Raw genomic sequence first — 115,343 nt, 5'->3', positions numbered from 1 at the left:
CGGGCGGTGCCAGCGTGTTGACGGCGACGGCGATCTCCTGGGCCGAGCCGAGCATCGCCTCGGTCAGCGGGTCCTCGCCCACGATCTGGTAGACGCGCACGTCGGCGACCGCGAAGTCGGGGTCGTCCTGCGCGGGGATCTCGAAGGTCAGCTCGACCTGGTCGAACTCGGTCACGCGCGCCTTCAAGCCGGCGACCGCGGGCAGCTCGCGTTGCTCGCACGGGTGCCCCCAGCCGTCGCCCGGGTCGGGCTCGCTGCCGTCGCCGTACGAGAACACGCCCCAGCGGAACGTATCGCCGTTCATCGTCACCACGCGCAGCCGGTCGGCGCCGCTGCCGTCCTCGCCGCTGATCGTCGCGTCGGGCGGGTGCAGCGCGCCGGTGGCCCCGTCCCAGTCGCCGTAGCCGGCGTACTCGGTGGTGCCCTGGAACTTGCGCCGCAGCGGGTCGAACGCCACGCGGTACACCACCGAGGGCTGGCCGAGGTACGCGATGCCGTAGCGGGCCAGCCGCGGGTCGACGAAGTGGTCGTCGTCGCGGTCGAACGCGTAGTGGCTGTTCTCGTCGTGCTCGCGGCTGATCTCGGCGTAGGCCACCAGCGGCCCGCGCGCCAGCATCTCGGGGGTCAGCACCGCGACCACGAACTCGGGCCCGTCGCCGCTCGGGGTCGCCGCGGTCACGGCGTCGAGCTCGTTGAGGTCCGCGAACTCGGCGACGTCCGGCGAGTCGAGCTCGTCGACGCGGAGCAGGTCGTTGCGCGGCGGATACGGGCTCCGCGCCCCGTCCGCCGCGAACGTGCCCTTGTCCGTCTTGAAGGACTTCGGCGAGGGGCAGGTCTTGGTGTCGAGCGAGATCGTGCCCTGCTCCCACTCCTCGAGCGGGCGGCAGAAGTAGTTCTCGAGGCTGCTCGAGTTCTCGTGCCAGCCGAGCGAGTCGTGGTCGGCGTCGTCGAAGAAGACGATCTGCGGGTAGGTCTTGCCGCGGCGGTGGGCCCAGACCGGCAGCACCGAGACGCGCGGGCCGTAGGGCGCGCGCCAGCTCGACAGGAAGTTCCACTCGCCGGGCCGGTTGGCGATCCCCAGCTTGCCGGTCGCCTGGGTCACGAGCACGTCGGCGACGAATTTTCCGTGCTGGTCTTCGAGCCAGATCGCCATCTGCGCGTCGGGCACCGGCTGGAAGTGGAACTCGACCCGCACCGGCGTGGCCGCGCGCGCGTCGCCGGCCGTCAGGACGGCCATCATCGCGAGGGCTCGGGCACGCGCGCGCACGGCCTCGAGCATATCACCGGCGCCGGACCGCACCCCGGCGGGCGCCTGCCGGCCCGATCAGCCCGGGCGCTGCGCCAGCAGCACCTCGGACAGCGGGCGACGCGGGGTCGGCGGGCTGTCGGCGCCGCCGCCGAGGCGGACGAGGGCCTGGGCGTGACCTGTCCCTCCGACCAGGTTGGCGAGCCGCTTGCGGCCGGCGGCGTCGGTCAGCGGCAGGTGGAGGAAGCTGCCCCAGGCGTGGTCGACGCGGGCGCGCAGGAGCACGCGCATCAGCGCCTGGCCGGCGCGCAGCCACTCGGCGGGGTCGTCGTCGGCGGTGGAGACCACGACGAAGGCCGGCGCGCCGTCGGCGATCGCCGGGCCGCGGGCCTGGGCGCCGTCGGGCGCCTCGAAGCTGACGCCGGGCTCGCCGGCGGCCACGCGGGCCGCCGCCGCCGCCGGCAGCTCGCCGGCGATGGCCGCCTCGACGGCCGCGCCGATCGCTTGCTTTCGGGCCATGTCCTCGACGACATGCAACTCGGCACCTGTCCCATCGACCATGGCCCCGAGCCGCCGCGACAGCGCCCGCGACAGCGGGCCCTGGGCCATCACCCCGCGGTAGGTGCGGCGCTTGGGCGCCGCCTGGTACAGCCACTGCTCCTCGGGCAGCGGGCTGGCGCGGCCGCCGACGGCCACGCGCGCGAGCAGGTCGGGGTGGCCGCCGGGCAGCAGGGCGGTCTGCTCGTCGAGGCCGAGCGCGCGCAGGGCCACGCGCAGGGCCCCGAGCGCGGCGCCGCAGGCCAGCACGGTGGCCTGGCCGGCGGGGTCGCAGCGCGAGCAGGCGCGGGCGGGGTCGCGGTACAGCTCGATGAGCTCGCCGCCGGCGAACCACCGCCACGGCTGGGCGTTGCCGGGCGACGGGGCCGTCAGCGCGGTGTGCAGCGCGAGCTCGATGCGCGGGCGCGGGCCGACCTCCGGCGCGAGCGGCGAGCCGGCGAGGGTCCACGGATCGGTGTCGCGCTCGAGGTCGGCCACGTGCATCAGACGCACTCCTCTTCCGCGCGCAGCCGCGCGATCTCGGCGGCGAAGATCCGGCGCACGATCGCGGTCGCGCACGCCGACGTGCTCTCGACCCCGAAGTACGACAGGCTCTTCGACAGCAGGCTCTGGCGCCGCGAGTACGGCGTGTCGGACGCGTAGTGCAGCACCCCGACGTCGAACCCGACCGAGTTGGAGAGGTGCACGATCTCGTCGTTGGGGTGGCGCTGCGGGTTGCACAGCTCGTACACCGCCGACAGGTACGGCCCGGCCTCCATCTCGAGCACGGTGTAGCCCTCGCGGTAGAACACGCTCATGTACTCGCGGTTCTGCAGGAAGGCGCCGCGGACCGTCAGCGCCTTTTGATTGTCGAGCACCGTGCCGACGCGGATGTACGGCTGGACGTCGGCGGCGACGAAGGCGTTGCGGAACAGGTAGGTGTTGCGCGAGTGCTCGTCCTGGACCACCGACGAGATCATGACGTCGCCGACGCGGCCGTTGAGGGTGGCGGCCTTGCCCATGACGTAGACGCCGCGGATCTCGTTGGAGCCCTGGCCCGCGCGCGACAGGTGGTGGTACGCCGCCATGCCGAGCGGGTAGTCGATGTTGAGGATGACGGCGTCGCTGCGCGCGAGCAGGTGGATGTCGGGCACGAGCACGCGCGGGTCGAGGCGCTCGGGCCGGACCTGCGCGAGGTCGAAGATCTGGGCGTTGACGTCGATCTTGCCCGGCACGTCGATCGAGGTGACGCCGGCCTCCGCCTCGAAGCGCTGGACCTCGGCGAGGCGCGCCGGGTCCTCGTGGAGGAACGCGCGCAGCAGGTAGTAGCTGAGGTTGTTGACCTCGGCCTCGTCGCCGCGCTCGAGCGCGCGGGCGAAGTGCGGCGCGAGGTCCTCGGGGTTGCGCCGGCGGGCGAAGTCGAGGATCTCCTCGCGGTGCTGGCGGGCGTAGCCGCCGACGAGGTTGAGCAGCGAGTGCGTGTTCGACGACACGAAGTAGATCGGCGGCCGCCGCGGCTTGCGCTCGCGGACCAGGCTCGGCTCGATGCCCGACCACCAGCGCTGGACCGAGCGCTGGTACTGCGAGTAGCTGCCCGACAGCACGCGCATCGACAGGTCGCACGGGTCGGCGGCGATCTCGCGCAGCGCCGCGAACCACCCGGTGTCGAGCGCCGCGATCAGGGTGCGCACGCCGTCGGGATCGAGGTCGAGCACGCGCGCCAGCTCGCCGTGGTCGACCTGCTCCGCGGTGAGCTCGGGGTCCTCGCGCAGGCGCCGGCCGAGCTCCGCGTTGCCGAGCAGGCCGTGCATCTGGTTCCACACGATCTGGTAGGTGGTGACGATCGGCACCAGGTCGTCGATGTCGCTCGTGCTCGAGATGAACGCGCACAGCGTCCCGCCGCCGTCGAAGCGCAGCGGCCGGCGTCGCCCGCGGGTCTGCACGCGCTGCCACGCGCTGACGTCGAAGCCGTTGGCCTCGAAGGTCTCGTGCGACTGCCCGAGCACGATCTTCTGCACCTGCGGCATGCAGGCCGGCAGGCGCGCGGCGCTGTAGGCGAACGCGGCCACGTCGGGCACGCCGGTGCGCGCCCCGGGGTGGAGGCTCGAGTCGCTGAAGGCGTGCGCCTCCTCGAACGCGCGCACCCACACCTCGCCGGAGCTGCGCAGCAGCGAGTAGTAGGTGCGGATATAGAGATCGATCTCGTCGCTGGTGGTGCGGGGCCGCTGGCGATCCATGGCTGTGGTCCTTCGCTGCTCACCCGTGGCCGAGCGCGCCGTCGACGGCGTCGAGCACGAACGGCACCTCGTCGGGGTGGTTGGGCCAGTGCGGCGCGAACCGCAGCAGGCCGTCGGGGGTCGAGCAGGCGACGCCGCGCTCGGCGAGCTCGCGCTGGAGACCGAGGACGTCGCCGGGGTTCGGCGGCAAGACGCTGAGGATGCACGAGCGGGCCGCCGGGTCGCGCGAGCGCAGGCTGACGAACCCGCGCGCGATAAGGCCCGACTCGAGGCGGTCGAGGTAGTCCTGCACGTGGGCGAACACCGCCGCCGGGCCGAGCTGCGTGATGAGGCCGATCGCCGCCTCGAGCGCGGCGCAGCCGACGGTGTTGCCGGCGCCGCCCTCGATGAAGTCGGCGGTGCGGCGGATCGGGCGGTCGTAGCGCAAGTGACCTGCCCCTTCGAGCAGGAACCGAAGGCCATCTTCGTGGCTCAGCCAGCCGGCCACCCGCGGGCGCAGCTGGCCCAGCCGCTCGGGGCGCACGTAGAGGAAGCCGAGGCCCTCGCAGCCCATGAGCCACTTGTGACCGCCGACGCTGAGGTAGTCGATGCGGGCCTCGCGGACGTCGAGCGGGACGGCGCCGACGGCCTGGATGCCGTCGACGAACAGCTCGGCGCCGGCCGCGTGGCAGGCGTCGGCCATCTCCGCGAGCGGCATGCGCAGGCCGCTCTGGAACTGCACCGCCGACACGGCGACGAGGCGCACGCCGCCGGCGTCGAGGGCCGCCTGCAGGGCCGCGAGGCCCTCGGCCGGCGAGCGGGCGAAGTCGTCGAGCGGCAGCATCTCGACCGACAGCCCGAACAGCTCGGCCGCCTGCTGCCACGGGGTGACGTTGGCCGGGAACTCGCCCTGGAACAGGAGCACGCGATCGCCTGTCCGCCAGGACATGCACAACGCGACATCCGTGACCCCGCGGGTGGTGTTGGTGATCAGGGCGATGTCGGTCAGCTCTGCGCCGATGAGCCCGGCGATCGCCGCGCGCAGGCGGCTGCGCTGCTGGATCCACGTCGGGATCGCCCGGGCCGCGCGGCGCGCGTAGTCGGCCGCGACCGCGGCCACGGCGGCCTGCACCGGCGCCGACCACGGCGACACCGCCGCGTGATTGAGGTAGGCCCGCGGTTGCAGGTCGGGGAACAGGCTGCGGTCGCCGAGGCGAGCGATGGGCGGGCTTGCGGTGGTCAAGGGCCGCGTGACGGTACCAGACGCCCGCGGCCGTGGCGACCCCGGCGCCGGCTCGCGGCCGCGCAGCCGCGCCGGACCGCTCGCCGCGGCGGTCCGGGCGGGCCGGGACCGGCATGTCCCTTCGGACAGAACGAGGGCCGGGCCTCATGCGCGACCGGAGTGCGCGGTCGTCGGCGCTCCGCGCCGGGGGCCCGGCCCCACGCCTGCCGGCCGCGCGTCGCTGCGACGGCGACGCGGCTCAGTGCCAGTGCTTGCCCTTGTGCTTGTGCTTGTGCTTGTGGTGCTTGTGCTTGTGGTGGTGCTTGCAGTGGCCCGGCGGCCAGCAGTCGTCGTGGTGCACGTCGATGACGATCGACGGCGCGTCCCACACGATCACGCCGACGTAGGCCGGGCGCGGCGCGTACAGCCAGCCGTAGAAGCCGACCCCGCCGGACACCACCACGACGTCGTTTTTGACCACGATCGGGGTCGTGTAGTCGTAGACGATCGTCTCGTGGCCGATGAAGACCGGCGCGTAGGTGGCCTTGACGACCAGCACGTTGGTGGTCTTGTCGGCCGTGAAGTCGATGTAGCCGACGATGACGAAATTGTCCTTGTCCTTCTTGCCGGACGGGAACGCGTGCAGCTCGAAGACGATCGTGTCGCCCTGCTTGACCTCGACGATCTGGATCTTGTCGATCTTGCCGTCGCCGTCGATGTCGATGCTGTGCAGCTTCTCTTTCGGGTTGTTGATCTTCTTCTCGAGCGCGTTGGCGTCCTTGACCTTGCCCTTCTTGATCAAGTACGTGACCGTCTCGAGGTCGAGGGCGTCGGGCTTGAGCTCGACCTTGACGTCGACGTCGGCCACGACCTTGGCGTCGCCCTCGGGCGCATCGGCCTCGGCGGCGACCACCGCCTCGCCGCCGGCTTCGGCCTTCACGGCGACGTCGGCCTCGGCCTCGGCCTCCGCGGCCGCCCTCTGGTTGGCGATGATCGCGGCGTCGCAGCCGGCGAGCGCGGCGAGGAGCGAGATGGAAAGGATCGATTGCTTCACGTTCGACCTCGAGGGGGGTTGAAGTCCGCGCCTTGGACCGGCGCGGACGACCAACTTCCAGGACTATCCGACCTGGGGGACTCCCGGGTCAACCCTCCGCAGATCGCTCCCATGCGGGCCCGCGGCCCCACGTGCGCGCAGGTCGGACAGCCGGCGACAGCCGGTCGCGCGGCCGGCGAACGAGGTTATCGTTTCACCATGTCCTCGGGGCCAGGTATTTTTGGACATGACCCAAAGCGCTCATCGAATTCGGCGAGCAGGCGCGCGGCGGCAAGCATGGGCTCGGCGCACGGGCCGACGCTGGCGCGGCACATCCACTCGGCCGCCGGGTGGCTGGCCGCGAGCGCGGCGGCCAGGCGGCTGAGGTCGGCGGCGCCCGCGTAGTGGATCATCGCGCTCTTGCCTCGCGGGTAGCGGACGAGGCCCTCGCGAAGCCGGACCTGCAGCACGCCCGGGGCGGCCGGGAGCTGCGCGGCGGCGGTGGAGAGCGGGTGCCAGGGGCCGAACTTCATGACCTCGCGAGGGTAGCCCAGCGGGGTGTTGGGGTCGCGCGGGGACTTGCCGGCCGGCGGAGCCCGGCCGTAGGGTGGTGCATGTCCTGGCGCAGCCTCGGCGCGTTCTCCATCTCGATCTCCTTGTGGGCCGCCTGCGGCGACGCCGGCGGCGGCAGCCAGAGCGGAGGCGGCAGCGACGGCGACAGCAGCGGCGACGCCGGCAGCGACGGCGGCGGCGCGACCGCGGACGCGAGCGACGGCGACCCGACCAGCGCGGGCAGCGAGGGCCCCGGCACGACCACCGGCGCGCCCACGACCGGCGCGACTGGCACGACCGACGGCAGCGGCACCACCGGCGACCCCGGCTTCGGCCCCGGGCCGTGGGACCACGGCATCTTCATCCCGCCCGAGCCGCAGAAGGACGGCGACCCCGCGCTCGGCTACGAAGCGCTGCTCACCAAGGGGTACGTGTCGTGCGGCGTCCCGTGGGGCCTGTGGCCGCTGGTCAAGCCGATCGTCGGCACCTGGGCCGAGCGAGGGCCGCTGCCGGGGCGCACCGGCAAGAACGCCGAGGTCCCGTACCACTGGACTGTCCACAACAAGAACGGCGCCGACATCGTCAGTCAGAACTGCCTGCAGTGCCACGCCGGCTCGTTCAACGGTCAGCTGATCGTCGGCCTCGGCACCGCCGACTTCGACTTCACCGACGACATCAGCCAGATGCTGCAGAACGTGTGGATCCCCGACATCCCGATCCCCGGCCTCGAGGAGTTCACGCGCTTCCTCAACCGCACCAAGGCGCTCGGCCCCGAGACCGTCATGCGCACCGTCGGCACCAACCCGGCCGAGATGATCGCCGTCACCCTGGTCGCGCATCGCGACAAGGACACGCTCGAGTGGTACGACGAGCTGCAGTACCCGCTGCCCGACATGACCGTCGCCTCCGACCCGCCGCCGTGGTGGCGGGCGAAGAAGAAGAACGCGCTGTTCTACAACGGCATGGCGCGCGGCGACCACCGCGGCACGATGATGCTGGCCTCGGCGCTGTGCACCGACTCGGTCGCGGAGGCCGAGCAGATCGACAGCTACTTCCACCACATCCAGGCGTTCATCCGCTCGGTGCAGGCGCCGAAGTACCCGCTGGCGATCGACGCCGCGCTGGCGAACGAGGGCGAGGTCGTGTTCCTGGCCAACTGCGCCGGCTGCCACGGCACCTACGCCGCCGACGACTCGCAGGACACCTACCCCAACCTGCTCTTCCCGCTCGACGTCATCGGCACCGACCCGGTGGTCGCCGAGGGCGGCACCAAGTACGCGCCCTACCTGGTCGACTGGTACAACGACAGCTGGTTCGGCAAGATCACGCGCATGGAGCCCGCCAACCCGTTCCCGGGCTACATGGCGCCGCCGCTCGACGGCGTGTGGGCGACCGGCCCGTTCCTCCACAACGGCTCGGTGCCGACCATCGAGCTCGTGCTCGACAGCACGAGGCGGCCGAAGTACTGGAGGCGCGTCGACCTCGACTCGACCAACTTCGACGAGGACGCCCTCGGCTGGCCCTTCGTCGAGCTGCCCTACGGCCAGGTCGGCGCGTCCGACGACGAGCGCAAGTTCGTCTACGACACCACCTTCATCGCCCACAGCAACGCCGGCCACACCTTCGGCGACCACCTCACGGACGCGCAGCGCCGCGCCGTGCTCGAGTACCTCAAGACGCTGTGAGCAGCGGGTCGCGCCCGCCGACGGTCCCGGCCGAGCCGGCGGCGGCGAAGCGGAAGAACAGGTCCTCGGCGAACCACCGCCGCGACAGGGCCGCGCGGGCCGCGGCCTGGTGGTTCGAGCCGGCCCAGGCGAACTGCTCGAGGCTGGCGGCGTCGTCCCACACGCTGAACGTGACCGGACGGATCCACGGCAGCTCGCCGATCCCCAGCGCCAGGCGCAGGCCGGGCGCGCGCACCAGCCGGCGGTTGATCGCCGGCACCCGGGCCCAGAACGGCAGAAAGCCGCGCAGGCGCAGGCGGGCGCGGGTCAGCGCGACGACCGGCAACCTCTCCGGCATGTCCCCGAGGCCAGGTCCGAACGGACATGCTCCGCCCCAGCTGCCGCGGCCGCGCAGGGTCAGCAGCGCGACCGTCCACGCCTCGTCGGCGCGGGCGCGGTAGTCGGCGAACAGCCGGCTCGCGGCGAAGAAGTCCTGGAGGACATGCTCCGAAGACCAGGTCGCGACCAGGGCGTAGCGCGACAGGTCGGGCCGGGCCGAGAAGCCGAGGCCGCCGCCGGTGCCGCACAGGCGCCAGAACTGAAGGCCCGGGGTCGCGGCCAGCGGCGCGCGCGCGCGGCCCATCTGTTTGAACGCCCACAGCCGCTGCCCGGGCGGGAAGCGCAGCACCGTGACCGTGGTGATCGTCGCGCCGGCTGGCGGGCGGTGCAGCCACCGGATCGCGGACTCGGCCGGCACTCACGACCCCGGCAGGAACTGCACCGCGTGCTGCGGGATCGACGTGGCCGCGCCGACCAGCACCTGGTCGCCCCAGCGCTCGACCCACAGGGCGCGGTCGGCCGCCGCGCGGTACACGTAGGTCGCCACGCGCGGCAGCGCAGGGCGCCCGTGCATGCCGACGCCGGTCGCGCTGGCCTGGCCGCGGCGCTCGAGCGCGTAGGTGTGCTCCTCGTGCGGGATGTGGCGCGGCGGCTCGCCCGAGAGGCCGTGGCCGCGCACCGGCTCGGCGAGCAACCACCGCTCCTGGTCGGGCGAGCCGACCAGCCAGCGCTGGCGGTCGGCGTCGGTCATCACGGCGATCACCGTGGCCGTCGCGCCCTCCTTGAGGTTGACCACGCCGTCGACCAGGTAGTCGCCGTCGAGGTTGGGGTCGCCGGTCTCGACGACGACGACGTCGCCCTGGCGCAGCGAGGTGAGCGTCAGCTCCGGCCCATCGGGGCTCTCGGGCGCGGCGCGTGGAGCCGGGGCGGGCTGGAGGCGGCCCTGCAGGCGCTGGGCGACGCGCGCGCGGATCTTCTGGCTGACGGGGTCGCCGGGGATCGATCCGGAGGTGGTGGACGCGGAGGCCGCGGCCGCGGCCGCGAGCGCGAGCGGAGGATGTGGGCCGTCACCCTCGGTCAGCTGCCGGCGGTCGCCCCAGTCGCGCAGCCGGCGGGCGGCGAGGATCCCGACCCAAAAGGCACCGGCGATGGTCATGGCGGCGAGCAGGGAGGCGAGCGTCAGCATGCGGGAGGAAAGGCCCTCAACGCTTGCTTGTAGCACGCGGCCTGGACCCGCGGGAGGCAGCGCTTGCTGGGACCGCCTGACGCATCACCTGCCGCAGGGCCGCGGGGCGGGCGAGCCCGGGGCCACCCGCGCCGCCGGGGCCGGCTCGCTCCGCCGAGGCGAGGCGCCATCCGCTCGATCGCCGCGAGGCCGTCCGACGCGGGCCCGAGGTCGTGGCTCGGCGCACGACGACGCGGCCACCCCGCGCGCTGGCGCGCCCTCGCCGCGGCAATCTCATGTCCCTTGTGCCATGTTCGGCGTGGGGACGGCCTGCATCGGCGAGGATCGGCCACGTGAGCAGGACCGTAAGAACATGTCTCCGAGGACATGCCCCTTCCAGCATGCCCCGACGCTCACCGGCGCGGCGCCGGGGGCGCGGCCGTGCGGGGGTCTTCCGGCCAGGAGTGGCGGGGGTAGCGGCGCATCAGCGCCTTGCGGACCTCGGGGTAGTGGCGGTCCCAGAAGCCGGCGAGGTCGGTGGTGACCTGCTCGGCGCGGCCGTTGGGGGCCAGCAGGTGGAGCACCAGCGGGACCTTGCCGCCGGCGACGGCGGGGCCGCGGCTCATGCCGAAGAAGTCTTGCAGGCGCGACGCCAGCCACGGCGGCTTGTCGGGCTCGTAGTGGACCGCGGCGCGCCGACCTCCCGGCAGCTGCACGTGGGTCGGGGCCAGGCGCTCGAGCCCGCCGCCGCCGGCCACGCGGGCCAGCAGCTGCCCGTACAGGTCGGCCGCGCGCAGCTCGGCGAAGCTGGTCCGGCCCTCGCACAGCTCGGCCAGCAGCGCGCGCGCGACCGCCTCGGTGACGACCGGCGCGTCGGGCACGTGGGCGGCGACGAAGGCCGAGCGGGCCATCAGCCCGCGCAGCGCCTCCGCGTCGCCGACGAACTTCTCCGGGCCGGCCGCCAGCGCCATCTGTCGCAGCAGCTCGCCGGCCGCCGGCGGCAGCTTCGCGGTGGTGGTGCGCTCGAGCAGGAGCCCCATGTACCGCAGCTCGCGCGCCCCCTCGACCCGCTCGCGCGCCGCGTTCCACTGCAGCTCGTCGCGCTCCTCGATGTCGTCGCACAGCTGGTCGATGAGCCACTCCGGCTCGATCGCGCAGGCGCTGCGCACCAGCACCTGGGCCCCGCGGTCGGCCTCGCGCCGCTGCTCGACCTCCAGCGCCAGCAGCCACGGCGCCGTGCGCACCACCGACCCGGGCCCGAGCCGCGCCGCCCCGCCGCCGGCCAGCGCCAGCCCGCGGAAGCCCCCGACGTCCTCGCGCGCCTGCGCCACCCGCTCGGGGAAGGCCGCCAGCAGGGCCATGCGCAGCCTGTCCTCTCGTTCCTGCTCCTTGAGACCTTGCTCTTTGGACCTGTCCCTGGAGTCACGCGGAAGCGCCCGCAGCAGCTGGTCGCGGACCTGCAGGGCGCGGCGGGCCGGGCCGGCGAGCAGGCCGCGCTCGTCGCCGCGGCGGCGCAGCTTCTCGAGGTCGGCGAGGTCGACCAGCACGTCGGCGTCGGCGTCGCACGAGGCGAGCGCGCCGGCCGGGCGGATCGACCGCTCCGACAGCAGCGCCGCGGCGCCGCAGGCCAGCCCCGGCACCCCGCGGTCGATGCCCTCGCACAGCAGCCGCCCGAGCCGCGGGTGGAGCGGGAACGCCAGCATGCGCCGGCCCAGATCCGTGACCTGTCCCCCGGGACCGACGGCCCCGAGCCGCCGCAGCAGCCCCTCCCCGGCCTGCAGCGCCGCCGCCGGCGGGGCCTCGAACCACGCGAACCCGGCCGGCTCGGCGACCCCGAACGCGTGCAGGTCGAGCAGCGCGCCGGCCAGGTCGACGCGGTGGATCTCCGGCGGCGTGTGCTCGGGCCGGCGGTCGTGGTCGTGCTGGGCGTACAGCCGCAGGCAGCGGCCCGGCCGGGTGCGCCCGGCCCGTCCGGCCCGCTGGGCCGCCGAGGCGCGCGAGATCTTGCTCAGCTGCAGCGTCGGGATCCCCGTCCACGGGTCGTGCGCGGCCACCCGCGCCAGGCCGCCGTCGATCACCGCCGCGACGCCGTCGATCGTCACCGACGTCTCGGCGACGTTGGTGCTGAGGATCAGCTTCCTCCTGGAACATGGCCTCACGGCCAGGTCTTGCTCGGCCGGCGGCAGCTCGCCGTGGAGCGGGAAGATCTGCAGCCCCGCGTGCGCGGCGAAGCCGGCGCAGGTCTCGGCGGTGCGGGCGATCTCGCGGGCCCCGGGCAGGAACACCAGGACGTCGCCGTCGAGGCCCTCGTCGACCAGCCTGGCGAGAGCGCGCAGCACGCCGGAGTGGAGCTCGCCGTCGCCGCCGAGGTGCTCGATCGCCACCGGGAACATGCGGCCGGCGCTGGTGATCCGGGCGCACTCTTCGGCTGCCCCTTCGGACAGGTAAGCCGCGACCGCGGCGCCGTCGAGGGTCGCCGACATGACGACGATCTTGAGGTCGGGCCGGCGCTCGCGCTGCAGCCGGCGCAGCAGCGCGAGGCCGAGGTCGCCGTCGATGTGGCGCTCGTGGAACTCGTCGAGGACGACCACGCCGACGTCGCGCAGCTCGGGGTCGGCGTGCAGTTTGCGGCCGAGCAGGCCCTCGGTGATGAAGCGCAGGCGCGTGTCGGGGCCGACGTTGCTCTCGAAGCGGACCTGGTAGCCCACTGTGGCCCCGAGCGGCTCGCCGAGGCTGTCGGCCACCCGGGCCGCGGTCATGCGCGCGGCCAGGCGGCGCGGCTGCAGGACCAGCACCTCGCGCCCGCCGTGGAGCCCCGCCTGCAGCAGCGCCAGCGGCACGCGCGTGGTCTTGCCGGCCCCGGGCGGCGCCTCGATCACCGCGCAAGGCGAGCGCCGCAGCGCCGCGACGATGTCGTCGAGCACCTCGTCGATCGGCAACCTCGGCGTCCGTGGAGCAAGCGTCGCCACGAACGGGCAGCATAGCGGGCCGTCGCGGCGGCGCCCGCCGGGCCGTTTGCGCCGGGTCGCGTGAGTTTTCGAGGCCGGGCCGCGCGGGGCGCGAGCTGTCCTCGGGGTCATCTCTCCCGCAGACCTGTCCCGAACGGCAGGCGGCGCGTGGGCAACAGACGCCGCCCTTGACCGCGTGCGGGGGCCGGCGCCAAGCTCACGCGGACGTGGCCTTCAACCTCGCGCAGCTCGAGCTCGGCGCCCGCGCCCGCGTGACCCTCGTCGGGGGCGGCGGGTCGCTGGCGCTGCGGCTGCTCGAGATGGGCTTCACGCCGGGCACGGTGGTGGTGCTGATCAAGCGGGCGCCGTTCGGCGACCCGCTCGAGCTGCAGGTGCGCGGCTGCCACGTGTCGCTGCGCAAGGCCGAGGCCGCGCGGATCGAGGCGGTGCCGCTGTGACCGCGCTGCGCGTCGCGCTCGCCGGCAACCCCAACGTCGGCAAGACCAGCCTCTTCAACGAGCTGACCGGCGCGCGCCACAAGGTCGGCAACTACGCCGGCGTCACCGTCGAGACCCGGGCCGGCGCCGTCGTCGCTCGCCACGGCCCCGCGCGCCCGATCACCGTCCTCGACCTGCCCGGCACCTACAGCCTCACCCCCACCGCCGAGGACGAGGCCGTCGCGTTCCGCTGCCTCACCGGCGCCGAGGGCCAGCCGCCCGACGTCGTCGCCCTCGTGCTCGACGCCGCCAACCTGGCCCGCAACCTCTACCTCGCCGTCCAGCTGCTCGAGCTCGGGCGCCCGCTGGTCGTCGCCCTCAACATGATGGACGTCGCCGCCGAGGCCGGCATGCCGGTCGACCCCGCGGCGCTGTCGCGCGCCCTCGGCGCGCCGGTCGTGCCGACGGTCGCGCGCACCGGCGAGGGCATCGGCCGCCTGGTCGAAGCGCTAGGTTCTATCGACCATGTCCCTCAGGACAGCTCAGAGCGGCCGCCGCTGCGCGCGCGCGTGCTCGCCGACGCGGCCGACCCCGAGGCCCCGCCCGGGACCCCGCCGGTGCGCTGGCGCTGGCTGGTGTCCGCGGCCGCGGCCGGGAGCCTCGACCTCGCCTGCCCCGACGCGGGCGAGCGGGCCGCGCTGGCGGCGATCGACCCCGCGACCCTGACCGCCGCCGCGCACGCGCGGGTGATCGCCCGCTACCGCGAGGTCGACGCCGTGCTGGCCGAGATCGGCTTCACGGCGGCCCAGCGCGAGCGGGCCCCGGCGATGAGCCGCTCGGCGGCGATCGACCGCGTGCTGACCCACCGCGTGTGGGGGCTCTTGATCTTCGTCCTCGTCATGGCGACGATCTTCAGCTCGATCTTCACCTGGGCCGAGCCGATCATGGGGGCGATCGAGTCGCTCATCGGCTGGCTCTCGGAGCAGGTGACCGCCGCGTTCGGGTCCGGCGTGTTCACCGATCTGCTGACCCAGGGCGTGCTGGCCGGGGCCGGCAACGTCCTGGTGTTCGTGCCGCAGATCGCCCTGCTGTTCCTGCTCCTCGGGCTGCTCGAGGACTCCGGCTACATGGCGCGCGCGGCGTTCTTGGTCGACCGCCTGATGGCCCGCGTCGGCCTGCACGGGCGCGCCTTCGTCCCGCTGCTCAGCGGCTACGCCTGCGCGATCCCGGCGATCCTCGGCACGCGCACGATCACCGACCCGCGCGACCGCCTCGCCACCATCCTCATGATCCCGTTCATGAGCTGCAGCGCGCGCCTGCCGATCTACGTCCTCTTCATCAGCGCGCTGTTCCCCGCCGAGGACCGCGTCGGTCCGTTCACCGTCGGCAGCCTCATGCTGGTCGGCTTCTACGCGCTGTCGACCGCGTCGGCGCTGGCCGCCGGCGCGATCTGGAAGCGCACCGTCCTGCGCGGCCCGACCCCGCCGTTCGTGCTCGAGCTGCCGCCGTACCGCCTGCCGCGCCTGCGCAACACCCTCCTCCACGTCTACGACCGCACCGCCGACTTCGTCCGCCAGGCCGGCACCGTCATCCTGGCGATGACGATCGTGCTGTGGGTGCTGCTCAGCTTCCCGCGCCCGCCCGAGGCGCCCGCGCCCGGGCGCGCCGTCCCGGCCGCCGTCGACCTCCAGGTCGACCCCGCGCCCGCATCAGATGTCGCCGAGGACATGTCGGATGGTGCATCCGAGCATGCCTCTTCGGACATATCGCAAGAACCAGCCGACGACTCGCCGATCGTGCACTCGATCGGCGGCAAGATCGGGCTCGCGCTCGAGCCGGTGCTGGCGCCGATGGGCCAGGACTTCCGCATGGGCATCGCCATCCTCGGCAGCTTCGCCGCGCGCGAGGTCATGATCAGCACGCTCGGGCTGGTCTACGGCATCGAGGCCGACGACGAGAACCAGACCCCGCTGCGCGAGGCCCTCCGCGAGGCGCGGGAGCCCGACGGCTCGCGGCGCCACACCCCGCTGAAGGGCCTGGCGGCGATGATCTTCTTCGTCTACGCCTGCCAGTGCATGTCGACGCTGGCGGTCGTGCGCCGCGAGACGCGCTCGTGGAGGTGGCCGCTGCTGATGTTCGCCACCATGTCGACGCTGGCCTACGCGCTGGCGGTCCTGGTCTACCAGGTCGGGCGCGCGCTCGGGTACACATGAGCGAAGGACCATGTCCGTTCGGACATGGCCCTTCGGTCATGCAGCGCGCCTCAGACCTGGCCGGAGCGGGCCTTGAGGAGGTCGCGGATCTCCGTCAGCAGCACCTCCTGCGGCGACGGCGGCGTCGGCGCGGCCTCCTCCTTCGTCATCATGCGGTCCTTCGCCCGCTGGATCGCCGACACCAGCAGGTAGACGGCGAACGCGACGATCAGGAACGTGACGACGAAGTTGAGGAACACGCCGTAGCGGACGGTCACGGCGCCGGCGTCGGTGGCCGCCGCCAGCGAGAGGTAGGGCCCCGGGACCTTGCCGTCCTTCAGCACGAGGAACAGGTTGCTGAAATCGACGCCGCCGAGCGCGAGGCCGATGGGCGGCATGATCACGTCGTCGACCAGCGACTTGACGATCGCGCCGAACGCAGCGCCGAGGATGATGCCGGAGGCCATGTCGATCAGGCTCCCGCGCATGGCGAACTTCTTGAAACCGCTGAGCATCGGGCGGCAAGGATTGTCCAGGTCGGGCGTTCCCGCTAGTGGGGGCCCGCGCGGAGCTCGAGATTCACGAAGTCGACCGCGGGAATCGAGTCCCGCCCCGGCTGGGCCCGCCGAGGCTTACAGCCGATCGGAGGCGATGCCGACCGAGCCGACGCCCGCCTCGTGGGCGGCCGCCATCAGTCGGATGACCTCGCCGTATTTGGTCCCGGGGGCCGCGTCGATCGCCAGCTTCCCGTCGGTCTGCACCTTTTGATTGGCCTTGAGCGCCGCGATCACGCTCGCGTCGTCGCCGGCGATCACCTGCGTCCCGAGCTTGACCACCCCGGCCGGGTCGATCGACAGCAGCAGCGTCGCGTTCGGATCGGCGGCCCCCTGCACCTTCGACTGCGACGGGATGTCGAGCGGCATCTGCGTGTTGGTAGCCGGCGGCGCCGACACCATGAAGATGATCAGGAGGCACAGGAGCACGTCGACCAGCGGGGTCACGTTGATCTCGTTGAGGGCGTCGCCCTCGTCTCCGCCGACGCTGACTGCCATGGTGCCGCCACGCTAGCGGGCCGGCGCCGCGGCGTAAAGTCCACGGCGCGCGGGGGTGTTCGCCGCCGCCCGCGCCAGGGTTTCCGCGATATCCTGCGGCATGCTCCGCGCCGCCCTCCTCGCCCTGGCGCTCGCCGGGACCGCCTGCAACGCGCCCGCGCCCGCCCCCGCCGCCAAGCCCGAGGCCGACAAGAGCGCCGACAAGCCGAGCTCGCCGCCCGCCCCCGCGCCGACCGCCCCCGCCGCGATCACCAAGCCCTCCGATCCCCTGTGTGACGCCGCGGCCGAGCCGCTGGCCGCCCTGCGGGCCCACGCCGGCGGCGCCGCGATCGCCTACACCGGCACGCCCCTGCAGAAGTGGGTCATCGCCAGCGACGCCGCGACCGGGCGCCACGACGACGCCGGGATCGCCGCCGTGCTCGCCGACACCTCGCCGGCCGGCCTCGCCTACGTCCGCGCCCGCATCGAGGGCTCGATCGCCCAGTGGATGCGCGACAAGCTCAAGCGCGCCGCCGGGGGCACCGAGGGCCGCGACGCCGCGTGGGCGGCCGCCCGCTGCGCCTGGGCCGTCGCCTTGAAGCCGCTCGCCGCCGAGGTCGCCGGCACCGATCCCGGTCTGGCCGAGGAGGTCGACGCCGCCTTCGCCGCGGGGGACCTCGCCCTCGCCGGCAGCGACGCCGCCGCGATCGACAGGGCGCTGTTGCCCGGCCACGAGGTGATCGAGAAGTCGTGGTTCCGCCTGGTGCACCGGCGCCTGATGGCCGCCCTGGCCGAGGCGAGGAACAATGGCGACCCGGTGCCGCTGGCGCGCGCGCGCGGCCTGTTCGAGGACCTGCGCGACCGCCTGAAAGATCGCAACACCCCGGGCATCGCCGTCGTCGACAGGGAGCTCGCGGTTGCCCCCGACAAGGTCGACGCCGAGGTGATCGAGCGCGAGATCGCCCTGGCGCTGGTCAAGCGCGCGCGCAAGTACTGCGACGAGGCCCTCACCCCCGCCGCCAAGGGTCCGCTCGGCAGCGCCGCCGCCATGGCCACCGCCGCCGAGGGCACCGCCTACACGCGAGTTGTCCTTCCGGACATGTCCGAAAAGCTCAAGAGCCAGGGCTTCGACGAGGCCGCGCACCTGCAGACCTGGCAGGCGTACAGCGAGGCGGTCGCCGAGGACGACGTCGACGAGGCCAAGCGGGCCAGCGCGGAGCTCGTGCAGTGGAACTGCGCCTACCAGCAGGCCTTGAAGATCCGCGAGTGCACGTCCTCGGCCGACGAGGCGCCGGCGGCGGCGAAATGATCGTGTCGCCCGGGGCGCGCTCGCCTCGCGCCTTGCGTGCCTGCAAGGTCGCGGGGCGACGGCGGCTCGACGGGCCGTGATCGCGGCGTCGACCCGGCGCGCGCGTCGGCACGCGGACATCGGTCGCGACGCGTGGAGTCGATGTCGTCACGCATCGTCGCGGACGTCCTTCGCCTCGCATCATGCAGGGCCCCAAGGGCGAGCCCTCGAGCGACGTCGCGGCGTGTCCTCGTGAGCACCCAACGGCCCGGATCACGCTTCTGCGCGCGGTCCGATGAAGTTTGCGGCGCGAGCGGCCACATTGATGTCGCCTTGATTTGACTGTCTCCCGCCTTCACCAATGGTTCCAGGTAGAGGTTCAAGATGCGCCACACAGGACTCGCCGCCCGCATGATTTTCGCCGAACGCTTCACGGCCGCCGTCATCGATCGGCCGTTCTACGCCGGCCTGCGCATGGTCGCCGCGCGTCCGCGCGTGTCCGAGCCGACGCCGACCGTGGCCCCCGCCGAGCCCCAGCCCGCCGCGCCGATGCCGCGCGCCGCGTGATGCCCCGACCTCGCGCTGCGCGCCGCGCCGCGCCGAGGGACATGACCCTTGGAGCATGTTCTCCGGGTCATGTCCTTTCGTCGTCTCGGGGCCACGACACGACGGGCATCCGCTCGCGCGACGCGGCCCGCTCGGGCGCCGCTCACTCGTGCAGCGCGGGGATGACGAGCACCGGGCAGATGGCCTCGCGGATGACGCGGTCGGCGGTGCTGCCGACGAAGAAGCGGGCCACCCGCGAGCGGCCGCTGGCGGCCAGCACGATCAGGTCGGCCGACTTGCGCTCGGACTCCTCGATGATGACGCTGACCGCCACGCCGGGTCGGGCCTCGAGGACCACCTGGACGCCGCTGCAGTGGCGCCCCGCGATCACCTCGAGCGCCGCCTTCGACGTCTTCTGCGCCGCCTCGTGGACGTCGGTCAGCACCTGCGACGACAACCCGACGCTGAGGTTGCCCGCGTACATCGTGCTGTAGTTGAGCGCCGGCGTGACGTGCAGCAGGATCACCGTGCCGAGGCTCGCGCGCGCCAGGTCGGCCGCGAGGACGACGCTGCGCACGGTGCTCGGCGAGAACTCGATGTACTGGCCGTCGACCTCGACCGCCTGGCCGGCGGCGATGTGCTCGTCGCTCGCCGGTGAGAAGTCGACCGGCACCAGGATCTTGGTGAAGGGGGCGCGCGCGGGGGTCATGTCGCTATTGTAGTACAGCCCCGATCGGGTGGAAGGTGGACGCATGTCACGCTCCGTGCCCGGGCCCCGCTTCGCTCCGCTCGCCGCCTACCGCTTCGCCGTCGACCCGTACGGGTTCTTCGCCGCGTGCAAGCGGCGCTACGGCGACCCGTTCGCGTTTCACCTCGGCGGCCAGCGCTTGGTGGTCACCGGCGAGCCTGAGCTCGCTCGGGTGCTCTTCACGATGGACCCGGACGCCACCCGCTCGTTCGGCACCAATCACCTCGGCGCGGTGCTCGGGGACAACTCGTTGATCGTCGTCAGCGGCGCGCGTCACCGCCGCGACCGCAAGCTGCTGACCCCGCCGTTCCACGGGGCCCGCATGCGCTCGTACGGCGCGATCATCCGCGAGGCGGCGCGTCGCCACGCGGCCGCGTGGAAGGTCAACGAGCCGTTCAGCATGCAGCGCACCACCCAGGCGATCTCGCTCGAGGTGATCGCGCGCGCGGTGTTCGGCGTCACCGACCCCGAGGAGTGCGCGCAGGTCGGCGCGTCGCTGGTCGCCGTGATCGACGCGCTGCACCCGCTCATCCTGTTCTCGCGCCAGGCCCAGCGCGACCTCGGGCCGCTGACCCCGTGGCGCCGCTTCGCCGCCGCCCGCGCGCGCGCCGAGGCCCTGACGCTGCGGCAGATCGCCAGGCGGCGGGCCGAACCGGCGGACGACATCCTCAGTCTGATGCTCGCCGTGCGCGACGAGGAGGGTCGCGCGCTCGCCGACGACGAGCTGGTCGACGAGCTGCTCACGCTGTTGTTCGCCGGCCACGAGACCACCGCGATCGCGCTGGCCTGGGCCTTCTCGTGGCTGCTGCGGGCCCCGGCGGTGTTCGCCCGCCTGCGCGCCGAGCTGGCCGCCCTCGGCCCCGACCCCGACTTCGAGGCCGTCGCCGCCCTGCCCTACCTCGACGCCGTGTGCCACGAGGTCCTGCGCCTGTGGCCGATCCTCCCCATGGCCCCGCGCACCCTCGTCAAGCCGCTGCAGCTCGGCCCCCACGAGCTCGAGCCCGGCACCGGGATCGCCGTCGGCACCGCCCTCCTGCATCAGAACCCCGACCTCTACCCCGACCCGCACACGTTCCGGCCCGAGCGCTTCCTCGGTCGCAAGGTCTCGCCCTTCGAATTTACGCCGTTCGGCGGCGGCCACCGGCGCTGCATCGGGGCCGCCTTCGCCCTGTACGAGATGAAGCAGGCCCTCGCCGTGCTGGTGCCCGAGCACGACCTGCGGCTCGTCGGCACCACACCGCCGCGGCCGGTGCGGCGCAACCTGTCGCTCGGCCCCGCGGACGGCGTCCTGGTCGTGCGCGCCGGCTGAGCGCTCGCGCCCGACCCCTGTCCGCGCGCCGGGCCACGGCGTATCCTCATCGGGGAGTGGAGGCCTCGACAGCCGCGGCGCCCATTCACCTGACCCGATGTACATGTCCTCTCGCACAGGGATTAAAATTTATGGACCAGCGTAGCAAGATCCCCGGGCTCGCCCTGCTGGCGCTCGGCTTCACCCACTGCACCGACAGGGAGCCCGCGGGGGACCCGATCGTCGGCGACTGGCGGGCGATCCAGGTCGACGGCGAGAAGCACCCGCAGAACGGGCCCGACGGGCTGAGGGGCGAGCGGCTCCACATCGGCGCCGACCTCGAGGGCGACATGACGCGCTATCAGTCCTACGACTTCGACGGCCTCGACTATCTGGTGGAGGCCGTCGCCGACCTCGTGGTCGACGCCTCGGCCGCGCCGAAGTACCGCCTCGACGTCGCCCACGACTTCTTCGACGGCTACGAGGGCAGCGAGCCCGGCGAGCCCAGCGTCAGCGGCAGCGGCGAGCCCGACACCGGCTACGCCGACACCGGCGTCCCCGACCCGGGCTACGACACCACCGGCGACTACGCCGACGCCGGCGACGACGACCTCGCCGCCATGCGGCCGCTGAAGCTGCCGACCGCCCCGCAGCTCGCCCCGGGCGCCATGATCTTCGACTGCACGCTCGCGGGCGACACCCTGACGTGCGACCGCGAGGGCGCCGAGGACTCCAGGCACTGGGTCTTCACCCGCGTCCGCCCGGGCGACGAATCTTGAGGAGGATCGCCATGCAGCACCGCATTCACGTCCCCGCGCTGGCGCTCCTCGGCCTCAGCTTCACCGGCTGCCCCGACGACGAGGACAAGCCCGACCCGATCGTCGGCGACTGGAGCGCGATCCAGCTCGACGGCGAAAAATTCCCGGCCGTCTACAGCGAGGGCTCGTACACCGCGATCTACGGGCTGCGGCTCACGGTCGAGGACGACCTCGCCGGCCGCATCGACTACTACAGCGTGGTCGACTACGACGACTTCTCCTATCAACACTCGTTCGGCTCCGACCTGGTGGTCGACGCCGGCGCCGCCCCGACTTACCGCATCGAGGTCCGCAACGATCTGTTCGGCGGCGGCGACGTGGACTACAGCGACACCGCGGCCGCGGCCACCTCCGAGGCCTACGACAGCTACGGCGACGACAGCAGCGGCACCGGCGGCGACGGCTACCTCGGCGAAGGCTCGGCCGCCCGCGAGCTGGCCGCGTCGCACCGGCCGATCCTCGCCCCCGCGGAGGTGGTGCTCACCTGTACTTTGGAGCAGGACGTCCTGACCTGCGCCGCCGAGCCGAACGGCCCGAAGTCGGTCGTCTTCAAGCGCAAGGTCGAGGTCAAGCCCGCGGACGAGTGACGCTGGCCCGCCCGTGCGCGCGATGCTAACTCGCGCGCACGATGCCGAAGCTGTCCCACGAGGCGCTCGTCCAGTTGGTCCGCCACGCCCCGGCGCTGATCCCCGACCTGCTGTGGCCCGGCGAGCGCGCGCCGGGCCCGATCCGCATCACCGCCGCCGAGTTCGTCGACCTCGACTTCGCCGAGCACCGCGCCGACGCCGTCCTCGGCCTCGGCGGCGCGCCGGACCGGCCCGACGAGGCGCTCGTCGTCGAGGTCCAGGTCGAGCGAGACGCCCGCAAGCGCTACACCTGGCCGGTCTACGTGGCCGGCCTGCGCGCGCGCCTCGGCTGCCCCGTCACCCTCGTGGTCGTGTCGCTTGACCCCGCGGTCGCCCGCTGGTGCGCCGAGCCGATCGACCTCGGTCGTCGCCGCGGCACCGTCCACCCGTGGGTGCTCGGTCCCGAGGCCGTGCCCGTCGTCACCGACGTCGAGCAGGCGCGGGCGCTGCCCGAGCTGGCGGTGCTGTCGGTCGCGGCCCACGCCGACGAACCCGGCGCCGAGCACATCGCCCTCGCCGCCCTCGCTGCGACCCGCGGCCTCGACGATCAGCGGGGGATCCTCTATCCTGACTTCGTCGTCGCCCTCCTGGGCCGCGTGGCCCGCACCGCGCTGGAGCAGCTCATCATGGCCAACGGACGCTGGGAACCACTGAGTGACATGTTCCGCAAACCCTGGCTCGAGGGCATCGCCACGGGCAAGGCCGACCTGCTGCTCAAACTGCTGCAGCTCAAGGGCTTCGCCCTCGCCGCCGACCAGCGCCAGCGCGTCCTCGACTGCCAGGACGAGGCCCTGCTCGACCGCTGGGCCGGCCGCGTGCTGACGGCCACGCGCCTCGACGACGTGTTCGCCGACTAGCGCCGCCCCGCTCGTCCCGATCACGACGGGATGAGGCCTTCACCCGGATCGCCGGCGTTGTCGCCCGGCGAGTCGGACCTCGTCGCCCGGACTACTCGCTCTCGGCGAGGTCGGCCTGCAGCGCCTCGCGCTGCTCGGGAGTCAGCGCCGTCTCGCCGCTGATCTCGCCGGGCAGGTCGACCCCGCAGGCGAGCGGCGCGACGCCGGCGACGGCGAACTTCAGGTACTGCACCGACGACAGCCGCCGCTCGCTGACCTGGCGGGGGTCCCAGGTCGGGCGGATCCGCGTCCCGTCGGCGCCGACCAGGTAGAGGTGCTGCGGCAGCGCTCGCCAACGCGACAGCTTGACGTCGCGCTCGTTCGGGTCGTCGATGCCGATCAGCACCGTCGCGCCGAGCTCGCCGGCGTGGCCGAGCAGCTCGTTGTAGGTCTCGATCTCGTGGAGGATGTCGCGCTCGCGGACGATCTGCTCGACGCGCATCATCTCGTGGATCTGGTAGCGGATGGTCTCGTGATTCTCGAACAGGAAGGTCAGGCAGTCGGCGACGACGACCCGGCGCAGCCGCTTGGCCGCCAGCGCCGAGCTGCGGAGCTGCGCCCGCTGCTCGTTGTAGGTCACGTAGTCGAGGATCTCCGGGCGCTGGACCGCTCTCATGGCAATTCTTCCTTGGTCTCGTCGGCCTCGCCGGCGCCGAAGCTGTCGCCGCGATAGGCGCGGGCCAGGAGCGACATCGGGTGCAGCGGGCGGGTGCCGGCGTGCTGCTCGAACTGGATCGCCGCCAGCGGGCAGTCGGTCACCCACGTCTGGGCCTCCGCGCCGCGCATGCCGTCGAACGCCTTCTTGCCGATCCGCTGCGACGGCTCGAAGCCCTCGACGCGCATCGCGTAGGTGCCGTCGTGGCCGCAGCACTCGCTGACGAGGGAGACCTGGACGCCGGGGATCTTCTTGATCAGGTCGCGGCCCTTGAAGCCGACGGCCTGGGCGCGCAGGTGGCACGGCGCGTGGTAGGCGACCGGGCCGTGCGGGCCGCTCTTGAACTCGCCGGAGAACCGCGGCTCGCGGCGGATCGACCACAAGAACTCGCTCGGGTCCATCACCGCGGCGGCCAGCTTCTCGGCCCGCTCACGGTCTGCCCCTTCGAGCAGGTGCGGCCACTCGCGGCGGAGCATCATCGAGCAGGTCGGGTTGATGGCCAGGACCTTGGCGCCGCGCTCGACGAACGGCGTGAGCACGTCGAGGTTGTGGCGGGCGTTCTTGCGCAGCGAGGTCAGGTCGCCGTGCTCCCACGCCGGCATGCCGCAGCAGCGCAGGCCGGCGGCGCAGCGCAGGTCGACGCCGTTGCGCTCCATCACCTCGCAGGTGTCCTTGCCGATCTGCGGCTCGTTGTGCTCGACGTAGCAGGTCTGGAACAGCACCGCCTCGCCGCCGGGCTCCGCGGCGATCTTGCCCGACTGGTCGGCCCACTGCTCGAAGCCCTGCGGCGCGAACTCCGGCAGCTGCTTGTCGCGGTGGATCCCCAGCACCTTCTCCATGAACCACCGGTGCAGCTTGACCTTGTTCATGGTGTTGACCACGCCGAGGCTGGCGCGCGCCAGCTTGCCGGTCAGGTCGGGGTCGCCGAGGAACTTGTCGCCGAGGCTCGTGCCCTCCTCGCGGGTGCGCAGCGCCTGGTGGCGGTGGACCAGCTTCGGGAAGTCGAGCTGGAACTCGTGCTTGTCCCGCGGCGTGTACGGGCACTGCACCTCGCACAGCTTGCACTGGAAGCACGCGTCCATCACCCGGTTCGTCTCGTCCTTCGTCACGCGGGTGACGTCGCCGTCGTGCTGCTTGTCGAGCAGCTCGAACAGCGTCGGGAACGCGTCGCAGTACTTGAAGCACATGCGGCAGCCGTGGCAGATCTCGAACGCGCGCGTGACCTCCTTGGCCAGCGCCGACCTGTCCCAGTAGACAGGCTCGCTCGGATCGTAGGACAGCCCGTCGGTCGGCTTGTACGAGATCGGCCCGTGGCTCATGTCGCGCTCTGCGGTTGCGGGATCGGCCGGCGAGGCCGTGGAGTCTGGATCTTGAGCTGACCCGGCGGACATGCCCGTTCGAGCATGTCTGCGGGGACCTGTCCGTTCACGCAGCGACGCCCGGGGCGGCGCGCGCGCCGGGGCTCACGCGTCGAGGCCGACGAGGGCCTTCTGGAACCGGCCGGCGTGCGAGCGCTCGGCCCGCGCCAGGGTCTCGAACCAGTCGGCGATGTCCTCGAAGCCCTCTTCACGGGCGGTGCGCGCCATGCCCGGGTACATGTCCGTGTACTCGTGGGTCTCGCCGGCGACGGCGGCCTTGAGGTTGTTGGAGGTGTCGCCGATCGGCAGGCCGGTGGCGGGGTCGCCGACCTTGCGGAGATAGTCGAGGTGGCCGTGCGCGTGGCCCGTCTCGCCCTCCGCGGTGTCGCGGAACAGACCGGCGACGTCCGGGTGACCCTCGACGTCGGCCTGCTTGGCGAAGTAGAGGTAGCGGCGATTGGCCTGGGACTCGCCGGCGAACGCGTCCTTGAGGTTCTGGTGGGTCTTGGTGCCGTTCAGCTTGCTCGCGCTCATGATGGAGGAATCTCCTGCGGGGATCGGTGCACGCGTCTTCTACCACGCCGGCCGTGCTCTTGGACACATGCCCGGACGGCCATCGCGTGCGCTCGCCGCGTTGCCCGCGGGAGGGGGTCCAGGTTAGCGTGACCGCCGTTCTGATGACGGACGGCGACACTCTCGGCGTGCACGACATCCCCGAAGCCACCGGCATGCCCGCGCCGGAGGGCACCTCGCTCGAGCTGCGGCCCGTCGACGGCATGCCGACCTGGTTCGGCCGCCGCCTCGCCCGCGCCCTGCTGCGGTTCGTCAGCATGGAGGAGAACAAGCCGGCCCAGCTGTCGCAGCTCGTCACACCGACGGCCGGCTACTTCCGCCGCGACCGCCACGTCCACCCGGCCGTCGACCCCGATACCTACCGCCTGCAGATCACCGGCGTCGCCAACCCGCGCGTGCTGACGCTGCCCGAGCTCCTGGCCCTGCCGCGCGAGACCCGCGTGTGCGTGCAGGAGTGCGCCGGCAACGGCAACCATCTCCAGGGCTCGGCCGGGTTGTGCGGCCAGGCCGTGTGGGAGGGCCCGAGCTTCGCCAGCCTGCTCGAGCTGTGCGGCGGTCCGGGGCCGGCCACCCACTTCGCCTGCCACGGCCTCGACACCCTCGGCTTCCTCAAGCGCGGCTACCACTACGGACTGTCGCTCGACGAGCTCACGCGCGCGCGGGCGATCGTCGCCGTGACGATGAACGGCGAGCCGCTGTCGCGCCGCCACGGCTTCCCGTCGCGCCTCATCGTGCCGCGGATCTACTCGATGTCGCACGTGAAGTGGCTCAGCCACATCGAGGGCAAGACGAAGCCGCACATGGGCATCCACAACCGCCTGGTGTTCACCAACAAGGAGCTCCGGGACGGCAAGTGGGTGCGCGTGCAGGCGCGCTGGATCGGCCTCAAGTCGATCATCTCCGACTGCCGCGCGGCCCAGGGCGGCGGCTGGCTGCTGCTCGGCGCGGCCTGGGGCGGCGAGCGCCCGGTCGCCGCCGTCGAGGTCAGCACCGACGGCGGCCTGTCGTGGCAGCGCGCCGGCCTGCAGCCGGTCCGCGAGCAGGTCGCCCGCGACGCCCGCCTCGCCTCCGGCGAGATCGACGGCGCCTGGTCGGTGTTCCAGTTCCACTGGCGACCGCCCGGCCCCGGCACCTACAAGGTCGGCTCGCGCGCGATCGACGAGGACGGCAACGTCCAGGCCCTCGACAACGACCCCAACGTCCACGGGCATTTTAATCAGACCCGGGTCAAGTGGCGCACGGTGGTGGTGCCGGAGAACCGGCTGCCGCCTGGCGCTTGAGACGTTCTTTCTGATGGGAATGTTCTTGGGGACATGCTCGCTCGGGCATGTCCCCAAGGCCATCCGAAAATCCGGTCACAGCGGCACGTAGCCGAAGAAGGCGCCGAACTGGGGCATGGGCGCGCGCTCCTCGTGGCCGATGTCCCAGCCGAGGCGGACGAGCGCGCCGACGGCCCAGCTGCGCGTATCGCCGAAGCGCACGCCGATCCGCGCCTCGACCTCGGCGATCGGCTTGAGCGGCAGGGTGAACGCGACGCCGCCGCCCACCCCCGCGAGGCCGCGACGCGTGGCCCCGAACCCGTGCAGCCCCACCAGATAGTGGCGATGCGTGAGGACACCGCTCAGGTAGCGGTCGGCGAGCCCGAACGACACGGTGAGCTGATAACCGAGCGCCCACGAGCGCGGCAGCCGGCCGCCTAGGAAGATGGTGGGGGGCGCGAACGAGGGCACGTCGCTGATGCCGAACACGAGGGATGGCATCCAGGCGAAGATGAACCCGCGTCGGTCCTCGGATGTCGCCGGAGCGACATCGGGCACCGCCGGAGCGGCCTGCGAAGCGACGGGCTCCGCCACGGGCCCCTCGGCGACCGGAGCGGCCGTCACGGAGCCGGGAGGGGCCGCGACGGGCTCCGCGGCGGCCGCGGCGGTCGCGGGCTCGGGAGCCGGTGCGGTGGGCTCGGGGACCCCGACCGGCGGATCTTGCACGGCGAGCAAGAGCGCGAGGCCGATCATGCGCGCCTCCTTCGCCGGCCCGCGATCCACAGCAGCGGCGCAAGCAGCCACGGCGCGGCCCCGAAGTGCCGCTGCCCGACCGCGCAGGGGATGTAGACCGCCTCGCGCTCGCCGATCTCCTCCGGCTCGAGCCGCAGGGTCTCGCCGCGCGCTCCGTTTGCGGCGACCGGCGTGAACTCGAGCGGGCCCGCGGTGGGCGGCAGGCGGAGCTCCGGCTCGTCGCGCACGCTGATCGGATAGATCTCGCCGGTCGGATAGCGCAGCTCGATCCGCCCGCCCTCGCGCAGGTAGGGTGCCTCGAGATCGTCGAGCCGTATGAGCAAGTTGTCGGCGTCGCCGCCACAACAACCGCCGTCGGTGCCGCGCTCGATACGGACCTCTCGCAGCGTCACCTCCTCGGGAGGCGAGGCCGCGGCGTCGCCCACGGTGAACTCGTTCTGGCCGTAGTCCTGAATGCCGGCCGGACAGCTCATCGTGTAGGTCTCGCCGGCGACCAACGGCTCTCGCGGCACATACTCGATCAGCTCGCCGAACCCCACCTCGCCCTCGTCGACCCGACAATTGCTGCCCAGGCGGACCGGGTCGGCGAAGCCCGAGTAGCCCTCGGCCTCGAGCGTGCAGGCTTCGGGCTCGGAGCCGCAGGAGAAGAGGCGCCACGGGTGCGCGTCGATCGGCACGTCCTCGGTGACCACCAGCTCGCCCCCGCGTGTCCAGCCGGGCGACCAGCACGACAGCGCCTCCGCGGGCGCCGGCGCGACCAGGAGCGCCGCGACGCCCAGGACGAGAGGCCACACCCATGACCGACACGACGATTCCAACCGACGACGCATAAGCTATGCCCTTCGATGTACCACAGGTTCCTCGCTGCGGCACACTGCGAGCTCGTCCGCGAGGCTCTCGCGCCCGTCGAGCATGGCCGGAACAGCTGCGTTCCGTCATGCCCGCGATCCGCGTGCCCGACGATGGTCGGCCATCACCGACATGTCTTTCTACTCAGGCCCGAAGCGTTGCAGCCCATCGCCGCCCACGCAAAAAGCGACGACCTCCCGCGCGGGAGGTCGTCGCTTCGCTTACCTGTCCTTCAGGTCAGCCCTTCTTGTCGAGGCGCGCCCCGGTCGGCACGCCGCCGGCGCTCCGCGGCAGCAGGCCCGCGGCCTGGAGCACGACGTCGGGCTTTGCCGCCTGCTCGGCCGCGAGGCGCCCCTGGGCCGCCTCGATGCGGCGCAGCAGCTCGGCCTGGTACTCCTCGAGGCGCTCCTGCACGCGCTGCTTCTTGGCGATCTGGCGGCGCATGTCCTCCTGGTAGCGCTTGAGGAAGTAGCCGATGGTCTCGATGCGGATCTTGATCGAGCCGGTCGGCTTGTTCTCGTCGATGTCCTTGAACGAGAAGTACGGCGTGCCGGAGTTCTCGATGATCTCCTCGATCACCGTGTAGATCGGCGCGTCGTGGCCGCACTTGAAGCTCGACAGCTCGAGCGCGACCAGGTTGGGGTGGCGCGCCGTGAACTTGGCGGCCCACACCTTCTGGTTGGTGTTCTCGCTGTAGCTGTTCTTCCACACGTCGGTGATGTCGAACGGGTCCTTGATGAACCCGGCGTCGATGTCGGGCTGGAACAGCGGGCGGACGATGTCCTCGTCGAGCGGCAGCGACTGCACGGTGAGGATCGGGTAGCCGAGCTTCTGCAGCTCGTCCGGGATCTCGTGGTTCATGCCCGGGTCGTTGTGGTACGGGCGCGCCAGCAGGACCACGCCGATCCGCTGCTCCTGCTCGAGCCACTTCAGCACCTTGCGCCCGTCGGCCCGGTGGTCGACGAAGAAGCCGTCCTGGGCCTTGAACGCCTCGTCGACGGCGCGGGCGTTCTCCTCCTCGGACAGCCCGAGCACGTCCTTGAAGTACTCGAACATCTGCTTCTTGCACAGCTTGCGCTCGGCCATCTGCACGAACGGCACGACCAGCTTGATGCCCTTCTGCGCGAACACGTCGGCCTCCTTGATGAAGGCGGCCTTGGTCGTGTCGGCCGAGCCGACCACCGTCGGGCACGCGCGCGAGCCGACCGTGCCCGACAGCCAGGTCTCCATCGAGTCGACCTGCGGGAACACGATGACGTCGAGCGGGCGCTTCTTGTGCTTGGTCTCGACGAGGTTGTGCATGTGGGCGATGCACACCTTCGACGGGAAGCACGGGTCGATCGCGCCGCGCTTGGCGCCCTCCTTGTAGAGCTCCTCGGAGGTGAAGTCGGAGTAGACGATGTTGCGCGCCGGGACCCCGAGCGACTCGAAGTAGGCGCTGAAGAACGGGTTCTGCGAGTACTGGTTCAGCACCCGCGGGATGCCGATCCGCAGCGTCGCGCGCTTCTTCATCAGCTCGATCCGCTGCTGCTGCGCCGCCAGCGTCTCGCGCGTGACCGCGGCCAGCGGCGCGGCCTTGCCGACCTTCTCCGCGACCTTCTCGAGCGTGCCCGCGGCCTTGCCCAGCAGCTCCGCGACCTTCGGGCTGCGGTTCAGCTTGCGCAGCAGGCCGTCGACCTTGTCCTGGTGCTCCGCCAGCTGCGGCGGCAGGTCGAGGTGCTCGCTGAGGCCGAGGCCGACGTCGTCGAGCTTGTCGGCCACGTTCGGCGGGTTCTGGGCGTCCCAGATGTCCTTCGCCGCCTTGGCGGCGAGGTTCGGGAAGTTCTTCTTGAGCTGGTCGAGGCCGCCCTTGATCTTCTTCATCGAGTCGAGGTCCTCGACCTCGCCCTTCTCGCAGGTGGCGATGATGAGGCGCTTGGTGCCGACGGCCTCGTCGGGCTTGTCCTCGCGCTTGCGGATCTTCAGCAGCTGGCCCAGCGCCATGCGCTGCTCGGCCTCCTGCTGCTTCATCTCCAGGTCGACGTCGATGAAGGTGCGCAGGCACTTGTTCTTGCAGAAGTAGCAGCGGGTGCTCTCGTCGCGCCGCTGCGAGAAGTCGATGCTGGCGACCTTGTCGATGCCGATCCACTCGGTCTTGTGGTCGAGCTGCTGGACCATCCGCCGCACCTCGAGCGCCGCGCCGATCGCCCCCGACTCGCCGCAGTGCTGGTGGACGATGACCTGGGCCTCGGTGCCCTTCGACTTGAAGCGCTCCTGGATGAAGTCGACCTGGGCCTTGACGGCCGCCAGGTTGTGCTGCGTGCCGCCCTGGAGGATGAACTTGCTGCCGAGCTTGGCGAGGTTGGGGATCTGGCTGACGTACAGCCAGATGTTCTTCGGCAGCACGGCGGCCAGACCGGCCATGATCTCCTCGGGCGCCCAGCCCTGGCGCTGGAAGTCGACGATGTCGGACTGCATGAACACCGCGCAGCCGTAGCCGAAGGTCGGCATCGCCTGGGCGTCGAAGGCCCGCTGGGCGTACTGCTTGACGTCGATGCCGAAGCCCTCGGCCGTGCTCTGCAGGAAGTAGCCGTTGCCCGCCGAGCACTGGGTGTTGAGCTTGAAGTCCTTCACCTTCCCGTTCTTCAGGATGATGATCTTGATGTCCTGCCCGCCGACGTCGCACACGACGTCGACGTTGTCGTAGAAGTGCAGCGCGCTCTCGCAGTGCGCCACCGTCTCGACGATGGCGGCGTCGGCCCGCAGCGTGTCGCGCAGGATGTCCTTGGCGTAGCCGGTGGTGCCGACGCCGAGCACGGTGAGCTTGGCCCCCGCGCCCTCGACCTGCTGGCGCAGGTCGGCCAGCAGCTCCTTGGTGTCGACGATCGGGTTGCCCTTCGACAGCTGGTAGACCTTGCGGATCACCTCGCCCTGCTCGTTGAGCATCACCGCCTTCGACGAGGTCGAGCCGCCGTCGATGCCGATGAACACCCGCACGTCCTCGCCCGGCGTGAACTCCCTCGGCACGAACTTGGCCGGCTTGTACTTGCCCATGAAGTCGTCGAGGTCGGCCTCGTCCTTCGACAGGCCCGCGGCGCCGGCCTTCTTCTTCTCGAGCAGGCGGCCCTCGGTGAGGTACCACTGCAGCTTCTCGGTGCCCTGGTAGACGCCGACGCGCTCGTCCTCGTCCTTGCCGAACTCCACGGCGCCGATCGCCGCGTAGTACTGGGCGTTCTGCGGGACGATGATGAGGTCGGCCGGGTCGACGCCCTCCGGCAGCGGCACGTTGCGCTCGTGCCAGATCGGCGGGATGTTGGCCTTCCACGCCTCGACCATGCCCTTGATGTACGTGTTCGGGCCGCCGAGCAGCAGCACGTGCGGCATCAGCGTGTGGCCGCGCGTCAGCACCGACAGGTTCTGCTGCACGATCGCCTCGAACAGCGACGCCATCAGCTCGTTGGCCGGCACGCCGAGCTTCTGCAGGCCGTTGACGTCGGTCTCGGCGAACACGCCGCACTTGCCGGCCACCGGGTGCAGCTTGTGGCCGTTGTAGGTCTGCTGGCACAGCAGGTCGGGCGGGATCTTCAGCTTGGCGTTGATCTTGTCGATCACCGCCCCGGTCCCGCCGGCGCACTTGTCGTTCATCGACGGGATCTTCTTCTTGCGCCCGGTCTCCGGGTCGGGCTTGAAGACGATGATCTTGGCGTCCTGGCCGCCCAGCTCGATGACCGAGTTGACCTCGGGGTGCAGCTTCTCGACCGCCAGCGAGACGGCGTTGACCTCCTGCACGAACTTGGCCCCGACCCACCGGCCGACCCCCGCGCCGCCCGAGCCGGTGATGAACATCCGCGCGTTGCCGCGGAGGTCGGTCACCGCCTCCTCGATCTCCTTGAACATCTTCAGCGCCCGCTCGGCCTGCTTGCTCTCGTGGCGCTGGTAGTCCTTCCACACGATCGTGTCCGTGGCCGCCTCGACGACGACCGCCTTGACCGTGGTCGAGCCGAGGTCGACGCCGACGATGTATTTGAGAGAAGACATGTTCTGAAGTTCCTGTTCCTGAAGACCTGGCGAGAAGGACCTGGCGCGGCGGACAGCCTTACTCGGCGGCGTCGCGGACCTGCTTGGGCTTGACGCCGTCGGCCTGCATGCGCTCCGCGACGTGCAGGGCGAAGTTGGCGCCGGTGCCGACCACGCGCGGGTTGTGGCGCGGGAACTGGTACATCGGCCGCTTCATCTCGGGGTGGGCGTCGACGTAGGCCTTGAGCTCGTCGAGGCCGTACGGGATGCTGGAGAGCACCTCGGCGAACTCGCGCTTGGCCTTGGCCTTGGCCTCGCCGAGGGCCATCTGGACGCGGCTGTGGGCGTTGATCTCGCCCTCGCCGGAGGTCTCGATGGGCAGGAAGATCATCTCCTTGTAGCGGTTGACCACCGCCGACTGGGCGCCGTCGGACTGGGTGCTGGGCATGCAGCCGAACGGCTTGAGGCTCAGCACCATGTGGGCCAGGCCCTTGTGCGAGTAGTAGATGTTCTTCGACACCTCGAGGTGGCCTTCGCCGCCCTCGGAGCGGGTGTGGTAGAAGCCGTGGCCCAGCCGCTCCATCTCGTCCATGTCGACGATCTCGTGGGCGATGTGGCCGAGCGCCTCGACCATGCGGCTGTACTCGCGGCGGAAGATGGTGTCGGCGACCTTGGCGATCGCCCGCTTCTTCATGTAGGTCATCTCGAGCTGGGCGCGCTTGCCGAGCTCGTACCACTTGACCTCGTCGGCCTTCTCGTCGAGGCCGTGGCGGTCGCGGGCCTTGATCTTGGTCTGCCACAGCATGTACGCCAGCCAGGTCGCGATCGGCTCGGTGATGACCTCGGCGCCCTCGCTGTGGAGGAAGCGGAACATGTTGAAGTTGCCGTCGCCCTCGGTGGTCTGGGCCCAGAACTCGCCGGTGACCTTGACGATCGGCTTGGGCTGCAGGCGGTCGACCTCGACCTCGTCGAACTTCCTGGCCACGTGCCGCAGCGGCTCGATGTAGTCCTCGCTGGTCAGCAGGTCGAGGAACTTGACCGCCTGCTCGGCGATGTCGAACGCCTTGGCGTTCTTGCCCTTGAGCAGGTCGCCCAGCGAGGTGCCCGCCAGCTCGGCCGGCTTCTTGCGCTGCATGACCCGGTACATGAACTCGAGCGACTCGCTCGCCGCCTTGTCGGTCGCGCCCGGGGTGGTCTCGTAGGCGCGGATGCAGTTGGCGACCTCGCTCAGGATGTCGCCGCAGTTGAACGCCGAGACCATGCCGGCGAAGAAGTCGAGGTTCATCTTCAGGCCGGCCTCGAGGTCGCCTTGCTTGAGCCCGCCCTTCTGCTGGAACAGCATGACGCGGAAGCCGTCGAACCCGGCGTTGCGCAGCGCCAGCCGGTACTCGGCCTCGTACATGCCGAAGCGGCACGGACCGCACGCGCCGGCGGTCAGGAACACGTGCGAGTCGATGATCTCCTGCACGCTCATGCCCTGCTTGTCGCGCAGGTGCTGCAGGTACTGCACGAGGTTGCCGACCGTGAAGTAGGTCGGGTTGCACTGGCCGTTGTTGCCGTACTCCTTGCCGAGCTGGAACGCGTCGACGTTCGGCGTCGGCACCACCGCGGTCTTGTAGCCCAGCGACTCGAACACGCCCTTCAACAGGTGCTCGTGGCGGAACGTCAGGCCGCCGAACAGCAGCGTCGTGTGCGGCCGCTGCGGCGCCGTGAACGAGTGCTCGAACGGCTTCTTGAAGTGCATGTTGACGGCGCCGAAGCTCACGCCCTCCTCCTGGGCGAACTTCTGCTGCGCTTCATCGAGGAGCGACTTCACCTGCGGCTGCGAGAGGATCTTGAGCGAGGTGCTGCGTTGCGAGGTCGGGGTCGTGGTCGCCATCGTTGGTCCTGCCGGGCGGTAAAAGTTGGCTGACAGTGTCGTCAGTGACACAGGTGTCAGTCAACCGGGAAGAGTCATGCACACTTCCCAAAAACCGGCAAGAATGTGCGCTACGGGGCGAATTGACCCACGGGCGCATCCCGAGTCGGGGCTTCCAAACCCCTGACACGAGAGCGAGAATTGGGCGGATCTGCGCGGCGGAAGAACGGCGTTCGAGGGGGATTTGCGCGGCGCGCGAGCGGCCGGGACCCGGGTTCGCCGATATGAAAGAGGATCGCCGTCGGGCTCGACGAGCGGCCGGCAGGACCGTGTCCCCCGGGACAACATGGTGTGCCGATCTCGGTGACCGGGCCCGTCACGAAGCGAGCGGGGGCCTCGTGGCCGCCGCGCGTGCCCGTGAGGCGGAGGCACGGCGAGGTTCACCAGCGACGCGTCGCTGCGCCTCGTCGGGCGCTGCGATCACGGCGAGAGCTGAGGCGAGCGGATGCCCTTGATCTGCGGGATCTGCTGCTTCAGCTTGCGCTCGATGCCCTGCTTCAGCGTCGCCTGCGAGCTCGGGCAGCTGACGCAGTTGCCGGTGAGGCGCACGCCGACGGTGTCGGCGGTGACGTCGAGCAGCTCGATGTCGCCGCCGTCGGCCTGGACCAGCGGGCGGCAGGTCTCGAGCACCTCGCGGACGCGGGCGATCAGCGCCTCGCCCTCGAGCGGCTCGCTGTCGACGGCCGCGTTCGGGTCGTCGAGCAACGCCTCGAACGGCGAGCGCTCGGGGTGGACCACCGGCAACTTGACGGGCGGCTTCTTGGCGACCGGCGCGGCCGCGGCCGGCTCGTACGCCACGGTGGCGCCGCCGGCGGCCTTCCACGCCTCGATGCCGCCGCGCAGGCTGACGACCGACTTGAAGCCGCGCCGGCCGAGGACCTCGGCGGCCTGCAGCGAGCGCCGGCCGGACCTGCAGTAGGCGATCCACACGCCCTGCGGGTCGAGGTCGTCGACCTTGTCGAGCTCGCCGAGCGACACCGTGCGCGCGCCGGCGATGACGCCGGTCTGCGCCCACTCCGACGGCTCGCGCACGTCGAGCAGCAGGACCTTGCCGCCCTCGGCCAACCTGGCCTTGAGGGCAGCCGGGGCGAGCTCGCGGCCGTCGCCGTCGTCGTCGTCGTCGTCCGCAGCGGTCGGGGCGGCGACCGGCGGCGCAGCCGACGGGTCTTTCAAGAGCTCGACGAGCCGGCCCGACTCATGCAACTCGCGCAGCTCGTCGAAGCCGCCGATGCAGCGCTCGCGGATGAACACGTGCGGCGTGGTGCGGCGGCCGGTCCTGGTGCGGATCGCCGTGCGCAGGTCGTGGTCGTCGGTGTAGTCGATCGTCTTGGCGAGCAGGTTCTGCTCGCGCACCAGCTCGAGCGCGGCGCGGCAGTAGGGGCAGCCGCGCTTGTAGTAGATGACGAGCACCGGCTCGGCCGGCTTGGCCTCGCCCTTCTCGGGCTTGATGATGCCGCGGTCCTGCTGCCACTTGCGCAGCTTGTCGCGGTCGGACTGCCACATCGGCTGGTCGGGCGTGCCGCCGTCCCACGCGGGGAGGTCGAGGCGGATGTCGATGCGGTCGAGGCCGACGAGCCCGCGCACGCGATCGAGGCCGGCCGCGGCCGCGCGGACGGGCGCGTGCTCCGAGGTCTTGCCGCGCTCGACGACGCGGTCCAGGGTGTGCACGGTGATGCGCTTGAGGAGCGTGCCGATCACGAGGGGACGCCTTAGCCGGCGGGACCAGCGGCGTCAAGTCGGGCAATTGCGAGCCGTCGGACTCGAACCGACACACCCGGCGGGTACTGGAACCTAAATCCAGCGCGTCTACCAATTTCGCCAGGCTCGCGCGGAACAGAGCGTATCATTTCGGCGTGACGTCGCTCCAGAGGGTTTGCGCGTGGGCATGCGGGTTCGCGGTGATCGGCTGTTCGCAGCCGACCGCCTCGCCGAAGGCCGGACCCGAGGCCAAGGCCGAGGCCGAGGCCAAGGCCGCCGAGCCGGCCAGGACCCCGGAGGCCAGGGCCCCGGCGCCGACGACCCTCGCCAAGGTGCGCAACGACGTGACGCTGCCGCTGCCGGCCCTGCTCGATCAGCCGGTCGCCTCGGTCGAGGCCAACTTCGGCGAACACCAGGGCAAGGGCATGGCCCGCTCGACCTGCGTCCGCTTCGCGCCCGAGCGGACGTTCTTCGGCTGCAGCTTCGCGCTCCAGCGCTACGCCGACAAGGGCGACGAGTGGGCGGGGATCCGCGTCGAGTACGAGGACGGGGTGGCGGCCTCGATCGGCTTCGACGGCTATAAAAAAGGGAACGGCCCGTTCGACCCCAAGCAGCTGCTGGCGGCCGTGGGCCTCGAGCTGCCCGACGAGCCGCGCGTCGACGCCCCGGCGGAAGGGGTGCGGCGGTGGGCGTGGTTCAACGACCGCGCGCGCCTGACGATCGGCGGGCACCAGTACCGCGTCGAGGTCTCGGTGGTCGGCGACGACTGGGCCCGCAGCCGCATCGACGTGCTGCGCAACGAGCCGCTGACGCCGGAGCAGCAGGCCAAGGTGGTGCAGCCCGGCCCGGGCAAGCCCGAGATCAGCGAGCCGCCGCCGGGGCCGTGAGCGGGGTGGCCTCGAGAGCATGTACTTCAAGGCATGCCCCTGAAGGCATGTCTTTGAGGACATGCCTTCGAGGACATGTCCCTTGCGGCCGGCGGCTCAGAAGATCTTGCCGGGGTTGAGCAGGCCGGCGGGGTCGAGGACGGCCTTGATCCCGCGCATCAGCGCGACCTCGGTGGCGTTGCGGCTGTAGTGCAGGTGGTCGCGCTTGAGCAGGCCGACGCCGTGCTCGGCGGAGATGCTGCCGTCGTGGGCCTGGACGAGGGCGTAGAGCTCGTCGTCGAAGGCGTGGACGCGGTCGAGGAAGGCCGACAGGCCCTCGTCGGCGGGGCGCAGGAGGTTGAGGTGGAGGTTGCCGTCGCCGACGTGGCCGAAGCACAGCGCCTCGATGCCGGGCAGGCGCTCGGCGACGAGCGGGCGCCAGGCGGCCAGGAACTCGGCGACGCGGGCGACCGGCAGGGCGATGTCGGCCTTGTGCGGGGTGTGGCGGTGGAGCGACTCGCTGATGTCCTCGCGGTAGGCCCACAGCGCGCGCGCCTGGGCCTGGGTGGCGGCGAGGACGGCGTCGCCGAGCTCGCCGGCGTCGTCGGCCTCGGCGAGGCACGCGCCGAGCTCGTCGCGCGTGTGCTCGAGCGCGGCCGCACCGGGCACCGGGACCTCGACCTCGACCAGCACGTAGCGCGCGGCCGGCCGGGAGAACGGCAGATCGCCCCTGCGATGGGCCAGGACGTGGTTCAGGCAGCCGTGGTCGAGGAACTCGAAGGCCGAGAGCGTCAGGCTGCTGCGGCGCAGGCGGGCGAACAGCGCCAGGACGGCGGCGTCGGACGGCACGGCGCACAGCGCGACGAGGCTGTCGGCCGGCGGCCGCGCGAGCTTGAGGGTGACCTCGACGATCACCCCGAGCGTGCCCTCGCTGCCGATGAACAGCTGGCGCAGGTCGTATCCGGTGTTGTTCTTGACCAGCGCGCCGCCCAGCACCAGCAGCTCGCCCGAGGCGAGGACGACCTTGAGGCCGAGCACCCAGTCGCGCGTGAGGCCGTAGCGCAGCACCTTCACCCCGCCGGCGTTGGTCGCCAGGCTGCCGCCGATCTGGGCGCTGCCCTTGGCGGCGTAGTCGACGGGATAAAGGAGTCCGGCGGCGGCGGCCGCGTCCTGCACCGCCTGCAGGGTGGCCCCCGCCTCGCAGCGCAGCGTGCGGGCGGCCGGGTCGACCTCGAGGATCTGGTACATGCGCTCGAGCGAGAGCACGACCTCGCCGCGGGTGGCGGTGGCCGCCCCCGCCAGGCCGGTGCGACCGCCCGAGGGGACGACCGGCACGCCGTGAGCGGCGCACGCGCGGACGACCGCCTGGACGTCGGCCGGCGAGCGCGGAAACACGACCAGCGACGGCTGCACCGGCCAGCCGCCGCGACAGCGATCGGCGCCGTAGTAAGCCAGGTCGGCCGGATCGTCGCTCAGGCGCTCGGCGCCGAGAGCCGCGACCAGGGCCGCGCGAAGGTCTTGAAGGTCGGGGACCATGGCCTGCGAGGGTAACGCGAAAGCGCGAGCGCGCCCGCATCCCGCGGGCGCGCTCGCCTGGCGGTCCCGGTTTACAGCGTTAGGTCGGACCCGAACGGCGTTCACCGTGCGGGACCTGGCCTTGGCGCTAGAGCGCCGGGATGGCGTTGGCGGGCAAGCGCATGAGCTGGCGGACCATGCGGACCACCGACTTCACCACCGGGTGGCCCTTGATGAAGACGACGCCGACGACGTGCTTCTCGTCGCCGGCGACCAGGATGGCGTGCTCGCCGACGAGGATGCGAACAGCGCTCTCGCCCGCCACCTGCCGCAGCTTCACCGCTTCGAGCACGATGGGCTTCCAGCGCTCCTCGCCGACCCACGCCGCGTCGCCCGCCTGCGACTGCTCCGCGGTTTGGTCCAACACGGCCACGATCCCGTCGTGGCGAAGAACGCGCTCAATTCGTGTCGATGACATGGACTTCCCTGTTTTCTGGCCCAATTGGGCCCGTACGTCGCAAACTGGGGGGGTCGCGGTTACGGGCTGGTGGTTTTACAAAAAGCCCCCAGGTGCGTCAAATCCGCAAGACCGTTTTCCCGGTTTCTACCGCATGAATCTTATCGACACCCACGCGCACATCGACATGCCGCGCTTCGGCGATCGTGCGGAACGTCGATTTGCCGCTGTTCGGGCCGCTGCCGCGGGAATTTCGGCGATCGTGATCCCCGGTGTCGAACCGGAATCTTGGGCGACGCTGCTCGAGGTCGCGGAAGACCTGCGCGAATTCGCTCCATCCGTGCGCTTTCACACCGCCTTGGGGATCCACCCGCAAGTCCTTCCCGAGCTCGACCCCGCGCATGATTCCGCGGTTCTGACCGCATTAACCGACCAAATTCGCACAACCCCGGCCGGCCTGGTGGCGATCGGCGAGTGTGGCCTCGACTTCGGGCCGGGCGGCGGCGGGGTGCCGCGCGAGCGGCAGGTCGCGGTGTTGCGGGCCCACTTCGCGCTCGCGCGAGAGACCGGACTTCCGTTGCTGCTGCACTGTCTGAAGGCCCACGCGGCGCTGCTCGAGCTGCTCGACGAGCAGCCGCTGCCGCCGTCGATCCTGCACAGCTACTCGGGCAGCGCCGAGATGGTGCCGGCGTTCTGCCGCGGCGGTCACGCGATCTCGTTCGCCGGGGCGATCACGCTGGCGAACGCGCGCAAGCCGGTGCTGGCAGCCCGCGCGGTGGCGGCCGACCGGCTGCTGCTCGAGACCGACTCGCCCGACCAGACGCCGGCGTCGCGTCGACCGGCCCGCAACGAGCCGGCGTTCCTCGGCGACATCGCCCGCGCCGTCGCCGCGGCGCGCGACGAGCCGCTCGAGCTGGTGGCGGCCACCACCACCGACAACGCGCGCCGCCTGCTGCGGCTCGCGGCGTGATGACGATGGCGATGCGCAGTCCGACGACCGTTCTGGCGCTCGCGGCATGCCTGCTGGCGTGCGGCGGGCCGACGCCCGCGCCCGCGCCGGCCCCCGTGGTCGCGGCCCCCCCACCGCCCGTGGTCGCCGCGCCGGAGCCCGAGCGCGTGCCGCCGCCGCCGGAGAAGCTGGTGGTCTCGCACCCGCGCGAGCTGGCGGAGCTCGACCTGAGCCGGCTGGTGTCGCTCGACCTCGCGCTCTCGGTCGAGGACCGGCGCGAGCGGGCCAGCCAGCTGCGCGACGACCTCGATCACGGCCAGGCCTGCGCGGAGCTCGACCTGACCCGCCTGGCCGAGCGCGCCCCGGCGCTCAAGAAGCTGCGGATCTCCGGCTGCCTCGCCGCGGTCCACGCGGGGCTGGGCGCGGTCGTCGGGGTCGAGAGCCTCGAGCTCGCCGACCTCACGCTCGACGGCGTGGTGATGGGCCGGATCGCCAGCTTGCCCCGCCTGCGCGACCTGACGCTCGCGCGCGTCACCCAGGGCGCCGAGCCGGTGGCCCTGCTCGCGCGCGCGCGGCTCGAGTCGCTGGTGCTCCGCGACCTCGCCACCGACTCCGGGCTCGCGGCCATCGCCCCCGACGTCGCCGGCCTGCAGGCGCTCACGCTCGAGGGCTCGTGGGCGGGGCACGACGCGCTGCTCAAGGTCGCCGGCGCGACCGCGCTCAAGGACGTCAAGCTGCTCGACACGCGGGCCGGCAACTTCTCGCTGCACCAGCTGAAGCCGCTGCTGGGGCTGTCGCGGCTGACGCTGCGCGGCCCGGGCTTCAACGACTACAGCCCGCTGTACGTGCGCGACCTGCCGCTGACCGAGTTCACCTGCGCGTGCCCCAACCTCGGCGACAAGGGTCTGCGCGCGCTCGGTCGCCAGCCGCTGCTGCGCCGGTTGGTGCTGCCGCAGTCGCGGATCACCGGCGCGGGCCTCGAGGAGCTGGCCAGGCTCGGGCTGCAGTCGATCGAGATCCGCGGCCGCGACCTCGGGCCCGACGGGCTGCTGGCGCTCAGTCGCCTGCCCGACCTGCGGACCCTCGTGCTCGGCCTGGCGCCGCCGCTGACGCTGGCCGATCCGTCGATGCAACACCTCGGCGAACTCGCGGGGCTGCGGACGCTGGTGCTCGACATCCCGAGCCTCGGCGATCGCATGGCCGACGAGCTCGGCGAGCTCACCGGCCTGATGGAGCTCGACCTCGGCGGGACCCAGATCTCCGACGCCGGGCTGCGCGCGCTGGCCGGGATGCACGGGCTCCGGGTGCTGCGGCTGCACCACACCAAGGTGACGCACCGCGGGCTCGCCCACCTCGCCGGGCTGACGCAGCTCGAGGTGCTCGAGCTCGACCACACCGACGTCGTCGACGGCGGCGTGGCGCACCTCAAGGACCTGACGGCCCTGCGGGTGCTGCGGCTCGACGCGACGCTCATCACCGACCAGTCGCTGCAGTACCTGCGCGGCATGGACCGGCTCGAGCAACTGAACCTCGCCGACACCGTCGTCACCGCCGACGGCGCGGCGACGCTGCTGTCGTTGCCGGCGCTGCGCTCGGTCAACCTCGCGCGCACGCGGGCGTCCGACTGAGCGCGCTCGAACGGCCGCGTCACGTCCTGCGGATCACCGACCGCCGCGCGCGTCACTCCGTCGTTCGCCTCACGTCAGCGACGGCGCGCGGTCGGGCAGGTGCACGCGGCCGTCGACGCCGGGGACGCAGCGGGTGCGAGCGACGTCGAGCCAGGCCACGGCGGCGCTGATGGCCGCGAGCATGTGGCGGCCCTGGGCCAGGCCGCAGGCGATCGCGGTGGCCAGCGCGCAGCCGGTGCCGCGCGGGTCGGGCCCGGCCACGCGCGGGCGCTCGAACACGTGCACCTGTCCCGGAAGACAGACGATGTCGCGGACCCGCTCCTGACTGTCGGCCGCGCTCTTGAGCAGGACGCCGGCGCGGCCGAGGGCGTCGGCGGTGCGCTGGACCAGCTCGGGGTCGTCCTCGGTCGAGCCGGTGAGGGCGGCCGCCTCGCGCCGGTTGGGCGTGACGAGCCATGTCTCTTCGGACATGTCCCGAATGCAATCTCGCAGGACGTCCACGCGGGCGCCGAGGTCACCGCCGTCGCTGGCGACGAGCACCGGGTCGACGACCACGGGGACGCGGCGGGACGCGACCTCGCCGAGCACCGCCTCGGTCAGCGCGGCCGGCAGCAGGCCGATCTTGATCGCGCGCGGAGGCGGCATCGACCGCAGCTCGCGGACGACCACGTCCGCCGGCCGCGGCTCGGAGCTCGCGGGTCGACCGCGGCCCTGGCGGGTCCAGGCGGTGACCATGCGGGCGAGCGGGACCCTCGGCGCGCACGCGGCGGCAGTCAGTGTGTCGCGCAACAGACCCGCGCCGCCGGTCGGATCGAGGCCGGCGAGCAGCCACAGCGCGGTGGCGTGGCTTGAAGTCTCGGGTACACTGCGGACCATGGCGACCTTCACCGGGACCGTGCGGAAGAACGACCTCGAGGGCGGCTTTCACGAGCTCGTCACCGACAAGGGCGATGTGTACCGCCTGAGCAAGTGCTCCGTGAAGGCGGGGGCGCGGGTCAAGGTCGAGGGCAACGTCGAATCCGGTGGTTTCGGGATCCACATGTCCGGCCCGAGCATCGCGGTCAAGAGTATCGAGGTTCTCGGCGGTCAGTCCTGACCGGAGCGCCGCGGCGAGCGCCTCGGCCCCGCCGAGGCGCTCGCCGTCGGGTCCCCACCGACCGGCGAGCAGACCTCATGCGGGGGGCGGAGACACCGTTGCGGCGGCGCCTCCTTCGTCGGGCGGACCAAAGGCGAAGGCCCTGTCACCGGCGGTGACAGGGCCTTCAGCTCTGGTGCGAGGAAAGGGACTCGAACCCCCACGTCCTAAGGACACACGGACCTGAACCGTGCGCGTCTACCAATTTCGCCATCCTCGCGGCGGGCGTGGAACCTAGGACAGGTTCGTTCCGGCGTCAAGCACTTTTGCGAGCGACTGGGGTCCGGCGAGGCCCACCCGTTCGGCGGCAACCGCGCCAACCGGGCGCGCCGCTCACGAGGATTTGTCGCCCTGCGCCTTGCCGGTCTCGGCCGGGGCGCCGGCGGACTTGCCGTCTTCGGCCGAAGGCTCGGGGCGGACGTTGAGGAGCGCCTGCAACTCGGGCTCGAGCTCGCCGTCGTTGGGCCAGGCCTCGTCTTCCAGGACCTCGATGACGATCCGCTGGTTCGAGAGGTCGCGCTCGTAGCCGGCGCGCCCACCGGCCGACCGCTTGTCGTCGTCGAGCTCGCCCCACTCGGTGTCGATCGAGAACACCTCGTCCTCCTCCTCGTCCGGCACGAGGACCACCCGCGTGGGGGTGTCGGCGTCGTCGTCGAGGTCGACGTCGTCGTCGGAGGGCAGGCGGAACACCGGGCTCGAGACCTCGGCGCTGCCGAGCGAGCCCATGTCGAAGTCGCCGGAGTCGGCCGCGCTGCCGCCGGCGAGGCGGACCGCCAGGCTGACCGGCTCCGACTCGTCGTCGAGGTCGATGCCCGCCAGCGGGTCGCGGTCGTCGGGGTAATGACGGATCACCGGCGCCACGATCGAGTCCCCCGGCTCGGGCTCGGGCTCGTCGACCGTGACGTCGAAGCTGCCGCTGGTGTCGGGCCCGTCGGAGATCGTCGCCGGCGCCAGCGACACGCGGGCGAGGCGGGCGCGCTCGCTGTCGAGGAGGCGCTCGAGCTCGGCGATCTTGGCCTGCGCCTCGACCAGCAGGTTGCGCGTGACGTCGAGCTCGTCGGCGAGATCCTCGTACTGTTCCTTCTGCTTCTCGAGCTGGGCGAGACCGGCGGCCAACCGCGCCGCGCTGCGGTCGGTGGCGTCGTTCATCTCCCAGATCTTCTGCTCCGCGGTGTCGAGCTGGAACAGCATGTATTCCATCTCCTCGGCGCGGATGCCCGCCTCGAGGCGAGAGCGACGCAGGCGGGCCCGCTCGTGCTCGACGATCCGCTGGTGCTCGGCCTCGCTGCGGGCCAGCGCCTCGGCGTGCTCGGCGGCCTGGTCGGCCAGCTCGCCGCGCAGCGACAGCAGCTCGGCGCGGGCGGCGTCGGACAGCGGGCCGGTGGCCTGGCCCATGCGGCTGGCCCCGAGCGACACGATCTGCTGCAGCTGATCGATGGCCTGGTGCTTGGCCTCGAGCTCGCGGCGCAGGCGGAACAGCTCGACCTCGGCGCCCTGCTTGGCCCCGGCGAGCGCCTCCATGTCCTGCCGCTGGCGGCGCAGGCGGCCGCGCAGGTGCTCCTGCTCCGCGACCCCTTCCTCGAGCCGGCGCTGCAGCTCGGCCGACTCGTCCTCGCGCTCGATCGTCTTGCGCTGCTGGTCGCGCAGCCGCTCCTGCAGGCTCGGCACCGTCTCCTCGAGCCGCTGGATGTGCACCTGCAGCACCGCCAGCTCGCCGCGCAGCTGGGCCGCGAGCGTCGCGTGGTCTTCGACCGAGCGCCGCAGCTCGCGGACGGTGCGGGTGGCGTCGGCCAGCTCGCGGTCGCGGCGGCGGACGATGTCGGCGGCGGCCTTCTCGCGGGCGCGCAGCTGGTCGCGCTGGGCCGTGATCTTCTCGAGCTCGAGCAGGCGCGCCGAGCTGTCGATCGTCGGGACCGCGCCCTTGTGCGCGCCCGACTCCTCGCGGGTGCGCAGCCGCTGCTCCTGCGTGTTGTAGAGGCCCTGCAGCTCGGCGTGGTCCATCTCGAGCTTGCGCAGCTCGTGGCCGAGGCGCTCGAGCTCGAGCACGCGGTCCTGCTCGATCGCCCGGCTGCGCTCGACCTGCTCGCGCAGGCGATCGACGTCCGTGACCAGGCGGACGTTCTCGAGGTGCTCGCGGCGGATCTCCTCTTCTTGTTGCAGCACCCGCGTCTCGAGCTCTTGCAGCTCCCCGGTGCGGCGGGCCAGTTCCTCGCGCAGGCGGTTGCGATCGATCGCGGCGTCGGCGGTGGCGCGGCCGCTCTCGGGCGCGGCCAGCGGGGCGACCTCGTCGACCAGCTCGTGGGTCGCCACGGTGGTGTCGGGGTCGGGCCGGCGCATCAGCGCGGCCAGCGAGTGCAGTCGGCTGTCCTCCTGGACATGTTGCAGCGACTCGAGCCGCTGCCGCGCGGCGTGCAGCTCGGCGTCGGTGCGGGCCTTCTCTTCGCGCACGCGATCGAGGTCGCTGGCCAGCTTGACCGCGTGGGCGAGCAGGCTCTCGCGCTCCGTCGAGAAGTTGTTGACGATCTCCCGCAGCTGCTCGAGCTCGGCGAGGACCGCGGGATCGACAGCGACGACGACTTTGGTCGCCGACTCGGGCTCGGGTGCCGGCGGCTCCAGCGGCTGGGGGGACGGCGGCGGCAGCGTCTCGGGCGTCGAGGGCTCGTGCACGCGCGGCGTCGGAACGCCGAGCAGCGCCGAGGCCGACTCGGCGGCGAACAGGGCCACGAGGTCGAAGTCGGTGTTCTCGGCCGGTTCGGGCTCCGGCTCGGGCTCCGGGGGCAGCGGCGCCGGTCCGACGACGGTCACCTCGACGACCTCGATCGCCGGGGTAAGCGGCGCGACCGGGCCGGTCGGGACGATGATGCACTCGCGCAGCGGCGCCTCGAGCTCGGTCTGCGAGGCGAGCACCAGGTAGCGCTGGATCGGCAGCGGCTCGTCGAGCAGTCCCTCGCGCAGCGCCGCCGTCAGCGCCTCGCCGGGCGGCGCGGGCAGCAGCGGCGCCAGGCTCACGCCCTGCCACTCGAGCTGCGCGAGGGCGGCGACGTGGGTGAAGACGCCGCGGAGATCGTCTTCGATCTCCCACAGGTGCGTCGGGTCGGGCTCGACGCCGAGCGCCAGGATGCCACCTTCGCGTAGCACCCGGCGCGCCTCGACCATGAGCGCGTGACGGGCGGTCGGGTCGTGCGTCACGCCGCCCTCGATGCACGTCACGGCGTCGATGCTGCGGTCGCGCAGCGGCAGGTGCGAGAGCTCCAGCGGGCCCGACCAGACCTCCAAACCGGGCTCGGCCGGGCAGTCGCCGCCCAGCACGAGAACACGTGCCACGCCGGCTGCCGCGAGGCGGCGCGGTCCTTCAGGCCCCCCGGGGAGCACGACGGCCACGCGCTTTTGGAGCAGCCAACGCTCCAAAGCTACATATGCGGGCAGGTGGTACACGAGGAGGGGACTTTGGCCCCGGCATCATACTGCAAGGACCGTCGCTTTCCCCCCAGAGAGAGCGATGGCGCAAACGCGCGCGGCGGTTCGCACGCGGTCGCAGAGGCATGGCCCGAGACTGAACCAGAGGCCAGCCGGGGCGGCGAGGCGGACCGCGATCGCGGCACAGGCGGTGGCGACGCGGGCCTGGGATCGACCTGTCCCGTGCGTCGCGGTCGATCGTCCGGCCCGGCACGGGACATCGAAGGTGCATCGAGGGCGGTTGATCCGCGGATTTACCTGCCCTACGATGCGGAATCGTCGATGGCGGCCAAGCTCATCCTCATCGGGGGGGATCACCCGACTGAGCACATCCTCACGTCGTTCAACACCCTCGGGCGCCATCCCGACAACTCGATCCAGGTGCTGGATCGGATCGTCTCGAAGGAGCACAGCCGGATCACCCTCGGCCCCGACGGCCGCTACGTGGTCCGCGATGTCGGAAGCCTCAACGGCACCTTCGTCAACGGGGAGCGCGTCACGGAGCGGGTGTTGAAGTCGGGCGATCAGATCTCGCTCGGCAACACGACCTATCGCTTCACCGAAGACCCGCCGCGCAACCAGCCGCCGGTCCTCAACAAGGTCACCATGACGCCGGACCAGGTGCAGAGCCAGGTCCAGAGCTCGGTGTCCGCCAGCTCGCGCTTCTTGCCGGCCTCCGACATCAAGGACGTCGCCACCCTGCGCGCCGACTACGAGAAGCTGCGCATCGCCCACGAGCTGTCGCAGCGGCTGTCGATCGACGCCGAGCTCGACACGCTGCTGCAGAAGATCGTCGACGAGGCGTTCCAGCTGATCCGCGCCGACCGGGCGGTCATCCTCCTCGTCGACCCCGAGACCGACGACTTCGTGCCGCGCTACGTCCGGCAGAAGCGCGACGAGGAGATCCGGCTGTCGCGCAGCATCCTCGACGAGGTCCGGCTCAAGAAGCGCGCGGTGCTGTCGTCGGACGCGATGGTCGACGAGCGGTTCAAGGCGGCCAAGAGCATCATCATGCAGGGCATCCGCTCGACCATGTGCGTGCCGCTGCTCTACAACGACAAGCTGCTCGGCGCGATGCACATGGACTCGATGCTGGCGACCGGCGCGTTCAACGAGCGCGACCTGCTGCTGTTCTCGGGCATCGCCACGCAGGCGGCGGTCGCCATCGAGAACAACCTGCTGGCGCAGAAGATCGAGCACGAGGCGTCGAAGCGGGCCCAGTTCCAGCGCCTGTTGTCGCCCAACCTGGTCGACCAGATCGTCTCCGGGCAGCTGACGCTCAACCAGGGCGGGTCGCGGCGCGAGGTGACGATGCTGTTCGCCGACATCCGCGGGTTCACCGGGATGAGCGAGCGTCACCCGCCGGAGGAGATGGTGGCGACGCTCAACGAGTACTTCGAGGTCATGGTCGACGTGCTGTTCCGCCACGGCGGCACGCTCGACAAGTACGTCGGCGACGAGATCATCGGCCTGTTCGGCGCGCCCGTCGAGCTGCCCGACGCGCCGCTGCGCTCGGCCCGCTGCGCGCTCGACATGATGCGCGCGCTCGAGGAGTTCAACCGCCTGCGCGCCGACCAGGGCCGCGAGAAGATCAACATCGGCATCGGCGTCAACACCGGCCCCTGCATCGCCGGCGCGATCGGCTCGTCGCGCACGCTGCAGTACACCGTCATCGGCGACGCCGTGAACATCGCCGCCCGCCTGTGCAGCCTCGCCAAGCCGGGTGAGATCATCATCTCCGAGTCGACGCTGCAGCTGTCCGGCCCGCACGTGATCGTCGAGCCGCGCCAGACCGTGAAGGTCCGCGGCCGCAACGAGCCGCTCAAGATCTACGCGGTCCAGGGCATCCGCGACACCGCGCCGCCCGCCAGCCGCAGCTGAGCGCGGGTCCCTGCCCTGCGCGCCCGCGGGTGCGCCGCGCCTGCGCCTGCCGGACGCACGATCCGCGGCGAGGTCGCGAGGGCGACGCCGTTCCACGGCCCCTCGCGGCCCCGCGTCTCACCTCGCGCTCGCCCACCGGCGGCACAAACGCCGAGAGGGCGGCCGGGGCCGCCCTCTCGGACATGTCCTCACGGACAGTCGATGCTCGGTCTCAGGCGACCGAGACGCCGATGCCCTTGCGCGCCTTGAAGTAGTCCTCGCTGATGCTGTAGAGGACCAGCTCCCTGATCTTGTCCTTCGGCGTCATGGCCGAGCCGAAGGCGGCCTGCTCCTGGGAGATCAGGTGCGCGGCGGTGATGAGGTCGTCGCACAGCAGGAAGCCGATGCGGTACGCCGTGATCTCGGTGCCGAGCGCCCACTTCTTCACGTCGGTGGAGCCGCCGGCCTCGACGAAGCGGCGCATGAGGCTGCGCATCTGGTCGCGGGCGTTGGCGGGCAGACGCGAGAGGATCTCGCGGGCGATCTGGTCGAGCTCCTGGCGGTTGCCGCCGGTCTCCATGTCGCACATGTGCATGCAGGCGAGGAACACCTGCTTGAGGTTCTGCGGCGAGCGGTCGAGCGCGACGTAGGCGTAGTGCGGCAGGTAGAGGTCGGACATGTACCGGCCGAGGGCGAAGGCGAGGTGCTTCTCGTTCTTGCCCTTGAGCAGGTTCTGGAACACGACCATCGTCGGGTGGACGCGACCGTCGCGCTGCGCGTTGAGCAGCGAGACATCGCCGGGGTCGTCCGGCCGGAGGTAGAGGTCCGGCTGGCCGACGTTGAGCAGCTGCATGACGTACTTGGCCATGCGGGACACGGGCGCCGGATCGGTGTTGATGTCCGTGCGCTCGTTGGGCTTGAGGTACGCGGGCAGCGGGTTGGCGCGCCAGGCCGCGATCGCCGGGGCGATCGAGCCGAGGATGCCGGTGAGGTACAGGTCCTCGTCCGGGTGGAACACGTGGCGGCGGAGGATCTCCTCCGAGAGCCGCTGACGCGCCTGCCGGAACTCGTTCGAGGCGTACTTGTCGTGGATCTGCTGCTCCTCGGGCGTGGCCTGCTTGAGGAACACCAGCGTGCGGGCGAGGCAGTAGGCCTTATCGAACTGGTTGCTCTTCCGGTAGATGTTGAAGAGCGCGTGGTAGCTCTCGTAGCGGAAGGGCTCCTGGGCGATGAGGATCTGGTGCTCCTTGACCGCCTGCGTGGCGTACTCCTGCGGGTTGTCCTGCATGAGCGCCTCGTAGAGCTCGGCCAGCAGGTAGTGCCGCTCGGTGTTGCCCGGGTCGAGCTTGGCCGCGACCTCGAACGCCGCGGTGGCCGCCTTGAAGTCCTTCAGGCGCGTCCGGTAGATCTCCGCGAGGTTCGACCACAGGGTGATCTTCAGGTCGCCCATGCCGTCGGCCGGGAGCCGCTTCAGCATCTTCCGGTACGAGCGCTCGAGGGTCTTCCAGTCCTTCGACTTGGTGACCATCGCGTCGATCGCCTGGAACGCCTTCAGGTACGACGGGTCGTCGTCGAGCACCGAGTTGAAGCGGTCGATCGACTCGTCGTGGGCCTTGAGCTCGTCGCGGAGCAGCACCGCCGCGGTGTAGTTGTACTTCGAGCGCCGCTTCGGGTCCTTCTCGATCTCGACGATGCGGTCGATGATCCGGACCGACTCCTCCCACTGCTTGTTGCGGGTGTAGATGTCGAGCAGCGTGTGCAGCAGCGGGTAGTCCTTCGGCTGCAGGTCGAGGGCGTTCTGATAGGCCGCCGCCGCCTTCTGCCAGTTCCCGAGCTTCTCGAGGTACAGCTTGCCGATCTCGTTGTAGATCGCCGCCTGGGCGTCGCCGGTGGCGGCCACGTCGATCATGGCCCGCTTGGCCTGGATGACGCCCTCCCAGTCGCTCGCGCCCGTCTGCAGCTCGATGACCGCGTTCAGGGTGGCGAGGTCGTGCGGATCGACCTCGAGCGCCTTCTCGAGGTAGTTGAGCGCCTTCCGCGGCTCGTTCTGCCGCTTCTTGATCATGCCGAGGCGGTAGTAGACGAGCACCGTCTCGGACGAGCTCTGGGTGTCGCGGTGCTGGACCAGGATCGTCTGGTACAGCTTGAACGCCTTCTCCCAGTCCTCCTTCTCGAACAGCAGGTCGGCCATGCCGACGAGCACCTCGCGGTTGGTCGCGTCGATGTCGTAGGCGCGCTTGAACTGCTTCAGGGCCTTGTCGCCGTTGCCGAGCTTGCGCGCCACCTTCGCGGCCCGCAGGTACAGGTCGCGCTGGTCCTGGTCGCCGAGCCCGAGCTGGTCGGCCTTGCGCGTGAGGACGTCGAAGATCGGGTCGGCGTCGGCGAAGCGGCCCTCGTCGTAGTAGATCTGGCCAATCACGCGGCCGACCTTGACGTGCTCCGGATCGAGCTTGAGCACCTCGGCGAACAGCGCGACGGCCTTGTCCTTGTTCTCGAGCTCCTCGTAGTAGATGAAGCCGGCCTCGGCCGCGAGCGCGATCTTCTCGAGCTTGGTGTTCGAGTAGCCGAACGCCGCCTCGAGGTTGCGCGCCGCCTTGAGCCAGTCGCGCCGGCCCTTGTACAGCTCGGCGAGGCTGACGATCGCCGGCACGTAGCCCGGGTCGATCTCGGTCGCCTGGGTCAGGCGCCGCTCGGCCTCGTCGAGCTGGGTCAGCTTCTCCTGGTAGACCTGGCCCATGCGGGTCAGGTGCTGCACGCGGACCGCCGGGTCGCGCGACAGCTCGACCAGGCGCGCCAACGTCTTGAGCGCGGCCGGCCAGTCCTCGATCTGCTCCTGCAGGCGAGCGAGCGTGACCGCAGAGTCGAAGTGCTGCGGGTTCAGCTCGAGGATCTCGCTGTAGGTCTCGATCGCGCGGTCGATGTCCTGGATCTGCTTCTCGTAGACCTGGCCCATCGCCACCAGCAGCTCGGTCTTGGCGGCCGGAGCCGTGGTGACCGCGATGTGGTTGCGGTAGGTCTCGACCAGCTCGGTCCACTTCTCGAGCCTGGTGTACAGGTCCTCGAGCTGGCGGTAGGTCGAGTCGCGGTACTTGTCGAGGAGCAGGATCTTCTCGAGCGCCTCGGCCGCCCGCGCCGGGTCCTGGGCCAGGTTGACGTGCGCGGCCGCCATGCGGTCGTAGATCGCGATCTGCTCGTCGCGCACGGTGGTGGTGTCGAGCTCGGCCTCGAGGACGCCGAGGTACTCCGGGACGTTGCCGCCCGCCAGGTACAGGCGCTCGAGCGCCGCCAGGGCCTCGCGGTCGCCCGGCTCGGAGTCGACGATGCTGCGGTAGGTCTCGACCGCCGCCGCCGCGTCGCCGAGCTGACCCTCCTGGACGCCGCCGATGCGCTTGCGCAGGGCGATGACCTGCTCCGGCTCGTCGAGCGTGCCGACGCGCCGCTCGAGCACGTGGACGAGGTCCTGCCACTGACCCTGGTTCTGGTGGAGCCGGGCCAGCGCGTCGAGGGCGTTGATGTTCTCGCCGTCGATCTCGAGCACCTTGCGGTAGCTCTCGATCGCCGCCGGGATGTCGCCGAGCCCGCCGTCCTGGACCTCCGCGAGCTGCGTCAGCGTGCGGATCTGGATGTTCGGGTCGGTCTCGAGCGGGACGATCCGCGCCAGCGTCTTGGCCAGCTCGACGTTGTTCATCGCCCGGCGGTAGAAGCCGGCCTGCTCGCGCAGCGCGTTGATGTTGTTGGCGTTGAGCTTGAGCGCCTCTTCGAGCGACTTGAGGCCGTAGTCGACGCGGTTGAGGTGCTCGCCGTACCAGCGGCCGATCTTCACCCACAGCTCGGCCTGCTCGCTCTTGTCGGGGATCGAGCGGACGATGCCGTTGTACTCGTTGAGCAGCTCGCCCCACTTGTTGGCCTGGGTGGCGAGGCGCTCGAGCTCGCGCGAGGTGTCCTCGTTGGCGTAGTCGATGTTGAACGCGTACTTGAGGACCTCGAAGGCGTTGTCCGGGTCGTCCTGGTTCTCCTCGAAGACCTTGGCCATCTTCTGGTAGGTCGAGACCTTGAACTTGGCGTCGTCGAAGATCTCGACCTGCCGCAGGTAGAGCTCGATGAGCTCGCCCCACGCCTCGGTCTCGCGGTAGATGGTCTCCAGCGCCTCGTGGGCCGGCATGTAGGCCTGGTCGAGGTCGAGGATCTCGAGGTAGGCGCCGGCGGCCTCGGTCTTGTTGCCGAGCTGCTGCTCCCAGATCGCGGCGATCTGCATCAGCACGTCGATCTTCTCGGGCGCCGACTCGACGACCTTGCGCTTCTTCTCGAGGACGCGGATGACCTCGTCCCAGCTGGCCTCGCTGCTGTGCAGGCGCTCGAGCGCCGCCAGGGCCTCGAGGCTGTTGGGCTCGAGCTCGAGGACGTGGCGCCAGGCAGCGATCGCCGCCTGGGTGTCCATGAGGTACTCCGCCTGGATCCGGCCGACCTGGGCGTAGTAGGCCCGCAGCTGCTCGGTGCCGAGGACGCCCGGCCCGAGCTCGATCAGGTTCGAGAGCACGTCGTTGAGCTCGACCCACGACTCGTTGCGCTGATAGATCGCGTGGAGCGCGGTCAGCGTGTCGAGGTCGCGGCCGTTGAGCTCGCGGGCGTTGAGCCACGCGTCGAGGCTGTTGCGCTCCTTGCCCAGCCGGTCGCCGTAGACGTGGGCGAGCTGCTGGTAGATCGCAACCTTGTCGTTCGGGTCCTCGACCGCGAACACCTGCCGCTCGAGCACCTCGGCGAGGTCCTCCCACCGCTGCGAGCGCTCGTGCAGCACGGCCAGCTCGCCCAGCGCGAGCGGGTCCTCGCCGCGCAGCTCGAGCACCTTGCCCCACAGGTCGACGGCGGTCTCCTCGCGGCCGAGAGCCTCGGCGGCGATCTTCGCCATGCGCTGGAAGCAAGCCGCGCTGTCCTCGTCGGTGTTGGCGATCGCGGACGTGCGCTCGTACGTGTTGTACAGGTCCTCCCAGCGGGCGGCGACGAGGTACAGCGCCTCGAGCCGCTCGAGGGCGCGCAGGTTGTTGCCGTCGATGTCGAGGGCGCGGTTGTAGGCGGCGATCGCGGCCTCGGGGTTGGCCAGCCACTGCTCGAAGGCAGAGGCGAGGCGCATCTCGAGGTCGACGAGGATCTCGCCGTCCATGGTCGCCTGGATCCGGCGCTGCAGGATCTCGGCGAGCTCCTCCCAGCGACCGGTCTCGGTGTACAGGCGGTCGAGCGCCTGCAGCCCCTCGGCGTGGTCGGGCACCAGCGCGAGCAGCCGGTTGTAGACCTCGATGGCCCGCGCGCGGTCGCCGATCCTGGTCTCGAGGACCTGTCCCGAACGACTGAGCACGGCGACCCGGGCGTCCTGCGGCAGGCCGGTGTTCTCGAGGATCTGCTCGCCGACGTCGACGATGTAGCCCCACTCCTGCGTGAGCTCGGCGAGGCGCTCGATCTCCTCGGCGACGCGCTCGCTCAGCGGGTCGTCCATGTACGCGCGCAGCCACCAGTAGTACGCCTGGCCGGCGTCGCCCAGCTGCTGCTCGCAGATCTGCGCGGTGTTCTCGATGATCTGCAGCCGCTCCGCGGTGTCCGCGGTGGCGTTGAGCTTGACGTCGGCGAGCTTGATCAGCGCGTCCCAGTTGCGCGACGCCTGATACAGCGGCTCGAGGATCGAGGCGATCTCGCTCTGGTGCTCGCCCTCGGCGAAGATCAGCTCGAGCGTGGCCTGCGTGGCCGAGCTGTCGGGGTCGATCTCGAGGATCGTCCGGTAGGCCTCGATGGCCTTCGGCAGGTCCTGGATGTTGTTCTGGTAGATCTGGCCCATCCGGTACTGCAGGGCGATGATCTCCTGCTCGTCCGTGGTGATGGCGATCTGCCGGCGCAGGTTCTCGACCAGCGGCTGCCAGCGCTCGAGGCCGGTGTAGATCCGGTCGAGCTGGGCGATCGCGTCGCGGTTCTCGCCGTCGATGTCGAGGATCGCGAGGTAGCGCTCGATCGCGTCGTCGATGCGGTTCAGCTTGGTCTCGAGCACGACCGCGAGGCGGTGCAGCATGCCGACCTTGGTCGCCGGATCGGGGATCGTGGCGGCCTGATCGGCCAGCAGGCCGGCGAGCTTCTCGTGGTCGCCCGTGACCTCGGCGAGGCGGTGGAGCTGACCCAGAGTGGCCTCGTGGGTCGGCTCGATCACCAGCGCGCGGGCGTAGGCGGCGAACGCCTGCTCGAACTGCTGCAGCTGCCGCTCGTGGATCGCGGCGATCTGGTGCAGCAGCTCGATCTGCTGCGCCGGATCCTGGGTCTGCTTGACCATCACCTCGTAGATGTCGACCAGCTTCTCCCACTCGGCGAGCTGGTTGTAGAACGGCGCCAGCACCTCGGCGGCGAGCATCGGCTGGTCCTCGCCGTGGACGATGCGGTCGAGCGCGGCGATCGTCGGCGCGTGGTCGGGCGCGTGCGTGAGGGTGTCACGGTAGGCCTCGACGGCGCGGACGATGTCGGCCAGCTGGGTCTCGTAGAGCCCGCCGATCCGGTGCCGCAGCGCGGTCTTCTCGTCGCGCTGCGGCGCGACCTCGACGGCCCGCTCGAGGATCCCGAGCTGGTCCTGCCAGCGCTCGGCCTGGCCGTAGAGGCGGTCGAGCGCCTGGATGGCGTCGTAGTCGGCCGGCTCGAGGTCGAGGATCGAGCGGTAGGTCTCGATCGCCTGCTCGACGTCCTTGAGCTTCTCGTCGTAGATGGGGCCGAGCTGGTGCAGCCAGTAGCGCCGGTGCTCGGGCGACTCCGCGAGCTCCGTCTTGCGGCGGTAGATGTCCTTGAGATTCTCCCACGCCTCGGTCTGCGTGAACAGCTTGGCCAGGGCGTCGAGCGCGGCGGCGTCGGCGTCGTCGAGCGCGAGGACCTGCTGGTACAGGCTGATCGCGCCGGCCGGGTCCTCCATCGCGGTCTCGCGGGTCTGGGCGGCGTAGAGGAGGAGCGCCTTGCGGTCGGCGACCTCGGTGACCATCTCCGACTTGCGCACCACCGCCTCGACGAGCGCGTTGAAGTTCGAGCTCTTGAGGTGGAGGTTGATCAGCGCGTCGACGGCCTCGAAGTTGCCGGGGTCGACGCCGAGGATCCGCTCGTAGCTGGACGCGGCCTGGGCGACGTCCTCGAGCACCAGCTCGTAGATCTGGGCGATCTTCACCAGCAGGCGGATGATGAGGGCGTCGTCGACGATGTCGGGGATCGACTCGTCGTAGAGGGCGACGAGGCGCGGGTAGTCGCCGAGCTGGCGGGCCAGCGTCTCGAGCCGCTCCTGCGTGGTCTCGTTGCTCGGGTCGACCTTGAAGGCGCGGCCGAGGGCGTCGAAGGCCTTGCTCTGCTCCTCACCGGCGATCTCGTAGAGCTCGGCGATGCGGTGCAACAGGCCGATCTTCTCCTCGGCGTCGCCCGCGTGCGTCACCATGATCTCGTACGCCTGGATCAGCCGCGGCCAGTTGTTGTTGGCGCGGTAGAACGGCTCGAGGGTCTTGGCGACGGTGAGCTGCTGCTGCTCATGGGTCAGCAGCGTCTCGAGGGCGGCGAGCGCCGTGGCGTTGCCGGCGTCGAGCGCGAGCACGCGGTGGTAGGTCTCGACGGCCTGACCGGCCTGGTCGAGCTTGGTGAGGCGCAGGTCGCCGAGCCGGAGGTTGAGCTCGATCTGCTTGTCCGGGTCGCTCGACAGCGTCAGTTGCCGCTCGAGGTTCTCGGCCAACTCGACCCACGCGCCGCGCGCGAGGTACAGACGATCGAGGGCGACGATCGCCTGCAGGTTCTCGAAGTCGTCGGCGAGGATCTCGTTGTAGGTGGCGATCGCCTCCTCCTTCTGGCCGAGCATCTCGTCCTGCAGGTAGGCGATGCGGAACCGCAGCTCCTGGCGCTTGCCGCCGTCGCTGGTCAGCGGGATCTGGCTGCGGTAGACGCCGAGCAGCTCGCCCCAGTTCTGGTCGCGGCTGTAGAGCTTCTCGAGCGCCTCGAGCGCCTCGACGTTGTCGGCGTCGACCTCGAGGGCCTTCTTGAAGTTCTCGATCGCCTTGGGCGCGTTGCCGATGCGCTGGTCGTAGAGGCCGGCCAGGCGCATCAACAGCGTGCGCTGCAGCTCGCTCGGCAGGTCGCCGGCGACCGCCTCCTCGAACAGGGCGGCGTAGTCGGCGTAGCGGTTCTCGAGGTGCGCGAGCTTCTCGAGCTCGGCCTGCGCGGCCTCGTTGCGCGGGTCCTGGCGGAAGGCGCGGCTGTAGGCGTCGAACGCCGCGGCCGTGTTGCCGATGCTGTTGGCCAGGATGCCGCCGATCTGCAGCAGGAGGCCGACGCGCTCGTCGACGGTGCCGGCGGCGGCGACCTGGATCTCGAGCGTCTGGACCATCTTCGGCCAGTCGAGCAGGCGCTCGTAGACCGGGAGCAGGATGCCGGCCACGGTGGTCTTGAGCGCGTCGTCCTCGAGGTAACCCTCGAGCCGCTTGCGCGCCTCCTCGTTGGCGGCGTCGACGTCGAGGACCTGGCGGAACAGGTCGACGGCGTCGGACGCCGAGTTCAGCTTGTCCTGCTGGACGATGCCGAGGCGGAGCAGCAAGGTGGCGCGCGCCTCGACATCGTCGGGCGCGGTGACATCGAGCTCGCGGCGCAGGATGTCGGCCAGCTCGGCCCACTTGCCCTGGCCGAGGTACAGGCGATCGAGGGCGGCGAGCACGGCCGGATCCTCGACGCCGGTGGCCAGCACCGCCTCGTAGGCGGCGACGGCCTGGTCGACGTGGCCGAGCTGCTCGTGGATGCTGCCGATCCGGGTCTGGATCGCGCGGCGGTCGTCGTCGTTGCCGGCGAGCGAGAGCTTGGTGCGGAGGACGTTGAGCAGGTCCTCCTCGCGGCCGAGCGCGAGGTAGAGCCGCTCGAGCGAGGTGAGCGCGGTCGGCTCCTCGGCGTTGATCTCGAGGATCGCCTGGTTGGCCGCGAGCGCGGCCTCGAGGTCGCTCGAGCGCTTCTCGTAGATCTCGGCCAGCTTGAGCCGCAGCGGGATGCTGTCGGGGTCGGTGCCGTACTTCTCGATCGCGGCGCGCAGCGACTCGATCTGCTCGGTCCAGGCGCCGATCGACTCGCCGAGGCGGAACAGGTGCTCGCGCGTGTCGGCCTGCGTGTGATCCTCGGTGAAGGCCTGGCTGTAGTAGCTGAACGCCAGCGCCTCGTCCTGGCTGATGCGCTCGGCGAGGTCGGCGAGGCGCCGCAGCAGCGACTGACGCTGCGCCGGATCCTCGCTGTGGTTGAGCTGGATCTTCAGCGGCACCGAGATGTGCCGCTCGTCGTGCGCCTGCTCGTAGAGGTCGATCAGCGCCTCGGCGACGGTGAGGTTGTTGTCGTCGAACGACAGCGCGCGCTCGAGGGCGCGGGTGGCCTTGTCGGCCTTGTCCATGCGCGTCTTGTACAGATCGGCGATCTTGAGCAAGAGCGTGGTGCGGGCCGCCCCCTCGGCGGTCTCGGCCTCGCGCTCGAGCACGCGGATGAACTCGCCCCACTTGTCCTGCTTGGCGTAGAACTCCTGCAGGCTCTCCATGTCGCCGACGGCGAGGTAGAGCTTCTTGAGGGCGTCCTGGGCGCGGCGGTTCTCGGAGTCGAGCTGGTACAGCTGCTCCCAGGCCTTGATCGCGCTGGCGTTGTCATCGAGCTTGTCGCTGTAGTTCGAGCCGAGCTTGACGAGGTAGTTGGCCCGCTTGGCCGGGTCGTTCTCGACCTCGGCGAGCGTGCGCAGCACGCCGGCCAGCTGTGCCCACTCCTTCTCGCGCTCGAGCAGGCCCTCGAGCTGTTCGAGCGCCTCGTGGTGGGTCGGCTCCATCGCCAGGACCTGGTTCCACAGCTCGATCGAGAGCGGGTTCTTCTTGATCTTCGAGACCGCCGTGCGGGCGACGTCGAGCAGCTGCTCCATGCGCTGCGCCGGGCTCTCGATCAGCGTCAGCTCTTTCTGCTGGACGTGGACGAGCTTCTCCCAGTCGCGTCGCTTGGCGTACAGGTCCTTGAGCTTGGTGATCGCCTCGACGTTGTACTCGTCGGCCTCGAGCACCGACTCGAAGCTCTTGATCGCCTCGGCCTGGTTGTTGAACTTGTCGAGGAAGAGGCGACCTGCCTCGAGGTGCAGGGCCGTGCGACCGACCGGATCGGTGGTCAGCTCGGCGCGGCGGCGGATCCTGCTGATGAGGTCCGGCCAGCGCTTCATCTGCTCGAACTGGTTCTGCTGGGTCTCGACGACCTTGAGCAGCGACTCGGTGTCGCCGGCCTCTTCGAGCACCTTCTCGAACGCAGCCAGCGTGGTGACCACGAGGCCGGGCTGACGCAGGTGGTCGCGGTAGATGTCGAGGAGCTGCCAGTACGAGGCCTTGGTGTGCTCGAGGTCGCGGTTCGGATCGCCCTTGAGCTCGTCCTTCAGCAGGTCGGCGACGTTGCTCCACTTGCCGGCCTCGCCGTAGAGCTCCTTGAGGCGCGTCCGCGGGTAACGCTTGCCCGGCAGCTTGCCCATGGCGTCGCGCCAGGCGTCGATCGCCTTGGCGCCACCGGCGGCCTCGGCGGTGCGCGCGGCGTTGTAGATCCGGACCTCCTCGGGGAGGAAGATCTCGCCGTGCATCTCGACGCCCTCGGGCGGGATCGCGGCCAACTCGGCGGCGATCTTGTCGGCGGCGGCCTTCTCCGCGGCTGCCTTCTCGGCGGCGGCACGCTCGGCGGCAGCGGCCTTCTCGGCCTTCTCCGCGGCGGCCTTCTCCGCGGCAGCGGCCCGCTCGGCGGCGACGCGCTCGCGCTCGGCCTTGTCTGCGGCGGCCTTCTCGGCAGCGAGGCGCTCCCGCTCGGCCTTCTCGGCGGCGGCCTTCTCCGCGGCAGCGGCCTTCTCCGCGGCGATGCGCTCGCGCTCGGCGGCCTTCTCCGCGGCGATGCGCTCGCGCTCGGCCCGCTGGGCCTCGGCCTGCTCGGCCGCGGCGCGGTCGGCTGCGACGCGATCGCGTTCGGCCCGCTCGGCCGCCTCGGCCCGCTCGGCCGCGGCAGCCTCCTCGGCAGCAGCCTGCTCGGCGGCGGCACGCTCGGCCGCGGCTTGCTCGGCGGCGGCGGCCTCCGCTGCGGCAGCGGCAGCGCGCTCACCGGCGTCGCTCGCCGGCGCCTCGAGGGGACCGAACGCGCCGACGAATTCGACGACCGTGGGGTGACGCGGCGCGGCCTCGACGGCGTAGGCGAGCAGGCCGCGGGCGCTGTCGACGTCCTGGCGCAGCTTCCACGCGATCTCACCGCCGAGGATCGCGAGCAACGCGGCGTCGGTGGGATCGGTGATGACCGACAGGCCGCGCGCGGCCAGCTCGACCAGGCCCTCCGAATTGCCGGAGCGCTCGGCGGCCTTCTTGAGCATGTGGAACGCGCCGAGGTGCCACTCGACGTCGTTCTCGTCCTTGAGGACGCTGGCCCCGAACGAGTACGCGTACTCGAGCGCCTGACGGAAGAAGTACGCCGCCATGTCGGCGTTGTTGAGGCGCACCTGCCAGATCAGCGCGAACTGACGCAGCAGCGCGACCTTCTGCGCCGGCTCGCGCTCGAGCGCGGCGCGGCGGTCCTGCAGCTTCTGGATGTGCTGCAGGTGACCGCCGCCGGCGAGCAGGGTCTCGGCGATGTAGCCGGCCTCGTCGTTGCTCGGATCGGCATCGAGGGCCTTGAACAGCAGCGGCAGCAGGCGCGGGTCCTCGGGCGCCTCTTGCTGCAAGATCCGCGCGGTGCGGAGGTACAGCGCCGACAGCTGATGGCCGCCGTTCTCGACGTTGGCGGCGAGCGGATCGGCCTGACCGCTCAGCGCGATCAGCTGGTTGTAACAGATGTTCTGCAGCGCGAACTGCCAGTTGCCGCGATCGTAGAGCGACTCCTGGAAGCGGTCCTGGAACTCTTGGTTGCGGCCGTCGGCGCTGGCCGCCGCCTCGAGGTACGGACGCGCCTGCTCGATCTGCCGCAGGTTGAGCAGGGCTCGACCGTAGGCGTAGTTCAGCGCGGGGGCGCGGTCGGGGTCGCGATTGGCCCGCAGCTCGAGCGCCATCAGCTTGGTGACCATCTCGAGGTTGGCCATCTGCTGATAGATCTTGCGCGCCGACTCGAGGGCCTTGAGGTTCTCACGGTCGCGCTTGACGGCCGTCTGGTAGAACGTCATCGCCTTGGCCTTGTCGAGGAGCAACCCCTCGCAGGCCTGAGCCAGGTGGTAGAACGCCGCGGACTGCGCCTGAGGCGTGCCGGCGGAGCTCGCCTGCGACTCGGATTCGTCGATCACCCCGCTCCACTCGGAGACCTCGGTGAGCCGTGACTTGATGCGCGTCGTTACTTCCATCGGAGACCCTGTTTTTTGAGCATTATCGGGGGATTACCCCGGGCTCGGGAGACGGCGGATATACCACGCACCTCGCCGAGCGTTCAACGCGTCCGGAACGATTCAACGCAGGCAGGCCGAGTAGGCCCACCGTGCACGCGACGGGGGACACCCGCGGTGACCCGCGGGGTGACTGATGGTGGATCGGGCCGGGTGGGCCGCGGAGGTCGGGGTGGCGAGCCGTCCCCGAAGGTCCGCGAGGCCCTGCCCTCACGGGTGCCGTCGATCTCGGGCTCAGATGACGTCCTGCATGCGAGCGACCGTGTCGCGCGCCGCCTTGATGAGGTCGGGACGGGCGTCGCCCGCCTTGCCGAGGAAGAGCTCGAGGTTCTCCTTGGCTTCCTTGCGCTGGCGGAGCTCGGCGTAGGCCATGCCGAGGCCGTAGAGCGCGTCGGCGCCGTCCGGGTCGATGGCCTTGGCCTTCGTGTAGGCGTCGATGGCCTCTTTCATCTGCCCGAGCTCGAAGTGGGCACGGCCGAGGCCGTTCCACATGCGCGCGTCCTTGTCGTTGATCTGCGCGCCGGTATCGAGCACCGCCATCGCCACGTTGGCGAAGCCGTAGTCGATGTACATGTTGCCGAGCGAGACGAACGCGGGGCTGTAGCTGGGCTTGATCTCGATCGTCTTGCGGTAGGCGGCGTCGGCCTTCTCCGGCTGATCGAGCTTCTCGTACAGCACGCCCGTGCGGTAGTGGGCGCGGTACATCTTCGGGTCGAGCTTCAACGCCTCCTGGAACGAGTTGATCGAGGCGTTGAACTTGGTCTCGCGCTCCGACGACGACACGCCGTCGGCCTCGCCCTGCGCCTGCTGGACGGCCCCGAGGTCGTACCAGTACTCGGCCTGCGGCTCGGCCTTCATGTTTTCGATCGCGCCCGTGAACGCCTTCTCGGCGTCGACCAGCTTGTTCTGCTTCTTGTAGATCTGGCCGAGAGTGTGGTGCGCGGCGGCGTAGCTCGGGTCGAGCTGAATCGCGTCCTGGATCGCCTTCTCGGCGCCGGCGGCGTTGTTGCGGTCGAACAGTTGGATGCCTTCGTTCATCCGATTGATCGCCTGGACACGATTGCGACTCGCGAGCCCGTTGCAGGCCGAGAGAAGGACAGCGGAGACGACGAGAGCGGCCAGAGGGGAGAGACGACGCATCAGAGACCTTTCCGGATCGCGTGCGGATGATAACGGGCGGGGCTTCTGGTGACAAGGTTGCACGTCGGAGCGACCGTCGGGGGCGCTTCGAGGGCACCTGCGAGGGCTCGCAACCCGATGCGCGTAATCGCGCACAAGCGAACGCCGGCGCAGGCGGCGTCTGCCGTGCTCTGCAGTGTCGAAGTCGTGAGTTGACGCGAGAGCGGGACGCGACGAAGGGCGATCTCCGGCGAAGATCTCCAGGCGCACGAGCGGGTCTTTAAACGCCGAGGCCCGGCGGGTGCCGGGCCTCCTGTCTTTCGAGACATGCTGTCTTTCGAGACAGCCGGTGACGCGTCAGCCCGGCTCGAGGACGAACGGGTACGAGACGATGACCGAGCCGCCGCCTTCGGGCTTGGGGAAGGTCCAGCGCTTGACCGCCTGGGCGATGCAGGAGCCGACGGCCGGGTCCTTCATCGTGCTCTCCTGGACGACCGCGGTGGGCACCTTGCCGGTGCCGCCGATGGTGAACTGGACGGCGACGCGGCCCTTGGCGTTGGGGTCACGCGCGAGGGCCTGGTTGTAGCAGTAGCGGACCTCGTTGATGTGGGCGCGGACGATGCGGCGGATGATGTCCTTGTCGAGCGCGCCCTGGACCTCGGCCTTGGCCTGACGGACCGTGGGGACGCGGGTGCCGCGGCCGCCGAAGCCGGCGCCTGCCCCGCGGCCGTAGCCGGAGCCCGTGCCGCCGCCGCCGCCCTTGCCGATCAGGCCCGTGTTGCCGAGGCCGATCGTGCCCTCGCCGGTGCCGCCGCCGCCGCGGCCGGTGCCGACCAGGCCGAGGCCGCCGACGCCGTACGCCTCACCGATCTCCGTGCCGGTGAGGCCGCCCCACACGTCCGCGTCGTCGTTGCCGACCGCGAACGCGCCGCCGTACGGCGAGGCGAGGAAGTGACCGCTCTCGGCGCTCATGACCCCGAGGATGCCGGCCTGGCGCGCGGCCATGTCGGGGTCGAAGTTGCGGGCCATCTGCGGGATGGCGTCCTTGGGGCCCTTCATCGCGTAGAGGCCGGACTTGTTCTTCGAGGTGGGCTTGCCCATCTTGCCCTCCTCGCCCTTGTGACGCTGACCGGTGCCGCCGGCCTCGTCGTCGGAGTTCTCCATGTCCTCCGGCGGCGGCTCCTCCTCCTCCGGCGGCTTGTCGGGCTGGTTGAGGTAACCGACGAAGCGGTTCTCCTCCATCATCTCGTCGAGGCTGAGGTTGCCGGCCTCGTTGGGGATGAGGTGCGTCAGCACGAGCAGGCTGCCGATGACGACGAACGAGGCGCCGTTGTACAGCCAGAACGGCTTGTCGGTCTCGCTGCCGCCCTTGATCACCGCGCCCGGCGCGACCGAGTTCACGTAGAAGGTGACGTCCTGGTACTTGACCCGCGCGGTCGCTCCGGGCGGCAGCGGGAAGCTGTACGACGAGCCCTGCGAGCCCGCGCGGCCGGTCGCGACCAGCTGCTGCAGCGCGATCGTCTGGCCGTCGAAGGTGACCTCGCCGCTCATGTTCTGCGTGAAGTTGAGCGCGAACTCGTGGTCGCTGCCGCGGACCAGCGGGAAGCCGGTGGGCTCCGGCAGACCGGCCGGCGGCACGTGGAACGACGCCCCGTGGCCCTCGCCGATCGTGAAGTTCTTGTTGACGTAGTCGCCGGTGCGGATGAGGCCCATGCTGAACGGCACGAGGCCCGCGATCGCCAGCAGCATGCCGATCGCCGCCAGGCCGTTTCCGGGCGGGGTCGGCCGCGGCGTGCCCTGCTCGATCGACTCCTGGACCTTCTTGCCGTAGGCGGCCCAGTCCTGGTTCACGTCGCTGAAGAACACCGCCGCGCCGGCGACCAGCATCACCCCGCCGATGGCGAGGAACAGCGGCGCCTGCGACTTGCGGTTCTTCAGCTGGCCGACGTGCTGCACGTCGAGCACCGTCGTGCCGTACATCGCCACGACCTCGGCCACCCGCGAGCCGTTCTGATTCTCGACCTCGCTGAGGTCGATCTGGATCGGGGCGCGCGTCGCCATCGGCGCGGCCACCGGCGCCGCCGCCACGGCCGCCGCCACCGCCACCGGCGCGGCTACCTGCGCCGGCGCCGGCGCGGCCGCGACCTGCTGCTTCACGAAGCCGACCTCGAGCCGGTACGGCCCGAAGTTCAGGGCGTCGCCGTCGTGCAGCACCGCGTTCTTGTCGATCCGCTGGCCGTTCAGCACGGTCCCCGCGGCGCTCCCGAGATCGATCACCCGCACCTCTTCGCCGGACACCTCGATCACGGCGTGCATGCGGGCCACGGCCTCGTCATCAAGGCAAACGTGGCTGCTCTTCAGCTTGCCGATCTTGATGACATCCTGCGTCAGCGTCTGGGTGTCGACGAGCTGATCGCCGTAAAAGACTTTGATAGCGAGCGTCTTGGTGGACATGGTCGGTCCTCGGTCCGGCGGGTTGCGCGGGCAGAGACAGCGGGCTTCGGTGGCGGTTCCCGGGGTTCGGGAGATTGTTCAGAAAGAGATTGTGAGTGAAGGCACGAGCGTCGGGCCAGATCACACGTCGTTGGCCATCTTGATCAGCTCGGGGATGAAGTGCGGGCGGATGGTGATGAGGCTGGCGTGCTTGGTGCGGCCACGGGAGGCGATGTTGGCGCCTTCGGGCGAGAGCAGCTCGCCGTCGACGTTGTCGTCGTCGAAGTCGTAGACCGTGGTGCCGCTCCCGCCCTTGCCCTTGTTGGCGGCAGAGTCGGCGTCCTGATCGCTCGCCGGGGCGGCGAAGGCGGTGGTCGAGGCGAACAGAGTGGTCAGCAGAGTGAGCAGAGCGAGCCGCATGATGAACCTCGTGGAGCGGTCCCCCTGGGACCTTCACGCACCATACCTCGCTCCGGCCAGCCTTGTAAACGCCCGGCCGATGTGATGCAGGGGCAAGCGGGCGGGAACGCGGAGGTACACCGCCTCGGCAGCGAGATCGCTCCGCTCGGCGAGACCAAAGAAAAAGGGACGGCCGTCCGGCCGTCCCTCATGCGCGAATGACGAGCTCGCGATTACTTCGGAGCCGCTGCGCCCGCGGGCGGAGCGCCGGCAGCCGGGGCGCTCCCGGCAGCCTCGGCGGCCTCGGCCTGCTTCTCGAGCTCGAGGAGCCGCTTGCGCTCCTCCTCCTCTTGCTTCTTCGCGATCGCCTCGAGCTCCTTGGCCTTCTTCATCATCTCCTCGGAGACGCGGTTGAAGGCGATGGTCTCATCGATGGTGGCGATGCGGTCCTTGGCCAGCAGGACCTGCTGACTCCACTTCTTGTCGCTCTTCACCGCCTCGATGAACTTGTTGTAGTGGCCCTTGGCGACGTTGATGAGCTTCTCGTTCTGGGCGGTGTCGACATTGTCCTGGGTGCTGATGTGGTCCTGGTACAGCACGCCGAGGTTGTAGAGCGGGCGCGGATCGGAGGCGTTGAGCTTGAGCGCCTTGTTGTAGGAGGCCTCGGCCTCCTTGAACTTCTTCAGGCCGCGCTGCGCCACGCCGAGAGCGAGGTGCGCCTCGGTGTTCTTGGCCTGACGCGAGTCCTTCAGCGCGATCGTGAACGACTTCTCGGCCGTCGCGTAGTCACGGAAGCGGATCGAGATGAAGCCGATGTTGAGGTTCGCCTCGACGTGGTTGGCTTCGACCCGCACCGCCTCCTTGAACGCCTTGAGGGCGTTGACCTGGTCCTGACGCTCGAGCAGGAGCAGGCCCTGGATGTTGTACAGGTCGGCGGACTCGCGGCCCTCGTTCTTGAGCACGCGGACGCCCTGGGTCACCACGAGGTTCGCGAGCACCAGGTACGACTTGTCCTTGGTGTGACCGCGGTCGTAGTAGATGCGCGCGAGGTTCTCGTAGGCGCCCTGGTTGCCGGAGTCGAGCGCGAGCACGCCCTGGATCGACTTCTCCACCTCGTTGAAGACGTTGATGTCGGAGTTGCCGATGTACTGGTTGCGCAGCAGGCCGGCGACGTTGTTGCGGGCGGCGCGAGCGGACAGCTTGTTGGCCTCGACGCCCTTCTTGAACATGTCGAGGGCCTTCGACTCCTGGCCCTTCTTCCAGTAGATGACGCCGAGGTTGTTGTAGGCGAGGTCGAACTTCGGCGCCTGGGAGATGAGCTGGGAGTAGATGCCCTCGGCCTTGTCGGACTGGCCGCACTCCTCCCAGACGACGCCGGAGTTGAACTGCGCCAGCGCCATCTGCACGCCGTGGGTCTTGTAGACCTTCTGGAACGCGCCCGCGACGCGCTCGCACTCGTCGCCGCTGAGCTTGCCGTCGCTCTTGGCCGCGTTGTAGGTCTTCACGGCCTCGGCGAAGTCGTTCTTGGCCTCCTTCGAGGCCTCGGCCGGCGCGGGCCCGCTCGGCCCGCCGCCGCCACCGCCGCCGCCGCCATCGGGGTTCTCGGTGCCGGTCTTGTTCTTTCCGCAGGCCGTCATTGCGACAGCCAGGGCGCCGATGCTTGCGATCTTGATCAGGTTACGCATGGTGGTCGCTCCTTTGCTGGCTGCTGCCGGCCTCACTCGCTGTCCTCGTCGTCGCCCTTGTCATCGGCCTTCTCGGCGGGCTTCTCGGCGCTGACGCCGACGGAGGGCTTGCGCTTCTCGCCCTCGAGGTCGAGCTGCACGTCGACGCGGTCGGGGCGGCTGGCCGTGTACTGGGAGACACCGAAGATCTCCTCCGTGGCCGGGTACTTGTCCGGCTCGCGCTGCTGGAGCTCCTCTTCGCACAGACGAGAGAACTCGTTGAAGAACTGGAAGGTCGTCGACCGCTCGAGGCAGAACGAGAACTTCTTGACCGCGTCCTCCTGGATCGGCTGGGCGCGATCGCCGAGCTCGTCGCAGAAGGCGTAGGCCTGATCCTCGGTCTTGAACTCCTTCGGCACCTCGGCGCGGTAGAGCTGGTCGGCGTAGTTCTGCGAGACCATGGCCGAGCGGGCGGCGGCGGCGAGCATCCAGTACGGGCTCTGCTTGGCGTTGACGATGCCGTCGTACTGCTGCTGCAGCGCCTGACCCTGCTTGGTCTTCTTCTCGTAGAACTCGAGGAAGCGCTTGGTCGAGTCGGCCTTCTTCGCGACCTGCTCCTTGTACTCCTTCTCCCACTTCGGCAGGCCGGCGTCCTTCTTCCACTCTTCGACGTGGAAGCTCAGGCCGCCCGGCATCTCGATCTTCAGGTACTCCTCGTACCCGCGGTCCGCCTTGTACACGCCCGCCATGGCGACCGCGTTGGCGAAGTCCTCGCGGCGATCGCGGTCGTCCTCGGGCACGTTGATCTTGTTCTTCGCCAGCTTGAGGACGCTGTCGAAGTACTTCTGCGCCTCCTCGGCCTTCTTCTTGTTGCGGTCGTGGACCGTGATGATGCCGGACGTCGCGGAGCCGCAGTACTCCGGGATCTCCTGCTTCTTGCTGGTGGAGGCGGCGGCGCCCTTCTTCTCGGTGCCCTTCTTGACCTTCTTCTTCAGCGCCTCGGCGGCGGCGCGGGCCTTGTCGCCGGCCTGCGCCTTCTTGCGCTTGATGGTGATGCACGAGTCGTAGAGCAGACCCTCGGTGCACGACTGGCGCCACAAGATCTGGCCGATGGTGGCCTCGGCGACGATGCGACGGTCGAGGCCGCCGTTCTTGCCGTAGATCTTGAGGTAGTCCTCGGCGTGCTTGAGCTTCTCTTCCTCGGTCTTGAGGATGTCGTGCTTCGACCAGAAGATCTTGGCCGCGAGCTCGGGGTTGTCCTTCTTGTACAGACCCTCGTACTTCGACAGGTCGGCGCTGGCCTGCTGGTCCTGGCCGAGGCCGAGGCGGAACAGGTAGGCGTTGCGCAGGTAGTCGGGCGACTGCTTGTCCTTGATGTACTTCTCCGCGTACATCTCCATGTGCTGCGCGGCCTTGTCGTACATCGCGATGGCCTGGTAGTTGCCCGCGAGGTTCGACAGCGTCTTCTGGTAGTGCTCGCTGTTGGGGAACTTGTCGAGCAGGATCTTGCGGAAGCGGACCGACTGACCGAGCAGGTAGGCCGCCTCGTAGCACTCGGCCGCGTTCCAGATCAGCGTCGAGGCCTTCTCGTGGGCGTCGCCGTACTCGTTGTAGATGGCGATGAACTGCTCGGCGCACTTGCGGAAGCCGTCGGGGTCACCCTTCCGGCCCGCCTCGAGGTAGGTCATGCCCTTCTTCCAGCCGATGCCGGCCAGCAGCCGCGGGATCGCCTCCTTGAGCTCGTCGGCCTCCGGATGCGTGTAGACCTTCATCTTCTGCATCTTCTTGGACCACGTCTCGAGGTCGTCGGATGCCTTGATCGCCTCCTCGGGCGTCAGATTCTTGTCGATCCAGCGGATCGTCAGAATGTCGAGGAGCATCTCGGAGCACCACGCGGCGTAGATGGAGCCGTCGAACTTGACGACCATCTCTTCCAGGAGCGGGCGCGCCTCCTGGAACTTGTTGTGCATCATCATGAGCTTCGCCCGGTGGTAGACGATCTTGGGCAGCTCGGGGTCCTTCGGGTCTTTGACGTACTTCTGGTAGATGTCGTACGCCTCGATCATCTTCTTCTCGTCCTCGGAGTAATCGCTCTCCGGGTACGACTGGCTCTGATCGCCCTTGGTGTTCTCGTCGGCCTTGGTCTTCTTCTTCTTCTCTTTTTCCTTGTAGACACACAGGCCTTCGGCGTTCGTCTTGCAGGACTTGGCCTGACCGCCGGTCTCGTCGTACTCGAGGGCGTTCTTCATCGCGAGCATCTGCGCGTAGGCAGCGTCCTGCGTGAACTTGCCCTCGGGGTTGATCTCCAGCACCTTGACGAACTCGTCGTGGGCGCGGCGGAACTTGGCGAGGCCGTCGGGCTTGGTCTTCTTGTCACCGACGAGCGAGCCGGCGCGGGCCCACAGGAGCTCCGCGTAGTACATCTGGATCTCGTAGGAGTCCTTGTCCTTCGGGAAGGTCTTGAGGAAGCCCTCGTAGGCCTTTTCGGCCAGCGTGTACGTGGCCTCGTTCTTGGTCTTCTCGGCCTCGTCGTGCCACACGGTGGCCATCTGCTTCATCGTGTCGAGCGTCTCGTCCCGGCACTTGCGCTTGACGGCCTCCTTCTGCGAGCCGTTCTTGAACTTGTCCCAGTACTCGCCCAGGCGCGCCGTCTCGCTCCACTGGACCTCCTTGTTGTCGGTCGCCAGCGCGTTGATGACGACGCGGCCCTGCCACTCACAGGTCTGCGGGTCCTCGGGGAACAGCTCCTGCAGCTTGTGATAGGTGTACGTCGACTCGGTGTACATGCCCTGCCCGAAGTACTGGACTGCGAGCAGTTCCATCATCTTGCGGGACATGTTCTCGTCGTCCTTCGGGCCGTCGCCGACCTTCTGGAAGAACTCGTACGCCTTGGACGGCTTGCCGGCCATGACGAAGGCGCGGACGAGGTCGCGGCGGGCGTCGCGGCGCAGCTGCTTGGCGTTGGCCTCGCTGCCGGCGCGACCCTCGAGCGTCGCGGTGATCGTCTTGACGAAGAAGTCGAGGCTGAGGTCGTAGCGCGGGTCCGCGGTGCCGACCGGGTTCAGGTGGCACCACGCCATCTTGTAGAGGGCGTAGGCGTAGACCGGGCTGTCCTTGAAGGTGATGACCTTCTCGTAGAGCTGGAGGGCGTCGCCGATCTTGCTCTGGCCGAAATAGTAGTCGGCGAAGCTGAGGTACGCGTTGGGGATGTACTGGCTGTTCGGGTAGTCCTGGATCAGCCGGATGTACGCGTCCTTCATCTCCTGCTCGCGCTTGAGCTGGCCGAGCTCGAACGCGTAGAAGTACAGCGCCTCGTCGAGGCGCTTGTACTTGCTGAGGCCCGGATCGGTGACGAGCGCCTTGTACAGCTTGACGGCCTGCTCGCTGGCGGCCTTGGCCTGGGCGTCGAACTTGGCCTGCTTGGCCTTGAGCTGGTCGGCCTTGCCCTTCTGCTTGGCCTCTTCAGCCTGGAAGATCGGGTCGTAGAGCGCGCCGGACTGGGTCTCGAAGTACGCCTTCTTCTCGAGGAAGTGGTCCGAGAGGCGATACAGCAGGTCCGGGTAGTCGGCGTGAGACTTGTCGGTCGCGTTGAGGAGGCGCTTGAGCTGCTCGATCTGCGTGTCGGCGATCTCTTGAGCGACCGCGGCCCGCTTCTTCGCGAACTCCGCGCCCTCCATCATGTCGACGCGGCGCTTGGTCTCCTTCTCCTGCCGCTCTTTCTCTTCCTTGAACTTCGTGTCGAGCGTGTCCTTGGTGCGGACCTTGCCCGACTTGCGGTTGTACTTGACGGCACTGTTCGCCTCGGCGCCGCCCTCCGCCGGGGCCTGCGCGCTGGCAGGAGCCGCGGCGGCGAAGACGACCACCGCGAGACCGACGCCGCTCAGGATGTTCAGCTTGCGAAACTTGCGGGGATGGCTGTGTGGCTTCATGGACCTCTACCTCGGATGGGCGGGTCCACGGGACCCGGCCTTGTTGCTGGCTCTTGTCAAACGCCGGCGAGGTCGCGCGCATGACCTCGCCGGCGCCGCCGCGGCTACTCCTCCTTGCAGCGGCTTGTAACCTTGTAGTTGTAGTAACCGAGCTCGTCTTTCCAGTACTCGCCGTTGTAGTTGTAGATCTCGTGCTCGGAGTCGACCTTGGGCCGCACCGGGCGGCGCTCGGTCGCAGCGCCGGAGTCGCCGGCCTTGATGCGGTTCAAGATCTCGTACTCGATCTTGATCGCCTCGCGCTCGAGGTCGTTGATCTGCTGGATCTGCTGGACCAACCGGTTACGCGCGAGGGCGCCGGTCGACTCCTTGCCGAGCGACAGCAGGCCGTCGAGCGTCTCGGTGATCTGCTCGGCCAGCGGGCTGCCCTTGAAGTCGGACTTGGAGTCCTCGAGCTGCCCCTGCTCGCGCACCAGCTCGTTGACGAACGCGTAGTTCTTCTCGAGCGTCTTGTCCTGCAGCGACTTCTGGGCGACCTCCTCGACGAACGGGTCGAGCTTCGACTCGCTGTTGCGGATCTTGACGCTGAGGTCGAACAGCGCGAAGTCCTCGGGCGCCTTGGCGAGCAGGTCCTTGAGGTCGTCGCGGGTCTTCGGGTACTTGCGGTTGAACTCCTCGATCGCCAGCTTCGCGGGCTGGTAGCGGCAGTTGAAGTAGTACGTCACCGCCTTGAGGATGATCGACTCGGGGTACAGGTAGTCGTAGAAGAACGGCGCGTTGAGCGTGTGGATGTACCCGAGCGTGCGCTGGTAGTGGATGTTCGCCTGCTCCGGCTCGACCTCGACGAGGCGGAACTCGGTCCACGAGGACGCGAGGATCGAGTCGAGCCAGTACGGCGACTCGAGCGGGATTTTGTCGTAGTACTTGAGCGCCGTGTCGTACTTGCCGACCTGGTAGAAGATGTAGCCGAGGGCGAGGTTGGCCCGCTCCTCGTAGCGCTGCATCTCCTCCTCGAAGCTCAGCTCCTCGACCTCGCCGGCCAGCTGCTTCTTCTTGTTCTTCTTGGCGAGCTTGGCCTTGGCCTTGGCTTCCTTCTTGCGCTTCTTCTTGTCCTTCGCCCACGACTCCTTGAGCGAGATGTTCTTGCGGAGGACGTTCTTGAACGCCTCGACCGCCTGCGGGCCGTGGAACTCGCGCGTCTCGGCGACGCCGAGGAAGAACTGCGCCGGGATGTAGTAGTCGCTGTTGTCGGGCACCTGCCCGAGCAGCGCGATCGACTGGCCGAGGTCGCCCTTCTGGTAGTAGAAGCGGCCGAGCAGGTAGTACAGCTCGTCGCGCACCTCGTCGAACGCCGAGTCTTCGAGCTCGGTCGGCTTGTACGTACCGACCTTCTCGAGCACGCCTGCACCTTCGGGCAGCTCACGGCTCAGCGACGCGAGCCACGGCAGCGTGAGCTTGTGGTACGGGTGGCTGGGACCCGCGGTCACGATCTCGCTGAAGACCGCGAGCGAGACGGCGTAGAACTGCTGCTTGTACAGCGCCTTGCCGAGCCAGAACTGCGCGCGGGACTTGTCGCCGGGCGTCTTGCCGCTGGCGACGGCGTGGAAGATGACCGCGGCGCCCTGGAAGTCCTCGGCCTTGTACTTGTCCTCGGCCTCGGCCAGCACGCCCGTGGCCGCGCCGTCCGGGTTGCTGGGTGCAGCGACGGGGCCGGAGGGCGGGGGCACAGCCGCACCACCCGAGGGCGGCGGAACAGCCGGGCCGCCGGTGGTCGGCGGCGGGGGCGGCGGACCGGCCACAGCCGGCGCCGCGTACAGGGCCCACGTGGCGCAAAGACTGAGAAGAGTGGTGGACGTCAGTTGGCGGAGCGATTTCATGCGGTCGATGCGTCCTCAGCGTGCGGAGTTTCGGCGATCCGAGAGCAGACCCTCAATCACAAAGTTGCAGGCCATGGTAGGTGGACCTGCGCGGCGCACTGCGGGCCTTCATAGGGTTTTCGGACGATACCAGCGGCGCGCTCGCAGCCGCAAGAGCCAGCCGCGACGGGTTTGGCGGGTCGGACGGCATGGAAAGGAAGAAGCCGAGGGTCGCGGAGGTTTTCGCGCAGCGACTCGACAGCGGGTGCGGCCCGGGGCACCTGCCCCGAACTCGGCGAACCTCAACGAGGCCCGGCTTCCGCCGATCTGCGGAGGTTCCGGCGCAGCCGTGGAAATTCCGGGCGGGCCTGGGAGCGAGGGCGTGATTTTTTACACACATCTCGCTGACAGAACGGGGTCTGCAGGCGTCCAGCGGAGATATGTGGATGGGGTGGAGATCGCCCACCGGCAGATCCCGGACAGCGCCGCCGAGCGGCGTTCGGCGGGCTCGACGAATCTCGGGTCACGAGGATGACCGCGGTCGAGAGTGGTGGCTGCCCAGAGCCGCTTCAGGCCGTTTCCCGCCCGATCGGCCGCCCGGGTCGGGGTTGCGCCGACGTGCCCGGGCGGGCGGTCGCGGACGGACCGCGGACGCGAGATCCGCGTTGAGGTTCGCGTGCAGGGCTCCTACCGTCGTTTCGCGGCGCTTGACCCTATGGTCCGGCAGTGTACGATGAGGGCCCTGTTCGGCCGCCAAGACTGAGACGCCACATGCAAGTCATCCGCACGCCTGCTCTCTTGCGCACCGTCGCCAACGCGTTGGGCGCCCTGCTCCTCGTGCCGCTCCTCGCCGCCTGTCCGAAGGGCGATGTCGGCGCGCCCTGCAACCATGGCGACGTCGACCCGCCGGCAAGCAAGGTCGTCACGTTCCCGGCGCTGAGCTGCAACGACCTCCTCTGCGTCTACGCCGACGAGAAGCCCCCGCCGGAGACTCCGTGCACCGACAGCGCGCAGTGCAACGCGGCCAGCGACGACGGCAAGATCCGCTTCGCCTGCGTCGAGGGCCAGTGCGAGCTGGCCTCGCAGTTCGTGCTCGAGCGCTCGATGTGCTCGAAGACCTGCAACAGCAACGAAGACTGCCAGGACGGCGGCATCGGCAAGCAGGTCCTCGCCAAGGACTCCAACTGCGGCGCCGGCTTCAGCTGCGTGCGGATCCAGAAGCTCGGCGAGTTCTGCTGCCAGAAGCTGTGCGTGTGCAACGACGACCTCTCGCAGAGCGCCGCCGACGACCTCGAGAAGGAGTGCGCCGCGTTCCCGACCGACCAGAACGGCAAGCCGATCTGCGAGGACGACATGATGATGCCCGCGCCGCCGCCCGCCGAGACGACCGGCGCCTGAGCGACATCGGTCGCGAGCGATCGATCTACCTACGGCGTACGGTCGGCTTCGAAGGCTCCGGGGATCCAGGTGATCCGCGGGGCCTTCGTGCTTTCGGAGCCGTCGCCGGCGAGCGCGTCGTCGTTCACGAGGACGCTGACGACGTCGAAGCGGACCGCCACCAGTTCCCACAACTCGCGGCCGACCAGCCAGGCGGTCGCGCCGCGGCGCAGTCGGGCCTGCTTGCGCGCATCGACCGTCTCCTCGGGGAGGCCGGCGCGGTCGTCCTCGCGGCTGCGGACCTCGACGAACACATAGGTGTCGACTCGATCATCCACGCCGGCGGGCAGGAGCCCGACCAGGTCGAGCTCCACACCACCGGCGCGGACGTTGCGATCGACGACGAGGAGGCCGCGCGCCTCGAGGAAGCGCGCGGCCTGTTCCTCCGCCAACTGGCCGCGCACCCGAGTGGAGGGTGACGCGGGCGCGGACATCTCGGCTCAGTCGCCCTGCGACTCGCCGGACTCGCCGCTCGAGGTGAGCAGATCGTTGGCGTAGCCGCCGAGGCGGGCACGGATGCGGGCAGCGTTGCCGCTGAGGTTGCGGAGGTAGTAGAGCTTGGCCTTGCGGACCCTGCCGCGGGAGACGAGCTCGACCTTCACGACGCGGGGCGAGTTGACCGCCCAGACGCGCTCGACGCCGACGCCGTGGGAGATCTTGCGAACGGTGAAGGAGCCGCGGGCGCCGCCACGCTTGCGGTGGATGCAGACGCCCTGGAAGACCTGGATGCGATCCTTGCCGCCTTCGGAGATCTTCGCGTGGACGCGAATGGTGTCGCCGGGACGGAACTCGGGGACATCGCTCCGCTTGTAGGAGGCCTCGATCGCTTCAATCAACGGGTTACTGTTGCTCATGGCGGAGCTCCGAAAGATGCGTGGAGCGGCAGGACTTGAGTTCAGCCAGCGCGACGGCGACGAGAAGGGCCGCCTCCTGCACCGGCTGGGGGCCGGAAGAGTCATTCATCGAGGGCGTTTCTGCAAGTCCCGAGGCGAGCCGACGCGCGGCCGGGATCACCGGCGAAAACGCCGCCTCGAGGCCCTTCAGAGGCTGTGACGAGGGCCTGGAGCGGTCCTGCGAGGCGTTCGCGTCGGGCCGTGCGAGATCTCCCGTACCCTCGCAGGGCAACACCAGGACCATCGGCGCTGAGAGATCTCCCGGCCCGGAAACGGCGAGCAAATCGAGCAGCGGTCCGACTCCGGCAGCCAGCGGCAGGTTGGCCACCGGGCCCAGGGCGACCAGCCGCGGCGGGGCGCCGTGGCGACGGCGGAGCTCGCGGGCGAGATCTTTGAGGCTGCGAAACGTGGCTGCGCGGGGGACGCCGGCGGCGTCGCCCGGGCGCTCGCCGGGCGCGACGACCAGGAGCTCGGCGCCGGCGTCCTTCGCCAGCGGAGCGAGCGCGGCGAGCAGGGCTGCCCGATCGGGCATGTCCTTTCGGACCTGTCCGAATTGCGCGACGAGATACAGCGGAGCGTCCGCGGCCAGCGTTCGCTGCGGGCGCAGGTCGGGGCGGAGGGCCCAGGTGCGGCGCCAGGCCTGCTCGCGGCGCCAGCGGGCGACGTCGGCGTGGTCGCCTCCCAGCAGCACGTCGGGCACGCCGAGGCCGCGGAACTCGGGCGGGCGGGTGAAGTGCGGGTGCTCGAGCCAGGCGCCCTGCTCTTTCGCACATGCCTCTTGCGACATGTCCCCGAGCGAGAAGCTGTCGCGCGCGGCGGAGTCGGGGTTGCCGAGCACCCCCTCGCGCAGGCGGGCGACGGCCTCGATGATCGCCAGCGCGGCGACCTCGCCGCCGTTGAGGACGAAGTCGCCGAGCGACAGGCACTCATCGACGAAGTGCTCGCGCACGCGGTCGTCGATGCCCTCGTAGCGGCCGCACAGGAGGCCGATCCGCGGCACGGCGGCGAGGCGCTCGGCGACCCGCTGGTCGAAGCGCGGTCCGGCGGGGGTGAGGAGGATCCGGTGCATCGGCCCGCGCAGGCGGGTGACGTGCTCGAGCGCGGCGACGACGGGCTCGATCTTCATCACCATGCCCGGGCCGCCGCCGTAGGGGGCGTCGTCGACGGTGCGGTAGCGGTCGGTGGCGAACTCGCGGTAGTCGGTGCAGTGCACGCTGACGAGCTCGCGCGTGAGCGCCTTGCCGATCAGGCCGCCGCGGAGGAAGCCGGCGACGGCGTCGGGGAACAGGGTGAAGACCTCGAAGGTCTGGCCGCTCACGAGGGCTCTCCGCCGGCCTCGAGGGCGTCGGGCAAGAGACCGGGCGGCGGGTCGACGCGCAGGCGCTCGGCGTCGAGGTCGACGATGAACTGCGGCAGCGCGGGCAACAGCCAGGTGTCGCGGCGGCCGTCCGGGCGGGTCCACTCGACCTCGAGCAGGTCCTGGACGCCGTTGCTGGTGACGCCGGCGACGGTGCCGAGCGCCTGCGTGCGGCCGTCGGACAACACGCGCTCGACGGGGAGACCGATGACGTCGGCGAGGTAGAACTCGTCGTCGGCGAGCGCGGGCAAGTCGGCGCGGGCGACCCACACCTCGCGGCCGCGCAGCCGCTCGGCGTGTTCGCGGTCGCTGACGCCGGCCAGCTGGACGCGCACCGACGCCTTGCCGGGTACCGGCTCGACGGTGACGATCTCGAAGGACATGTCCGATCGGGCATGTCCTTCGGAGCCGGCGCGAGGCCGGAGCTCGACGCGCAGGCCGGGCCTCAGCGCCCGCGAGTCGGGGTCGTAGAGGTGGAAGCGGAGCTGACCGCGAACGCCGTGCGGCGCGGAGACCTCGGCGACGGCGATCGCATCGGAGCGGCCCGGCACGGCGGCCTCCGGCTACTCGAGGATCTCGAGGTCGGCGCGCTTGCGGAGCTTGGCCGAGGCGGCGCTGAGGAGCGCGCGCATGGCCTTGACGGTGCGCCCCTGCTTGCCGATGACCTTGCCGAGGTCGTCACGGGCGACGCGGAGCTCGAGCACCACGGTCTGCTCGCCGGCGATCTCGGCGACGTGGACCTCGTCGGGGCGATCGACGAGGGCACGCGCGAGGAACTCGACGAGGTCCTTGAGGGAGATGTTCGCGGACGCTGCGGGCATGGTGCCTCCGGGGGGAAGAGCGCCGTCGCAGCTGCTGCTGGCGCGACGGGGCGAGGCGCGAAGAAGACGAAGGAGAGGGCCTCAGCCCTACTTCTTCTTGTCGGTCTTCTTGGTCTTCGGCTTGGCGGCCCGGGGCGCCTTGCCGGCGGCGATGTTGCGCGCGCGGCGGAGCAGACGCTCGACGGTCTCGGTGGCGGAGGCGCCCTGGCTCTCCCAGTACTCGATGCGCGGCGCGTTGAGGATGACGTTCTCGGCGTGCGGGTCGTAGGTCCCGAGACGCTCGAGGAAGCGGCCATCGCGGGGGCTGCGAGCGTCGGCGGCGACGATGCGGTAGTAGGGACGCTTCTTGGAGCCCATGCGGGCGAGCCTGATCTTGACGGCCATGACTGCGTGCTTTGCTGGAGATCGTGCGGCGGAGGCGAAAAGGGGTGCGAAGCCTAAACGGCTGACCCTCCGCGGGTCAAGTCGCTGCGCGCCGGGGCCGGAGCCGCGGGAGACGCCGCTGGCGGAGGCGTATACCTCGGCCCGGCGGGCAGGCAAAGCCGGCGGGACAGGAGCGGACGTGCGCAATGTCCCCTACTCGGGAGCGGCGCAGCCGGCGGCGCGATCTAAGATCTCCGCCCCTCAAGCCATGCCGATCTCCCCTCTTCGCGCCGCCGGCCTCGCCGCCCTCCGGCCTCGCCCCCGGGCGCTCGCAGGGCTCACCGCACTCGCCGCGTCGGCGCTCCTGGCCTGTGCGACGTGCGGCCCGACCGGTGCCGGGCCGACCAAGACCGAGCCCGAACAACCGACCGCCCCGCCCGCCCGCCTCACGGTCGACGTGGTGGCGTTCGCCCGGGTGATGGGGGCGGTGGCGCCGTGCGGCTGCACGACCGAGCCGCTCGGGGGGCTGCAATACGTGTTCGGCTACCTCGGGCACGACATCGACCCGCAGCGGCGCCTGGTCGTCGAGCCAGGTGGGCTGCTGATCCCCGATCCCCAGGGCCCGGAGGCGCCGCGCGACGAGGCGGGGTGGGCGCAGTCGTATCAGCGGGCCGCCGCGCTCCAGGAGCGATTCGCGTCGCTCGGGGGGGATCTCGTGGGAGGCGTCGGCGCCAATGATCTGTCGAGCCCGCTTGCGCAGGAAGCGCTGAAGCGCTGGCCGCTGCCGCGGGTGCTCGCCAACAGCCGCGCCTTCGACGAGCTCGGGGTCGCGCCGCACCGCGTGGTCGACGTGCCGGGGCACGACGGCAAGCCGGCGCTGCAGCTCGGCGTGACGGCGGTGCACGACCCGAGCCCGGAGGCAGTGAAGCTGCTCGGGCCGCTCGAGCCGATGACGAACGCGGCCAAGCGCGAGGTCGCGGCGATGCGCGCGGCCGGGGCCGACGTGGTGGTCGTGCTGGTCCATGGGACACGTCGCGCGGCGGTCGAGGTCGCGGAGGGCGTGCCGGGGGCGGACTTCGTGGTGACGGGCATCCCCGAGGGCACCGAGAAGGCGCGGCTCGGGGCGCCGGCGACGCGAGTCGGCCACGCGTGGGTGCTCGAGCCCGGCGACCAGGCGCAGACGCTGGCGCACGTGCGGCTCTCGATCGACCCGGCGGCGCTGGCGGCGTTGCCGAGCAACGACGCGTGGCAGGTGCAGCAATCCCAGGAGGCGCAGGCGAAGGAGCTCGAGCGGCTCGACGCCCGGCTCACCAAGTTCCGCGCCGATCCAGGCGCCGACCCGGCGTACATCGCCCGGCTCGAGCAGGAGCGCGCGGCGCTCGCCGCTGCGATCGCCGGCGGGGCGGCGCCGACGGGCGGCGTGGCGGTGACGTTCGAGCAGAAGAAGATCACGTGCAAGCTGCCGGTCGACAAGGCCGGCGCCGAGGCGCTGCACAACTACGACGCGTGGGTGGCGACGCAGAACCAGCAGCGGTTCGCGGGCGTGAAGCCGCCGCCGCCGGCGAAGGGCCAGGCGAGCTACATCGGCGGCGAGCAGTGCGCTGCGTGCCACGACGCGGCCGAGCGGCACTGGGACACGACGCGCCACGCGGGCGCGTACGAGACGCTGGTGAAGGTCAACAAGCAGTTCGACCTGTCGTGCGTCGGCTGCCACGTGACCGGCTTCCGCCAGCCCGGCGGGTCGGAGGTGGTCGAGGTCGCCGGCCTGGAGGACGTCCAGTGCGAGGTGTGCCACGGGCCCGGCAGCATCCACGCGGAGACCCCGGAGAAGGCCGGCAAGACGTTCGGCATCCGCCGCGAGGCCGCGGTCGACGTCTGCCTCCAGTGCCACACGTCGGAGCACTCCGACACGTTCGACTACGAGGCCTACCTGCGCGACGTGCTGGGCGCCGATCATGGCGCGGGTCGGCGGGCGCTGCTAGGGGACGGGCCGACCGGGCGCGAGCTGCGGGCGGCGGGCCTGGAGAAGGCCGGCGGCGCCTGCCCCAAGGCGATGTGAGCCGCCCGCGCGTGCGCAAGGTCTTGAGCGAGCGGCGTTGACCCCCGGGGTCGCGCGTGCTCTCTTGCCCCGTCATGTCCGCGCCCGCGCCGAAGAAGGTCTACTTCGTCTCGCTTGGCTGTCCCAAGAACCAGGTCGATACCGAAGTCATGCTCGGCGTCGTGCGCGACCAGGGGCACACGCTGGTCGACTCGCCCGAGGACGCCGACACGCTGGTGGTCAACACCTGCGGCTTCATCGAGGAGGCGAAGAAGGAGTCGATCGACACCATCCTCGAGCTGGCGCAGGTCAAGGCCCAGGGCGAGGCCAAGCGGCTGGTGGTCGCCGGCTGTCTGAGCCAGCGCTACCCGAAGGAGCTGGCGGCGGAGATGCCCGAGGTCGACAACTTCCTCGGCTCGGCCGACCAACTCGGGCTGGCGCAGGTGCTCGCCGAGCAGGCGCCGCGCATGGCCGTGAGCCCGCTGGGCCGGCGCGCGTACCTCTACGACCACACCACCCCGCGGCAGGTCACCGGCCGGCGCCACAGCGCGTACGTGAAGATCGCCGAGGGCTGCGACCGTCCGTGCGCCTTCTGCATCATCCCCAAGCTGCGCGGGCCGCAGCGCAGCCGCACGATCGACAGCATCGTCCGCGAGGCCGAGCAGCTCGCCGAGCAGGGCACCCGCGAGATCTGCCTCGTCGCCCAGGACCTCACCACCTATGGCACCGACCTCGACGACCCGCGGAACATCGAGCAGCTGCTGACCGGCCTGTGCGGCGTCAAGGATCTGCGGTGGATCCGCCTGCACTACGCGTTCCCCACCACCGTGCGCGACGAGCTGCTGACGATGATCGCCGGCGAGGCGAAGATCGCCACCTACCTCGACGTGCCGCTGCAGCACGTCGACACGGACGTGCTCAAGAAGATGCGCCGCGGCTACACCGAGAAGGTCGTGCGCAACCTGGTCGAGAAGCTGCGGGCGCAGTCGCCGTACATCTGGCTGCGCACGACGATGCTGGTCGGCCACCCGGGCGAGACCGAGGCGGCGTTCCAGCGGCTGTACCAGTTCATCGAGGAGGGCGCGGTCGATCACCTCGGCGTGTTCCCGTGGTCACGCGAGGACGGCACGCCGTCGGCGCTGCTGCCGACGCGCGTGTCGCCGGAGCTGGCCGAGGAGCGGCGCCTGGCGCTGATGGAGCTGCAGGAGGAGATCCGTCAAGGGCGCCACGAGGAGATGATCGACGAGGTCATCGAGGTGATGATCGACGGCGAGTCCGACGAGAGCGAGTTCCTCCTGGAAGGCCGCCACGAGGGCCAGGCCCCCGGCATCGACGGCAAGGTGGTGCTGACCGACGGCACCGCGCAGCCGGGCGAGTTCGTGAAGGCGCGCGTGACCCAGGCCGACGCGCACGACCTCGTGGCCACGCTGGCGCTGTGACGCAGGCCGAGTGACTCGCGCGCGCGAGTCACTCGCGGCCGCTCACTTGAGCGCGACGACGTAGCCGAGCCAGGCTTCCTGGTTCTCGATCTCCGTGTGCTCGACGAACTCGCCGGTGCCGGTCAGGTACTCGTCGTCGTCCTCGTCGGCCTCGACGCGCTCGAAGTAGTACTTCACCGTCGAGAAGCCGGCCTCGCGCAGCAGCTCGCCGAGCTCCGGGAGGGTCCACAGGCGCCAGTCGTAGGTGAAGGCGCGGTACAGCTGGGAGCCGTCGCGGAACTTCCAGGTGATGTGGCAGAGCGTGTGGTGGTCGATCGGGTTGAACTTCTCCTGCTCCCACACGTACGTCAGGCCGCCGCGCAGCTCGCGCTCGTCGCTGAGCTCGACCACCGCCTCGGTGCCGCCGTAGACCTCGAGGGCGAACACGCCGTCGTCGACCAGGTTCTGGCGCGCGGCCGCGAAGTAGCCGCGCAGCTCGTCGCGGGTCTTGAAGATGCAGTAGCTGAAGTTCATCGCCACGATCAGGTCGACCGGGGCGAGGCGGGTGTCGCGGACGTCGGTCTGCGCCAGGGTGACGCGCTCGGCCGCGCCGGGCGGGGCGGACGCCAGGGTGTGGGTGCGGCCCCAGTCGAGCGTCGGACCGTCGAGGTCGACGCCGAGCGCGGTGCGGCGCGGGTCGGACTTGCACCACTCGGCCGAGAACAGCGCGGTGCCGCAGAAGTCCTCGCGCACGGCCAGCGGGACGCGGCCGCGGTGCTTCTGGAACTCAGCGTCGAAGAACTCGATGTCGACCGAGGGCGACTGCACCGAGCGCTGGTAGAGCGCGAACTTGTCGGCGCTCTCGGCCAGCGTCGGCCCCTTGCGCGCGGGCTTCTTCGGCTTGGCCGCCTTGGCCGACTTCCTGGCGGCCGGCTTGGCCTTCTTGGCGGGTGACTTCTTGGCGGGCGACTTCGCGGTCTTTTTGGACATGGTCGTTCAGACAGGTTGCGTCAGCGCTCGGCGGCGAGGTAGGTCCACCAGATCTCCTGGTTCTCGACGTAGTCCGGCTCGTAGAACACGCCGGTGCCCTCGCCCTCGGCGTTGGTCTTCTCCCAGTAGGCGTGGACCTTGGAGAAGCCGGCCTCGAGCAGCAGGTCGCGCAGCTCGGGGGCCATCCACAGGCGCCAGTCGTAGGTGAAGGCCTCGAGCAGCTTGGAGCCGTCGGGGAACAGGAAATGGATGTGACAGAGGAAGTCGTGGGTCAGGGCGTCGAAGCGGGCCTGCTCCCAGCGGTAGGTGAAGTCGCCGTGGTCGTTGTCGGTCGAGCCCTCGACGATCGCCTCGGTGCCGCCGAGGAGGTCGAGGAAGAACAGGCCGTCCTTGGCGAGGCCGGCGTGCACGGCCCGGAAGTAGTCGAGCAGCTCGTCGCGGCGCTTGAAGCAGTAGTACGAGAAGTTGAGCGCGCAGGCGACGTCGACCTTGGGCTTCTTGACCTCGCGGACATCGGCGCAGACGAGGGAGATCCGGCTGGCGACGCTGCGCCCGGCGGGGACGATGCGGTGCTCGAGGCCCCAGTTGATCGTCTCCTGCGACAGGTCGACGCCGAGCGCGGTCCGCTCGGCGCCGCTCTTCGCCCACTCCATGCACAGCACCGCGGTGCCGCAGAAATCTTCGCGCAGCGAGACGGGGTCGTGGCCGCGGAGCTTGCGATAGGTGCGGGTGAAGAACTTGACGTCGTTGCCCGGGTCCTGGACCGCGCGCTCGTAGAGGGCGTGGACATCGGCCTGGGCGGCCATGGTCTTCTTCGCGGCGGACTTGCTCTTCGCGGTGCGTGCGGTCAACGGGTCCTCGAGACCGCCGCAACTTACCGCAAAAACCGTGAGGAGCCGCGCCGACTTTTTTCGGCCGCCGGCCGGCCTCAGCGCTGCTCGAGCAGCGTGGTGAGGCCGTCGTAGGCGACCGTGATGTTGCGCGTGACCTCGGTGGCGACCTTGTACTTCTCCGGGTCCTTGGCGAAGCGGTCCGGGTGGTACTGCTTCAGCAGGCGGCGGTAGGAGCGACGGATCTCCTCGAGCGAGGCGCCGGGCTCGAGCTCGAGGGTCCGGTACCAGCGCAGGCGCTCCGCCTCGGAGCTGCGCTGCCGCGGCGGGTTGTTGCCGGCGGCCCGCTGGCTGGCCTCGAAGGCCCGGTCCCACATCTCCTCGGCGGCGTCGCGGACCTGGCGGGCCCGCTTGCCGGCCTTGGTGCCGACCGTGTCCCTCTCGACCTCCTCGTCGATGACGCGGCGCTCCTCGTCGCTGAGACCCTCGAGCGGGTCGCCCTTGCGGAAGGCCTGAGAGAAGTCGGTGATGTTGGCCCGCGCGAGGTCGAGGAAGCGACGAGTGATGCTCACCCGCTCACGATAATGAAAATCGCCTCGCTCGCAAGACGCGCGGCGGCGCGCGCGGGGCGGCCGCGGCTAGAAGTCCTCGTAGTCGTCGTCCTTGGGCGGCGGCGGGGGCTTGCGCGCGGCCGGGGCCGGGGCCGAGGCGCCGAAGCGCGGCGGCGGCGGGAGCGTGCGGTTGGAGTCATCGAGGCCGGCGCGGGCGAGCGAGTCCTCGCGGCCGCGGCGGGCCAGACCGCTGCGCGCGGCCGCGGGCAGGCTGTCCTCGGCGAGGACGGCCGAGGCGCTGAGGCTCGTGACCGACTCGCCGGCCATGTCGTCGCCCTCTTCGAGCTGGGCGAGCTCCTCGGCGGTGAGCTCGCGCGTGCGGAAGCCCGGCTCGGCTGTACGTGAGGCCTCGCGCGTGCGGTGCCAGGCGATCGCGTCGATGACCCGCAGCGTCATCTCGGCGCTGAGGTTGTGGAACGCGACGCCCATGCCGCGCGGCTCGTCCTGCAGGTGGACGACGCGGCCGGTGCCGCTGATGACGACGGGGTCGTCGAGGAGGATCGTGAAGCGGAGGTCGATCGCGGCGCCGACCGGCAGGCGGGCGCGGGTGGTGATGAACACGCCCTGCTCGCTCAAGTTGCTGACGAAGGAGATGCTGCCGGGCTCGAGCTCGGCGAACTCGGCGTTCACCGTGTAGCGCTCGCTCCGGCGCCGTTCCATCGCTTTCGCCATGGTCGCTCCTCTCGCTCAGTCGGCCGGGTTGTTGTTGTTGTTGCGACCGCCCTTGTTCTTGGTGCGGATCTCGAAGTGCTCGATGTGGAAGTCCTTGCGGCCCTGGATGTCGATGCCCTTCTGCAGCCGCTTGACCATGTTGTCGACCGCGGCGACCTCGGGGCCGTTCATCAGCTCGGCGACCGACGGCGCGGCCTGGACGACGATCGTGTCGCCCGTGAGGTGCGGGCCCTCGCGCCGGACTTCGCGCAGGATCTCGTAGCACATCGTGGTCGGGCTCTTGGTGTAGCCCTTACCGTTACAGACCTCGCAGGGGGCCGTCAACAGCCGCAAGAGCGACTCCTTGGTCCGCTTGCGGCTCATCTCGACCAGGCCCATCTCCGAGATCTTGGTGATGTGCGCCTTGGCGCGGTCGCGGCGCAGGACCTCCTGCAGCTTGCGGTAGACCTTGCGCCGGTTCGACTCCTTGTCCATGTCGATGAAGTCGATGATGACCAGGCCGCCGAGGTTGCGCAGGCGCAGCTGGTCGGCCAGCTCCTCGGCCGCCTCCAGGTTGGTCTGCGTGATCGTCTCCTCCAGCGTCTTGCCCTTGGCGCCGACGAACTTGCCGGTGTTGACGTCGATCGCCGTCAGCGCCTCGCCCTGGTCGAACACGAGCGAGCCGCCGCTCTTGAGCTGGACCTTGCGCTCGAGCGCGCGGTTGATCTCGAGCTCGATGCCGTAACCGTCGAAGATCGGCTCGCGCCCGGTGTAGAGCTCGACGCGGTCGACCAGCTCGGGCATGAACGCGCCGATGAAGCGCACCGCCTTGTCGTGCGCGATCCGGTCGTCGACGATGACCTTCTTGAACTCGGGCGTGAGGTTGTCGCGCACGACCCGGAGCATGAGGTTGAGGTCGCGGTAGAGCAGCGCCGGCGCGCGCTGGTGGCGCTCGTTGAACTGGATGTTCTCCCACAGGCGCAGGAGGTAATCCATGTCGGCGCGGACCTGGCTGTTGCTGGCCGACTCGGCGACGGTGCGGACGATGAAGCCCGAGCCCGCCGGGCGCATCTGATCGATGAGGCGGCGCAGGCGGCGACGCTCGCGGTCGCCGGCGATCCGGCGCGAGATGCCGATGTGGCTGACCGTCGGCATGAACACGACGTTGCGCCCGGGCAACGAGATGTACGTGGTGATCCGCGCGCCCTTGCTCGAGATCGGATCTTTCACGACCTGGACGAGGATCTCTTGCCCGGGGCGAACCAGCTCGGTGATGTCGCCGTGACGGCCGGTGCGGCGCGGCGCGACCTCGTCGTCGTCGTCGCCGCCGAGGGCGCGCAGGGCCGCTTCTTTCTCGCCCTGGCCGCCCGGAGCGGCGATGTCACCGGCGTACAAGAACGCGGCCTTCTCCTCGCCGATGTCGACGAACGCGGCCTGCATGCCCGGCAGCACGCGCAGGACCTTGCCCTTGTACACGTTGCCGACGGTGCCGCGCTCGCGCTCGCGCTCCACGTAGTACTCGGAAAGGATCCCCTGTTCGATGAGGGCGACCCGCGTCTCGGGCCCATCGGCGTTGATGACAATGACGGAATCTGACACGGCGGCCGGGCATTGGTAGCACAACCGGGGCGCTTGGTGACAACCGCGGACGCGCGGGCGGAGCGCTCGCAGGTCGCGGGCCCGCAGCCACCCGAGGCCGCGGCCTGCCCGGGGGGACCCGGGCGTGACCTGGAGCACCCTCGCGCGCCGGCCGGCGGTGCCCCTCCCGGGTGGGATTTTTCGACTTTCCTGGCCCGGCGGTCTTCTGTAGTGTTCCCCGCGCCATGGCCTTCCAGTACCAACCGGGGATCTTCAAGACCACGAAGTTCCTGCCCGAGCACGAGGCGACCGTCGCCCCGAACCTGCTCATCCTGATTCGTACCGACGCCGAGTTCGCGCCCGCCTCGGTCCTCCTTCCGGTGCAGAACATCCACAACCAGTGGCGCTTCCAGATGCCCGGGGTGAAGGTCCCGAAGGTCGACTACGGCTGGGGCTCGTCGCTCGTCAAGCTGCCGCACGAGGGTTTTTACCGGCTGACGCGCGAGTTCAAGTTCGGCGACAACGGCCGCTGGCTGCCCAACGCGATCGTCCAGCTCGGCTACACCCGCGGCGCCGAGCCGATCCTCTTTATCGCCCAGCGCCGCAACCCGCTGGTCGCCAACGACCTGTTCTTCAGCGACAAGGGCGTCAAGGTCGAGCTCAGCGACATCAGCGGCAACAACTCGATGATCGAGGCGCTGACCTGGTTCCAGGAGCAGGAAGGCGCCAAGCGCTGAAGCTCGGGCGACCGAACAGCCGCCCGCCTGGCACTACTTCTAGCCGGTCGGGCGGTTGGCCTCGGTGATCTCGTCGCCGACCTCGACCCGGATCGTCTGGCCCTTCTGACCGCGGGCCTGGATCCGCTGCAACAACATCGCGCTGGCGCCGCCCTGGTTGATCCAGCCCTCGTCGGACTCGTCGACGACCTTGCCGAACACGACGATCCGCAGCGGCACCGGCGGCGTGACGCGCAGCCCGTTCCGCTGCCAGTAGAAGAACGGGCTGTACCACAGCGTGTCGATGGTCTCCCACTCGCCGTCGGTCTTGAACGTGTGGCTCTTGATGTGAAGCTCGGCCATGCGACTTGCTGTCTGTGGGGGGTTTTAAACCTCGCCGGCCGCACAAGCAAGCGGCGCCGGAGCACGGCGGGCGACCCCTGCTAAGGTTCGTGAGGTGACCGCCACTGACCAGGTCGACGTCGTCGTCGTCGGCGCCGGCGTGGTCGGCTGCGCGATCGCGGCGACGCTCGCCCGCCGCGGTCACGAGGTGCTCGTGCTCGAGCGCGCGGCCCGGGAGGGCACCGGCGTGTCGAGCCGCAACAGCGGGGTGATCCACTCCGGGCTCTACTACCCGCCCGGCTCGCTCAAGGCCGTGACCTGTCTACGAGGACAGGAACTTTTGTACAGCTGGTGCGCGGCCCACGGGGTCGCGCACGCGCGCCCCGGCAAGCTGGTGATCGCCCGCAGCGACGAGGAGGAGGCGGCCCTGCAGGCGCTCGCGGCCAACGCGAGCGCGTCGGGGGCGCGCGGCTGCGTGCTGGTCGGCGCCGAGGAGGTGCGGCGGCGCGAGCCCGACCTGCCGGCGGTGCGGGCGGCGCTGTGGTGCCCGGACACCGGGATCGTCGATGTCCACGCGCTCTGCGGCTCCCTGCGCGCCGACGCCGAGGCGCACGGGGCGGTGTTCAGCCTGCGTGCGCGGGTCGAGGCGGCGGAGGTCGCGAGCGACTCGGTCGTGCTGCAGACCACGCGCGGCCCGGTGGCGGCCGCGCGGGTGATCAACGCCGCTGGGCTGCACGCCGACGAGGTCGCCGCCATGCTCGGGGCCACCTCTCCGCCGATCTTCCCCTGCCGCGGCGACTACTTCTCGCTGCGCACGCGGGCGCGCTACCGGCACCTCGTCTACCCGGTGCGGGCGCGCGGCGCGGCGGGACTCGGCGTGCACCTCACGCTCGACCTCGCGGGCGCGTACCGACTCGGACCCGACGTCACGTACGTCGAGCGCCGCGACGAATTCGGCCCGGCGGGCGACAAGCTGGCGGCGTTTCACCGCGCCGCCTGCGCCCTGCTCGGCCCGATCGCCGAGGACCAGCTCAGCTACGATGGTTGTGGGATCCGCCCGAAGCTGCGGGCCCCCGGCGAGCCGGACGAGCGCGACTTCGCGGTGTTCGCGAGCCAAAACTGCGTGCACCTGGTCGGCATCGAGTCGCCCGGGCTGACGGCCGCGCTGGCGCTGGCCGAGCACGTCGCCGCGCTGCTGTGAGCGTCACGGCTTCTCGATGCGGATGAGGATCGCGGTGATGTTGTCGTTGCCGCCGGCGTCGTTGGCGGCCTTGATCAGCTCGTTGCAGCTGGTGTCGAGGCTGTCGCGCGCGGTGATGATCTCGAGCATGACGCGGTCGTCGAGCATGCCGCTGAGGCCATCGGAGCAGAGGAGGAACACGTCGCCGACCTTGAAGGCGTCGGCGATGACATCGACGTGGACCTGGTCGGCGAGGCCGAGCGCCCTGACCACGACGTTCTTCTGGGGGAAGTGGACCCCTTCGTCGCCGCTGAGCTCCTTCATGCGGAGGTAGTCGTTGAGCAGCGAGTGGTCCTCGGTGAGCATCTGGATCCGCCCCTCGCGGATCCGGTAGACCCGGCTGTCGCCGACGTGGCCGATGAAGAAGCGGCCCTGATTGAAGTAGATGGCGTCGACGGTGCAGCCCATGCCCTTCTTGCTGCCGTCGGCGGCGGCCGTCTCGAAGATGTTGGAGTTGGCGAGCTGGATGGCGACGCTCATGCGCTGCTTCTCGATCTCGAGCGAGGGCAGCTTGAACGGCCAGGTGTTCGGGCCGCTGCGGGCGGTGTCGCGGTAGTGCTGGTCGATGGTCTCGACGGTGATCCGGCTGGCGACATCGCCGGCGGCGTGGCCCCCCATGCCGTCGGACACGACGGCGAGGGCCATCTCGCGCGGGATCAGGAGGCTGTCTTCGTTGTGGGCGCGGACCAGGCCGATGTCGGTCTTGCCGGCGAAGCGGACCCGGTGCGGGCCGACCATGAAGCTGATGCTCATGCGAGGGCAAACGTAGCAGGCCCGCGCGCCGAAGTGCTAGCATCGAGGGCATGGAGACGGCCCCGCCGAGCGCCGACCCGCAGGTCGTCGACCTGGCCAGGATGAGCCTGCCCCGGCTCATGTTCGCGCTGCTGCACCGCCGCTTCACCGGGACGATCACCCTCACGCCGCCGGCCGCGGACGCGCCGGGCCGGGGCGAGGGCGCCGGGTCGCGGCGGGTGTGGTTTCAGGGCGGGATGCCGATCTTCACCGACTTTACCAGCCCGCACGACTCGATCGGCCAGGTCCTCGTCGATCTCGGGCTCATCGAGGCCGCGGAGCGCGACCGCGCGATGGCCGAGCTGGCCCGTCTGGCCCAGCCGGGGGCCCCCCGCGAGCGCTTCGGCCACTACCTCGTGCGCCGCCGCCTCGTCACCGGCGGACAGCTCCGCAAGGCCCTGCGCGTCCAGTGCGCGCGCAAGGTGGTGCACCTGTTCGCGCTGCGGGCCGGCACCGTCCACGTCGCGGCCGGCGACGCCGCCGCCGCCGAGTCCGACGCCTCGCAGCCGACCCAGGTCAACACCCTCGAGCTCATCCACGCCGGCGTGGTCGCTCACTTCGACCAGCGCCGGATCGCCGCCGAGATGGGCCTCCTCCTCGACGGCCCGCTGCGCCTCCGCTCCTCGCTCGACCGCTACCGCGCCCAGTTCCACTTCTCCAGGGGCGACGAGGCCGTCGTCGACGCCCTGCGCCCCGGCAACCTCTACGTCACCGACGTCGCCCGCCTGTCCGGTCAGCCCGAGGCCCGCGTCGCCCAGGTCGTCTACACGCTGTGGGCCTGTCAGATGCTGAAGTCGGCCAACGCGCCGCCCGAGCAGTCGACCGGGCCGATCGCCACCCTGCCCGAAGCGACAGGTTCTTCGACACCTGTCCTTTCGCACAGCCAGGCGGCCGGCCTGCGCGAGCGCGACGGCCTGCGCGCGGCCGAGTTCGCCGGCGAGCTCGAGCGGCTCGAGGCCGCCATCGCCGGCGGGGCCAACGCGTTCGACCTGCTCGGCCTGGCGACCACGGCCGACCGGGCCCAGATCCGCGCCGCCTGGCACGTGCTGTCGCGGCGCTTCCACCCCGACAGCCTGCCGCACCAGGGCCTCGGCCACCTGCGCGACCGCTCGCAGTCGGTGTTCGCCGCGCTGAGCGAGGCCTACCAGCGGCTGTCCGACGACGCCCAGCGCGAGCAGATCGTCGCCCTGCTGCGCGGCGGCCCGGTAGCCCCGCGCGCGTCCGCGGGCCCGAGCGCGCAGGCGGTGCTCGAGAGCGAGGTGGTGGTCCGCGAGGGCGACAAGCTGCTGCGCGCCGGCAACTTCGACCGGGCGATCGAGCGCTACCGCAAGGCCGCGGCGCTCAACCCCGACGAGCTCGAGATCCGCGCCGCGGTCGCGTGGTGCGAGTACCAGCTGGCCGCCGACAAGGCGGCGGTCCGCGACGCCACCCGCGCCGTCCTGTTCGAGGTCCTGGCCCGCCAGCCGCGCTGCGTCCGCGCCCACTACGACCTCGGCCTCCTGTCCCTCGGGTCAGGCGACGACGACCAGGCGCTGCTGCACTTCAATCACGTGCTCGAGATGGAGCCCGACAACATCGACGCGAAGCGGCAGATCCACGCGATCCAGCTGCGCCGCTCGACGCCCGAGGGGCCGCGGCGCAAGCTGTTCGGGCCGCGGCGGTGAGTGTTTTATTTTTTAAAAGACATGTCCATGCGGACATGTCTCGTCACAGCCCGTAGCGGCAGTTCTTCACGCAGGTCTGGTTGTGGCGGCCGGCGGCGGCCTCGAGCTCGGCCGGTTTGAAGTCGTCGCGCAGGACCTCGGCGGAGTCTTCCCAGTCGCGGCGGACGTAGTAGCGCGCGGCGAGGCCGAGCATGTCGGCGTCGAAGTGGGGCTGGACGGCGCGGGCGTTGGCGCGGATCTGGTAGGCGCCGACGCGCTCCTGCCCGGCCGAGGCGACCAGGGTGGTCTGGTTGCCGGTCTCGCTGACGAAGCTGTAGCGCTGGGGGAACACGACCGAGGTGGTCTCGCGGTCGTGCGGGTACATGCGGGTGACGTTGTGAAGGTTGGCGACCACGACGCCGTCGGGCGCGAGGCGGTCCAGGCAGGCGCGGTAGAACTCGGCGGTCTTGAGGTGGTAGGGCACGAACACGCCGCGGAAGGCGTCGAGCATGATCATGTCCCAGCGGACGTCGGCCGCGGCGCGCTCGACGAACAGGCGGGCGTCGGCGACGTGCACGCGGTAGCGCGGGTCAACCTTCGGCACGTCGAAGAACTCCTGGGCCAGGCGCACCACCTCGGGGTCGATGTCGACCGCGTCGATCTCGAGCTCGGGGAAGCGGGCGCGCAGGTAGTTGCTCATGCCGCCGCCGCCGAGGCCGAGCATCAGCAGCCGGCGCGGGCGCGGCTGCAGCAGGAAGCCGGCCATCATCGTGCGCGTGTAGTCGAGGTCGAGGCTCTGCGGGCGCGAGCGGTCGTGGCGCGACTCGATGAACTGCGTGCCGTCGTCGCCGACGAAGTACAGGGTGCGCACGTCGCCGCGCTCGGCCACGCGGATCCGGTTGTAGCGCGAGACGGCCTCGGCCAGCACGGTCTCGGCCGGCGCGGCGGCGCGCGCGCGCGAGGCTGCCCCGAAGGCCAGGCCGCCGCCGCCGAGGAGCAGGAGGCCGCGGCGCGAGAGCGTGGGCGGAGCGTCGGTCACGGCGAGACCATAGCCCGGGCGCCGCGCTAGCGGTAGGTGCAGCCGCGCAGGCACGAGCCGTTGTTGCGCTCGGCCGCGGCGGCGAGGTTGCCGGCCGGGAAGTCGTCGCGCAACACCTCGGCGCGCTCCCAGTCGCGGCGGGCGTAGTAGCGGGCGCACAGCCCGAGCAGGTCGACGTCGTCGAAGCGCGGCTGGGCCTGGCGGGCGTTGTCGCGGAGCGCGTAGACCCCGAGGCGCGCGGGGCTGGCGCTGGCGACGAGGGTGGTCTGATTGCCGGCCTCGCTGAGGAAGCCGTAGCAGCTGGGGTACACCGCGGCGATCGTCTCGCGGTCGTGCGGGTACATGCGCGTCGCGTTGTGAAGGTTGGCGACCGCGACCCCGCCGGGGGCCAGGCGCGCCAGCACCTCGCGGTGGAACTCGGCCGTCTTGAGGTGCAGCGGCACCTGGACCCCGCGGAACGCGTCGAGCACGATCATGTCCCAGCGCGCCTCCGCGGGCGCGCGCTGCAAGAACAGCCGCGCGTCGGCGACGTGGACGCGGTAGCGCGGGTCGTCCTTCGGCACGTCGAAGAAGGCCTGGGCCAGGCGCACCACCTCGGGGTCGATGTCGACGGCGTCCATCTCGAGCCCGGGCAGGCGCTCGAAGAAGTAACCGGGCAGCGCGCCGCCGCCGAGGCCGAGCACGAGGATCCGCCGCGGCTCGGGCCGGACGACGAAGCCGGCCAGCATGGTGCGGAACACGTCGAGGTCGAGGCTGCGCCGGTGCGCCCGATCGATCCGCGTCTCGATGTACTGTGTGCCGTCGTCGCCGATGAACAGCATCGTCCGCACCGAGCCGCGCTCGACCACGCGCACGTGGTTGTAGCGCGAGCGGCCCTCGCCGAGGATCCGCTCGCCGCCCCCGCCTGTCCCCGAGGACATGTGATTGCCGGCCGCCCGGCCCGTCCGCGCGCTCAGGAGGGCGCCGAGGCCGGTGACCGCCCCGCCGAGCCCCTGGAGAAAGCCTCGCCGCTGCACCGCGCGACTGTAGCGCACCGCTCGCCTCGTCGTCCCGCCGCAAACTTGGCTGTCACCGGGGACCGTGGCATAGGCGGCGGTCGTGAGACCCGCTGCCCTGATCGGCTTCGCCGCGGCCGCCCTCCTGCTCGGCGCGCTCGTCGTCGGTTACCTCGTCGCCATCCCGGCGCTGTTCAGCTCGCCGCTGCTCGACGCCAACCTCGCGCGCGCCCTGTCCGCGCCGCTCGGGCAGCGACTCGCCGACCTCCTGGTCGCCGCCAGCGTCGTGCTCGCGCTCGCCACTCCGCGGTGGATCGTCTCGAAGGCCGGCACGACGATCGCCCTCGTGCTCACCGCCGCCGCCCTCACCCATCGGCTGCTGCTGTTGCCGCACCTCGACCGGCTGTGGGCCCGCGTCGACGTCGTCGCCGCTCGCCCGGTCGACCTGCTCGCCGAGGCCCAGCGGTGGAGCGACCATCAGCAGTGGTTGCTGGTGGCGATGGGCGTGCTCGTCCTCGCGCTGTTCGGGCTGGCCACTCGCCGCACCGTCTGACACCCTCTGCCTGGCCCCGATCTTGCTTCGGCGAGGCGGCCCCCGCCGACATGCCCGCTTCACGCCGCGCCCACCGCCTCTCGTCTGCCTCTTCGGGCCGCCTCACCCGGGTTTCGCCCGCGCTCGCGGTGTTCGCGGCGCTTGTCATCCCGTCACTGGCGCACGCCGCCCCGGGACTCGATGGCACGCGCAACCTCGGGATGGGCGGGGCGACCCGCGCCTCGGCGACCGGCTCCGGGGCCATGTTGACCAACCCGGCCAACATGGGGTTCACGCGCCAGTTCCTGATCGACCCGGTCTATCAGGCGCAGATCGAGAACAACACCCACGGGGTCGGCATCCAGGCGATGGACTCGCTGCTGAACCCGCGGGTCGCCGTCGGCCTCGGCTACATCGCCACGCTCGGCGTGCCGAGGGTCACCTTCGAGGACGACCGCGGCGGCAGCCACGAGCTCGCCATGTTCCACATGGCCCACGAGATCGGCCTGCCGGTCGCCGTCAACGCCGTGCCCGGGTGGCTCGCGTTCGGCGTGCGGCCCAAGTTCCTGCAGTCGAGCCTGCGCTTCGCCGACGGCCAGGGCGACGCGCACGACGCCAAGAAGGAGCGCTACGCCTTCGGCCTCGACTTTGCGATGACCGTGTCGATCAAGCAGTACGTCAACGTCGCCGTGGTCGGCCAGAACCTGGTCGGCCCAGCGCCGCCGGTCACCGCGCTCAAGCTCGACCCGTTCGTGGTGGCGCCCGACAGCCTCGACCGCAAGCAGGTCAGCCTGCTGTCCGACTTCCCGCGCACGCTGGCCCACGGCCTGGCGATCTTCCCGACCCGCTACCACGGCTTCTCGCTCAACTTCGACGGCATGTACGACTTCACGTCGTTCCGTCACCAGGACAAGTACACGCGCATGACCTTCGCCGGCGGCGCCGAGTACACCATCAAGAACCTGGTGCCCCTGCGCTTCGGCGGCTACTGGGACAGCCGCGGGCGCGGCAAGCAGGACGACCGCGGCTTCATCGCCTGCGGGATCGGCTTCGTCCGCGACGCGCCGAAGCGGGGGATCGGCTTCGACCTCGGGCTCGGGTTCTCGCGCCAGGTCACCGGCCCCGACCCCGAGACCCGCCTGGCGGTCAACCTCGGCCTCCGGATCAATCCGCAATAAAGCCGGGCGCCGCGAGCCTTCACGGGCGCCCGCGCGCGCGGACGTGCCCCCCTGGAAGTGGTTCGCACAGGAACCTTGCCCCGGCCCCGCGGTCTGGACGACAGTGAGTCGCGTGACCGACCCCGAGCGAGTGTACAGCGCCGAGGAGCTCGCCGCTGCCGCCCCGCCCGACGAGCCCGAGCCGCCACCGGCTCCCGACGAGACGCTGACGCCGGAGCAGCGGGCGGAGAACGCCCGGCGCGCCGAGCAGGACCGCCGCGACCGCCACCTGGTCCGCCGCCTCAAGCAGGGCGACGAGGCCGCCTTCCGCGAGCTGGTGCACACCTACCAGAACCGGATCTTCGGCCTCATGCTGCGCATGATCGGCAACCGCCAGGAGGCCGAGGACCTGGCGCAGGAGGTGTTCATCATCGTCTACCGGGCGATCGGCAACTACCGCGGCGAGGGCCGCTTCTACACCTGGCTCTACCGCGTCGCCAGCAACACCTGCAAGAACCGGATCAAGTACCTCAAGGGCCGCAACTTCCACCGCAGCCTCGACATCGACGAGACGCCGCAGGCGCAGATGCCGACCGCCGAGACCGGCGCGGTCATCACCTTCCAGAGCCAGGTCCCGGGCCCCGAGGCCGTGACCGAGGGCATGCGGATGGAGAAGATCGTCCAGCGCGAGCTCGCCGCCCTCGACCCCGACCACCGCCTCCTCATCGTCCTCCGCGACGTGCAAGGCATGTCGTACCAGGACATCATCAAGATCACCGGCCTGCAGGAGGGCACGCTCAAGTCGCGCCTGCACCGGGCGCGACTGGCGCTGAAGGAGCGCCTGGAGCCGTTCCTGCGCTGAGGTTCGTATGGCCAAGCCCGAGACCGACAACGCCGAGGCGCTGATGAGCGCCTACCTCGACGAGGAGCTCGACGCCGACGGCAAGAGCAAGCTCGAAGCGATGCTGGCCGACTCGCCCGAGGCGCAGAAGGAGCTCAGCGGCCTGCAGAGCGTGCTGCGCCTGGTCAAGGCGCTGCCCGAGGAGCAGGCCCCGCCCGACTTCTACGAGAAGGTCGCCAAGAAGATCCGCCGCCGCCGCTGGCTGCGCGGCGACTACCTCGTCGCCCTCAGCCTGCCGTTCCAGATCATCAACGTCATGGTCATCCTCGCGGTCGCCGTCGTCTACATGATGCTGCACCTCGACTCCGACGTGGCCGGCCGCAAGCTCGAGCGCGACCCGACGGTGCAGAAGGCCAAGCCGCCCGAGCCGCCTGCGCCTTGAGGCATGATCACGGGGACATGTCCTGGCGGGCATGCCCGCGAGGACATGTCCTCTGCTACTTGTGGGTGAACACCGCCACGCCGTCCCAGTCGGGCGGCGCCTGATCGCCGAGGCCGGCGAGCCGCTCGAGGTGCAGGCGGACCACCGGGTCGTCGGGGTTCTCGGCCTGGAACGCGAGCCACTCCGCGCGGGCGGTCGCCAGGTCGCCGCGGCGGAACGCCGCCAGCGCGGTCGACCAGCGGTCCATGGCCGCGTAGCCGGCGACCGCGCCGCCCGGGCCTGACAACAGCTCGAAGATCGCCACCGGCTGGCCCTTGCCCTTCACGCGCACGCGATCGATCTCCCGGAACGCGTAGCTCGGGGGCGCCGCCGCGCGGGTGCCGGCGCCGACCAGGCAGAACACCCCGTAGGTCTTCGTCAGCCCCTCGAGGCGCGACGCCAGGTTCACCGCGTCGCCGATCACCGTGTAGTCGAAGCGGTCGGCGGAGCCCATGTTGCCGACCACCATCTCGCCGGTGTTGATGCCGACGCCGATCTGCAGGTCGGCCGCGCCGCGCTCGGCGAGGGCCGGCCGCATGCGCGCGAGCGCGGCGTGCATCGCCAGCGCGGTGGCGAGGCCGCGCTCGGCGTGGTCGGCCCGGGCGACCGGCGCGCCGAACACCGCCATCACCGCGTCGCCGATGTACTTGTCGAGGTAGCCGGCGCGCGCCATCACCTCGGCGGTCATCGGCGTGAGGTACGTGTTGAGCAGCGCCACCAGGTCCTCGGGCGACAGCCGCTCGGCCACGCTGGTGAACTCGCGGATGTCGGAGAACAGCACCGTCAGCTCGCGGCGGGCCCCGCCGAGCCCGAGCGCCGTCGGGTCGGCGAGCAATTCGTCGAGCACCTCGGCGCCGAGGTAGTGCGAGAACGTCCGGCGCAGACGGGCCCGCTGCAGCGCCTCGCCGGCGTACGCGGCCGCCAGCGCCGCCGCGCCCGCGACCACCGCGGCCAGCAGCGGCCAGACCAGCGCCAGCCACAGGTGCGCCCGCGTGAACGCCGTGACCGCCACCGCGACGTCGAGCCCGATCACCGCCAGCACCCCGGCGATGCGCGCGAGCGGCCCGGCGCGCAGGATCGAGGCGAACAGCAGGCTGACCAAAAGGCCAGACGCGAGCGTGACCAGCGAGTCGATCAGCGCCGAGCTGCGGGCCAGCGCGTCACCGGCGAGGATCGTGTCGACCGCGGTGGCCTGCAGCTCGACCCCGGGGAGGTCGATGGCGAACGGGGTGCGGACGACGTCGTGGCCGAAGTAGGTCACGCCGAGGAGGACGATCTTGCCGCGCAGCGCCGCGTCGGCCCGGCCCTCGACCACGTCGACCGCCGACACGGTGGTGAAGGCGCCGGAGCCGCCGCGGAAGTTGAGCAGCAGCGCCTCGCCCTTGCCCAGCGGGATCCGGCGCCCGCCGATCTGCAGGCTCGACTCGAGGAACGCCAGCTCGGCGCGCCCGAGGCCCTCGCGCAGGGCCACCAGCTGGACCGACAGCGGCGCGTAGGCGGCGTCGCCGACCCGCCAGGCCGCGGGGATCGCCCGCACCGCGCGGTCGGGGTCCTCCTCGACCGTGATCCCGCCGAGCGCCCGCGCCCCCGCGACCAGCTCCGGCAGCGACACCAGCCCGCCCTCCGCCACGCGGAACGGGGGCGAGCGCGCGTCCTGCTGCCCGTAGCGCCCGTGCCGCAGCGTGGCCGGGTCCGGCAGCGGGCGCCCGCCACCTGTATCTTGAGTCAGGTGGATGGCGAGCACCACGCTGCCCGCCTCCGCGACCGCCGCCGCCAGCTCGCCGTCGCCCGCCAGCTCGCGCGCCACCTCGCGCAGCAGGCTCTCCGCCTGTCCCTCAGGACCTGCGCCAACAGGCATGTTTTTGAGAACATGTCCCTTGACGCGAGCGGTGAGGTCGGGCGACAGCACCTCCTCGGGGTCGACGTAGACCTGGTCGATGCCGATCGCCGCCGGCTTGGCCGCCGCGATCGCGCGGACCAGCGCCGCCGTGCCGGCGCGGCGCTGGTACAGCTCGGGCCGGCGCTCGAGCGTGTCGTCGTCGATCGCCACGATCACCACCTCTTCGGTGGTCGGGACCGGGCCGCGCCAGCGGAACCGCTGGTCGAGGCTGGCCCGCTCGAGCGCGTCGACCCAGCGGATCTCCAGGCCCGAGCGCTCCAGCCCGCACAGCAGCGCGATCGCCACGCTCAGCAGCGCGGCCAGCAGCGCCGGCGAGCGCAGCAGGGCGCGAGCGCGGCGGGTCGAGCTGTTCGCCGCCGGCATCACCGCCTTACGCGCACGATCACCCAGCCGTCGCCGGCCACCCCGGCCAGCCGCTGGTCGAGCAGCTCGCGGGCGCACGCGGGCGCCGGCTTGCCGCCGCCGAGCGCGACCTCCTTGACGACCCCGCCTGCCACCCTGAGCCGCAGCTCGGGCGCGACGACCCCGGGCAGCGCCGACGCGACGCACTGCGCCAGCGCCTTGCGCCGCGACTTGAGCGCCTCGGGCAGGCTGGTCCTCGTGACCTGTGTTTCGGGACCTGTCTCGAAGATCCACGAGTCGACCAGGTCGACCGCGGGGGGCGACGACGACGACGACTCGGTGGCGGGCACCGAGACCCCGCCGGGCGCCGGGCTCGCGCCGTCGGCCTCGGCCTGCGGCGCTTTCTTGCTCGACTGCTTCTTCGCGTCGGCGCCCGAGGGGCTCGGCTCCTGGGCCGGCGGAGACGCGAGCGGATCGGCCGGGCCGGCGGCGTCGTCGGCTTTCTTGTCGGGCCGCGGCGGCGCCGGGCTGCCCGACTTGCCCTTGGTCCGGCTGTCGGCGGAGCCGTCCGCGTCGTCGAGGTCGACCCCGCGGCCGTGCTTGCTGTCGGCCAGCGGGTCGGCCATCGGCGCCGCCACCGGCGCGGCCTCCTCCGGCGCCGGCGGGTCGAACTTCACGGGCGCGGGCGCGGCCTCCGACCTGGTCACCGGCGCCGGGGTCTCGCCGGAGGCCCGGCGAGCGTTCCAGCCGGCGATGCGCTCGAGCCGGCCGGCCCCGCCGACGCGGGCGAACGCCTCGGCGCCGAGGGCCTTCTCGAACAGCTCGGCCGCGCTCTCGGCCGGCGGGGGATCGTCGAGGTGGGCCAGGGCGCGCACCGGCGTGGCCTGGTCCTCCTCGAGCTTGAGCACGTAGCCGTTGGCCAGCAGCACCACGGCCAGCGACCCGGGGGTGGTCACCACGGTGTCGCCGCGGGTCAGCGGCATCTCGGCGCGGGCCTCGGTTTCGCCGCCCTGGGCGTCGCGGACGGTCACCCGGCCCTCGACCACGGCCAGGATCGCCGCCTCGGCGGTCGGGTCGACGACCGGCGCCGGGCCCGTCGCGGCGCCCTGGCCCGGCTCCCCGCACGCGGCGATCAGCAGCGCCACCCCGAACCCCCACATGCCTCGACGTGCCGCGACGCGCATCGTGCCTCCAGCCGGTGAGACGCGGCTATACCACGAAATCCGGGCCCTCCGGCGCCCGCGGGCCGCCGCTGTCCGCGAGGACAGCCGCAGCGACGGGGCCCGGCGCGCGGCCCCGCCCAAGTTCGCCGTGCGAGCGCGCGTGACCACGAATTCCGCTCTTGACATTTTCAGATCTTCGCGCTGGGGGCCCGGTACACGGTTACGTACGGTGTCACGTAAAAGCCGGCTGGATCTCGACGGACCTGTGATAAAAACCCGGCTGTTCCCTCATGCCGCGCGAAGTCATCCTGGTCGACAGTCAGCTCGGGAACCTGGATAGCGTCGAACACGCGTTGATCCAGGTCGGCGCCTCGGTGATCGTCTCCAGCGACCCCGACCGCGTCGCCACCGCGCGCATGGTGGTCTTCCCCGGCCAGGGCTCGTTCGGGCCGACCACGCGCGCGCTCGTCGACGGGGCCATGGGCGCGGCCCTGCGCATGGTCATCGAGCGCGGCGACCCGTTCCTCGGCATCTGCCTCGGCATGCAGCTGCTGTTCGAGCAGAGCGAGGAGAGCGGCGGCTTCGACGGCCTCAAGGTGCTGCCGGGCCAGGTGCGCCGGTTCCCGGCCGACATGCGCGCCGGCGAGGACCCGGAGTCGGCGCGCCTGAAGATCCCGCACATGGGCTGGAGCGACGTGCAGCCGACCGGCGAGCACTTCTACTTCGCCCACAGCTACTACGTCGAGACGCCGGACCCCAGCCTGGTGATGTGGTGGTGTCGCTACGGCAGCGTCGAATTCCCGGCCACGATCGCCCGCGGCAACGTGTTCGGCTGTCAGTTCCACCCCGAGAAGAGCCAGTGGTCGGGGCTCCGGTTCCTCCGCAGCTTCATCCTCGGAGGCCGCGCCTGATGCTGGCCATCCCCGCCATCGATCTGATGGGCGGCAAGGCGGTGCGCCTGCGCGAGGGCGACCCGCGGCAAGCGACGATCTACGCCGACGACCCGTGCGCCGCCCTGCGCGAATTCCTCGGCGCCGGCGCCCGGCGGGTCCACATCGTCGACCTCGACGGCGCCTTCGCCGGCCGCCCGGTCCAGACCGACCTCGTCCGCCGGCTCGTCGCCGTCGCCCACGAGGGCGGCGCCGAGGTCGAGGTCGGCGGCGGCCTGCGCGACACCGCGGCCGTGCTGGCGATGCTCGACACCGGCGCCGACTACGTCGTCGTCGGCACCCTCGCGGTGCGCGACCCCGACGCCGTGTCGCTGCTGTGCCGCCAGCACCCCGGCCGCATCATCGTCGCCATCGACGCGCGCGACGGCCTGGTCGCGCTCGCCGGCTGGCAGGAGCCGACCGCCGTGCCCGCGCTGGCCCTCGCCAAGACCGCCGCGATCTGGGGCGCCGCCGCCCTGCTGCACACCGACATCGCCCGCGACGGCCTGCAGTGCGGTCCGGCCGTCGACGCCACAGTCAGCCTGCAACGCGCCGTGCCGAGCGTCCTCGTGATCGCCAGCGGCGGCGTCGGCTCGCTCGCCGACCTCGACGCCCTGCGCGCCGCCGACGTGCGCGCGGTCGTCCTCGGGCGCGCGCTCTACGAAGGTAGCTTTACGTTGGAGGAGGCCCTCGCTCGATGTTGAAGCGCCGTGTGATCCCCTGCCTCGATATTAAAAACGGCCGGGTCGTCAAGGGCGTCCATTTCGCCAACCTGCGCGACACGGGCGACCCCGTCGAGGCCGCGCGCGCCTACGACTCGCAAGGCGCCGACGAGCTGTGCCTCCTCGACATCACCGCGACCACCGAGGGCCGCGACACCTTCGTCGACGTCGTCCGCCGCGTGGCCGGCCAGATCTTCACGCCGCTGACCGTCGGCGGCGGCGTCCGCCGCGAGGCCGACGTGCGCCGCCTCCTGGGCGCGGGCGCCGACAAGGTCGCCGTCAACAGCGCCGCCGTCGCCAACCCGCTGCTGATCCGCCAGCTCGCCGACCGCTACGGCAGCCAGTGCATCGTCGTCGCCGTCGACGTGCGCCAGCTGAAGCCGCTGCCCGGCGAGACCGACCCGCTCTACGAGGTCGTGATCCACGGCGGCACCCGCTCGACCGGCCTCGACGCGCTGTCGTGGTGCGAGCAGGCGGCCGCCCTCGGCGCCGGAGAGATCTTGCTGACCTCGATGGACAAGGACGGCACCCGCGACGGCTACGACCTGGCGATCACTCGCGAGGTCAGCCAGCGCGTGCCGATCCCGGTGATCGCCAGCGGCGGCGTCGGCTCGCTCGAGCACCTGCGCCAGGGCCTCGACCCCAAGGAGGGCGCCGCCGACGCCGCGCTCGCCGCCTCGATCTTCCACTTCGGCCTCTACACCATCGCCCAGGCCAAGCACTACCTCGCCGACCACGGCATCCCGGTCCGCCCGCACGAGGCCCCGCGCGGGGTGCTCATCACCGGCTGACCGAAGGGGCATGCCCTGAAGGCCATGGCCTGAAGTACCTGGCGGTTCGGACATGTCCCTCCCGACAGACCCCGCCGCGCTGTGGTCGACGCTGACGCCCGGGCCCGACGGCCTGGTCGCCGCCGTCGTCCAGCACGCGGACACCGGCGAGGTGCTCATGCTCGGGTACATGAACGCCGAGGCGCTGGCGCGCACCCTGGCGGGCGGGCGCGTGACGTTCTGGAGCCGCAGCCGGCAGCAGCTGTGGGAGAAGGGCGAGACCTCGGGCCACACCCTCGAGCTGCGCGGGCTCCACGTCGACTGCGACGCCGACGCGCTGCTGGTGCAGGCCGTCCCGCGCGGCCCGACCTGCCACACCGGCGCGCCGAGCTGCTTCTTCCGCCCCGTCGGCGAGCCGCCCGCCCCGCGCCCGAGCGCCGTGTTCGAGCAGGTGTTCGCGGAGATCTGCGAGCGCAAGGCCGGGCGCGGGATGACCAACCGCGACGGCAAGAGCTACGTCCGCGAGCTGCTCGCCGCCGGCGCGCCGAAGCTCGCCGCCAAGCTGGCCGAGGAGGCCGGCGAGCTGGCCGAGGCGCTGGCCGGCACCGACCGCGACCACGTCGCCCGCGAGGCCGCCGACCTCGTGTTTCACGCCCTCGTCGGCCTCGCCCACGCCGACGTCGCCCTCGCCGACGTCGCCGCCGTGCTCGCGCGCCGCATGGGTCGCAGCGGCCTCGACGAGAAGGCCGCGCGCACCCAGACCGCCGCGTCCGCCGCCGACCCGGACGAGCGCCCGCCGTCGGGCTGACACCGACGGCGCGCCACGTGGCCGCCGGTGCCTCGGCAGGATCTGCGAGCGGGCATGTCGAACCTTCCTCGCGCCCGGAGCCGGCGAGCCGGCAAGGCGCGACGAGGGCGCATCTCGGGCGACATGGAACCGACGAGCGACGCGCCAGCGTGGCGGAGAGCGAGCGAGGGAGGGCCGAAATGCCGCGGTCGCGGCACTAGCACTAGGCCCGGGTAGTGGAGAGCGGATATGCTGGGCGCGTCATGGCTCTGAGCGTCCTCGGGTGGTGTCTGTTCGCCTACCTCGTCGCAGCGATCCCGATGGGTGTGGTGGTCGGGTATCTGCGCGGAGTCGACATCCGCCAGCTCGGCTCGGGCAACATCGGCGCCACCAATGCCTCGCGGGTGCTCGGCGCGAAGTGGGGCCTCGTCGTGTTCGTGCTCGACGTCGTCAAGGCGTACCTGCCCGTGCACCTCGCCATGGGCTCGAGCCTCGGCGACCTGCCTGACCCCCCGTCGGCGCTCGCCTGGGTCGGACTGGCAGCGACCCTGGGCCACATCTTCCCCGTCTACCTCGGGTTCCGCGGCGGCAAGGGTGTCGCCTGCGCGCTCGGGGTGTTCGCCGCCCTCGTGCCGCTCGCGGGTCTGCTCGCCGCGCTCATCTACGTGCAGACCCTCGCCCTCACCCGCGTGTCTGCGATCGGCTCGCTCACGGCCGTCAACGCCGCGGCGCTCCACATCTTGATCACCGACACGGCGCCGGCCTACAAAGGGTTGGTCGTCGCGATCGCCGCCCTGATCTGGCTCCGGCACCGCGGCAACCTCCGCGAGCTCGCCCGCTCGCGCAGAGCCCCGTCCTGACCATGCCCGCGCCCGCCAAGACCCGCACGCTGTACGTCGGAGGCCTGCCCGCTTCGGCCTCCTCCGACGCCCTGCGCGAGGCCTGGGCCCGCTTCGGCGTCATCGACGACGTCCGCCTGATCCCCCGCCGCGAGCTCGTCATCGCCTACGTCACCTTCGCCGACGAGGCCGCCGCCAACGGCGCTCGCCGCGCCCTCGACGGCTCGACCTTCGCCGGCCACCGCCTGCGCGTCGAGTTCGCGATCTGACCCCTAGAACATGCCCGCCGGGGCATGCTCATGCGGGCATGTCTTGAGGGACATGCGGCATCGGCTTCTGCGAACGTGGCGACCTCGGCCCGGGCCGGCGCTCAGCCGCCGCGGGCGATGCCGAGGAGCTTCATCTTCTTGTGCAGGTGCGTGCGCTCGACGTCGAGGGTCTCGGCCGTCTTCGACACGTTCCAGTTGTGCTCGCTCAGGCGCTGGAGGATGAACGCGCGCTCGACCGAGTCGCGGAACGCCTTGAGGGACATGCCCGGAGGGACAGCTCCCTCGCCGAGCTGGACCAGCGCGTCGCTGCCGACCGGCGCGCTCGTCGACTCCTCTTCGGGCTCGCCGCGGATCTCGAGCGGCACGTCGCCGAGCTCGATGTCGCCGTCGGACAGGATGGCGATCCGCTCCATCACGTTGCGCAGCTCGCGGACGTTGCCCGGCCACGGATAGGTCTCGAGCGCGGCCTGGGCCGCCGGCGACATCCGCTTGGGCGCGATGCCGTTCTCGTGGCAGGCGAGGTCGAGGTAGTAGCGGCACAGCAGCGCGACGTCGCCGGGCCGCTCGCGCAGCGGCGGCACGGAGATCGGGACCACGGCCAGGCGGAAGTACAGGTCCTCGCGGAACTCGCCGGTCGCCACCAGCTCGCGCAGGTTGCGGTGCGTCGCCGCCAGCACGCGCACGTCGACCTTGATCGGCCGCTCGCCGCCGACGCGCATCAGCTCGCCGCTCTGCAGCACCCGCAGCACCTTGGCCTGGGCCCCGAGGTCCATGTCGCCGATCTCGTCGAGGAACAGCGTGCCGCCGTGGGCCAGCTCGAACAGGCCGCGCTTCTGTGCGGTCGCGCCGGTGAAGGACCCGCGCTCGTGGCCGAACAGCTCGCTCTCGATCAGCTCGCGCGGGATCGCGGCGCAGTTGACCTTCACGAACGCCCCGGCCCGCCGCTCGCTGGCGTCGTGGATCGCCCGCGCCACCAGCTCCTTGCCCGTCCCGCTCTCGCCCTCGATCAGCACCCGCGCCCGCGTGCCGCCGACCTTGATCACCTGCCGCAGCAGCTCCTGCATCGGCCGCGACTCGCCGATGATCTCCCGCCGCGCCCGCGCCCGCAGGCTGCGCAGCTCGGCCTCGGTCTGGTAGTGACGGAGAGCGTTGCGCACGCTGACGATCACCCGGTCGCGCGCGAGCGGCTTCTCGAAGAAGTCGAACGCGCCGAGCCGGGTCGCCCGCACCGCGTCGGTGACCGTGGCGTGCCCGCTGATCAGGATGACGGGCAGCGGCGGGGTGCCGCCGCCGATCTCGCACAACTTCTCGAGCAGCTGCAGGCCCGACATGTTGGGCAAGCAGACGTCGACCATCACCACCTGGATCGGCCGCTGCCCCTCGGGGCCCTCGACGAGCGCGCGCTGGATCATCTCCAGGCCCTCCTCCGCGCTGTCGGCGTCGAGGACGGTGGCGCCCTCGCCCTCGAGGACCATGCGGAGCGTGCGACGGATGTTGCGCTCGTCGTCGATGACGAGGATCGTCCCGCCCAGGCCCGTGGTCTCGCTCATGCGGCGACGATCCTAGCACCGCCGGCGGCAGCCTCGCCCGGCCCGCGGCGACGCCCGCGAGGGCCCCCGATGATCACGACGCGTCGAAGTGCGCGGCGCCCGCAGCACAGCGCGCCGCGTCGTTTCGCAGCACCGCTCGCTCGTTCGCAGCTCACCCTGGTCGAACTCGATCACGCGTGCCTCCAGTCGCTGACCGCCGGCCGCGCGCGCGGCTCGCCGCGCCGCGACCGGGTCCTTTCGAGTCGTCCTCGCGCCGGACTCCGACAGGCCGACAAGGCGCGAGGAGAGAGCGTGTCGGGCCAACGACTGGACCGACGAGCCACGCGCCGGGCTGCCCGAAATGACCCGGCCGCGGCACGAGCTCACTGACGCATCAGCACGCGCACCGCCTCGCCCGCGCCCTCGAGCGCGACCCGCTCCTGCGCCCCGCTCGCCAGGTGCTTGAGCGTGACCTGCCCGGCCTTGAGCTCCTCGGCGCCGACGATCGCGGCGACCGGCGCCTTCACGCCGGGCGCGTCGGCGTACTGCAGCTGCTTGCCGAGCTTGGCCTCCTCGGGGAACACCTCGACCTTGACCCCTTGCCGCCGCAGCGCGTGCGCGACTCGCAGCGCGTCGACCCGCGAGGTGCCCTCCATCCAGCACAGGAGCACGTCTGGCCCGATGGACAGGTCGGGGAACATCCCCCGCTCCTCCATGACGACGAGGATCCGCTCGAGCCCGAGCGAGAAGCCGACGGCCGGCACCTGCTTCTTGCCGAACATGCCGACGAGGTCGTCGTAGCGCCCGCCGCCGCCGAGGCTGCCGGCGAGGTCGGGCACCGCGATCTCGAAGATCGCGCCGGTGTAGTAGCCGAGCCCGCGCGCGAGGTCGAGGCTGAGCGAGACGTGCGGCCCGGCCGGCGTGGCCGCCAGCAGGTCGAACAGCTGATCGAGGTCGTCGAGCGCCTTCAGCCCGAGCTCGTCGGTGATCTGCTTGCGCACCCGCTTGATCGGCGTCTTCGGCCCCTCGGCGACCTTGTTGAGGTCGAAGCCGAACAGCTGCTCGCCGTCGGCGGTCAGCACCAGCATCATCAGCTTGTTGGCCGCCTCGGTGCCGATCCCGCGGACGGCGAGCTCCTCGAGCACGCCGCCGTGGCCGACCTTGTCGAGCTTGTCGAGGGCCACCAGCGCGGCCGCCTCGTGGGCCACGTCGATGCCCGCGTGGTGCATCATGGCCCGCAGCAGCTTGCGGTGGTTGACGCGGATCTTGAAGTCGGTGAACCCGAGCGCGTGCAGCACCTCGGCCACGGCGCCGCACACCTCCGCCTCGGCGACGAGGCTCTGCGTGCCGGTGACGTCGACGTCGCACTGGTAGAACTCGCGGAACCTGCCCTTGCCCGGGCGATCGGCGCGCCACACCGGCTGGATCTGGTAGCGTTTGAAAAATTTCGGCAGGTCGTACTGCGCGGCCACGCGGGCCAGCGGGACCGTGAGGTCGTAGCGCAGCCCCTGATCGGCGAGCTGGCTCTCGTAGAGCCGCACGTCCGCCCGCGCCTCGCGGTTGGCGTCGTCGCCGACAGCGCCGCGCGCCTCCTCCGACAGATCGGCGACCAGCTTGGCCCCCGCCTCGAGCCCGCGCTGCAGGGCGTCGCGCCGGTGCAGCAACCGGTACAGCAGCTGGTCGCCCTCGTCGCCGTACTTGCCGAGCAAGGTGCTGAGGTTCTCGATCGCGGGGGTCTCGAGCGGGACGAACCCGTAACTGCCGTAGATCCGGCGCACCACGTCGATGACGTGCTGACGCCGGGCGATGTCGGCGGGCAAGAAGTCGCGCATGCCGCTCGGCGGCTTGGTGGAGAGCTTGGGGGCGTTCATGGCTGCAGGGGGCGGACGACTCGCGGCGAGCGCCTCGCCAGGTCACTGCCATGCCAGGACTGTGCGGCGAGCGCAAGGCCGTCGCACGCCGCGCCGCGCCGTGCCAGGAAGGCGTCGTGGGGCTTGAATGAGCCTGTCGCGCGACTTTCCCGGAGTGTTTTACCCCGTCAGTGACGACATGGGCGAGAGCGGCCTCCAGCTGTTCGTGCGCCACCTCCTGCTCGATCTGCTCAACGATTACTTCGCGGCGCTCGAGCGCGAGGCGTTCGTCGGCTCCAGTCGGTCCTTCTATTACAAGCAAGGCGACGCGTCGGCACGGGCGGCCTCGGCGGCGGCGCCTCGGCATCGTGTCCGCGCCGAGCTGGCGGCGCTGCGACAGAAGTGAGTGGCCCAGGTTAGGCCGACGCCCGCGTTGGCGCGTCGAGTTCGCAGCCCGCGCATGAAATAACGACTCCTCGCCGGCTCGCGGCCGCCGAGGAGCCTCTCGGCGAGGCGCCGACGTGGCGCCGCGCCTGTCCTTCCGGTCAGGTCGTCTTCAAGGTGATGGCGACCTGCTCGTCGTCGATCGTGTCCTCGAGGACATGTTCGCCGCTGAGGGTCGTCCCGGGCGCCACGACCTGCAGCGCGTCGGCGCGGGTCTCGCTGCGGATCTCCGCCGCGTGGGCGGCGTCGGCCAGGGCCGCGGCCAGCTCGCCGCCGCAGCGGAAGGTGACGACGATCCGCTGGTTCATGTCGAGCTCGTGGTCGCGCCGGAGGTCCTGCACGCGCTTGGTCAGCTCGCGCGCGAGGCCCTTGCGGCGCAGCGCCGGCGTCTGCGTGGTGTCGAGCACCACGGTCACGCCGGCCTCGTGGGCGACGACCAGGCCTGCGCGGGGCGTGCGGGTGATCAGCAGGTCCTCGTGGCCGAGCGACTCGCCCTCGACCTCGACGCTGCCGGCGGCGAGGAAGCCGCGCAGGGCCGTTTGGTCGAGCGCCTGCACCGCGGCCGCGACCGCCTTCATCTTGGCGCCGAGGCGCTTGCCGAGGGTCTTGAAGTTGGCCTTGGCGCTGAGCTCGACCAGCGCGCTGTCGTCGGCCGAGGCCACGATCTCCTCGACGTTGAGCTCGCCCTTCAGCTCCTCCTGGACCGCCGGATCGGCGAAGCGCGCCAGCTCCTCCGCGCGCTCGTGGACGATCGTCAGCCGCGCCAGCGGCCGGCGCACGTTGATGCGCTCGCGCTCGCGCAGGCCGAGGCCGAGGCCGACCACCTGGCGCTGGGCCGCGACCTCGCGCTCGAGCGCCTCGTCGCGGGCGAACACGTCGGCCTCGGGGAAGCGGGTGAAGTGCACGCTCTCCTCGCCCGGCGCGGCCAGGCCCGGGTCGACGACCAGGCGCTGATACAGGTGCTCGGTGAAGAACGGCATCACCGGCGCCATCGCCCGCGCGATCGTCACCAGGGCGCGGTAGAGCGTGGCGTAGGCGCGCTGCTTGTCGAGGTCGGCCGGGTTGTTGGCGCGCCAGTAGCGGCGCCGGCCGCGGCGGATGTACCAGTTGTTGAGGTCGTCGCAGATCTCGAGGAAGTGCGGGACCAGGTTCGACAGCTCGTAGGCCTCGTACTCGCGGGTGAGGTTCTCCAGGAACCCGCCGACGCGCGAGGTGATCCAGCGGTCGAGCGGGTGCTCGAGCGGCTGGGCGTCGAGGTCGGCGGCCTGCGGGATCCACCCGTCGGCCAGCGCGTAGGTGGTGAGGAAGTAGTACGCGCTCCACAGCGGCAGCATCGCCAGGCGGACGGTGTCCTTGACGCACTCGCCGGTGAGGTCGTCGGCGTTTTTGCCGAACCGCATCGGCTCGCCGCGGACGACCGCGCTGTTGATGAGGTAGGCGCGCAGGGCGTCGGCGCCGAAGTTGTCGATCACGCCGGCCGGGTCGGGGTAGTTCTTGAGCCGCTTCGACATCTTCTTGCCGTCGGCGGCGAGGATCAGCCCGTTGACGATGACGTTCTTGAAGGCCGGCCGGCCGAACAGCGCGGTCGACAGCACGTGCAGGGTGTAGAACCACCCGCGGGTCTGGTCGAGGCCCTCGGCGATGAAGTCGGCCGGCAGGTTGTCCTCGACGTAGGCCTTCTTGTCGGCGTCGAACGGGTAGTGGTTCTGCGAGTAGGGCATGCTGCCCGACTCGAACCAGCAGTCGAACACCTCGGAGATCCGGCGATAGGTGCCGCCGCCCGGCGCGGACCAGGTGATGCCGTCGACGTTCTCGCGGTGGAGGTCGCCGAGGCTGCCGGCGGCGAGGCCGGCGAGGCGCTCGAGCTCGGCCACGCTGTGGATGCAGACCATGTCCGAAGGGTCACGGTCGTTGCGCCACACCGGCAGCGGGGTGCCCCAGTAGCGGTTCCGGCTGAGGTTCCAGTCGCGGGCGTTCTCCAGCCAGTTGCCGAAGCGGCCGCTGCCGACGTGCTCGGGGACCCACCGGATCTTCTTGTTGTTGGCGACCAGCGCGTCGCGCATGCCCTCGACCCGCATGAACCAGGTCGACAGCGCCATGTAGATCAGCGGCTGCTCGGTGCGGTAGCAGTGCGGGTACGCGTGGACGATCGTGTCCTGGTCGACGACCTTGTGCTCGCGCTTGAGGCGGTCGATGATCGGCTTGTCGGCGTCCTTGACGAACAGGCCGGAGAACTCGCCGACGCGGTCGTCGAAGATGCCCGAGAGGTTGACCGGACAGACCATCGGCAGGCCGTTGGCCTGGCCGACCTGGTAGTCGTCCTCGCCGAAGGCCGGGGCCTGGTGGACGATGCCGGTGCCGCTGTCGGTCGACACGTAGGCGGCGCCGAGGACCTTGAAGCACCAGCGCGTGCCGTCGGGCCGGGTGGCGAGGTCGGCGAAGAACGGCAAGAGCGGCTGGTACGGCCGGCCGACCAGCTCGCGGCCCTTGAGGCGCGCGAGCTCCTCGGTGGCGCCGACGCGGCCGCGCTGCTGGTAGTCGGCGAGCCGGCCCGGCTCGACGTACGCGACCTCGCCGGTGTCGATGACCCGCACCTTGACGTAGTCGAGGTCGGGGTGGACCGCGAGCGCCAGGTTGCTCGGCAAGGTCCACGGCGTCGTGGTCCACGCCCACAGGAAGGCGTCCTCGTCGTCGAGGCGGAAGCGGACGGTGAGGCTCGGGTCCTGGCGCCGCTTGTGGCCCTCCTTGCGGGTGACCGGGTCCTTCTCTTGCGGGCCCTGGGCGACCTCGAAGTTGGACAGCGGAGTGCCGAGCGCCGGCGACACCGGCTGGACGCGATAGCCCTCGTAGATGAGGCCTTTGTCCCACAGCTGGCCGAAGCACCACCAGACGGACTCCATGAACGTGAAGTCCATGGTCTTGTAGTCGTCGCGGAAGTCGACCCACCGGCCCATGCGGCCGACGACCTTCTCCCATTCGGCGGTGAAGCGGAGCACGCCGGCGCGGCAGGCGGCGTTGAACTGCGGCACCCCGTAGCGCTCGATGTCCGCCTTGCCGTGGAGACCGAGCTCGGCCTCGACGAGGCTCTCGATCGGCAGGCCGTGGCAGTCCCAGCCGAACCGACGCTCGACGCTCCGGCCGCGCATGAACCAAAACCGCGGCACGATGTCCTTGATCGTGCCCGCCAGCAGGTGACCGTAGTGAGGAAGCCCGGTGGCGAACGGCGGCCCGTCGTAGAACACGAACGCGGGGCGCCCCGAGCCGTCTGCGCGCGTGGTGGTGCGCAAACTCTTGCCCTCGATGTCACCGGCCCGCCACAGCTGGAGGATCTCCTGCTCGAGGCGCGGGAGGTCGAGCTGCGAATTGGGCCTCAAAAACGGGGATGCGGGCTTCGGCGCGGTCATACGGGCTCGTCTGCCTGCATGGCTCGCCGGCGGCCCGCGGTCAAGCCCCGCCCGAGGTCGCCCCGGGCGCCGTGAAACCCGACCGGCTTCGGACCCGTCTCAGCGGAGACCGCTGTGACGTTGTCGACACGTCGGCGGCTCGGTATCCTGTCCCTCACCCCTCGCGCGAGGCTCCTCCGGACCATGACCATGAAACACCTCACTTCCGCCCTCTTCCTCGTCGCGCTCACCGGCGCCGGCTGCGGCGACAACAACGCCAACGGGACCGACACCAGTCCCCAGGAGGGCGAGCGCAAGCCGCAGGTCGGCGAGTGGGAGACGGAAGTCGACAACCTGCCGTTCCCGCTCAGCGGCGACGGACGCATCACGACGCTGACGGTCGGCCGCAAGCAGTTCGACGAGAACTACGCCAACCGCGGCAACATCGAGATCCTGTTCGACCACCCGGAGGAGACGATCACCGTCGAGACCCGCAAGTACGTGTTCGGCGACGGCATCGACAAGGAGAACACGTTCAAGAAGCTGTCGCTGTGGGCGTTCGTCAGCTCCGGCAACCCGACCCGGCCCAGCTCGCAGGACCCGGCCGACGACTGCACCGACACGTCCTGGAAGGACGGCTGCGCGATCTACACCTACTACGACGGCAAGTCGCAGCCCGAGCGCTCGGGCATGGACTTCCGCGTCCACCTGCCCACCGGCTACCGCGGCAAGCTGGTCGTGTCCACCGAGGACAACATCACCGAGCAGTCGTACCCGCGCCGCGGCAACATCACGATCGACAACCTGTGCAGCTTCGGCGACGTGTCGATGCAGGCCGGCTGGGCCAAGATCAAGATGTGCCGCGAGCTGACCCCCGCGCCCGCCTGCCCACCCGCCGGCATCGAGAACTGCGAGAACTTCGGGCCGGACAACGACGGCAGCGAGGCGTGGTCCAAGGACTGTCAGTGCGGCAACGGCGACCTGTTCGGCCAGCTGCTGGTCCGCGCCCCGCAGCCGTGGGCGGCCAACATCACCGTCGACATCCCGTCGACCGTGTGGCTCAACGCGACCCTCAAGAACACCGAGATCATGCGCCCGCACGAGTGCCTGCCCGAGATCGCCTGCACCGGCGACTGCACGCTCAACGCCGAGGACGAGTACGCCCCGACCGCCGAGTTCAACTACCCGAGCCCGGCGGCCCCCGCCGGCGCCGGCTTCAACGTCACGGTCGAGAGCGGCGGCTGCACCAAGATCCCGTTCGTCGACGACCCCGACGATTGGAAGCCCGTGGACGAGGGCGAGCCGGAGGAGCAGCTGCGCGGCCTGCTCAAGGTCTGCACCGACTGCATCGAATAAACTGTCCTCCGGGACAGCTGCACGCGAGCGCGTCGCTTCGGCGGCGCGCTCGTCGCTTTCTCCGCTGCGGCGGCGCGGGGCCCGGAAGAACCGGGCCGGCGGGCCGGCCGCGATCGTCTCCGCTACAGCGGCGCGGGCTCGGAAGAACTGGGTCGGGCGGGCCACCTGGCGATCGTCTCCGCTGCAGCGGTGCGGGGCTCGGAAGAACTGGGTCGGGCGGGCCGGGCCACCGGGCGGCGATCGTCTCCGCTGCAACGGCGCGGGGCTCGGAAGACCTGGGTCGGGCGGGCCGGGCGCGGCGAGAACGGGTCCCGTCGCGACGCGAGACCTGCCATGCCAGGTGCTCGACGCGGAGGGGTCGATGGGGCACGTCCGACGGCTCATCCCGCGTCTGCGCGCCAGGCACGGGGCCCCTCGCTGCGTCCCATTCTCGCCGCGCCCGGCCCGCCCGGCCCGCCCGGCGGCGATTGTCGCGGCCCCGCTTCTCGTCACGCACAGCTTTTGTGTCCGACGATCCGTCCGGCCCACCCGGGCGACGATCGTCGCGGCCCCGCTTCCCGTCACGCACAGCTTTCGTGTCTCACGATCCGCCCGGGCGACGATCGTCGCGGCCCCGCTTCTCGCCGTGCGCAGAACTCTTGTCCGCCGGCGAGTCCGGGCCGAAGCGCCGCGAGAGTCGGCGTAGCGCGCCGCACCGCGAGAGGCAGCCGTCAGCGTTCGGGCAAGGCGGCGACGGCGTCGGCGTGGCGGCCTTCGCCGACGACGTAGAGCATCTCGGTGTTGCGCAGGTGGCTGACGCGGCCGACCTTCTCGCCGCGCGGGCTGTAGATGCCGATCTGGGCCCCGACGTAGCGCTTGTAGTCGAACGACAGCACGCGGACGGGGCCGCGGCGGGCCAGCAGGGCCTCGAGCTCGGGGCGCGACAGGTAGCCCTCGTCGCTGAACGAGACGACCAGCAGCGGCGCGCGCACGGCGTCGATCAGCGCCTCCATGCTGGCGCGGATCTTGGTGCGGGCGTTGAAGGCGCTGCGGCGCTCCTGGCAGTCGACGCGCTTGCGGGCGACGCCGTAGGCGGCGGGGGCGTCGCCGCGGACAATCGTCTCCCACACGTGGTAGTTGCCGAGGTACGAGTGCTGGTTGTACGGCGGGTCGAGGTAGGCGAGGTCGCCCTCGAGCGCGCCGGCGGCGGCGATGGCGTCGAGGCCATGGGCCTGTCCTTTTCCCCATGTTGCTCGGGACAGGACCTCGGGGACACGTAGTTCGAGATCGCCGTGGGCGCGCGCGGCCCACGCCTTGAGGTAGGCCATCTGCACGCCGGTGGTCGAGTCGACGCGGTCGGCGGCCTCGATGAGGGCGACCAGGAGCACGGCCTCGAGCTCGGGCCCCAGGCCCTTGTCGGCGATCGCCCGGCGGATGGCGTCGATGCGGGCGCCGTTCTTCGGCTGGAAGAAGCGGGCCTCCTCGCAGAAGGTGCGGGTGACGTAGCCGGGCTCGCCGGGCAGGGCGTTGAGCTCGGCGACCAGGCGGCGGGCGTCGTCGAGCACGTCCTCGCGGTCGGCCTGGACGTAGCAGCGGGCCAGCGTCTCGGCGTACTTGTTGTGGTCGTTGGCCAGCACGCGGTAGCCGGCGGCCTTGAGCGCGTGCCCGACCCTGGATGTCCCCGAGAACAGGTCGATGACCGTCCGGACCTCCGGCAGGCCGCGGACGACCCGCAAGATCTCGGGGATCAGCAGCCGCTTCGAGCCGAGGTACTTGATCACTTCTTCTTGCCGCTCTTCGCCGGCTCCTTGGCCGGCTCCTTGGCGGCGGGCTTCTGGGTCTCTTGCACCCCGAGCTTGGCGGCGGCGCCGGAGTTGGCGTCCTCGCGGTCGTAGCAGAGGTCGCCGTTGTCCTTCTTGAGCAGGTCGATCTGGTCCTTCGCCGCCTTCTGGTACTGCGCCGGCGCCGTCGACTTGGGCCGGATCAGCGCCTCGAAGTAGGCGATCGCGTTCTTGCACTGACCGAGCTTGGCGAACCCGAGGCCCGAGTAGTAGAGCGCGTCGCTGACCACCGGGGCGTCGGCGTGGTCCTGGATGATCTTGTAGAAGATGCCGAGGGCGCTCTTGTAGTCGCGCTCGCTGTAGAACGTGAGGCCGACCTTGAAGTCGGCGTCCGGCAGCTTGGGGTCGCCGGGGTAGCGCGAGATGAAGGTGCGGAACAGGGTCCGCGACTGCTTGAAGTTCTTGCGCTGGAGCTGGCGGTCGGCCTCGGCCCACAGCTCGTCCTTGCTCTCGGGGATGTTGGTCGCCTCGTTGAGCTTCTCCTCGAGCTTCTTCAGGCGCTCGTCGACGTCCCCGCGCAGCTCCTGCAGCGCCTGCTGGGTCGCCGAGGCGACGAGCTCGGCGTTCTCGGTCGAGCCGCGCAGCTGCTGGGTCTCCTGCTCGACCACGTCCATGCGCACGCCGATGCCGGCCTGGCTGCCGCGCAGGAGCGACTCGGCCTGGTCGAGCTTGGCCTGCAGCTCGGCCAGCTTCTTGTCGGCCTCCACGACTTTCTCGTCGAGCTCCTTGCTGCGGTCGATGGTTTGGGTCTCGATCTTGTCGACCTTCTTGGCGAGGTCGTCGTGCTCGGCCTTGAGGGTGAGGCAGCCTGGCGCGACGAGAGCGGCCGCGAGCAGGCTCGCGACCGCCCCGGGGCGTCCGAGGCCGCCGGGGAGTCGGCGGCGCAGTAGAAGCATGATGTCCTTCGAGCCCCGCGAGGGGCGGTGGTCGTCACTGGTAGATGAAGTCGACGCGGCGGTCTTCCTTCATGCTGCCCTCGTCGGTGCCGGTCGCCTCGAGGTCACCCTTGGACACGACCGTCATGCGCGACGCGTCGATCCCGAGGTTCTGCAGGTACTCCTTCACCGTCACGCCGCGCTTGTCGGTGAGCATGATGTTGTACTCCTCGGTGCCGCGCGAGTCGGCGTGCGCCTCGAGGATGAGCTGGGCGTTGTTGCTCTTGAGGCACTCGGCCAGCGCCTTGAGCTTCTCCTGGTCGGCCGGCTCGGGGTTCGGGTTGTCGAACCCGAAGTAGATCTTCGGGACATCCGGGCACGGGTTGGTGCCGCCGCCCATGGCGCCCGAGAACTCGCAGGTGCCCATGTTGCAGATCTCGTCCATCGCGCACTGGTCGTCGGTCTGGCAGCCGCCGGCGCCGCCGGAGCCGGGCGCGTTGCAGCGGCCCGAGCCGATGTCGCAGGTGCCCGGCTGGCAGTCGAAGTCCTCCGAGCAGGCGCCGCAGGCGCCGGCCTTGCACACGAGGCCGTTGGTGCACTCGATCGTCTGCTGGCAGGGCGCTCCCACGCCGTCGGCCCCGCCGCTGCCGGCCAGCGCCGGATCCTGGCAGCGGAACTCGGCGCACTTCCACGGCGTCCCGTTCGGCCCCTTCGTCGCGCAATCGGCGTCGGTCTTGCAGTTCTGGCACTGCTTGTCGACGCACTTCTCGTCGAGGTCGACGTTGCAGTGCTTGTCCTTCTTGCAGGCCGGGTAGACCGGCGGCTTGCAGGCGGCGCTGCCGAGCGCGACAAAGCCCAAGCCGAGAGCGAGCAGGTGGGGTTGGATGCGGGAGAACATGGCGCGCATGAGGGGCGACTCCGGGGAGGTGTTTCTCGAGGCCGTTCGGGCCGGGGAGACAGGTTCGGGCCCGAAGGGCCGAGGTGCGAAGGTCGGCCCGTTCGGGCCGGGGAGGCGGGACCAGTTGCTCGCCCGAAGACCTGGCGAGCGTGCGAGTGCTGGACGGAGGGGCCGGGGGCGAACTCTCGGATGTGGGGGTCCGGGGAGCAAATTTCCGGCGAAACTTCCGTCCGGGCGGCCAAAGGGATACCGAGCGGTGCGAGGGGTGTCAACCGCACGAGCGGGCGACCCGGCGCGACCGACCTGATGCACGTGTGCCCCCTCCCCGGGCCCCCGCCGCGTCCGTCGCCCGGGCCGCACGAGGAAGGAAGCCACCGGCGTGGGGTGCCGGCGCCGCCAAGGTCACGCCCCGCCGACTTTTGCTTCCGCGCGGCGTCTGGCATGGTTCGCGGCGATGGTCGCCAAGGTCAGTCCCGGCTCGGACAACAAGACGATGTTCGAGATCTACCGCGAGTCCGACTATAATCGCGCGTTTCACTTCGTTTTCTTCACCGACCTGGACGAGCACAACCGAGGCAAAGAGATCGCCCGCGCCGCCGCCGGTGAGACCGTCTTCCACGGGTTCGTCGGCGACGACCGCAAGGAGGCCGCCCGCGCCGAAATCGCGGCGATCGTCGACGAGCTCAACGCCATGGACGAGGACACCGCAGGCATGCCGGAGGCCGTGATCCAGCGCCGCCTCGGCCCATTCCTGGTCGCCTGAGCATGCGCTCGCGCCCGCACCACCGCGCGACCGTCCGCCTCCGCGCGCTCTCCGCGACCCTCGCCGCCGCCCTCGCCTGCGCCCCCGCCGACGACGCCACCCCGGTCGACCTGTCGACCGAATACGACGGCCTGGTGTTGACTGACGCCCCCAACGCCGTCGCCCCGCTCGCCTGGCACGCCCCCCGCGCAGACTGCCCCCTCGCCTACCGCGTCCGCATCGACGAGACCTTCCCGCCCGGCCTGGCCGAGTTCCTCCACGTCAGCGAGGAGCACAGCCTGTCGGTCCTGGTGCTCGGCTGGGGCTTCGGGACGACTGGCCCCGAGGACATGCCCGAGGGGCAATGGTCGGAGGGGCCTGTCCCCAAGGACAGACCCTTCGCCGGCCAGCTGATGTTCCGCGGGCCCAAGACGTCCGGCCGCGAGCTGCTGCGCGAGTGGGCCGTC

88 protein-coding genes, 2 tRNA genes and 1 pseudogene (2 of these 91 running past the window's edge) are annotated in these 115,343 nt (G+C 70.8%); 35 read left to right on the top strand and 56 right to left on the bottom strand.

Annotated features, from left to right (window positions below):
- The 6 genes from K7C98_RS03600 to K7C98_RS03575 form a co-directional block, all read right to left on the bottom strand.
- Window positions 1–1,267, bottom strand: the 5' portion of a protein-coding gene (locus K7C98_RS03600) for a CFI-box-CTERM domain-containing protein (RefSeq protein WP_224190080.1). It extends 428 nt beyond the left edge of the window; 1,267 of the gene's 1,695 nt are visible here — the first part of the coding sequence; the start codon lies at window positions 1,265–1,267; its stop codon lies beyond the left edge, outside the window.
- A 57-nt stretch (window positions 1,268–1,324) separates the two neighbouring features.
- Complete coding sequence (locus K7C98_RS03595; protein WP_224190079.1) at window positions 1,325–2,287, bottom strand: hypothetical protein; 963 nt, start codon at window positions 2,285–2,287, stop codon at window positions 1,325–1,327.
- A complete protein-coding gene (locus tag K7C98_RS03590) occupies window positions 2,287–4,020 on the bottom strand; it encodes a DUF6909 family protein (protein ID WP_224190078.1) in 1,734 nt (577 codons plus the stop codon). Before K7C98_RS03590 ends, K7C98_RS03595 begins: the two co-directional genes overlap by 1 nt.
- 19 nt (window positions 4,021–4,039) lie before the next feature.
- Window positions 4,040–5,242, bottom strand: a complete 1,203-nt coding sequence (locus tag K7C98_RS03585) for an aminotransferase class V-fold PLP-dependent enzyme (RefSeq protein ID WP_224190077.1) — start codon at window positions 5,240–5,242, stop codon at window positions 4,040–4,042.
- Between the two features lie 238 nt (window positions 5,243–5,480).
- Window positions 5,481–6,275: a hypothetical protein gene (locus K7C98_RS03580; RefSeq protein ID WP_224190076.1), complete on the bottom strand. Its 795-nt coding sequence runs from the start codon at window positions 6,273–6,275 to the stop codon at window positions 5,481–5,483.
- 185 nt (window positions 6,276–6,460) lie between these two features.
- A complete protein-coding gene (locus K7C98_RS03575) occupies window positions 6,461–6,787 on the bottom strand; it encodes a hypothetical protein (protein ID WP_224190075.1) in 327 nt (108 codons plus the stop codon).
- A gap of 81 nt (window positions 6,788–6,868) precedes the next feature.
- On the opposite strand from K7C98_RS03575, the gene K7C98_RS03570 reads away from it, so the two are divergent.
- Complete coding sequence (locus K7C98_RS03570; RefSeq protein ID WP_224190074.1) at window positions 6,869–8,491, top strand: hypothetical protein; 1,623 nt, start codon at window positions 6,869–6,871, stop codon at window positions 8,489–8,491.
- On the opposite strand, the gene K7C98_RS03565 is transcribed toward K7C98_RS03570, so the two are convergent.
- The 3 genes from K7C98_RS03565 to hrpB form a co-directional block, all read right to left on the bottom strand.
- Window positions 8,478–9,227: a hypothetical protein gene (locus K7C98_RS03565; protein WP_224190073.1), complete on the bottom strand. Its 750-nt coding sequence runs from the start codon at window positions 9,225–9,227 to the stop codon at window positions 8,478–8,480. The genes K7C98_RS03570 and K7C98_RS03565 overlap by 14 nt on opposite strands.
- The gene (locus K7C98_RS03560; RefSeq protein ID WP_224190072.1) at window positions 9,228–9,995 is read right to left on the bottom strand and encodes a DUF4178 domain-containing protein; all 768 of its coding nucleotides are present in this window, start codon (window positions 9,993–9,995) and stop codon (window positions 9,228–9,230) included.
- 392 nt (window positions 9,996–10,387) lie between these two features.
- Complete coding sequence (hrpB, locus tag K7C98_RS03555) at window positions 10,388–12,943, bottom strand: ATP-dependent helicase HrpB (RefSeq protein WP_224190071.1); 2,556 nt, start codon at window positions 12,941–12,943, stop codon at window positions 10,388–10,390.
- Window positions 12,944–13,149: 206 nt separating this feature from the next.
- Between hrpB and K7C98_RS03550 the strand changes: the two genes are divergently transcribed.
- Window positions 13,150–13,380 carry a FeoA family protein gene (locus K7C98_RS03550; protein WP_224190070.1) on the top strand — a complete coding sequence of 77 codons (231 nt, stop codon included), beginning with the start codon at window positions 13,150–13,152 and terminating at the stop codon, window positions 13,378–13,380.
- Entirely contained in the window at window positions 13,377–15,572 is a 2,196-nt protein-coding gene (gene feoB / locus K7C98_RS03545) for a ferrous iron transport protein B (protein ID WP_224190069.1), read from the top strand. The genes K7C98_RS03550 and feoB overlap by 4 nt, the downstream gene beginning before the upstream one ends.
- A gap of 50 nt (window positions 15,573–15,622) precedes the next feature.
- Here feoB and mscL read toward each other — a convergent pair whose 3' ends face one another.
- Both mscL and K7C98_RS03535 read right to left on the bottom strand, forming a co-directional pair.
- Window positions 15,623–16,066: a large-conductance mechanosensitive channel protein MscL gene (gene mscL, locus K7C98_RS03540; RefSeq protein ID WP_224190068.1), complete on the bottom strand. Its 444-nt coding sequence runs from the start codon at window positions 16,064–16,066 to the stop codon at window positions 15,623–15,625.
- 117 nt (window positions 16,067–16,183) lie between these two features.
- Window positions 16,184–16,603 (bottom strand): ExbD/TolR family protein, encoded by a 420-nt coding sequence (locus tag K7C98_RS03535; RefSeq protein WP_224190067.1) that lies wholly within the window; start codon window positions 16,601–16,603, stop codon window positions 16,184–16,186.
- Window positions 16,604–16,703: 100 nt separating this feature from the next.
- Between K7C98_RS03535 and K7C98_RS03530 the strand changes: the two genes are divergently transcribed.
- Window positions 16,704–17,891 carry a hypothetical protein gene (locus tag K7C98_RS03530; protein WP_224190066.1) on the top strand — a complete coding sequence of 396 codons (1,188 nt, stop codon included), beginning with the start codon at window positions 16,704–16,706 and terminating at the stop codon, window positions 17,889–17,891.
- Window positions 17,892–18,254: 363 nt separating this feature from the next.
- Complete coding sequence (locus K7C98_RS03525; protein WP_224190065.1) at window positions 18,255–18,437, top strand: hypothetical protein; 183 nt, start codon at window positions 18,255–18,257, stop codon at window positions 18,435–18,437.
- Window positions 18,438–18,579: 142 nt separating this feature from the next.
- Here the strand turns inward: K7C98_RS03525 and K7C98_RS03520 are convergent, their stop codons facing one another.
- Window positions 18,580–19,125: a universal stress protein gene (locus tag K7C98_RS03520; RefSeq protein WP_224190064.1), complete on the bottom strand. Its 546-nt coding sequence runs from the start codon at window positions 19,123–19,125 to the stop codon at window positions 18,580–18,582.
- Between the two features lie 43 nt (window positions 19,126–19,168).
- Here K7C98_RS03520 and K7C98_RS03515 point away from each other — a divergent pair, with 43 nt between their 5' ends.
- The 4 genes from K7C98_RS03515 (at window position 19,169) to K7C98_RS03500 (ending at window position 22,753) form a co-directional block, all read left to right on the top strand.
- Entirely contained in the window at window positions 19,169–20,473 is a 1,305-nt protein-coding gene (locus K7C98_RS03515; RefSeq protein ID WP_224190063.1) for a cytochrome P450, read from the top strand.
- A gap of 131 nt (window positions 20,474–20,604) precedes the next feature.
- On the top strand, window positions 20,605–21,231 hold the full coding sequence (locus tag K7C98_RS03510; protein ID WP_224190062.1) for a hypothetical protein: 627 nt from the start codon (window positions 20,605–20,607) through the stop codon (window positions 21,229–21,231).
- Window positions 21,232–21,242: 11 nt separating this feature from the next.
- On the top strand, window positions 21,243–21,857 hold the full coding sequence (locus tag K7C98_RS03505; protein WP_224190061.1) for a hypothetical protein: 615 nt from the start codon (window positions 21,243–21,245) through the stop codon (window positions 21,855–21,857).
- Window positions 21,858–21,898: 41 nt separating this feature from the next.
- On the top strand, window positions 21,899–22,753 hold the full coding sequence (locus K7C98_RS03500) for a hypothetical protein (protein WP_224190060.1): 855 nt from the start codon (window positions 21,899–21,901) through the stop codon (window positions 22,751–22,753).
- Between the two features lie 91 nt (window positions 22,754–22,844).
- Here K7C98_RS03500 and K7C98_RS03495 read toward each other — a convergent pair whose 3' ends face one another.
- The 3 genes from K7C98_RS03495 to K7C98_RS03485 form a co-directional block, all read right to left on the bottom strand.
- The gene (locus tag K7C98_RS03495) at window positions 22,845–23,408 is read right to left on the bottom strand and encodes a DUF3501 family protein (RefSeq protein ID WP_224190059.1); all 564 of its coding nucleotides are present in this window, start codon (window positions 23,406–23,408) and stop codon (window positions 22,845–22,847) included.
- Entirely contained in the window at window positions 23,405–24,766 is a 1,362-nt protein-coding gene (locus tag K7C98_RS03490; protein ID WP_224190058.1) for a heterodisulfide reductase-related iron-sulfur binding cluster, read from the bottom strand. The genes K7C98_RS03495 and K7C98_RS03490 overlap by 4 nt, the downstream gene beginning before the upstream one ends.
- Before the next feature lie 144 nt (window positions 24,767–24,910).
- A complete protein-coding gene (locus K7C98_RS03485) occupies window positions 24,911–25,339 on the bottom strand; it encodes a rubrerythrin family protein (protein WP_224190057.1) in 429 nt (142 codons plus the stop codon).
- 128 nt (window positions 25,340–25,467) lie between these two features.
- On the opposite strand from K7C98_RS03485, the gene K7C98_RS03480 reads away from it, so the two are divergent.
- Window positions 25,468–26,658 carry a molybdopterin-dependent oxidoreductase gene (locus K7C98_RS03480; RefSeq protein ID WP_224190056.1) on the top strand — a complete coding sequence of 397 codons (1,191 nt, stop codon included), beginning with the start codon at window positions 25,468–25,470 and terminating at the stop codon, window positions 26,656–26,658.
- Between the two features lie 75 nt (window positions 26,659–26,733).
- Here the strand turns inward: K7C98_RS03480 and K7C98_RS03475 are convergent, their stop codons facing one another.
- The 6 genes from K7C98_RS03475 to K7C98_RS03450 all read right to left on the bottom strand — a co-directional run bounded on the left by K7C98_RS03475 (window position 26,734) and on the right by K7C98_RS03450 (window position 35,981).
- Entirely contained in the window at window positions 26,734–27,390 is a 657-nt protein-coding gene (locus K7C98_RS03475) for a hypothetical protein (RefSeq protein WP_224190055.1), read from the bottom strand.
- Window positions 27,387–28,184, bottom strand: a complete 798-nt coding sequence (locus tag K7C98_RS03470; protein ID WP_224190054.1) for a hypothetical protein — start codon at window positions 28,182–28,184, stop codon at window positions 27,387–27,389. Before K7C98_RS03470 ends, K7C98_RS03475 begins: the two co-directional genes overlap by 4 nt.
- Before the next feature lie 292 nt (window positions 28,185–28,476).
- Window positions 28,477–32,256, bottom strand: a complete 3,780-nt coding sequence (locus tag K7C98_RS03465) for a BadF/BadG/BcrA/BcrD ATPase family protein (protein ID WP_224190053.1) — start codon at window positions 32,254–32,256, stop codon at window positions 28,477–28,479.
- A 58-nt stretch (window positions 32,257–32,314) separates the two neighbouring features.
- On the bottom strand, window positions 32,315–34,114 hold the full coding sequence (locus K7C98_RS03460) for a hypothetical protein (RefSeq protein WP_224190052.1): 1,800 nt from the start codon (window positions 34,112–34,114) through the stop codon (window positions 32,315–32,317).
- Between the two features lie 459 nt (window positions 34,115–34,573).
- Complete coding sequence (locus K7C98_RS03455) at window positions 34,574–35,851, bottom strand: NifU family protein (protein WP_224190051.1); 1,278 nt, start codon at window positions 35,849–35,851, stop codon at window positions 34,574–34,576.
- Between the two features lie 47 nt (window positions 35,852–35,898).
- Window positions 35,899–35,981: transfer RNA gene (locus tag K7C98_RS03450), tRNA-Leu, on the bottom strand.
- Window positions 35,982–36,006: 25 nt separating this feature from the next.
- Between K7C98_RS03450 and K7C98_RS03445 the strand changes: the two genes are divergently transcribed.
- Window positions 36,007–36,738: a hypothetical protein gene (locus K7C98_RS03445; protein WP_224190050.1), complete on the top strand. Its 732-nt coding sequence runs from the start codon at window positions 36,007–36,009 to the stop codon at window positions 36,736–36,738.
- Window positions 36,739–36,834: 96 nt separating this feature from the next.
- Here the strand turns inward: K7C98_RS03445 and K7C98_RS03440 are convergent, their stop codons facing one another.
- Both K7C98_RS03440 and K7C98_RS03435 read right to left on the bottom strand, forming a co-directional pair.
- Entirely contained in the window at window positions 36,835–38,253 is a 1,419-nt protein-coding gene (locus tag K7C98_RS03440) for an FAD-binding oxidoreductase (protein ID WP_224190049.1), read from the bottom strand.
- Between the two features lie 127 nt (window positions 38,254–38,380).
- Window positions 38,381–38,659 (bottom strand): hypothetical protein, encoded by a 279-nt coding sequence (locus K7C98_RS03435; RefSeq protein ID WP_224190048.1) that lies wholly within the window; start codon window positions 38,657–38,659, stop codon window positions 38,381–38,383.
- 49 nt (window positions 38,660–38,708) lie between these two features.
- Here K7C98_RS03435 and K7C98_RS03430 point away from each other — a divergent pair, with 49 nt between their 5' ends.
- Window positions 38,709–39,659, top strand: coding sequence for a TatD family hydrolase (locus K7C98_RS03430; protein WP_224190047.1), 951 nt, complete (start codon window positions 38,709–38,711; stop codon window positions 39,657–39,659).
- Between the two features lie 5 nt (window positions 39,660–39,664).
- Entirely contained in the window at window positions 39,665–41,266 is a 1,602-nt protein-coding gene (locus K7C98_RS03425) for a leucine-rich repeat domain-containing protein (protein ID WP_224190046.1), read from the top strand.
- 69 nt (window positions 41,267–41,335) lie between these two features.
- On the opposite strand, the gene K7C98_RS03420 is transcribed toward K7C98_RS03425, so the two are convergent.
- Window positions 41,336–42,142: a PfkB family carbohydrate kinase gene (locus tag K7C98_RS03420; protein ID WP_224190045.1), complete on the bottom strand. Its 807-nt coding sequence runs from the start codon at window positions 42,140–42,142 to the stop codon at window positions 41,336–41,338.
- On the opposite strand from K7C98_RS03420, the gene K7C98_RS03415 reads away from it, so the two are divergent.
- Window positions 42,141–42,362 (top strand): DUF5818 domain-containing protein, encoded by a 222-nt coding sequence (locus tag K7C98_RS03415; RefSeq protein ID WP_224190044.1) that lies wholly within the window; start codon window positions 42,141–42,143, stop codon window positions 42,360–42,362. The two genes, K7C98_RS03420 and K7C98_RS03415, sit on opposite strands and share 2 nt — an antisense overlap.
- Window positions 42,363–42,535: 173 nt before the next feature.
- On the opposite strand, the gene K7C98_RS03410 is transcribed toward K7C98_RS03415, so the two are convergent.
- A tRNA-Leu gene (locus K7C98_RS03410) sits at window positions 42,536–42,621 on the bottom strand.
- A gap of 113 nt (window positions 42,622–42,734) precedes the next feature.
- A complete protein-coding gene (locus K7C98_RS03405; protein WP_224190043.1) occupies window positions 42,735–45,725 on the bottom strand; it encodes a methyltransferase domain-containing protein in 2,991 nt (996 codons plus the stop codon).
- Window positions 45,726–46,139: 414 nt separating this feature from the next.
- Between K7C98_RS03405 and K7C98_RS03400 the strand changes: the two genes are divergently transcribed.
- Entirely contained in the window at window positions 46,140–47,738 is a 1,599-nt protein-coding gene (locus tag K7C98_RS03400; RefSeq protein WP_224190042.1) for an adenylate/guanylate cyclase domain-containing protein, read from the top strand.
- A 211-nt stretch (window positions 47,739–47,949) separates the two neighbouring features.
- Here the strand turns inward: K7C98_RS03400 and K7C98_RS03395 are convergent, their stop codons facing one another.
- From K7C98_RS03395 to K7C98_RS03365, 7 genes are all read right to left on the bottom strand, one after another.
- Complete coding sequence (locus K7C98_RS03395; RefSeq protein ID WP_224190041.1) at window positions 47,950–60,057, bottom strand: tetratricopeptide repeat protein; 12,108 nt, start codon at window positions 60,055–60,057, stop codon at window positions 47,950–47,952.
- Window positions 60,058–60,330: 273 nt separating this feature from the next.
- Window positions 60,331–61,134, bottom strand: a complete 804-nt coding sequence (locus K7C98_RS03390; protein ID WP_224190040.1) for a tetratricopeptide repeat protein — start codon at window positions 61,132–61,134, stop codon at window positions 60,331–60,333.
- A gap of 438 nt (window positions 61,135–61,572) precedes the next feature.
- Entirely contained in the window at window positions 61,573–63,669 is a 2,097-nt protein-coding gene (locus tag K7C98_RS03385) for an AgmX/PglI C-terminal domain-containing protein (RefSeq protein WP_224190039.1), read from the bottom strand.
- A 120-nt stretch (window positions 63,670–63,789) separates the two neighbouring features.
- Window positions 63,790–64,068 (bottom strand): hypothetical protein, encoded by a 279-nt coding sequence (locus K7C98_RS03380; protein ID WP_224190038.1) that lies wholly within the window; start codon window positions 64,066–64,068, stop codon window positions 63,790–63,792.
- A gap of 212 nt (window positions 64,069–64,280) precedes the next feature.
- Window positions 64,281–65,732 (bottom strand): tetratricopeptide repeat protein, encoded by a 1,452-nt coding sequence (locus K7C98_RS03375; protein WP_224190037.1) that lies wholly within the window; start codon window positions 65,730–65,732, stop codon window positions 64,281–64,283.
- A 32-nt stretch (window positions 65,733–65,764) separates the two neighbouring features.
- Window positions 65,765–69,640: a tetratricopeptide repeat protein gene (locus K7C98_RS03370; RefSeq protein ID WP_224190036.1), complete on the bottom strand. Its 3,876-nt coding sequence runs from the start codon at window positions 69,638–69,640 to the stop codon at window positions 65,765–65,767.
- 104 nt (window positions 69,641–69,744) lie between these two features.
- The gene (locus K7C98_RS03365) at window positions 69,745–71,364 is read right to left on the bottom strand and encodes a tetratricopeptide repeat protein (RefSeq protein WP_224190035.1); all 1,620 of its coding nucleotides are present in this window, start codon (window positions 71,362–71,364) and stop codon (window positions 69,745–69,747) included.
- A gap of 900 nt (window positions 71,365–72,264) precedes the next feature.
- Between K7C98_RS03365 and K7C98_RS03360 the strand changes: the two genes are divergently transcribed.
- Window positions 72,265–72,891, top strand: coding sequence for a hypothetical protein (locus tag K7C98_RS03360; RefSeq protein ID WP_224190034.1), 627 nt, complete (start codon window positions 72,265–72,267; stop codon window positions 72,889–72,891).
- A gap of 29 nt (window positions 72,892–72,920) precedes the next feature.
- Here K7C98_RS03360 and K7C98_RS03355 read toward each other — a convergent pair whose 3' ends face one another.
- From K7C98_RS03355 to rpsP, 6 genes and pseudogenes are all read right to left on the bottom strand, one after another.
- On the bottom strand, window positions 72,921–73,334 hold the full coding sequence (locus tag K7C98_RS03355) for a YraN family protein (RefSeq protein ID WP_224190033.1): 414 nt from the start codon (window positions 73,332–73,334) through the stop codon (window positions 72,921–72,923).
- Between the two features lie 36 nt (window positions 73,335–73,370).
- Complete coding sequence (rplS, locus tag K7C98_RS03350) at window positions 73,371–73,784, bottom strand: 50S ribosomal protein L19 (protein ID WP_224190032.1); 414 nt, start codon at window positions 73,782–73,784, stop codon at window positions 73,371–73,373.
- Window positions 73,785–74,382: 598 nt separating this feature from the next.
- Window positions 74,383–75,141: pseudogene (trmD, locus tag K7C98_RS45425) on the bottom strand (tRNA (guanosine(37)-N1)-methyltransferase TrmD); the annotation flags it as partial.
- Complete coding sequence (gene rimM / locus K7C98_RS03340; RefSeq protein WP_224190030.1) at window positions 75,138–75,731, bottom strand: ribosome maturation factor RimM; 594 nt, start codon at window positions 75,729–75,731, stop codon at window positions 75,138–75,140. The gene rimM and the pseudogene trmD, both read right to left, overlap by 4 nt.
- A 12-nt stretch (window positions 75,732–75,743) precedes the next feature.
- Entirely contained in the window at window positions 75,744–76,001 is a 258-nt protein-coding gene (locus tag K7C98_RS03335; protein WP_096329709.1) for a KH domain-containing protein, read from the bottom strand.
- Between the two features lie 87 nt (window positions 76,002–76,088).
- Window positions 76,089–76,385: a 30S ribosomal protein S16 gene (gene rpsP, locus K7C98_RS03330; protein WP_224190029.1), complete on the bottom strand. Its 297-nt coding sequence runs from the start codon at window positions 76,383–76,385 to the stop codon at window positions 76,089–76,091.
- 247 nt (window positions 76,386–76,632) lie between these two features.
- Here rpsP and K7C98_RS03325 point away from each other — a divergent pair, with 247 nt between their 5' ends.
- Window positions 76,633–78,423 (top strand): multiheme c-type cytochrome, encoded by a 1,791-nt coding sequence (locus K7C98_RS03325; protein ID WP_224190028.1) that lies wholly within the window; start codon window positions 76,633–76,635, stop codon window positions 78,421–78,423.
- Window positions 78,424–78,497: 74 nt separating this feature from the next.
- Window positions 78,498–79,841 carry a 30S ribosomal protein S12 methylthiotransferase RimO gene (rimO, locus tag K7C98_RS03320; RefSeq protein ID WP_224190027.1) on the top strand — a complete coding sequence of 448 codons (1,344 nt, stop codon included), beginning with the start codon at window positions 78,498–78,500 and terminating at the stop codon, window positions 79,839–79,841.
- A 42-nt stretch (window positions 79,842–79,883) separates the two neighbouring features.
- Here rimO and K7C98_RS03315 read toward each other — a convergent pair whose 3' ends face one another.
- From K7C98_RS03315 to K7C98_RS03295, 5 genes are all read right to left on the bottom strand, one after another.
- A complete protein-coding gene (locus K7C98_RS03315) occupies window positions 79,884–80,810 on the bottom strand; it encodes a class I SAM-dependent methyltransferase (RefSeq protein WP_224190026.1) in 927 nt (308 codons plus the stop codon).
- Between the two features lie 20 nt (window positions 80,811–80,830).
- On the bottom strand, window positions 80,831–81,661 hold the full coding sequence (locus K7C98_RS03310) for a class I SAM-dependent methyltransferase (protein WP_224190025.1): 831 nt from the start codon (window positions 81,659–81,661) through the stop codon (window positions 80,831–80,833).
- 77 nt (window positions 81,662–81,738) lie between these two features.
- On the bottom strand, window positions 81,739–82,212 hold the full coding sequence (locus K7C98_RS44580; RefSeq protein WP_224190024.1) for a J domain-containing protein: 474 nt from the start codon (window positions 82,210–82,212) through the stop codon (window positions 81,739–81,741).
- A gap of 66 nt (window positions 82,213–82,278) precedes the next feature.
- Complete coding sequence (locus tag K7C98_RS03300; RefSeq protein ID WP_224190023.1) at window positions 82,279–82,923, bottom strand: PilZ domain-containing protein; 645 nt, start codon at window positions 82,921–82,923, stop codon at window positions 82,279–82,281.
- A 15-nt stretch (window positions 82,924–82,938) separates the two neighbouring features.
- Window positions 82,939–84,501: an Rne/Rng family ribonuclease gene (locus tag K7C98_RS03295; protein WP_224190022.1), complete on the bottom strand. Its 1,563-nt coding sequence runs from the start codon at window positions 84,499–84,501 to the stop codon at window positions 82,939–82,941.
- A 224-nt stretch (window positions 84,502–84,725) separates the two neighbouring features.
- On the opposite strand from K7C98_RS03295, the gene K7C98_RS03290 reads away from it, so the two are divergent.
- Window positions 84,726–85,217 (top strand): hypothetical protein, encoded by a 492-nt coding sequence (locus tag K7C98_RS03290; protein WP_224190021.1) that lies wholly within the window; start codon window positions 84,726–84,728, stop codon window positions 85,215–85,217.
- A 39-nt stretch (window positions 85,218–85,256) separates the two neighbouring features.
- On the opposite strand, the gene K7C98_RS03285 is transcribed toward K7C98_RS03290, so the two are convergent.
- Complete coding sequence (locus tag K7C98_RS03285; RefSeq protein ID WP_224190020.1) at window positions 85,257–85,559, bottom strand: hypothetical protein; 303 nt, start codon at window positions 85,557–85,559, stop codon at window positions 85,257–85,259.
- Window positions 85,560–85,653: 94 nt separating this feature from the next.
- Here K7C98_RS03285 and K7C98_RS03280 point away from each other — a divergent pair, with 94 nt between their 5' ends.
- Entirely contained in the window at window positions 85,654–86,739 is a 1,086-nt protein-coding gene (locus tag K7C98_RS03280) for an NAD(P)/FAD-dependent oxidoreductase (RefSeq protein ID WP_224190019.1), read from the top strand.
- Between the two features lie 3 nt (window positions 86,740–86,742).
- Here the strand turns inward: K7C98_RS03280 and K7C98_RS03275 are convergent, their stop codons facing one another.
- Window positions 86,743–87,531 (bottom strand): Stp1/IreP family PP2C-type Ser/Thr phosphatase, encoded by a 789-nt coding sequence (locus tag K7C98_RS03275; protein WP_224190018.1) that lies wholly within the window; start codon window positions 87,529–87,531, stop codon window positions 86,743–86,745.
- Window positions 87,532–87,581: 50 nt separating this feature from the next.
- Between K7C98_RS03275 and K7C98_RS03270 the strand changes: the two genes are divergently transcribed.
- Entirely contained in the window at window positions 87,582–89,234 is a 1,653-nt protein-coding gene (locus K7C98_RS03270) for a tetratricopeptide repeat protein (protein WP_224190017.1), read from the top strand.
- Window positions 89,235–89,277: 43 nt separating this feature from the next.
- Here K7C98_RS03270 and K7C98_RS03265 read toward each other — a convergent pair whose 3' ends face one another.
- Together K7C98_RS03265 and K7C98_RS03260 are read right to left on the bottom strand one after the other, a co-directional pair.
- A complete protein-coding gene (locus tag K7C98_RS03265) occupies window positions 89,278–90,252 on the bottom strand; it encodes a spermidine synthase (protein WP_224190016.1) in 975 nt (324 codons plus the stop codon).
- Window positions 90,253–90,278: 26 nt separating this feature from the next.
- The gene (locus K7C98_RS03260) at window positions 90,279–91,268 is read right to left on the bottom strand and encodes a spermidine synthase (RefSeq protein ID WP_224190015.1); all 990 of its coding nucleotides are present in this window, start codon (window positions 91,266–91,268) and stop codon (window positions 90,279–90,281) included.
- An 82-nt stretch (window positions 91,269–91,350) separates the two neighbouring features.
- Here K7C98_RS03260 and K7C98_RS03255 point away from each other — a divergent pair, with 82 nt between their 5' ends.
- The 4 genes from K7C98_RS03255 (at window position 91,351) to K7C98_RS03240 (ending at window position 94,219) form a co-directional block, all read left to right on the top strand.
- Window positions 91,351–91,800 carry a hypothetical protein gene (locus tag K7C98_RS03255; RefSeq protein WP_224190014.1) on the top strand — a complete coding sequence of 150 codons (450 nt, stop codon included), beginning with the start codon at window positions 91,351–91,353 and terminating at the stop codon, window positions 91,798–91,800.
- 242 nt (window positions 91,801–92,042) lie between these two features.
- On the top strand, window positions 92,043–92,957 hold the full coding sequence (locus K7C98_RS03250) for a hypothetical protein (RefSeq protein WP_224190013.1): 915 nt from the start codon (window positions 92,043–92,045) through the stop codon (window positions 92,955–92,957).
- A 112-nt stretch (window positions 92,958–93,069) separates the two neighbouring features.
- Window positions 93,070–93,798 carry a sigma-70 family RNA polymerase sigma factor gene (locus K7C98_RS03245; RefSeq protein WP_224190012.1) on the top strand — a complete coding sequence of 243 codons (729 nt, stop codon included), beginning with the start codon at window positions 93,070–93,072 and terminating at the stop codon, window positions 93,796–93,798.
- 7 nt (window positions 93,799–93,805) lie between these two features.
- Window positions 93,806–94,219: an anti-sigma factor family protein gene (locus K7C98_RS03240; protein ID WP_224190011.1), complete on the top strand. Its 414-nt coding sequence runs from the start codon at window positions 93,806–93,808 to the stop codon at window positions 94,217–94,219.
- 55 nt (window positions 94,220–94,274) lie between these two features.
- On the opposite strand, the gene K7C98_RS03235 is transcribed toward K7C98_RS03240, so the two are convergent.
- Both K7C98_RS03235 and K7C98_RS03230 read right to left on the bottom strand, forming a co-directional pair.
- Entirely contained in the window at window positions 94,275–96,521 is a 2,247-nt protein-coding gene (locus K7C98_RS03235; protein ID WP_224190010.1) for an adenylate/guanylate cyclase domain-containing protein, read from the bottom strand.
- Complete coding sequence (locus K7C98_RS03230; RefSeq protein ID WP_224190009.1) at window positions 96,521–97,684, bottom strand: hypothetical protein; 1,164 nt, start codon at window positions 97,682–97,684, stop codon at window positions 96,521–96,523. The genes K7C98_RS03235 and K7C98_RS03230 overlap by 1 nt, the downstream gene beginning before the upstream one ends.
- Window positions 97,685–97,953: 269 nt before the next feature.
- Here K7C98_RS03230 and hisH point away from each other — a divergent pair, with 269 nt between their 5' ends.
- The 6 genes from hisH (at window position 97,954) to K7C98_RS03200 (ending at window position 101,979) form a co-directional block, all read left to right on the top strand.
- On the top strand, window positions 97,954–98,574 hold the full coding sequence (gene hisH, locus K7C98_RS03225; RefSeq protein ID WP_224190008.1) for an imidazole glycerol phosphate synthase subunit HisH: 621 nt from the start codon (window positions 97,954–97,956) through the stop codon (window positions 98,572–98,574).
- Window positions 98,574–99,296 (top strand): HisA/HisF-related TIM barrel protein, encoded by a 723-nt coding sequence (locus tag K7C98_RS03220; protein ID WP_224190007.1) that lies wholly within the window; start codon window positions 98,574–98,576, stop codon window positions 99,294–99,296. The genes hisH and K7C98_RS03220 overlap by 1 nt, the downstream gene beginning before the upstream one ends.
- The gene (hisF, locus tag K7C98_RS03215; RefSeq protein WP_224190006.1) at window positions 99,290–100,105 is read left to right on the top strand and encodes an imidazole glycerol phosphate synthase subunit HisF; all 816 of its coding nucleotides are present in this window, start codon (window positions 99,290–99,292) and stop codon (window positions 100,103–100,105) included. The genes K7C98_RS03220 and hisF overlap by 7 nt, the downstream gene beginning before the upstream one ends.
- A gap of 52 nt (window positions 100,106–100,157) precedes the next feature.
- On the top strand, window positions 100,158–100,892 hold the full coding sequence (hisIE, locus tag K7C98_RS03210; protein WP_224190005.1) for a bifunctional phosphoribosyl-AMP cyclohydrolase/phosphoribosyl-ATP diphosphatase HisIE: 735 nt from the start codon (window positions 100,158–100,160) through the stop codon (window positions 100,890–100,892).
- A 242-nt stretch (window positions 100,893–101,134) separates the two neighbouring features.
- A complete protein-coding gene (locus K7C98_RS03205; RefSeq protein WP_224190004.1) occupies window positions 101,135–101,731 on the top strand; it encodes a glycerol-3-phosphate acyltransferase in 597 nt (198 codons plus the stop codon).
- Between the two features lie 2 nt (window positions 101,732–101,733).
- Window positions 101,734–101,979, top strand: a complete 246-nt coding sequence (locus K7C98_RS03200; protein ID WP_224190003.1) for an RNA recognition motif domain-containing protein — start codon at window positions 101,734–101,736, stop codon at window positions 101,977–101,979.
- Between the two features lie 101 nt (window positions 101,980–102,080).
- On the opposite strand, the gene K7C98_RS03195 is transcribed toward K7C98_RS03200, so the two are convergent.
- Together K7C98_RS03195 and hisS are read right to left on the bottom strand one after the other, a co-directional pair.
- Window positions 102,081–103,529, bottom strand: coding sequence for a sigma-54-dependent transcriptional regulator (locus tag K7C98_RS03195; RefSeq protein WP_224190002.1), 1,449 nt, complete (start codon window positions 103,527–103,529; stop codon window positions 102,081–102,083).
- Between the two features lie 362 nt (window positions 103,530–103,891).
- Entirely contained in the window at window positions 103,892–105,379 is a 1,488-nt protein-coding gene (hisS, locus tag K7C98_RS03190) for a histidine--tRNA ligase (RefSeq protein ID WP_224190001.1), read from the bottom strand.
- A 178-nt stretch (window positions 105,380–105,557) separates the two neighbouring features.
- Here hisS and K7C98_RS03185 point away from each other — a divergent pair, with 178 nt between their 5' ends.
- Window positions 105,558–105,764 (top strand): hypothetical protein, encoded by a 207-nt coding sequence (locus K7C98_RS03185; protein ID WP_224190000.1) that lies wholly within the window; start codon window positions 105,558–105,560, stop codon window positions 105,762–105,764.
- Between the two features lie 139 nt (window positions 105,765–105,903).
- Here K7C98_RS03185 and ileS read toward each other — a convergent pair whose 3' ends face one another.
- Window positions 105,904–109,176, bottom strand: coding sequence for an isoleucine--tRNA ligase (gene ileS, locus K7C98_RS03180; protein WP_224189999.1), 3,273 nt, complete (start codon window positions 109,174–109,176; stop codon window positions 105,904–105,906).
- 219 nt (window positions 109,177–109,395) lie between these two features.
- Here ileS and K7C98_RS03175 point away from each other — a divergent pair, with 219 nt between their 5' ends.
- Window positions 109,396–110,541 (top strand): hypothetical protein, encoded by a 1,146-nt coding sequence (locus tag K7C98_RS03175; protein WP_224189998.1) that lies wholly within the window; start codon window positions 109,396–109,398, stop codon window positions 110,539–110,541.
- Window positions 110,542–111,251: 710 nt separating this feature from the next.
- Here the strand turns inward: K7C98_RS03175 and K7C98_RS03170 are convergent.
- The 3 genes from K7C98_RS03170 to K7C98_RS03160 are packed head-to-tail and all read right to left on the bottom strand — an operon-like array spanning window position 111,252 to window position 114,134.
- A complete protein-coding gene (locus K7C98_RS03170; RefSeq protein ID WP_224189997.1) occupies window positions 111,252–112,301 on the bottom strand; it encodes a DNA adenine methylase in 1,050 nt (349 codons plus the stop codon).
- On the bottom strand, window positions 112,298–113,257 hold the full coding sequence (locus K7C98_RS03165; RefSeq protein WP_224189996.1) for a tetratricopeptide repeat protein: 960 nt from the start codon (window positions 113,255–113,257) through the stop codon (window positions 112,298–112,300). Before K7C98_RS03165 ends, K7C98_RS03170 begins: the two co-directional genes overlap by 4 nt.
- Window positions 113,258–113,291: 34 nt before the next feature.
- Window positions 113,292–114,134, bottom strand: coding sequence for an OmpA family protein (locus K7C98_RS03160; protein WP_224189995.1), 843 nt, complete (start codon window positions 114,132–114,134; stop codon window positions 113,292–113,294).
- A gap of 454 nt (window positions 114,135–114,588) precedes the next feature.
- Between K7C98_RS03160 and K7C98_RS03155 the strand changes: the two genes are divergently transcribed.
- Together K7C98_RS03155 and K7C98_RS03150 are read left to right on the top strand one after the other, a co-directional pair.
- Complete coding sequence (locus tag K7C98_RS03155; protein WP_224189994.1) at window positions 114,589–114,897, top strand: hypothetical protein; 309 nt, start codon at window positions 114,589–114,591, stop codon at window positions 114,895–114,897.
- Window positions 114,898–114,899: 2 nt separating this feature from the next.
- Window positions 114,900–115,343 carry the 5' portion of a hypothetical protein gene (locus tag K7C98_RS03150; protein ID WP_224189993.1) on the top strand. It continues 579 nt past the right edge of the window, so 444 of the gene's 1,023 nt are visible here — the first part of the coding sequence; its start codon is at window positions 114,900–114,902; its stop codon lies beyond the right edge, outside the window.

Origin of the sequence: Nannocystis pusilla (genome assembly GCF_020073745.1) — a bacterium.
Classification (GTDB): domain Bacteria; phylum Myxococcota_A; class Polyangia; order Nannocystales; family Nannocystaceae; genus Nannocystis; species Nannocystis radixulma.
This window is presented reverse-complemented; position numbering and strand designations above follow the sequence as displayed.

Coding starts and splice junctions, on each gene's coding strand:
- K7C98_RS03595 (WP_224190079.1), bottom strand. CDS start 2,287: ATGCACGTGGCCGACCTCGAGCGCGACACCGATCCGTGGACCCTCGCC.
- K7C98_RS03590 (WP_224190078.1), bottom strand. CDS start 4,020: ATGGATCGCCAGCGGCCCCGCACCACCAGCGACGAGATCGATCTCTAT.
- K7C98_RS03575 (WP_224190075.1), bottom strand. CDS start 6,787: ATGAAGTTCGGCCCCTGGCACCCGCTCTCCACCGCCGCCGCGCAGCTC.
- K7C98_RS03570 (WP_224190074.1), top strand. CDS start 6,869: ATGTCCTGGCGCAGCCTCGGCGCGTTCTCCATCTCGATCTCCTTGTGG.
- K7C98_RS03560 (WP_224190072.1), bottom strand. CDS start 9,995: ATGCTGACGCTCGCCTCCCTGCTCGCCGCCATGACCATCGCCGGTGCC.
- mscL (WP_224190068.1), bottom strand. CDS start 16,066: ATGCTCAGCGGTTTCAAGAAGTTCGCCATGCGCGGGAGCCTGATCGAC.
- K7C98_RS03535 (WP_224190067.1), bottom strand. CDS start 16,603: ATGGCAGTCAGCGTCGGCGGAGACGAGGGCGACGCCCTCAACGAGATC.
- K7C98_RS03530 (WP_224190066.1), top strand. CDS start 16,704: ATGCTCCGCGCCGCCCTCCTCGCCCTGGCGCTCGCCGGGACCGCCTGC.
- K7C98_RS03525 (WP_224190065.1), top strand. CDS start 18,255: ATGCGCCACACAGGACTCGCCGCCCGCATGATTTTCGCCGAACGCTTC.
- K7C98_RS03520 (WP_224190064.1), bottom strand. CDS start 19,125: ATGACCCCCGCGCGCGCCCCCTTCACCAAGATCCTGGTGCCGGTCGAC.
- K7C98_RS03515 (WP_224190063.1), top strand. CDS start 19,169: ATGTCACGCTCCGTGCCCGGGCCCCGCTTCGCTCCGCTCGCCGCCTAC.
- K7C98_RS03510 (WP_224190062.1), top strand. CDS start 20,605: ATGGACCAGCGTAGCAAGATCCCCGGGCTCGCCCTGCTGGCGCTCGGC.
- K7C98_RS03505 (WP_224190061.1), top strand. CDS start 21,243: ATGCAGCACCGCATTCACGTCCCCGCGCTGGCGCTCCTCGGCCTCAGC.
- K7C98_RS03500 (WP_224190060.1), top strand. CDS start 21,899: ATGCCGAAGCTGTCCCACGAGGCGCTCGTCCAGTTGGTCCGCCACGCC.
- K7C98_RS03495 (WP_224190059.1), bottom strand. CDS start 23,408: ATGAGAGCGGTCCAGCGCCCGGAGATCCTCGACTACGTGACCTACAAC.
- K7C98_RS03490 (WP_224190058.1), bottom strand. CDS start 24,766: ATGAGCCACGGGCCGATCTCGTACAAGCCGACCGACGGGCTGTCCTAC.
- K7C98_RS03485 (WP_224190057.1), bottom strand. CDS start 25,339: ATGAGCGCGAGCAAGCTGAACGGCACCAAGACCCACCAGAACCTCAAG.
- K7C98_RS03475 (WP_224190055.1), bottom strand. CDS start 27,390: ATGATCGGCCTCGCGCTCTTGCTCGCCGTGCAAGATCCGCCGGTCGGG.
- K7C98_RS03465 (WP_224190053.1), bottom strand. CDS start 32,256: ATGTCTTCTCTCAAATACATCGTCGGCGTCGACCTCGGCTCGACCACG.
- K7C98_RS03460 (WP_224190052.1), bottom strand. CDS start 34,114: ATGGCGACCACGACCCCGACCTCGCAACGCAGCACCTCGCTCAAGATC.
- K7C98_RS03440 (WP_224190049.1), bottom strand. CDS start 38,253: ATGGTCCCCGACCTTCAAGACCTTCGCGCGGCCCTGGTCGCGGCTCTC.
- K7C98_RS03430 (WP_224190047.1), top strand. CDS start 38,709: ATGGACTTCCCTGTTTTCTGGCCCAATTGGGCCCGTACGTCGCAAACT.
- K7C98_RS03425 (WP_224190046.1), top strand. CDS start 39,665: ATGGCGATGCGCAGTCCGACGACCGTTCTGGCGCTCGCGGCATGCCTG.
- K7C98_RS03415 (WP_224190044.1), top strand. CDS start 42,141: ATGGCGACCTTCACCGGGACCGTGCGGAAGAACGACCTCGAGGGCGGC.
- K7C98_RS03420 (WP_224190045.1), bottom strand. CDS start 42,142: ATGGTCCGCAGTGTACCCGAGACTTCAAGCCACGCCACCGCGCTGTGG.
- K7C98_RS03400 (WP_224190042.1), top strand. CDS start 46,140: ATGGCGGCCAAGCTCATCCTCATCGGGGGGGATCACCCGACTGAGCAC.
- K7C98_RS03395 (WP_224190041.1), bottom strand. CDS start 60,057: ATGGAAGTAACGACGCGCATCAAGTCACGGCTCACCGAGGTCTCCGAG.
- K7C98_RS03390 (WP_224190040.1), bottom strand. CDS start 61,134: ATGAACGAAGGCATCCAACTGTTCGACCGCAACAACGCCGCCGGCGCC.
- K7C98_RS03385 (WP_224190039.1), bottom strand. CDS start 63,669: ATGTCCACCAAGACGCTCGCTATCAAAGTCTTTTACGGCGATCAGCTC.
- K7C98_RS03380 (WP_224190038.1), bottom strand. CDS start 64,068: ATGCGGCTCGCTCTGCTCACTCTGCTGACCACTCTGTTCGCCTCGACC.
- K7C98_RS03375 (WP_224190037.1), bottom strand. CDS start 65,732: ATGCGTAACCTGATCAAGATCGCAAGCATCGGCGCCCTGGCTGTCGCA.
- K7C98_RS03370 (WP_224190036.1), bottom strand. CDS start 69,640: ATGAAGCCACACAGCCATCCCCGCAAGTTTCGCAAGCTGAACATCCTG.
- K7C98_RS03360 (WP_224190034.1), top strand. CDS start 72,265: ATGCAAGTCATCCGCACGCCTGCTCTCTTGCGCACCGTCGCCAACGCG.
- rplS (WP_224190032.1), bottom strand. CDS start 73,784: ATGAGCAACAGTAACCCGTTGATTGAAGCGATCGAGGCCTCCTACAAG.
- K7C98_RS03335 (WP_096329709.1), bottom strand. CDS start 76,001: ATGCCCGCAGCGTCCGCGAACATCTCCCTCAAGGACCTCGTCGAGTTC.
- rpsP (WP_224190029.1), bottom strand. CDS start 76,385: ATGGCCGTCAAGATCAGGCTCGCCCGCATGGGCTCCAAGAAGCGTCCC.
- K7C98_RS03325 (WP_224190028.1), top strand. CDS start 76,633: ATGCCGATCTCCCCTCTTCGCGCCGCCGGCCTCGCCGCCCTCCGGCCT.
- rimO (WP_224190027.1), top strand. CDS start 78,498: ATGTCCGCGCCCGCGCCGAAGAAGGTCTACTTCGTCTCGCTTGGCTGT.
- K7C98_RS03315 (WP_224190026.1), bottom strand. CDS start 80,810: ATGTCCAAAAAGACCGCGAAGTCGCCCGCCAAGAAGTCACCCGCCAAG.
- K7C98_RS03300 (WP_224190023.1), bottom strand. CDS start 82,923: ATGGCGAAAGCGATGGAACGGCGCCGGAGCGAGCGCTACACGGTGAAC.
- K7C98_RS03290 (WP_224190021.1), top strand. CDS start 84,726: ATGGCCTTCCAGTACCAACCGGGGATCTTCAAGACCACGAAGTTCCTG.
- K7C98_RS03285 (WP_224190020.1), bottom strand. CDS start 85,559: ATGGCCGAGCTTCACATCAAGAGCCACACGTTCAAGACCGACGGCGAG.
- K7C98_RS03275 (WP_224190018.1), bottom strand. CDS start 87,531: ATGAGCATCAGCTTCATGGTCGGCCCGCACCGGGTCCGCTTCGCCGGC.
- K7C98_RS03270 (WP_224190017.1), top strand. CDS start 87,582: ATGGAGACGGCCCCGCCGAGCGCCGACCCGCAGGTCGTCGACCTGGCC.
- K7C98_RS03250 (WP_224190013.1), top strand. CDS start 92,043: ATGTTGACCAACCCGGCCAACATGGGGTTCACGCGCCAGTTCCTGATC.
- K7C98_RS03240 (WP_224190011.1), top strand. CDS start 93,806: ATGGCCAAGCCCGAGACCGACAACGCCGAGGCGCTGATGAGCGCCTAC.
- K7C98_RS03235 (WP_224190010.1), bottom strand. CDS start 96,521: ATGCCGGCGGCGAACAGCTCGACCCGCCGCGCTCGCGCCCTGCTGCGC.
- K7C98_RS03230 (WP_224190009.1), bottom strand. CDS start 97,684: ATGCGCGTCGCGGCACGTCGAGGCATGTGGGGGTTCGGGGTGGCGCTG.
- hisH (WP_224190008.1), top strand. CDS start 97,954: ATGCCGCGCGAAGTCATCCTGGTCGACAGTCAGCTCGGGAACCTGGAT.
- K7C98_RS03220 (WP_224190007.1), top strand. CDS start 98,574: ATGCTGGCCATCCCCGCCATCGATCTGATGGGCGGCAAGGCGGTGCGC.
- hisF (WP_224190006.1), top strand. CDS start 99,290: ATGTTGAAGCGCCGTGTGATCCCCTGCCTCGATATTAAAAACGGCCGG.
- hisIE (WP_224190005.1), top strand. CDS start 100,158: ATGTCCCTCCCGACAGACCCCGCCGCGCTGTGGTCGACGCTGACGCCC.
- K7C98_RS03205 (WP_224190004.1), top strand. CDS start 101,135: ATGGCTCTGAGCGTCCTCGGGTGGTGTCTGTTCGCCTACCTCGTCGCA.
- K7C98_RS03200 (WP_224190003.1), top strand. CDS start 101,734: ATGCCCGCGCCCGCCAAGACCCGCACGCTGTACGTCGGAGGCCTGCCC.
- K7C98_RS03195 (WP_224190002.1), bottom strand. CDS start 103,529: ATGAGCGAGACCACGGGCCTGGGCGGGACGATCCTCGTCATCGACGAC.
- hisS (WP_224190001.1), bottom strand. CDS start 105,379: ATGAACGCCCCCAAGCTCTCCACCAAGCCGCCGAGCGGCATGCGCGAC.
- K7C98_RS03185 (WP_224190000.1), top strand. CDS start 105,558: ATGGGCGAGAGCGGCCTCCAGCTGTTCGTGCGCCACCTCCTGCTCGAT.
- K7C98_RS03175 (WP_224189998.1), top strand. CDS start 109,396: ATGAAACACCTCACTTCCGCCCTCTTCCTCGTCGCGCTCACCGGCGCC.
- K7C98_RS03165 (WP_224189996.1), bottom strand. CDS start 113,257: ATGCTTCTACTGCGCCGCCGACTCCCCGGCGGCCTCGGACGCCCCGGG.
- K7C98_RS03160 (WP_224189995.1), bottom strand. CDS start 114,134: ATGTTCTCCCGCATCCAACCCCACCTGCTCGCTCTCGGCTTGGGCTTT.
- K7C98_RS03155 (WP_224189994.1), top strand. CDS start 114,589: ATGGTCGCCAAGGTCAGTCCCGGCTCGGACAACAAGACGATGTTCGAG.